The 99,250-nt window shown below is 72.6% G+C and carries 94 protein-coding genes (1 of these 94 only partly in view); 15 read left to right on the plus strand and 79 right to left on the minus strand.

Features of this window, described 5'->3' with window-relative positions:
* The 28 genes from ACIQUQ_RS22315 to ACIQUQ_RS22450 form a co-directional block, all read right to left on the minus strand.
* Positions 1–1,339 carry the 5' portion of a GuaB1 family IMP dehydrogenase-related protein gene (locus tag ACIQUQ_RS22315; RefSeq protein WP_403978840.1) on the minus strand. 110 nt of this gene lie to the left of the window's left edge, so only the first 1,339 of its 1,449 coding nucleotides appear in the window; its start codon is at positions 1,337–1,339; its stop codon lies off the left edge, out of view.
* A gap of 134 nt (positions 1,340–1,473) precedes the next feature.
* Positions 1,474–2,637, minus strand: coding sequence for an XdhC family protein (locus ACIQUQ_RS22320; protein ID WP_403978459.1), 1,164 nt, complete (start codon positions 2,635–2,637; stop codon positions 1,474–1,476).
* A gap of 8 nt (positions 2,638–2,645) precedes the next feature.
* Positions 2,646–3,935: an IS701 family transposase gene (locus ACIQUQ_RS22325; protein ID WP_403665654.1), complete on the minus strand. Its 1,290-nt coding sequence runs from the start codon at positions 3,933–3,935 to the stop codon at positions 2,646–2,648.
* A gap of 72 nt (positions 3,936–4,007) precedes the next feature.
* Entirely contained in the window at positions 4,008–4,652 is a 645-nt protein-coding gene (locus ACIQUQ_RS22330; RefSeq protein ID WP_403978462.1) for a TMEM175 family protein, read from the minus strand.
* 87 nt (positions 4,653–4,739) lie between these two features.
* Positions 4,740–5,081: a nuclear transport factor 2 family protein gene (locus ACIQUQ_RS22335; protein ID WP_403978465.1), complete on the minus strand. Its 342-nt coding sequence runs from the start codon at positions 5,079–5,081 to the stop codon at positions 4,740–4,742.
* A gap of 1 nt (position 5,082) precedes the next feature.
* Positions 5,083–6,549 carry an ATP-binding protein gene (locus ACIQUQ_RS22340; protein WP_403978468.1) on the minus strand — a complete coding sequence of 489 codons (1,467 nt, stop codon included), beginning with the start codon at positions 6,547–6,549 and terminating at the stop codon, positions 5,083–5,085.
* Entirely contained in the window at positions 6,546–7,796 is a 1,251-nt protein-coding gene (locus ACIQUQ_RS22345; protein WP_403978471.1) for an MFS transporter, read from the minus strand. Before ACIQUQ_RS22345 ends, ACIQUQ_RS22340 begins: the two co-directional genes overlap by 4 nt.
* A 151-nt stretch (positions 7,797–7,947) precedes the next feature.
* Positions 7,948–8,790, minus strand: coding sequence for an FAD binding domain-containing protein (locus ACIQUQ_RS22350; RefSeq protein ID WP_403978474.1), 843 nt, complete (start codon positions 8,788–8,790; stop codon positions 7,948–7,950).
* Positions 8,787–11,180 (minus strand): xanthine dehydrogenase family protein molybdopterin-binding subunit, encoded by a 2,394-nt coding sequence (locus tag ACIQUQ_RS22355; RefSeq protein ID WP_403978477.1) that lies wholly within the window; start codon positions 11,178–11,180, stop codon positions 8,787–8,789. Before ACIQUQ_RS22355 ends, ACIQUQ_RS22350 begins: the two co-directional genes overlap by 4 nt.
* Positions 11,181–11,183: 3 nt before the next feature.
* Complete coding sequence (locus ACIQUQ_RS22360) at positions 11,184–11,702, minus strand: (2Fe-2S)-binding protein (RefSeq protein ID WP_403978479.1); 519 nt, start codon at positions 11,700–11,702, stop codon at positions 11,184–11,186.
* 89 nt (positions 11,703–11,791) lie between these two features.
* Positions 11,792–12,418 carry an NADPH-dependent F420 reductase gene (locus ACIQUQ_RS22365; protein WP_403978481.1) on the minus strand — a complete coding sequence of 209 codons (627 nt, stop codon included), beginning with the start codon at positions 12,416–12,418 and terminating at the stop codon, positions 11,792–11,794.
* 6 nt (positions 12,419–12,424) lie between these two features.
* On the minus strand, positions 12,425–13,909 hold the full coding sequence (locus ACIQUQ_RS22370) for an aldehyde dehydrogenase family protein (protein WP_403978484.1): 1,485 nt from the start codon (positions 13,907–13,909) through the stop codon (positions 12,425–12,427).
* Between the two features lie 47 nt (positions 13,910–13,956).
* On the minus strand, positions 13,957–14,694 hold the full coding sequence (locus tag ACIQUQ_RS22375) for a type 1 glutamine amidotransferase domain-containing protein (protein WP_403978487.1): 738 nt from the start codon (positions 14,692–14,694) through the stop codon (positions 13,957–13,959).
* 70 nt (positions 14,695–14,764) lie between these two features.
* On the minus strand, positions 14,765–15,511 hold the full coding sequence (locus ACIQUQ_RS22380) for a MinD/ParA family protein (protein WP_403978491.1): 747 nt from the start codon (positions 15,509–15,511) through the stop codon (positions 14,765–14,767).
* Positions 15,511–16,755, minus strand: coding sequence for a PP2C family protein-serine/threonine phosphatase (locus ACIQUQ_RS22385; RefSeq protein WP_403978494.1), 1,245 nt, complete (start codon positions 16,753–16,755; stop codon positions 15,511–15,513). The genes ACIQUQ_RS22380 and ACIQUQ_RS22385 overlap by 1 nt, the downstream gene beginning before the upstream one ends.
* Positions 16,737–17,210 (minus strand): ATP-binding protein, encoded by a 474-nt coding sequence (locus ACIQUQ_RS22390; RefSeq protein ID WP_403978497.1) that lies wholly within the window; start codon positions 17,208–17,210, stop codon positions 16,737–16,739. Before ACIQUQ_RS22390 ends, ACIQUQ_RS22385 begins: the two co-directional genes overlap by 19 nt.
* Positions 17,203–17,514, minus strand: a complete 312-nt coding sequence (locus tag ACIQUQ_RS22395) for an STAS domain-containing protein (RefSeq protein WP_403665681.1) — start codon at positions 17,512–17,514, stop codon at positions 17,203–17,205. The genes ACIQUQ_RS22390 and ACIQUQ_RS22395 overlap by 8 nt, the downstream gene beginning before the upstream one ends.
* A 40-nt stretch (positions 17,515–17,554) precedes the next feature.
* Positions 17,555–19,693 carry a glycogen debranching protein GlgX gene (gene glgX / locus ACIQUQ_RS22400; RefSeq protein ID WP_403978500.1) on the minus strand — a complete coding sequence of 713 codons (2,139 nt, stop codon included), beginning with the start codon at positions 19,691–19,693 and terminating at the stop codon, positions 17,555–17,557.
* A complete protein-coding gene (locus ACIQUQ_RS22405; RefSeq protein ID WP_403978503.1) occupies positions 19,690–20,052 on the minus strand; it encodes an STAS domain-containing protein in 363 nt (120 codons plus the stop codon). The genes glgX and ACIQUQ_RS22405 overlap by 4 nt, the downstream gene beginning before the upstream one ends.
* Before the next feature lie 37 nt (positions 20,053–20,089).
* Positions 20,090–21,910, minus strand: coding sequence for an AGE family epimerase/isomerase (locus ACIQUQ_RS22410; protein WP_403978506.1), 1,821 nt, complete (start codon positions 21,908–21,910; stop codon positions 20,090–20,092).
* Complete coding sequence (locus ACIQUQ_RS22415; protein ID WP_403978509.1) at positions 21,903–22,337, minus strand: VOC family protein; 435 nt, start codon at positions 22,335–22,337, stop codon at positions 21,903–21,905. The genes ACIQUQ_RS22410 and ACIQUQ_RS22415 overlap by 8 nt, the downstream gene beginning before the upstream one ends.
* Positions 22,337–22,951 carry a DJ-1/PfpI family protein gene (locus ACIQUQ_RS22420; RefSeq protein WP_403978512.1) on the minus strand — a complete coding sequence of 205 codons (615 nt, stop codon included), beginning with the start codon at positions 22,949–22,951 and terminating at the stop codon, positions 22,337–22,339. The genes ACIQUQ_RS22415 and ACIQUQ_RS22420 overlap by 1 nt, the downstream gene beginning before the upstream one ends.
* Positions 22,941–24,536: a GMC family oxidoreductase gene (locus tag ACIQUQ_RS22425; RefSeq protein ID WP_403978515.1), complete on the minus strand. Its 1,596-nt coding sequence runs from the start codon at positions 24,534–24,536 to the stop codon at positions 22,941–22,943. Before ACIQUQ_RS22425 ends, ACIQUQ_RS22420 begins: the two co-directional genes overlap by 11 nt.
* Before the next feature lie 10 nt (positions 24,537–24,546).
* On the minus strand, positions 24,547–24,948 hold the full coding sequence (locus ACIQUQ_RS22430) for a nuclear transport factor 2 family protein (RefSeq protein WP_403978518.1): 402 nt from the start codon (positions 24,946–24,948) through the stop codon (positions 24,547–24,549).
* 15 nt (positions 24,949–24,963) lie between these two features.
* Positions 24,964–25,419 carry a nuclear transport factor 2 family protein gene (locus ACIQUQ_RS22435; protein WP_403978521.1) on the minus strand — a complete coding sequence of 152 codons (456 nt, stop codon included), beginning with the start codon at positions 25,417–25,419 and terminating at the stop codon, positions 24,964–24,966.
* 23 nt (positions 25,420–25,442) lie between these two features.
* A complete protein-coding gene (locus ACIQUQ_RS22440) occupies positions 25,443–25,874 on the minus strand; it encodes a nuclear transport factor 2 family protein (RefSeq protein ID WP_403978524.1) in 432 nt (143 codons plus the stop codon).
* A 23-nt stretch (positions 25,875–25,897) separates the two neighbouring features.
* Positions 25,898–27,541 (minus strand): thiamine pyrophosphate-binding protein, encoded by a 1,644-nt coding sequence (locus ACIQUQ_RS22445; RefSeq protein WP_403978527.1) that lies wholly within the window; start codon positions 27,539–27,541, stop codon positions 25,898–25,900.
* Positions 27,542–27,594: 53 nt separating this feature from the next.
* Positions 27,595–28,419: a type 1 glutamine amidotransferase domain-containing protein gene (locus tag ACIQUQ_RS22450; RefSeq protein ID WP_403978530.1), complete on the minus strand. Its 825-nt coding sequence runs from the start codon at positions 28,417–28,419 to the stop codon at positions 27,595–27,597.
* A 286-nt stretch (positions 28,420–28,705) separates the two neighbouring features.
* Between ACIQUQ_RS22450 and ACIQUQ_RS22455 the strand changes: the two genes are divergently transcribed.
* From ACIQUQ_RS22455 to ACIQUQ_RS22475, 5 genes are all read left to right on the plus strand, one after another.
* Positions 28,706–28,972: a UBP-type zinc finger domain-containing protein gene (locus tag ACIQUQ_RS22455; RefSeq protein ID WP_403978533.1), complete on the plus strand. Its 267-nt coding sequence runs from the start codon at positions 28,706–28,708 to the stop codon at positions 28,970–28,972.
* Positions 28,969–30,672, plus strand: coding sequence for an FAD-dependent oxidoreductase (locus tag ACIQUQ_RS22460; protein WP_403978535.1), 1,704 nt, complete (start codon positions 28,969–28,971; stop codon positions 30,670–30,672). Before ACIQUQ_RS22455 ends, ACIQUQ_RS22460 begins: the two co-directional genes overlap by 4 nt.
* A 70-nt stretch (positions 30,673–30,742) precedes the next feature.
* Positions 30,743–31,237, plus strand: a complete 495-nt coding sequence (locus tag ACIQUQ_RS22465) for a hypothetical protein (protein WP_403978538.1) — start codon at positions 30,743–30,745, stop codon at positions 31,235–31,237.
* A gap of 77 nt (positions 31,238–31,314) precedes the next feature.
* Positions 31,315–31,641 carry a putative quinol monooxygenase gene (locus ACIQUQ_RS22470; protein ID WP_399947449.1) on the plus strand — a complete coding sequence of 109 codons (327 nt, stop codon included), beginning with the start codon at positions 31,315–31,317 and terminating at the stop codon, positions 31,639–31,641.
* Between the two features lie 10 nt (positions 31,642–31,651).
* Positions 31,652–32,113 (plus strand): group II truncated hemoglobin, encoded by a 462-nt coding sequence (locus tag ACIQUQ_RS22475; RefSeq protein ID WP_403978541.1) that lies wholly within the window; start codon positions 31,652–31,654, stop codon positions 32,111–32,113.
* Positions 32,114–32,435: 322 nt separating this feature from the next.
* Here the strand turns inward: ACIQUQ_RS22475 and ACIQUQ_RS22480 are convergent, their stop codons facing one another.
* The 6 genes from ACIQUQ_RS22480 to fmt all read right to left on the minus strand — a co-directional run bounded on the left by ACIQUQ_RS22480 (position 32,436) and on the right by fmt (position 37,926).
* Positions 32,436–32,852: a barstar family protein gene (locus ACIQUQ_RS22480; RefSeq protein ID WP_403978543.1), complete on the minus strand. Its 417-nt coding sequence runs from the start codon at positions 32,850–32,852 to the stop codon at positions 32,436–32,438.
* Positions 32,849–33,295 (minus strand): ribonuclease domain-containing protein, encoded by a 447-nt coding sequence (locus ACIQUQ_RS22485; protein ID WP_403978545.1) that lies wholly within the window; start codon positions 33,293–33,295, stop codon positions 32,849–32,851. The genes ACIQUQ_RS22480 and ACIQUQ_RS22485 overlap by 4 nt, the downstream gene beginning before the upstream one ends.
* A 167-nt stretch (positions 33,296–33,462) precedes the next feature.
* The gene (locus ACIQUQ_RS22490; RefSeq protein WP_399947456.1) at positions 33,463–34,530 is read right to left on the minus strand and encodes a sugar-binding transcriptional regulator; all 1,068 of its coding nucleotides are present in this window, start codon (positions 34,528–34,530) and stop codon (positions 33,463–33,465) included.
* A 112-nt stretch (positions 34,531–34,642) separates the two neighbouring features.
* A complete protein-coding gene (rpe, locus tag ACIQUQ_RS22495) occupies positions 34,643–35,329 on the minus strand; it encodes a ribulose-phosphate 3-epimerase (protein WP_403978548.1) in 687 nt (228 codons plus the stop codon).
* 113 nt (positions 35,330–35,442) lie between these two features.
* Positions 35,443–36,903, minus strand: a complete 1,461-nt coding sequence (locus tag ACIQUQ_RS22500) for an RsmB/NOP family class I SAM-dependent RNA methyltransferase (RefSeq protein ID WP_403978551.1) — start codon at positions 36,901–36,903, stop codon at positions 35,443–35,445.
* Between the two features lie 90 nt (positions 36,904–36,993).
* Positions 36,994–37,926: a methionyl-tRNA formyltransferase gene (gene fmt, locus ACIQUQ_RS22505; protein WP_403978554.1), complete on the minus strand. Its 933-nt coding sequence runs from the start codon at positions 37,924–37,926 to the stop codon at positions 36,994–36,996.
* A gap of 270 nt (positions 37,927–38,196) precedes the next feature.
* Between fmt and ACIQUQ_RS22510 the strand changes: the two genes are divergently transcribed.
* Positions 38,197–38,727, plus strand: a complete 531-nt coding sequence (locus tag ACIQUQ_RS22510) for a hypothetical protein (protein WP_403978557.1) — start codon at positions 38,197–38,199, stop codon at positions 38,725–38,727.
* A gap of 734 nt (positions 38,728–39,461) precedes the next feature.
* On the opposite strand, the gene ACIQUQ_RS22515 is transcribed toward ACIQUQ_RS22510, so the two are convergent.
* The 14 genes from ACIQUQ_RS22515 to pyrR all read right to left on the minus strand — a co-directional run bounded on the left by ACIQUQ_RS22515 (position 39,462) and on the right by pyrR (position 56,349).
* Positions 39,462–41,681: a primosomal protein N' gene (locus tag ACIQUQ_RS22515; RefSeq protein WP_403978559.1), complete on the minus strand. Its 2,220-nt coding sequence runs from the start codon at positions 41,679–41,681 to the stop codon at positions 39,462–39,464.
* 93 nt (positions 41,682–41,774) lie between these two features.
* The gene (gene metK / locus ACIQUQ_RS22520; protein WP_399947466.1) at positions 41,775–42,983 is read right to left on the minus strand and encodes a methionine adenosyltransferase; all 1,209 of its coding nucleotides are present in this window, start codon (positions 42,981–42,983) and stop codon (positions 41,775–41,777) included.
* Between the two features lie 194 nt (positions 42,984–43,177).
* Positions 43,178–44,380 carry a bifunctional phosphopantothenoylcysteine decarboxylase/phosphopantothenate--cysteine ligase CoaBC gene (gene coaBC, locus ACIQUQ_RS22525; protein ID WP_399947850.1) on the minus strand — a complete coding sequence of 401 codons (1,203 nt, stop codon included), beginning with the start codon at positions 44,378–44,380 and terminating at the stop codon, positions 43,178–43,180.
* Between the two features lie 104 nt (positions 44,381–44,484).
* Positions 44,485–44,757 (minus strand): DNA-directed RNA polymerase subunit omega, encoded by a 273-nt coding sequence (gene rpoZ / locus ACIQUQ_RS22530; RefSeq protein WP_004948662.1) that lies wholly within the window; start codon positions 44,755–44,757, stop codon positions 44,485–44,487.
* Between the two features lie 39 nt (positions 44,758–44,796).
* Entirely contained in the window at positions 44,797–45,360 is a 564-nt protein-coding gene (gmk, locus tag ACIQUQ_RS22535; RefSeq protein ID WP_403978564.1) for a guanylate kinase, read from the minus strand.
* A 61-nt stretch (positions 45,361–45,421) separates the two neighbouring features.
* Positions 45,422–45,745 (minus strand): integration host factor, encoded by a 324-nt coding sequence (locus ACIQUQ_RS22540; protein ID WP_016638838.1) that lies wholly within the window; start codon positions 45,743–45,745, stop codon positions 45,422–45,424.
* Between the two features lie 570 nt (positions 45,746–46,315).
* Positions 46,316–47,152 carry an orotidine-5'-phosphate decarboxylase gene (gene pyrF / locus ACIQUQ_RS22545; RefSeq protein ID WP_403978567.1) on the minus strand — a complete coding sequence of 279 codons (837 nt, stop codon included), beginning with the start codon at positions 47,150–47,152 and terminating at the stop codon, positions 46,316–46,318.
* Complete coding sequence (locus ACIQUQ_RS22550; protein WP_403978570.1) at positions 47,149–48,258, minus strand: quinone-dependent dihydroorotate dehydrogenase; 1,110 nt, start codon at positions 48,256–48,258, stop codon at positions 47,149–47,151. The genes pyrF and ACIQUQ_RS22550 overlap by 4 nt, the downstream gene beginning before the upstream one ends.
* A 99-nt stretch (positions 48,259–48,357) precedes the next feature.
* On the minus strand, positions 48,358–51,666 hold the full coding sequence (gene carB, locus ACIQUQ_RS22555) for a carbamoyl-phosphate synthase large subunit (RefSeq protein ID WP_403978573.1): 3,309 nt from the start codon (positions 51,664–51,666) through the stop codon (positions 48,358–48,360).
* On the minus strand, positions 51,659–52,801 hold the full coding sequence (carA, locus tag ACIQUQ_RS22560; protein WP_403978576.1) for a glutamine-hydrolyzing carbamoyl-phosphate synthase small subunit: 1,143 nt from the start codon (positions 52,799–52,801) through the stop codon (positions 51,659–51,661). Before carA ends, carB begins: the two co-directional genes overlap by 8 nt.
* A complete protein-coding gene (locus ACIQUQ_RS22565; protein WP_403978579.1) occupies positions 52,798–53,379 on the minus strand; it encodes a hypothetical protein in 582 nt (193 codons plus the stop codon). Before ACIQUQ_RS22565 ends, carA begins: the two co-directional genes overlap by 4 nt.
* Positions 53,376–54,662: a dihydroorotase gene (locus ACIQUQ_RS22570; RefSeq protein ID WP_403978582.1), complete on the minus strand. Its 1,287-nt coding sequence runs from the start codon at positions 54,660–54,662 to the stop codon at positions 53,376–53,378. The genes ACIQUQ_RS22565 and ACIQUQ_RS22570 overlap by 4 nt, the downstream gene beginning before the upstream one ends.
* Positions 54,663–54,664: 2 nt before the next feature.
* Positions 54,665–55,660, minus strand: a complete 996-nt coding sequence (locus ACIQUQ_RS22575) for an aspartate carbamoyltransferase catalytic subunit (protein WP_403978585.1) — start codon at positions 55,658–55,660, stop codon at positions 54,665–54,667.
* Positions 55,661–55,776: 116 nt separating this feature from the next.
* Complete coding sequence (gene pyrR / locus ACIQUQ_RS22580) at positions 55,777–56,349, minus strand: bifunctional pyr operon transcriptional regulator/uracil phosphoribosyltransferase PyrR (RefSeq protein WP_399947483.1); 573 nt, start codon at positions 56,347–56,349, stop codon at positions 55,777–55,779.
* 303 nt (positions 56,350–56,652) lie between these two features.
* On the opposite strand from pyrR, the gene bldD reads away from it, so the two are divergent.
* Positions 56,653–57,153, plus strand: coding sequence for a transcriptional regulator BldD (gene bldD / locus ACIQUQ_RS22585; RefSeq protein ID WP_365034064.1), 501 nt, complete (start codon positions 56,653–56,655; stop codon positions 57,151–57,153).
* 137 nt (positions 57,154–57,290) lie between these two features.
* Here bldD and ACIQUQ_RS22590 read toward each other — a convergent pair whose 3' ends face one another.
* The 18 genes from ACIQUQ_RS22590 to ACIQUQ_RS22675 all read right to left on the minus strand — a co-directional run bounded on the left by ACIQUQ_RS22590 (position 57,291) and on the right by ACIQUQ_RS22675 (position 75,000).
* Positions 57,291–58,355: an LLM class flavin-dependent oxidoreductase gene (locus ACIQUQ_RS22590; protein ID WP_403978588.1), complete on the minus strand. Its 1,065-nt coding sequence runs from the start codon at positions 58,353–58,355 to the stop codon at positions 57,291–57,293.
* 51 nt (positions 58,356–58,406) lie between these two features.
* Positions 58,407–59,228, minus strand: a complete 822-nt coding sequence (locus ACIQUQ_RS22595) for an S-adenosyl-l-methionine hydroxide adenosyltransferase family protein (protein WP_403978591.1) — start codon at positions 59,226–59,228, stop codon at positions 58,407–58,409.
* A 107-nt stretch (positions 59,229–59,335) separates the two neighbouring features.
* Positions 59,336–61,324, minus strand: coding sequence for a B12-binding domain-containing radical SAM protein (locus ACIQUQ_RS22600; protein ID WP_403978594.1), 1,989 nt, complete (start codon positions 61,322–61,324; stop codon positions 59,336–59,338).
* Between the two features lie 228 nt (positions 61,325–61,552).
* Positions 61,553–61,984 (minus strand): transcription antitermination factor NusB, encoded by a 432-nt coding sequence (gene nusB / locus ACIQUQ_RS22605; RefSeq protein ID WP_399947491.1) that lies wholly within the window; start codon positions 61,982–61,984, stop codon positions 61,553–61,555.
* Positions 61,985–61,986: 2 nt separating this feature from the next.
* Positions 61,987–62,553 carry an elongation factor P gene (gene efp / locus ACIQUQ_RS22610; protein ID WP_403978597.1) on the minus strand — a complete coding sequence of 189 codons (567 nt, stop codon included), beginning with the start codon at positions 62,551–62,553 and terminating at the stop codon, positions 61,987–61,989.
* A 58-nt stretch (positions 62,554–62,611) separates the two neighbouring features.
* A complete protein-coding gene (locus tag ACIQUQ_RS22615) occupies positions 62,612–63,718 on the minus strand; it encodes an aminopeptidase P family protein (protein WP_403978600.1) in 1,107 nt (368 codons plus the stop codon).
* A 71-nt stretch (positions 63,719–63,789) separates the two neighbouring features.
* The gene (locus ACIQUQ_RS22620) at positions 63,790–64,512 is read right to left on the minus strand and encodes an AAA family ATPase (protein ID WP_403978603.1); all 723 of its coding nucleotides are present in this window, start codon (positions 64,510–64,512) and stop codon (positions 63,790–63,792) included.
* 243 nt (positions 64,513–64,755) lie between these two features.
* Positions 64,756–65,208 (minus strand): type II 3-dehydroquinate dehydratase, encoded by a 453-nt coding sequence (gene aroQ / locus ACIQUQ_RS22625; RefSeq protein ID WP_403978606.1) that lies wholly within the window; start codon positions 65,206–65,208, stop codon positions 64,756–64,758.
* Positions 65,205–66,293: a 3-dehydroquinate synthase gene (gene aroB, locus ACIQUQ_RS22630; protein WP_403978609.1), complete on the minus strand. Its 1,089-nt coding sequence runs from the start codon at positions 66,291–66,293 to the stop codon at positions 65,205–65,207. The genes aroQ and aroB overlap by 4 nt, the downstream gene beginning before the upstream one ends.
* The gene (locus tag ACIQUQ_RS22635) at positions 66,290–66,808 is read right to left on the minus strand and encodes a shikimate kinase (RefSeq protein ID WP_403978612.1); all 519 of its coding nucleotides are present in this window, start codon (positions 66,806–66,808) and stop codon (positions 66,290–66,292) included. The genes aroB and ACIQUQ_RS22635 overlap by 4 nt, the downstream gene beginning before the upstream one ends.
* Entirely contained in the window at positions 66,805–67,989 is a 1,185-nt protein-coding gene (aroC, locus tag ACIQUQ_RS22640) for a chorismate synthase (RefSeq protein ID WP_403978615.1), read from the minus strand. The genes ACIQUQ_RS22635 and aroC overlap by 4 nt, the downstream gene beginning before the upstream one ends.
* A gap of 114 nt (positions 67,990–68,103) precedes the next feature.
* Positions 68,104–68,343: a hypothetical protein gene (locus ACIQUQ_RS22645; protein WP_403978618.1), complete on the minus strand. Its 240-nt coding sequence runs from the start codon at positions 68,341–68,343 to the stop codon at positions 68,104–68,106.
* 45 nt (positions 68,344–68,388) lie between these two features.
* Positions 68,389–69,210: a shikimate dehydrogenase gene (locus ACIQUQ_RS22650; RefSeq protein ID WP_403978621.1), complete on the minus strand. Its 822-nt coding sequence runs from the start codon at positions 69,208–69,210 to the stop codon at positions 68,389–68,391.
* 10 nt (positions 69,211–69,220) lie between these two features.
* Positions 69,221–70,948 carry an endolytic transglycosylase MltG gene (mltG, locus tag ACIQUQ_RS22655; RefSeq protein WP_403978624.1) on the minus strand — a complete coding sequence of 576 codons (1,728 nt, stop codon included), beginning with the start codon at positions 70,946–70,948 and terminating at the stop codon, positions 69,221–69,223.
* A gap of 123 nt (positions 70,949–71,071) precedes the next feature.
* Positions 71,072–71,542, minus strand: coding sequence for a Holliday junction resolvase RuvX (ruvX, locus tag ACIQUQ_RS22660; RefSeq protein ID WP_403978627.1), 471 nt, complete (start codon positions 71,540–71,542; stop codon positions 71,072–71,074).
* A gap of 2 nt (positions 71,543–71,544) precedes the next feature.
* On the minus strand, positions 71,545–74,214 hold the full coding sequence (gene alaS / locus ACIQUQ_RS22665; RefSeq protein WP_403978630.1) for an alanine--tRNA ligase: 2,670 nt from the start codon (positions 74,212–74,214) through the stop codon (positions 71,545–71,547).
* On the minus strand, positions 74,214–74,564 hold the full coding sequence (locus tag ACIQUQ_RS22670) for a DUF6167 family protein (protein WP_403978633.1): 351 nt from the start codon (positions 74,562–74,564) through the stop codon (positions 74,214–74,216). Before ACIQUQ_RS22670 ends, alaS begins: the two co-directional genes overlap by 1 nt.
* Positions 74,565–74,571: 7 nt before the next feature.
* A complete protein-coding gene (locus ACIQUQ_RS22675) occupies positions 74,572–75,000 on the minus strand; it encodes a DUF948 domain-containing protein (RefSeq protein ID WP_399947520.1) in 429 nt (142 codons plus the stop codon).
* Positions 75,001–75,145: 145 nt separating this feature from the next.
* Between ACIQUQ_RS22675 and ACIQUQ_RS22680 the strand changes: the two genes are divergently transcribed.
* The gene (locus ACIQUQ_RS22680; RefSeq protein ID WP_403978636.1) at positions 75,146–77,284 is read left to right on the plus strand and encodes an ATP-binding protein; all 2,139 of its coding nucleotides are present in this window, start codon (positions 75,146–75,148) and stop codon (positions 77,282–77,284) included.
* Positions 77,285–77,341: 57 nt separating this feature from the next.
* Here ACIQUQ_RS22680 and rpsD read toward each other — a convergent pair whose 3' ends face one another.
* The gene (rpsD, locus tag ACIQUQ_RS22685) at positions 77,342–77,953 is read right to left on the minus strand and encodes a 30S ribosomal protein S4 (protein WP_399947524.1); all 612 of its coding nucleotides are present in this window, start codon (positions 77,951–77,953) and stop codon (positions 77,342–77,344) included.
* A gap of 296 nt (positions 77,954–78,249) precedes the next feature.
* Here rpsD and ACIQUQ_RS22690 point away from each other — a divergent pair, with 296 nt between their 5' ends.
* Positions 78,250–78,945, plus strand: coding sequence for a DUF2470 domain-containing protein (locus ACIQUQ_RS22690; protein WP_403978640.1), 696 nt, complete (start codon positions 78,250–78,252; stop codon positions 78,943–78,945).
* Positions 78,946–79,376: 431 nt separating this feature from the next.
* Here ACIQUQ_RS22690 and ACIQUQ_RS22695 read toward each other — a convergent pair whose 3' ends face one another.
* Positions 79,377–80,726, minus strand: coding sequence for a replication-associated recombination protein A (locus ACIQUQ_RS22695; RefSeq protein WP_403978643.1), 1,350 nt, complete (start codon positions 80,724–80,726; stop codon positions 79,377–79,379).
* 129 nt (positions 80,727–80,855) lie between these two features.
* The gene (locus ACIQUQ_RS22700) at positions 80,856–81,461 is read right to left on the minus strand and encodes a vitamin K epoxide reductase family protein (protein WP_403978645.1); all 606 of its coding nucleotides are present in this window, start codon (positions 81,459–81,461) and stop codon (positions 80,856–80,858) included.
* Between the two features lie 147 nt (positions 81,462–81,608).
* Here ACIQUQ_RS22700 and ACIQUQ_RS22705 point away from each other — a divergent pair, with 147 nt between their 5' ends.
* Genes ACIQUQ_RS22705 through ACIQUQ_RS22720 form a run of 4 tightly spaced genes read left to right on the plus strand, consistent with a single transcriptional unit; the run spans position 81,609 to position 85,193 of the window.
* Positions 81,609–82,520: an ABC transporter ATP-binding protein gene (locus tag ACIQUQ_RS22705; protein WP_403978648.1), complete on the plus strand. Its 912-nt coding sequence runs from the start codon at positions 81,609–81,611 to the stop codon at positions 82,518–82,520.
* Positions 82,517–83,368, plus strand: coding sequence for an ABC transporter permease (locus ACIQUQ_RS22710; protein ID WP_403978651.1), 852 nt, complete (start codon positions 82,517–82,519; stop codon positions 83,366–83,368). The genes ACIQUQ_RS22705 and ACIQUQ_RS22710 overlap by 4 nt, the downstream gene beginning before the upstream one ends.
* Positions 83,326–84,576: a sensor histidine kinase gene (locus ACIQUQ_RS22715; RefSeq protein ID WP_403978654.1), complete on the plus strand. Its 1,251-nt coding sequence runs from the start codon at positions 83,326–83,328 to the stop codon at positions 84,574–84,576. Before ACIQUQ_RS22710 ends, ACIQUQ_RS22715 begins: the two co-directional genes overlap by 43 nt.
* Positions 84,573–85,193, plus strand: coding sequence for a response regulator (locus tag ACIQUQ_RS22720; protein ID WP_403978656.1), 621 nt, complete (start codon positions 84,573–84,575; stop codon positions 85,191–85,193). Before ACIQUQ_RS22715 ends, ACIQUQ_RS22720 begins: the two co-directional genes overlap by 4 nt.
* 57 nt (positions 85,194–85,250) lie before the next feature.
* Here ACIQUQ_RS22720 and hisS read toward each other — a convergent pair whose 3' ends face one another.
* Positions 85,251–86,513: a histidine--tRNA ligase gene (hisS, locus tag ACIQUQ_RS22725; protein ID WP_403978658.1), complete on the minus strand. Its 1,263-nt coding sequence runs from the start codon at positions 86,511–86,513 to the stop codon at positions 85,251–85,253.
* 10 nt (positions 86,514–86,523) lie between these two features.
* On the minus strand, positions 86,524–87,234 hold the full coding sequence (locus ACIQUQ_RS22730; protein WP_403665796.1) for an MBL fold metallo-hydrolase: 711 nt from the start codon (positions 87,232–87,234) through the stop codon (positions 86,524–86,526).
* A 154-nt stretch (positions 87,235–87,388) separates the two neighbouring features.
* Here ACIQUQ_RS22730 and ACIQUQ_RS22735 point away from each other — a divergent pair, with 154 nt between their 5' ends.
* Positions 87,389–88,171, plus strand: a complete 783-nt coding sequence (locus tag ACIQUQ_RS22735; RefSeq protein WP_403978661.1) for a peptidylprolyl isomerase — start codon at positions 87,389–87,391, stop codon at positions 88,169–88,171.
* 145 nt (positions 88,172–88,316) lie between these two features.
* Complete coding sequence (locus ACIQUQ_RS22740; protein WP_403978664.1) at positions 88,317–89,546, plus strand: DUF349 domain-containing protein; 1,230 nt, start codon at positions 88,317–88,319, stop codon at positions 89,544–89,546.
* A gap of 116 nt (positions 89,547–89,662) precedes the next feature.
* Here the strand turns inward: ACIQUQ_RS22740 and ACIQUQ_RS22745 are convergent, their stop codons facing one another.
* From ACIQUQ_RS22745 to ruvC, 8 genes are all read right to left on the minus strand, one after another.
* Complete coding sequence (locus tag ACIQUQ_RS22745; RefSeq protein ID WP_403665802.1) at positions 89,663–92,104, minus strand: RelA/SpoT family protein; 2,442 nt, start codon at positions 92,102–92,104, stop codon at positions 89,663–89,665.
* 201 nt (positions 92,105–92,305) lie between these two features.
* Positions 92,306–92,848, minus strand: a complete 543-nt coding sequence (locus tag ACIQUQ_RS22750) for an adenine phosphoribosyltransferase (protein WP_403978667.1) — start codon at positions 92,846–92,848, stop codon at positions 92,306–92,308.
* Positions 92,845–93,912 (minus strand): protein translocase subunit SecF, encoded by a 1,068-nt coding sequence (gene secF / locus ACIQUQ_RS22755; RefSeq protein ID WP_403978669.1) that lies wholly within the window; start codon positions 93,910–93,912, stop codon positions 92,845–92,847. The genes ACIQUQ_RS22750 and secF overlap by 4 nt, the downstream gene beginning before the upstream one ends.
* A 1-nt stretch (position 93,913) precedes the next feature.
* Entirely contained in the window at positions 93,914–95,674 is a 1,761-nt protein-coding gene (gene secD / locus ACIQUQ_RS22760; RefSeq protein ID WP_403978672.1) for a protein translocase subunit SecD, read from the minus strand.
* Positions 95,675–95,823: 149 nt separating this feature from the next.
* Positions 95,824–96,279: a preprotein translocase subunit YajC gene (gene yajC / locus ACIQUQ_RS22765; RefSeq protein WP_403978674.1), complete on the minus strand. Its 456-nt coding sequence runs from the start codon at positions 96,277–96,279 to the stop codon at positions 95,824–95,826.
* A gap of 168 nt (positions 96,280–96,447) precedes the next feature.
* Positions 96,448–97,521 carry a Holliday junction branch migration DNA helicase RuvB gene (ruvB, locus tag ACIQUQ_RS22770; RefSeq protein ID WP_403978677.1) on the minus strand — a complete coding sequence of 358 codons (1,074 nt, stop codon included), beginning with the start codon at positions 97,519–97,521 and terminating at the stop codon, positions 96,448–96,450.
* Positions 97,522–97,834: 313 nt separating this feature from the next.
* The gene (ruvA, locus tag ACIQUQ_RS22775) at positions 97,835–98,464 is read right to left on the minus strand and encodes a Holliday junction branch migration protein RuvA (RefSeq protein ID WP_403978680.1); all 630 of its coding nucleotides are present in this window, start codon (positions 98,462–98,464) and stop codon (positions 97,835–97,837) included.
* Positions 98,461–99,075, minus strand: coding sequence for a crossover junction endodeoxyribonuclease RuvC (gene ruvC, locus ACIQUQ_RS22780; RefSeq protein WP_403978683.1), 615 nt, complete (start codon positions 99,073–99,075; stop codon positions 98,461–98,463). Before ruvC ends, ruvA begins: the two co-directional genes overlap by 4 nt.
* Positions 99,076–99,250: the final 175 nt, after the last annotated feature.

The raw sequence follows: 99,250 nt of genomic DNA on the forward strand, positions 1-99,250 counted from the left end.
TGCAGGAGGAGCGGACGCCCGCGATGATCGAGTCGATCAGGTCCTCGACGCCCGGACGGGCCGGGTCGAGGAACATGCGCGAGGTGGAGATGCCCTCCTCGAACAGCGCCTTGCGGGCGCGGTCGTAGGCGGACTCCTCCGAGGTGCGGTTCCGCACGGCGCGGGCGGAGGCCATGCCGAAGGACTCCTTGTACAGGCGGCCGTCGGCGGCCTGCTGGAGGTCGCCCGGGGACTCGTACGTGCCGGCGAACCAGGAGCCGATCATCACGTTCGACGCACCGGCGGCCAGGGCCATCGCCACGTCGCGCGGGTGGCGGACGCCGCCGTCGGCCCACACGTGCTTGCCGTACTTCTTCGCCTCGGCGGCGCACTCCAGCACGGCCGAGAACTGCGGGCGGCCGACACCGGTCATCATGCGGGTGGTGCACATGGCGCCGGGGCCCACACCGACCTTGATGATGTCCGCGCCGGCGTCGATGAGGTCCTTGACACCCTCGGCGGCGACGATGTTGCCGGCCACGATCGGGACCTTCGGGTCGAGCGCACGGACGGCCTTGATCGCGTTGATCATCGACTCCTGGTGGCCGTGCGCGGTGTCGATCACGAGCGTGTCCACGCCCGCGTCGAGCAGCTGCTTGGCCTTGCCCACGAAGTCGCCGTTGATGCCGACGGCGGCGGCGATGCGCAGCTTGCCTCCGGCGTCGGTGGCCGGGGTGTACAGGGTCGCGCGCAGCGCGCCCTTGCGGGTCAGGATGCCGACGAGGCGCCCGTCCGCGTCGACCGCCGGGGCCAGCTTGCGGTGGCCGGCGTCGAGCTGGTTGAAGGCCTCGCGGGGGTCGATGTCCGCGTCGATGAGCAGCAGCTCCTTCGACATGACCTCGGAGAGCTGGGTGAAGCGGTCGACACCGGTCAGGTCGTGCTCGGTGACGACGCCGACGGGGCGCTGGTTCTCGTCGACGACCACGCCGGCGCCGTGGGCGCGCTTCGGCAGCAGGGAGAGCGCGTCGGCCACCGTCTGGGTGGGGGCCAGCACGATCGGGGTGTCCAGCACGAGGTGCCGGGTCTTGACCCAGGAGATGACGTCGGTGACGACCTCGATCGGGATGTCCTGCGGGATGACCACGAGGCCACCTCGGCGCGCGACGGTCTCCGCCATGCGGCGGCCCGCGATCGCGGTCATGTTGGCGACCACCAGCGGGATGGTCGTACCGGTGCCGTCGGGCGAGGAGAGGTCGACGCCCTGGCGGGAGCCGACCGCGGAGCGGCTCGGCACCATGAATACGTCGTCGTACGTCAGGTCGTACGGCGGCTTCAGGTCATTGAGGAAACGCACGTGCAGACATCCCAGTCGTTCGGAGGTACCTCGACAGGGCGGCAGCCGAGGCAAAACGCACGTACTTCATTCTCCCATGTCCAGCCTCTTGCGACTCCCGGGACGATCGTCCAGGACATACCGGGCCGCCTGGTCGTTTCCTACGGGACCATGGTCCTCCCGGGGCTCGTGGGGAGCGAGGGGCGGCGGTGTACGGGGCCCGTGGCGCCGGTCAGCGGGGTGCCCGGGGCGCCGTGCCGGAGGGCGACGATTTCCGCGGCCACGGACAGGGCGGTCTCCTCCGCGGTGTGGCCGCCCAGGTCCAGTCCGATGGGCGAGCGCAGCCGGGTGAGGGCCTCCGGCGGCAGCCCCTCCTCGCGCAGCCGGGCCAGCCGGTGGTCGTGCGTACGCCGGGAGCCCATGGCGCCGACGTAGCCGACCGGCAGCCGGAGGGCCAGGGCGAGCAGCGGTACGTCGAACTTGGCGTCGTGCGTGAGCACGCAGACGGCGGTACGGGCATCCAGCCGGCCGGCCTCCGCCTCGGCGGCCAGGTACCGGTGCGGCCAGTCCACGACCACCTCGTCGGCGCCCGGGAACCGCTCGGGCGTCGCGAACACGGCCCGGGCGTCGCACACGGTCACCCGGTACCCGAGGAAGGCCCCGGCCCGGGCCAGCGCGCCCGCGAAGTCGACGGCCCCGAACACCAGCATCCGGGGCGGAGCGGCGGCGGACTCGACCAGCAGCGTGAGCGGCTCCCCGCACAGGCCCCCGGCCCCGCCCAGCTCGGCGGTGCCGGTCCGCCCGGCCAGCAGCAGCGCACGGGCCCGCCCGGCGGCGGCGCGGTCGAGTGCCGCACCTCCGCCGAGCCCGCCCTCGTACGAGCCGTCGTCCCGCACGGCCAGCGCCCGCCCCAGCCGCTCCGGCGGGCCGGCCACCACCCGGGCCAGCGCGGCCCGGTCCCCCCGCGCGGCGGTCTCCAGCACCGACCCGAGCACCGGCCGCACGGGGTCCCCGGTCCGTACCGGGGCGACCAGCACGTCCAGCACTCCCCCGCAGGTCAGACCCACGGCGAAGGCGTCGTCGTCGCTGTACCCGAAGCGGTGCACGCCGGGCGTGCCGGTACGGATGGCCTCCAGGCACAGCTCGTGCACGGCGCCCTCGACGCAGCCCCCGGAGACGCTCCCGAGGGCGGTGCCCCGCTCGTCGACGGCCAGGGACGACCCGGGCCCGCGGGGCGCGCTGCCGCTGACCGCGACCACGGTGGCCAGCGCGAACTCCCGCGGGGCCACACACCACGCGCGCAGTTCCGATGCGATGTCCAGCACGGCGGCCGTCAGCGGATGGAGGCGCGGCGGGCGCTCTGGCCGGGGATCAGGGGCCGGGGCGGCAGGACCGGTCCGGTCCGCCGGGACCCGTACGCCCCCGGGTCGAGGGTGCCGGTGCCGGCCCGTAAGGAGCTCTCGCTCCGGCGGCGGGCCGACAGCAGCGTCGCGGCGTGGGCGACGCTGGCGAGCGTGGCGTGGTGGTGCCAGCCACGGAAGGAGCGGCCCTCGAAGTCGCGGATGCCGACGGGTTCGCAGACCTCGGCGAAGTCGAGCTGGACCCGGTCGGTCAGCTTGGCCAGCAGGAAGAGCTGGGCCAGCGGCCGGTCCCCGATGTTGGTGATCCAGAACTCGCTGGGCAGCAGGGTCGCCTCGGTCCAGGCCCCGATCAGCAGCAGCGGCGGGTGGGGCGGGCCGCTGCGCTCCTCGCAGTGGGTGCCCAGGATCGTCGCCGAGGTCAGCAGGGTCACCGCGCCCTCGGTACGGCCGTGCCTGGTCCATTCGACCACCCGGCGCTGGGAGCGCAGGGAATCGATCAGCTCGCGGGCCGGGGCCAGGTGGAACCCCGGTTTGTGGCGGCCCGCGCCGCCGAAGGCCACCGGCAGGGAGCCGTCGACCTTGAGGACGAAGGGGATGTCCTGGACGCCCAGGGCGTCGATGGTGCCGGGGAGTTCGGAGTTGCCGACCTCCATCACCACCGGGCGGCGCTGGAGCTGCCAGGTGGCGGCCATCCGCTGGACGGCGTGCACGGCGTCCTGGGAGGGGGTCAGGGAGCGGGCGGTGTCCGGGATGCCGGCGCGCCGCCTGCGCAGGAGTTCGCTGGTCCAGGGACCCGGGAGGGTGAGGGTCCATTCGACCGGGAAGCTGGCCTCGCTGGAGGCGAGCCAGATGCCGCCCGCCTGCTGGCAGTTGGCCGTGCGTCCGAGCTGCGGTACGAACTGCCGGCCGACGCCGACGGACCGGTCGCCCGCCTTCTCGATCACCATGGGGCGGACCACCCAGGCCAGGGGCCGCTGCGCCGTGCGTTCGAGGTGCTGGGCGAGGGACCGGCGTACCGGGGTCCAGTCCCACGGGGATTTGCTGATGAACTGCTGGAGGCTCTGTTCCACGGAACTGGCCCCCGCGCCCGCGATATTGCGGATGGTCTTCTTACCCTCGGTGGATACGAGACCGTTGAGATAGACGCGGGCCCAGTTCCGCTGGTCCCGCCTGGGTAATGATTCGAAGAACAATGGAATCAGTACGTCGATTAATTCGGAGAGCTCCTTCGTGGATTCCTCCGGCAGGACTCCGCGAGCCATCTGCGCCTCCCCCGCCAACTTCTAGATCCAATACCCTACTTGACCGTTTCGAACGCCCGTAGGCCACCGAGGTTACTTCCTGAGGTCGCTGGCGCTTTCGAGCCGCTCTTCCCCCACCACGAGCGGAACGGGGATCTGGTTCGCCGCGTAGTAGACGGCGATGAGCCCGTGTGCGACCAGTGTGGCGGGAGCGGAGAAGAAGGACAGGATGACGGTCAAGGGGTACGCCACGGCGCCCAGACCGAACCGCATCCGGGTGGCCCGGGCCCCCTCCTTGTCCACCGCTTCGTGGAACAGGTGCCCCACCCGCGTCACGTACCACCAGAAGCCGAGGAAGGCCAGGGCGTATACGACCGTCCACGCGCTGTAGAGGATGGCCGCGGCGTTGTCCGATTCGGGGTCGTTCAGGTTCTCGGCCAGTACCGAGGTCGTCCACGGGATCACCGAGACGACCATCAGGACCAGCAGGTTGAGGTAGAGCAGCGGCCGGTCGACCCGCTTGAGGTGACTGAAGATCGTGTGGTGGTTGACCCACATGACGCCGATGATGAGGAAGCTCACGATGTACGCGGCGTAATGCGGCCACTGCTCCCAGAGGGCGTGCCAGAGTTCGTGCCCGCCTTCCTCCGGCACCTTGATCTCCAGCACCAGGATCGTGATGACGATGGCGAACACGCCGTCGCTGAAAGCCTCGACGCGGTTGGTCTCCTGCTCCATGACCATCCCTGGATTCGTTTGTCGTGGTGTGCGGGGAGGGAGGGTTTCCCGGCCCCTCCCCGCACACGCCTACCCACCGGAACCGGTTCAGCTTCCGAAGCCGGCCGTCTGCCGCCAGATCCGGCCATCGCGGACGACGAGGGTCCCGAACGCGTGCTCGGGCTCGCCGTTGAGGTTCATGATCGCGCGGTAGAAGATGGTGTCGTCGGTCTCGACGTACTCCTGGAGTTCGACCAGGGCGGGCTTCAGGGTCAGATAGCCGGTGAACGTCTCGCGTACGGCGTCGATGCCGGTGGAGACGCCCTCGAAGCGCAGCAGCACGGCGTCGTCCGTGTAGTTCTTCATGACGGCGTCGATGTCGAGGGCGGCCAGGGCCTCCATCTGCCGGACGAACACCGGGTGCAGCTTCTCGATCTCGTACTTGGGCATGTCAACTCCCTCTGGACGGGCTGGTGGTGGCGGACTGCCCCGGTGCGAGGGGCAGGCGTACGGTCATCCGGGTGTCGCCCGGCACGGACCGGGCGGTGAGCGAGCCGCGGTGGCGCTGGGTGACGATCCGGTACGAGAGGTGGAGCCCCAGGCCGGTGCCCTTGCCCACGTCCTTGGTGGTGTAGAAGGGCTCGAAGACCCGGGGCAGGGACTCCTCGGGAATGCCCCGGCCGGTGTCGGCGACCTCCACGACCATGCAGCCGCCCTCGGCGCGGACGCGGAGCGTGAGCGTCCCGGAGCCCTCCATGGCCTCGGCGGCGTTGTCGACGAGGTTGGTCCACACCTGGTTGAGCTCGCTGGGATAGCCCGTCAGTTCGGGCAGGTTCTCTTCGTACGCACGGACGACGGTGATACCCGTGAGCTTGGCCCGCAGCACGACGAGGGTGTTCTCCAGGCCGTCGGTGACGGCGAACCGCTGCTCCGGCGCCCGGTCGAGGTTGGCGTAGTCCCGGGTGGCCGCGACCAGCTGGGAGATCCGGGGGCCGGCCGCGCGCAGCTCTGCCGTGAGCGCCCGGGTCTCCAGGAGGGCGGCCAGGTGGTCCAGGGCGGCGGGCAGCGCCGGCTCGGTGACGCCCTCCAGCCGCTCCAGCAGCCAGCCCAGTTCCAGGCCGAGGTCGGCGATGCCCGCGGCGAGCAGCGCGGCACCCTCCGCGCCGGTCTCCTCGGCCCAGTCCGCGAGCTCCTCCTCGGCGTCGGCCTGGGCGAGCGGGTCGCTGGTGGCGGGCGGCGGGAGGGCGTCGAGGCCGGCGGCGAGCCGGTCGAGCACCGCGCGCTCGGCACCGTCCGCGACCGCGCCCCAGCTGTGCGCGGTGCGGACGAGCCGCTCGACGGCGGGCCCGAGTTCCTGGGCGGCCCGGGCCACCGCGGCGGCCGGGTTGTTCAGCTCGTGGGCCAGGCCCGCGGCCAGGGTGCCCAGGGCCTCCACGGTGGCCCGCTTGCGGGCCTGGACCTCGGAGGACTTGATCCGCCAGGCGAGGACGGGCAGCAGCACGGCCGCCACACCGTGGCAGCGGCCCAGCATCTCGAAGAAGACCTGCCGGGGATACGTGACCACGCTGGTCGCCGGTCCCGAGGCGGCCGCGGTGGCGACGTAGCCGCCCTCGGTGAGCAGCGGCAGCTCGCCGGTGAAGCGGTGGGCCGCGGAGGGCTTGCCGTCGTGCCCGTCGGCGCCCTCCTCCTCGGTGGAGTGCCGGGTGAGGACCTCGTCGCGGCCGTCGACCACCTTGGTGACGACCAGCCCGCCGGCGAGCAGGACGTGGAACTCGGCGTCGGGGTCCCCGTCGTGGAACAGCACCTCGCCGTCGGCGAGGGTGCGCGGCCGGGAGACCGACACCAGCCAGTCGAGCTGCTCCTCGGTCAGCCGCTCGAAGAGTTCGAGGGAGCGCAGGGTCGCGCGCAGGTCGCTCATCCGGTCGCCTCCTCGCGCCGTACCCGGGCGGCCAGGCGCAGGGTCGCCGCGAGGGCGACCAGGCAGACCCCGGCCACGGCGGCCATGAAGCCGACCGAGGTGCGGTGCAGTCCGTGGATGTTGGTCAGCAGGCCGGCCAGCACCGCCGGGACGCTCATCGCGAGGTACGCGAAGACGTAGACGGCGGCGGTGAGTTCGCCCCGGTGGGCCGGCTCGGCCAGGGCGCTCAGCGCACGGAACGAGCCGAGGAAGGCGGCACCCCAGCCGCTGCCCAGCACGGCGGTGGCGCCCAGGAACACGGCGGGCGACCGCAGCGAGAGGGCCAGCAGCACCAGGCCGAGGCCGGCGACCATCAGCGTCAGCCCGAGCAGCGCGGTGCGCAGCGGGGCCACGGCGCCGAGCAGCAGCTGCGCGGCGGTGGCGGCCCCGGCGAGCAGCGCCACGGTCGCGCCGCCCACCAGGTAGTCGGTGCTCTCCAGCAGGGAGAGCGCGAGGTGCGGCCCGAGGGACAGGTAGAAACCGCCGACCGACCAGACCGCGACGATGGTCAGGACGAGTACGGCGAACCGGCCGCGGACGCCCGCCGGCACCCGGATCCGGTGCGGCACGATCCGCATCCCGCCGCCCGCGCCCGGAGCGCTCTCCGGCATCCGGACCACCCCGGCCAGGGTCAGGGCGAAGGCACCGACGAGCAGCAGGTAGCTGAGGGCGGTGGGGGCCGGGGCGTACTGGACGAGCAGGCCCGCGCCGATCCCCCCGAGCCCGATGCCCACGGTGGGGCCGGCGCTGTTGACCTGTGCCCCGAGGGCCGGCCGGGCGGGCGGGGCCAGCTCCAGCAGCGCGGCGCCCATCGCGCCGGTGGCCAGCCCCACCGCCAGGCCCTGCACCGCGCGGGCGGCCAGCAGCCAGCCGAGGCCCTGGGCCCCGGCGAACAGCAGCATGGAGACGATGGCGAGCACCAGCCCCGCGCCGAGCACCGGCCGTCTGCCCAGGGTGTCGGAGAGCGAGCCGAAGCCGAGCAGCCCGGCCAGCACGGTCACCGCGTAGACGGCGAAGACCACGGTGACCGCGCCGGAGGACAGCCCCCACTTCTGCTGGTACAGCACATACAGCGCGGAGGGCACGGACGAGGACAGCATGAGCAGCACGAGGACCGCCCCGACCACCCGGAACCCGTTGCCCGCCCGCGCCTCCCGGCGGGCCCGGTGGGCACCGCCGGTCTGCCGTTTGGACGTCTCGCTCAGCACGGCTACTCCCCCGACTGTGGTTGCTCCCGGCCCCTCCGGCGTTCGAGGAGCTGGGGTCCCCCGGCGGTGGCCGGGGGAAGGCGTGGGGGCGGCGCCCCCACGAAACGGGTCCGGGCGGACACCCGGGAAACGGAGCGGGGGCGGGCCGGAGCTAGCCCCGCAGGACGGCCCCCGCGCTGGCGAGGGCCCGGGCGGTCAGCACCCCCGCCAGGTGCCCCAGGTACTCCGCGGACACCCCGCGGCCCGGCACGAACCGGTCCGGCGGCTCCTCGCGGAAGGCGGCCAGCACGGCCCCGGTGTCCAGGCCGCCGCCCCGCAGCCGGTCCTCGACGCCGCGCAGCCGGACCGGCCGGGCGGTGGCGCCGGTGACCGCGACGCGGAGGCCGTCGGGCCCGAGCCGCACCGCGACCGCGCAGACCGGGTAGCGGGTGGCGCGGTCGGCGGTCTTCTCGAAGGCCGTGGCGGGTGCGGCCGGCACGGTGATCGCGGTGACCACGGACCCGGCGGGCGGGCCCGACAGCGCGAACTCCTCGGCCGGTACGGACCGCCGCCCGCCGGGCCCGGCCAGCAGCACCCGGGCGTCGGTCGCCAGCGCCGCGACCGGCAGGTCGGTGGCCCGGCCGCCGGCGGCCAGGTTGCCGCCGACGGTGCCGAGGTTGCGCACCTGCGGGTCGCCGTTGGCGCGGGCCGCGGCCGCCAGGGCGGGGGCGGTCTCCCGTACCCGCCGGTCGGCGGCGAGTTCCGCCAGGGTGGTGGCGGCGCCGATCCGCAGGCCCCCGCCGTCGGTCCGGCGGATGCCGCGCAGTTCGGCGAGCCGGCGGACGTCCACGAGCAGCCGCGGCCCCCGGTCGGGGAAGACGGCGTCCCCGGTGCGCAGGTCGGCGAGCAGGCTCTGGCCGCCGGCCAGCACCCGCGCGCCCTCGGCCGAGCCGAGCAGCGCCAGCGCCTCGGGCAGCGTCGCGGGGCGCGCGTAGTCGAACTCGGTGAGGATCACTGGGCCTCTCCTCGCAGGCGGCGCCAGACCTTCTCCGGCGTGAGGGGCATGTCGATGTGGGTGACGCCGAGGTCGGACAGGGCGTCGACGACGGCGTTCACGACCGCGGCGGCGGGCGGCACGGTGGCGATCTCGCCGGCGCCCTTGGCCCCCAGGACGTTGTGCGGCGTGGGGGTGACGGTCTTGTCCAGGGCGAAGAACGGCGCGTCGGCGGCGCGCGGCAGGGCGTAGCTGCGCAGGTCGCTGCTGACCAGGACGCCCTCGTCGTCGTAGACGGCGGCCTCCATCAGGGCCTGGCCGAGGCCGTGCAGGATGCTGCCCTCGATCTGGCCGGCGACGACCTTGGGGTTGCCGATGTTGCCGGCGTCGTCGACGGCGGTGTAGGCCACCACCTCGGTCTCGCCGGTGAGTTCGTCGACCTCGACGACCGCGACGTGGGTGCCGAAGGGGTAGTTGAAGTCCGGCGGGTCGAAGTGGGTGGTCTCGTCGATGGCGGGCTCGATCTCCGGCGGGAGGTTCCAGCCGTACCAGCAGGCCATGGCCAGGTCGGCGAAGGCCTTGCCGTTCTCGGGGTTGGCCCGCTCGAACACGCGGCCGTCCTCGTACACGACCTGGTCCTCCGGGAGTTGCAGCAGCGCGGCGCCGGCCCGGCGCATCTTCTCCTTGACCTTGCCCGCGGTGAGGGCGACGGAGGGGCCGGCCATGCTGAAGGAACGGCTGCCGTAGGTGCCCTGGCCGTAGGGGGCCTTGAGCGTGTCGCCCTCGTACACCTGGACCAGCTCCGGGTCGATGCCGAGCACGTCGGCGGCGACCTGGGCGAAGACGGTGCCGTGGCTCTGGCCGGTGGAGGCCGAGCCGACGGTCACGGTGACCTCGCCGGTGGGGTGGACGCGGATGTTGGCGCTCTCCCAGGTGCCGCCCAGCATGCCCTCCTGGGACATCCGGGTGGACGGGCCGACCCCGCAGATGGCGACGTACGTGGCCAGGCCGACGCCGAGCCGCCTGCCGCGGGTGCGGGCCTCGGCCTTGCGGGCGGGCATGTCGGCGTAGCCGGCCAGGGCCAGGGCCTTGTCGAAGTTCTCCTGGTAGCTGCCGGAGTCGTAGGTCCAGCCGAGGCCGTTGTCGTACGGGAACTTCTCCGCCGGGACCAGGTTCCTGCGCCGCACGGCCGCGGGGTCCTGGCCGATCTCGGCGGCGTAGCGGTCCACCAGGCGTTCCATGAGGAAGGCGGCCTCGGCGCGGCCGCTGCCGCGCTGGGCGCCGAGCGGCACGGTGTTGGTGAAGGCCGCGTACACCTCGCAGAAGGCGGCGTCGACGTCGTACATGCCGGTGATGGAGCGGCCCATCAGGGCGGTGGCCACACCGGGTCCGATGGTGGACGGGTAGGCGCCGAGGTTGGCGTAGCTGGTGCAGCGCACGGCGGTGATCCGGCCGTCGCGGGTGCCGGCCAGGGTGACGTGCTGGCGGTGGTCGCGGCCCTGGACGGTGGAGTTCATCAGGCCGGTGCGGGTGTCGACCCACTTGACGGGGCGGCCCAGCGCCTTGGCGAGCTTCAGCACGAGCGCCATGTCCGGGTAGAGGTAGCCCTTGGTGCCGAAGCTGCCGCCGACGGTGGGGGCGACGACCCGGAGCTTGTTGAACGGGATGCCGAGGACCAGCGCGGACAGCAGGAAGCGGTGGTTGTGCGGGCCCTGGGTGGAGGCGTGCAGCGTGTACTCGCCGGTGGCCGCGTCGTACTCGCCGACGGCGCCGCGGGGCTCGATGGGGCTGTTGATGGTGCGCTGGTTGACGAGGTCGAGTTCCACGACGACCTCGGCCTCGGCGATGGCGCGGTCGGTGCGCTCCCGGTCGCCGCAGGTCCAGTAGGCGTTGAGGTTGCCGGGGACGGCCTCGTGGAGCTGCGGGGCGCCCTCTTCGAGGGCGTGGTCGGCTCGGGTGACCACGGGCAGCGGTTCGTACTCGACGGTGATGGCGCGCAGCGCGGCGTGTGCCTGCTTCGGGGTCTCGGCGACCACGACGGCGATGGCGTCGCCGACGTGGCGGACGGTGTCGCCGGTGAGCACGGGGCGTGCGCCGGGCAGTCCGTACGGGTGGGGCGGGAAGTGGCTCTCCACCCCGCCGGGTATCCAGATGCAGGGCAGCGGCATGACGTCCTGGAAGTCGGCGGCCGTGGCCACCTTCAGGACGCCGGGCAGCTGCTCGGCGGCCTTGGTGTCGATGCCCAGGATGCGCGCGTGGGCGCGGTCGCTGCCGAGGATGGCCATGTGGGCCATGCGGGGCAGTTCGATGTCGGCGACGTACGTGGCCCGGCCGCGCAGCAGCTGCGGGTCCTCGCGGCTGTCGAGCGGCGCGCCGAGCGGTCGGTTGTGGTCCCCCACCACGGTGGTCATCGGTCATCCCTCCGTCGTGGCGGCCGGTCTGGAGGCGGCGGCCGCGGGCTCCGCGGCCGCGGCGGCGCAGGCGCGCTGCACGCCGCGCACCACGCTGTGGTAGCCGGTGCAGCGGCACAGGTTGCCCGTGAGCCACTCGCGGATCTCGGGCTCGGTGGGCGCGGGTCCGTCCTGGCTGACGTCGAGCAGCTCGCCGAGGGACATGACCATGCCGGGCGTGCAGAAGCCGCACTGGGTGCCGTGCTCCTGGCGCAGGGCCTCCTGGAGGCCGGTGAGCTCGTCGCCGGCGGCGACGCCCTCGATGGTGGTGACCGCGCCGCCGTCGGCCTGCACGGTCAGCAGGAGGCAGCTCTTGACGGACCTGCCGTCGAGGCGGACGACGCAGGTGCCGCACTGGCCGGTGTCGCAGCCGACCTTGGTGCCGGTGAGGCCGAGTCCGTCGCGCAGCCGCTCGACGAGCAGCTCGTTCGGTTCGGCCGGGAAGCGTTCCGGCACGCCGTTGACGTTCAGTTCGACATTCATGACCACGCCCCTTCGCTGTGCTCCGTTGACCGCGTGCCGTCGTGAGCGCGTGCGCCTCTTCGCGCGTGCTCCGCCGGCCGCGTGCGCTGTCACCGCGCGCCGATTGCGGCGAGCGCCTGCTCCGCCGTGAGCGTCCGGTTGAAAAGCGGACCGCCGGGCTGCTGGAGGATTCCGCCGGTGTGCAGCGAGCCGGTGTCGAGGACCGCGAATCCCAGTCCCCTGACGGTTCCGGCCACGATTTCCTTGGCCTCCGGGTCGTCGCCCGCGACGTAGTGCGCGAGGCGTTCCTCCTCGGGCTTTCCGGTGGTGCCGGCCGAGCCGAGCGTGACGAAGTGCATGGTGTTGAGCGATTTCACCAGCCGCGCGCCGGGGTACCAGTCGGCGGTGAACTCGCTGGAGCCGCGGCCGCCCAGGTCCCGGGGCCGGCCCGGTCCGGTGAACGCGTTCATGGCGTCCACCAGGACCTTGCCGCGGACCGCGGCGGCGGGGAGCAGGCCCCGCGCACTGTCGAACGGCACCATCAGCACCAGGAGTTCGGCCGCTCCGGCCACCTCGGCCGGAGTGCCCGCGGTGGCGGCGGGGCCCAGTTCCGCGAGGAGCGGGGCCAGCGACCGCGGGCCGCTCGCGTTGGCCAGGGCGACGCGGTGGCCCGCCGCGACGAGGATGCGGGCGAGGGTGGATCCGATCCGCCCGGTGCCGATGACGCCAGTGTCCATGTCTCCTCAGCTCATGCCGATCCAGACCGACTTGGTCTGGGTGTAGCTCTCGAGGGATTCGGGGCCGCACTCGCGGCCGAAGCCGGAGGCCTTGTAGCCGCCGTAGGGCACCGCCGGGTCGTACTGGTTGTAGCAGTTGACCCAGACGGTGCCGGCCTTGATCTGCGAGGCGACCCGGTGGGCGCGGCGCAGGTCCTGGGTGTGGACGCCGGCGGCGAGCCCGTACGCGCTGTCGTTCGCGATCCGTACCGCGTCCTCCTCCGTGTCGAAGGGGATGACGGACAGGACCGGGCCGAAGATCTCCTCCTGCGCGATCCGCATGGAGTTGTCGACCCCGGTGAAGACCGTGGGGAGGAAGTACAGGCCCTCGGAGGACGCGCCCTCGGGGATCCAGCCGGTGCCCCCGGTGCGGAGGGTGGCGCCCTCCTTCTGGCCGGTCTCGATGTACGAGCTGACCTTCTCGAACTGGCCCCGGTGGGCCAGCGGCCCGAAGAGGGTGGCCGGGTCGCGGGGGTCGCCGGGACGGAGGGCGGCGGCCCGGGCGACCAGGCGCTCGACCAGTTCGTCGTGAATGGGCCGCTGGAGCAGCAGCCGGGAGCCGGCCGTGCAGATCTCGCCCTTGTTGTAGTAGATGCCGAAGAAGGCCAGTTCCTCGGCGAGGTCGAGGTCCGCGTCGGCGAAGACGATGTTGGCGGACTTGCCGCCGAGCTCCATCGTGACCTTCTTCAGGGTGCCGGCGGACCGGCGGATGATGCTCTGTCCCACGGCCGTGGAGCCGGTGAAGGCGATCTTGTCGATGCCGGGGTGGCCGGTGAGGGTCTCGCCCAGCTCGACGCCGGGCCCGGTGACCACGTTGAGCACCCCGTCGGGGATCTCGGCCTCCTGGAACAGCTCGGCGATCTTCAGCGCGGTCAGCGGGGTGGCCGGGGAGGGCTTGTGCACCACCGTGTTGCCGGCCGCGAGCGCCGGGGCGATCTTCGTCATCGACAGCAGCAGCGGGAAGTTGAAGGGGGTGATCGCGCAGACCACGCCCAGGGGTTCCCGCAGGGTGTACGCGAGCTGGCCGCCCGCGGGGTTGCGCGAGGAGCCGTCGACGCGGGTGACGGCGCCGGCGTAGTAGTGCATCAGCTGGGCGGCCATGGGGGCGTCGACCGTGCTGGAGAACGCGAACGGCTTGCCCATGTCCACGGTCTCCAGCAGGGCGATCTCCTCCAGGTCGCGCTCGATGAGCTCACCGACCCGGTTGAGCCGCAGCGCGCGCTCCTGGGCGGAGAGTCTGCTCCAGGGGCCTTCCTCGTAGGCCGCCCGGGCGGCGGCCACGGCGGCGTCGGCGTCCGCGGCGGTGGCCTGGGCCACCGGCACGATCTCCTGTCCGTCGACGGGGCTGAGGTCGGGCTCCGTGCGGCCGTCCTGGGCCGCACGCCATTCGCCGCCGATGAACAGCTTCCCCGGGTTCGCCAGGGGCTGGTCGCTGAGCGCGAGCTTCGTCATGGCTGCCTTCCGGTGTGGGTGGGGGGTTCGGGAGGCCCCCACGGGCCTCAGTTGCCGAGCTGCCGTAAGAACGTCTCGGCCAGGGCCTTGGAGGAGTACGGGTTCTGACCCGTGGTCAGGTTGCGGTCCACGACCACGTGGGAGTCCCAGATGAGGTCGGCCTTCTCGTAGCGGGCGCCGAGCCGGGTGAGTTCCGCCTCGAGGATGAACGGCAGCCGGCCGGCCATGTTGGTGACCAGCTCCTCGCTGTGCGAGAAGGCCGTCATCCGGTAGCCCTCGAAGGGCCAGCGGCCCTCACCGTCGCGCAGGGCGAGCAGGGAGGTGTGGCCGTGGCAGACCGTGGCCAGCGGCTTGTCCTGGGCGATGGCCCAGCGCAGGATCTGCGCCAGCTCGTCGGACTTGGGCAGGTCGCCGATGGCTCCGTGGCCGCCGCTCACGTAGATCCCGTCGTAGCCGGCGACGTCCTTCTCGCCGAGGTCCTCCAGGGCGAGCGGCGCCTTCAGCTGCGGGGTGCTCCCGATGACCCGGACGTACTCGGCCGCGTTGGCCGCGTCGTCGTCCGCGGAGCCCTCGGGCCGCACCCACTTCAGGAAGTTCGGGTCGATGCTGGTCTGGTCGACCGTGGGGGCCCGGCCCCCGATCGTCGCCACGTCGACGCTGTGGCCGGCGGCGCGGAAGAGCTGGTGGGGAACGACGAATTCCTCGGCCCAGAATCCGGAGGGGTGGAGTTCCCCGTCCAGGAGGTGGAGCGTGGCCTTGGCCGTCATGACGACGAGAATCTTCATGACTCTTTCTCCTCTTTCTGGAGTGGTGCCGATTCAACACGCCGGTTCTGGGGCGCGCGAGGGTCTGCGGTCAGGCCCGCGATACTTCGTCACGTGCGTCGAGCACCGCGATGATGTGCCGGAATTCATCGACCAGGGGATGGTCGGGACGGGCTTCCGCGAATATGCGTTCACCGCAGAGCGCGGCCATTTCCGGCACGTACGGAAGAATTCCGGCCAGGGGCGCGCCGTAGACGCGCTCGGCCCGGTCCCGTACGAGTTCGCGGTCGATCCCCTCCGGCGCCATGCTCATGATCAGCGTGCGCCGGCAGGCGAGCCGGCCGACCAGGGCGAGGGTCTCCTCGACGCCCGACAGGTCGATCCGGTCCGCCCTCGCCATGATCACCAGCACGTCGGCGCTGGCCATCGCGGTGACGGTCTCGTTGTTCAGCCCGGCGTGCGTGTCGAGCAGCAGCACGTCCAGGGCGTAGCGGTCGATCAGCCGCCCGAAGGCCTCGGGCAGCAGCCCCACGTCGTATCCGGTGGCCATGATCTCGGGCAGCGAGTCGGTGGTGGTCCTGGCCGGTACGAGCCACAGGCCCGGCGGACCCACGGGGTGGGCCGCGGCCTCGATCTCGCAGCGGCCGAGCAGGTAGTCGGTCAGCGAGAAGACCCGGGGGCCGGTCCGGAAGAGCACGTCGAGCGTCGGCGACTGGATGTCCGTGTCGACGAGGGCCACCCGGCGGCCCTCGGCCGCGATGAGCAGGGCGAGGTTGGCGAGCACCGTGGACTTGCCGGTGCCGCCCCGGTGCGAGTGCATCACGATGGTGCGGGCCATCAGGCCACCGCCTTCCCCGTCGCGTGCGGCCCCCGCGCCGCACGTGGCCGGTGCAGGGCCAGCATGGTCACGTCGTCGTGCTGTTCGGCCTCCCCGGTGTGCTCGCGCACGGCCAGGTCCATCCGGTCCAGGACGGCACGGCCGCTCCCGGTGTGCTGCGAGAGCAGGTCGAGCATGCGGTCGTCGCCCAGGAAGCTGCCGTCCGGGCAGCGCGCCTCGGGCACGCCGTCGGTGTAGGCGAAGAGGGTGTCGCCGGGGTCGAGCCGGGTGTGGCCGAGCGCGTAGCTGCAGTCGGGCAGGACGCCGACGGCCGGGCCGGTGGGCTCCAGCGGGACCGGCGCGGACCCGTCACCGCGCAGCAGCAGCGGTGGGTTGTGACCGCCGTTGATGTAGACGAGGCTGCCGGTGAGCGGGTCGAGCACCGCGAAGAAGAGCGTGGCGAAGTAGCCCTGGCGCAGGTGGTTGCGGGTGAGGTAGCCGTTGGTGGCGGTCACCGCGTTGAGCAGGGGGGTGGCGCCGACCACCGGGATGGCCCCGCCGGAGCGGCCGGCGGCGACCAGGTGCTGGAGCCCGCTGTTCTCGGCGGTGTGCCGCAGCAGGGAGCGGATCAGCGCCATGAAGAGGGCCGATCCCACGCCCTTGTCGCACACGTCGGCGACGACCAGGGCGAGCCTGCGCCGGTGGACCAGCTCGAAGACGTCGTAGAAGTCGCCGGCGACCTGCCGGGCGGGGCGGAAGCGCACGTCGATCTCCCAGCCCTCGGGGACGGGCAGTGCCTCCGGCAGGAAGCCCGCCTGGATCTCCCGGCCGATCTCCAGTTCCTTCTCGTAGCTCATGAGTTCGGCCCTGGCGTCGGCCTCCCGCAGGGTGCGGCCGAGTTCGGCGCGTTCCGAGCAGCTCTGCAGCCGGGCGCCGACCAGGGCCGGCAGGAAGGGCGGTACGAGGTAGTCGTGGCCCAGCCGTACGTGGGCCTCCAGGTCCTCGAAGTCGTCCACGGTCCACACCACCGCGGTCGGCGCCCCGGCCCGCAGCCGGAGCCTGCGCACCGCGCTGCGGACCCCCTCCCCCGGTACCCGCGCGGGCGCCAGCAGCACGTCCGCCTCCGGCAGGCCGGCCACGGGGCCGTGCAGCAGCTGGCTCAGCGTCAGGGCCGAGCAGGCCGCGTCCATCCGGCCCAGGGCGTCCAGCAGGGACTGGGGCGGTGGAGGGTACTCGTCCAGGATGATCACGGTGGTGGAGGGCATGGCCGCGTCCCGTCTGCCTCATCGGCGAGGACCGTCAGGGTGCTGGTGTTGCGGCCCTCACTGCGTACGTAGCTGAACTCGTCGACGCTGGTCAGCGCGAGGTGGATGCCGAGCCCGCCGACCCGCCGCCGCTCCGGGGGGACCCCGGTCGCGGGTGGCAGGCACCCGGCGACCGGGTCGAAGGGCGGTGCGGTGTCCTCGATGACGACCCGGACCCGGCCGGCCCCGGCGCGGCCCCGGACGGTGATCCGCCCGTCGCCGCCCCGGTAGCCGTGGGTCACCACGTTGGTGGCCAGTTCGTCCACCGCCAGCCGGAGCCGGTACGCGGCCCCCTTGCCGAGCCCGGCCCGGCGGGCCAGGTCCCGGACGAAGGCGGCGATGTCCGCCAGTGCCGCCACGGTGGCCGGCACCTCCAGGTCCGCGGCCCGCCGGGCCAGCCGTACCCCGTCACCCATCGGAGAGGACGATGCTGTGGTGGAGACCGGCGGTCCTGATGGTCCGGGCCACCGGGTCGATCGCGCCGACCACCTTGATCGTGACGTTCGGCGCGACCTTCTGCTGCGCGAAGACCAGGGAGCGCAGTCCGGCGCTGGCCATGTAGCCGACGCCGGCCATCCGGATCTCCACGGTGTTGGTGCCGTGCCCCGCGGCCTTCTCGATGGTCTGGTGGAAGTCAGGCGCGGTGCTGGCGTCCAGTTCTCCGCTGAGCTCGATGACGGTGGTGTCGCCGGCGATGCTCAGGGACACGGAAAGCGGCATGTCAGGCTCCTTCGGGCGTACGGGGTCCAGGGCTCGCCGGTCAGTCCTCGGTGGGCACGCGGCCCACCAGGATCACGACCGAGCGCGGTCCGATCAGGTACTTGCCTGCGTTGTCCAGTTCGCTCTCCGCGCCCGGGGTGCGGATGTCGTACGGCGCCTCGGCGCCGGTGTCGGCGAACAGGTGCCAGCTGCGGCCGCCGGGCAGCGCCGGCAGCTCCAGGTCGTGCGCCTCCCAGTGGGAGTTCATGGCGACGTACACCACGTCGTCGTCGCCGGCGCCGCAGCGGGCCACGGCCAGCAGCCGGGACTCGGGCGACCAGTCGGGGAGCCAGGCGCGGGCGCCGTGCCAGCTGATGTCCGGCAGGCCCAGGCCCTCTCGGATGGCCCCGGTGGGGTGGGTGGTGGAGCGCAGTTCGCGGTGGCGCTTGCGGAAGGCGATCATCTGCCGGACGAAGCGGAGCAGTTCGGCGTTGTCGTCGACCTGGTCCCAGTCGAACCAGGAGAGTTCGTTGTCCTGGCAGTAGGTGTTGTTGTTGCCCTGCTGCGTGCGGCCCACCTCGTCGCCGGACAGCATCATCGGGATGCCCTGGCTGGTGAGCAGGATCGCCACGGCGTTCTTCATCTGCCGCAGCCGGAGGGCGTTGATCTCCGGGTCGTCCGTCGGGCCCTCGGCGCCGCAGTTCCAGCTGTTGTTGTCGTTGGCGCCGTCGTTGTTGCCCTCGCCGTTGGCCTCGTTGTGCTTGTCGTTGTACGAGACCAGGTCGGCCAGGGTGAAACCGTCGTGCGCCGTCAGGAAGTTGACGGAGGCGGCGGTCCCGCGGGTGGAGTACAGGTCCGGCGAGCCGGCGATGCGGGTGGCGAGTTCCCCGGTGACGCCCGGGTCGCCCTTGAGGAAGCGGCGCACGGTGTCGCGGTACTTCCCGTTCCACTCGGCCCAGCGGCCGTAGGCGGGGAAGTTGCCGACCTCGTACAGTCCGGCGGCGTCCCAGGCCTCGGCGATGAGCTTGGTGTGCCGCAGGACCGGGTCGAAGGCGAGCGATTCGAGCAGCGGCGGGTTGGGCAGCGGGGTGCCGTCCAGGGCCCGTCCGAGGATCGCGGCGAGGTCGAAGCGGAAGCCGTCGATGTGGTAGTCCGCGACCCAGTGGCGCAGGCAGTCGAGGACGTAGTTGCGCACCACGGGGTGGTTGCAGTTGACGGTGTTCCCGGTGCCGCTGAAGTTGAAGTAGTACCCCTCGGGCGTGAGCATGTAGTACGTGGCGTTGTCGAGGCCCTTGAAGGAGATGGTCGGGCCCATCTCGTTGCCCTCGGCGGTGTGGTTGAAGACCACGTCGAGGATGACCTCGATGCCGGCCGCGTGCAGGTCCTTGACCAGGGTGCGCAGTTCGTCGCCCTGCATGCCGTAGCGTCCGGTGGCCGCGTAGCCGGCCTTGGGCGCGAAGAAGGCGACGGTGTTGTAGCCCCAGTAGTCGAAGAGCTTCTCGCCGGTCTCCGGGTTGGTGCGCGGGTTGTCGGTCTCGTCGAACTCGAAGATCGGCAGCAGCTCGACGGCGTTGACGCCCAGCTCCTTCAGGTACGGGATCTTCTCCCGCAGGCCGGCGAAGGTGCCGGGGGCCGTCACCCCGGAGGAGGGGTGACGGGTGAAGCCGCGCACGTGGGTCTCGTACACCACCAGGTCCTCGGCGGGGATCCGCAGCGGGGCGTCGTCGCCCCAGTCGAAGTCCTGCAGGCAGACCCGGGAGCGGTACTGGTAGCCGCGGCTGTAGTCGGGCTCGGTGCCCCACACGTCCCGGCCCGCGATCAGCCGGGCGTACGGGTCGGAGAGCACCTGCCGGGCGTCGAAGCGGTGCCCGGTGACCGGGTCGAACGGGCCGTCGGCCCGGTAGCCGAACTCGATGTTCTCGTGGTCGAGCCCGAAGACCGTCATCGCGAAGACGCTGCCGGTCCGGAACTCCTGGGGGAACTCCAGTTCGGCGAACGGCTCCGGCTCGCCCCGCTTGTAGAGGACCAGGGTCATGGAGGTGGCCTGGTCGGAGAAGACGGAGAAGTTCACGCCCCCGGGGACGACCCAGGCCCCGAAGGGGTAGGGCTTGCCGGCCCGGACGCCGTACCCGGCCACGTCGTGGGTCGGGTAGGCGTCGATGCGGACCTGGTCCGCCCGGGCGGCGGCCTCGGGGCTCACCGGGCGGTCCTCGCGGCGAGCCGCTCCTTGCGGGCGGCCTCGGCCTCGGCGGCCTCGCCGGTCTCGAAGAAGTCGAGGAAGCCGGTCGCCGACATCACGAACCGGACCTCGTCGCTCACCCCGGACAGGGTGACGGCGACGCCGGCGTGCTGGGCCTCGCGGTAGACCACGAGGAGCGTGCGCAGGCCCGCGCTGGAGACGTACGTGACGGCCTTGAGGTCGATGCGCAGGGTCTGGCCGTCGCGGACCAGCGGGAGCAGCTTGTCGAGCAGCTGCCCGGAGGTCTCGCTGTTGATCTCACCGGAGGCGGCGAGCACCGTCGCGGCCTTGGTCCGGCGTTCCTTGATGGTCAGAGTCATTTCCCATCCCCTTGCTGTGGGGCGCCCCCGTTGAGCGCTACTTGGCCACCGGCCGGAGCCGGACCTTGACCTTGACCCGTCCCTGGACGTCAGGGAGCGTGACGGTGAGGGCCTCGGCGTCGAAGTCGTCGTACGGCTTCTCGTCGATCTCGACGGAGGCGATGCGCACCGCGCCGGCGGGCAGCAGGTCGGGCGAGACCCGCAGCACGCGCCCGGGCAGGTCGGTCGGGTCGGGCTTGAAGTGGAAGTCCATCTCCCGGCCGTTGATGAGCAGGTTGTTGTAGACGGCGGCGAGGTAGCAGAGTTCCGCCGAGTGGTACATGGACATCGAGTGGCTGCCCTTGAGCCGCTCGGTGCCGAGCAGGTACGGCGTGCCGCTGGCGAGCACGTTGAAGTAGACCGCTCCCTCGTCGTGGTCGAGGAAGAAGGTGTTGTAGAAGGCCTCCGCCTGGCGGGCCTCCTTGCGGAAGCGCTCCCCGCCGACCGTGCCGTTCAGGATGAGGTAGGCGAGGATCGCCTGCTCCTGCTGCCACCAGGCCTTGCGGTCGTGCCAGGCGAAACGATACGTCTCCTGGTCGCCCTCCTTGAGGCGCTCGACCACGTCGTACCAGCCGCCGCGCTGGAGGTCGCTGCCGACCTCGGGCATCAGCTCGCCGATCTTCTTCGCGAGCTCCTCGTAGGCCGGCTTGGCCTTCAGGGAGTTCATCCGCAGGAGGTTCCAGGCGATCTTCAGGTTGTGGCCGACCACGGCGCGGTTCTGCTGCCAGCTGTGCGCGGTGTCGTGCGACCAGTCGCGGAAGAAGCGCTCCTGGACGAAGGGGCTGTTCCCGTAGTCCGGGAAGCGCTCGGCGATGGTGTCGAAGGTGTACTCAAGGAAGTCGGCGTACTTCGGGTCACCGGTCGCCAGGTAGAGGTTGATGAGGTACGCGGGCGCGTGGTCGCCGACCGAGTTCCAGTTCTTGCGCTCGCGGTTCTCCCCGAGGGACTCGTGGTCGGCGCTGAACAGGATCGGGTCGACGTGCGAGTAGTAGCCGCCCTGCTCGCGGTCGAAGAAGAACTTGTCGAAGAGCCGGATGGTGCCGTCGGCGTCGTCCTTGATCCGCCGGTCGCCGGTGACGCGGTACGTCTGGACCGGGCCGGCCAGGGCGTAGATCTGCTCGTACATCGGGATCGCGTCGAAGTCGTCGTAGAACTCCGAGGTGAAGAGCTTGCGTTCGGCGTCCCCGTCCACGCTGATGCCGTGGTACCAGTAGACGACGTCCTCTTCGGTGTCCACGACCCGCATGTGCGCCCGGAGGTACTCGGTGCCGCGCTCGGCGACCTCCAGGTACTCGTCCTTGCCGGTCAGGAGGTAGGCGGAGGCCATGCCGTAGACCAGCCGGGAGATCGTGTCCGTCTCCTGGACGTGGCTGGCGGTCTTGTCGCCGCCGAGGCGGATCTCGGTGCGGTACTCGGTGAAGTCGACCGGGCCGTCACCGAACTGGGCCCGCTTGTAGAAGGCGGCGAGGGACTCGATCTGCTTGACCCACCAGCCGGCCTCCTCGAAGCGGTAGTCCTCGGCGCCGCGGCCCAGGAACACCAGGCGCTTGGCCTCGAAGCGGCCGCCCCGCTCGGGGTAGTGCACCCCGTAGGCGAAGAGGAAACGGCCCGGGGACAGCATCTCGTCGATGTGCCCCGAGGCGTCGACGTACGGCTCGTCGAGGTTGCGGACCAGCTCGGCGCTCGGGCCGCCGGCCAGCGACACGTCGAAGGCGCGGCCGTCGGCGGTCGTCAGCCGCAGCAGCCGGGCCTCGGAGTCGAAGTGTCCGACGTATCCGGCGATGGTGTCGGAGAAGGAGAAGCTCACGGCGTCAGCCATGTCGGGCACCTTCCTTGTCGTGGGTGTCGGCTTCGTCCGCGAAGCCCTGGCTGACCTCGACGACCACGCCGTCGGGGTCGCGCAGCCAGACGGTCCGCCAGCCGCAGATGAAGTCGTCGAAGTCCAGCGGGCCCAGGGTCACGTCGGCCGCGTCCCCGAGAGCGGCGAGGAACGCGTCGACGCTGTCGGTCTGGAAGGCCAGGTGGCGCATCCGGCCCGGCTCCTGCGGCCCGTCGTCCTGGCCGGGGCTCGCGGTCCCCGTGCCGGCCGGGAACAGCTCCAGGTACGCGTCCCCCTTGCGCAGGAACACGATCTGGGCGTCCCCGAGGCCGACCACCCGGGCCCGGGCGAAGCCGAACCAGCGGGTGTAGAACTCCTCGGTGACCTTCTGGTCGGCGCAGTTCAGGCCCACGTGGGACCAGCGCATCAGTCGGCCCTCCGGCCCCGGCCGGCCGTCAGCAGCTCGATGATCCGGCGGGCGAAGAGGTGGTGGTGGGCGCCGGTGCGGCCGGTGACCAGGTCGCCGTCGACGACCACGTCCTCGTCCACGTACTGCGCGCCCATGTTCCGCACGTCGCCGATGAGGTTGTTGTGGCAGACGACCTTGCGGCCGCCCACCTTGTCCGGGATGGAGGAGGCCAGCCACATGCCGTGGCAGATGATCCCCTTCAGGACGGCCGGCTCCTCGAAGGCGCGGCGCAGCAGCTCCGTGGCCGGGGCCAGGACGTCCACGTCCTCGGTGTAGCGCAGCCGGTCGGCGACCATGCCGGAGGGCACGATCAGGGCGGCGTACCCGCGCAGCTCCTCGTCGGAGAGGCCTTCGAGGCTCCGGTCCGCGGTGAACGGGGCCCGGTACTCGTGGCCGGTGAAGGTGATCGACTCCTGACCCCAGAGCCGGGTGAGGAAGTCGACGCGCGCGCCCTCCTCGGCGAACCGCCGCTGGTAGTAGAAGATCTCCGGCTCGTAGAAGTCGCTCTCGACGAGTACGGCGATCCGCGTTCCGGACAGCGCTCCCTCGCGCAGCACCACGTCACCCGGCACGGGACACCCCCTTGAGGAAGTCGGCCGCCCGCTCCGCGATCATCGCGATGGCGGCGTGGCAGTTGCCCGACGGGACCGCGGGCATGACGCTGGCGTCGGCGACGCGAAGGTTCCGTACGCCGTGGACGCGCAGTTCGGGGTCGACGACGGCGAGGTCGTCCACGCCCATCCGGCAGGAGCCGGCCTGGTGGTGGTAGCTCTCGGACTTCCGCTTCACGAAGGCGCGCAGCTCGTCGTCGGTGACGGTGCCGGGCCCGGGCTGGAGCTCCTGCTTGTACCAGGGCGAGAAGGCGGAGGTGGCGAAGATCTCGCGGGCCAGCTGCACGCCCTGGACCATGCGGTCGAGGTCCCAGCGGTCGCCCAGGTAGTTGGGGTGGATCAGCGGGTGGGCCAGCGGGTCCGCGCTCGCCAGCCGGATCCAGCCGCGGGAGACCGGGCGGACCACGCCGGGCAGGATGCTGACGGTGTTGGGGTGGGACTGACCGACGATCACGTCGAACGGGACGTGGACGAAGGCGATCTGGAGGTCCGGGGCGGGCAGTCCGGGCCGCGAGGCCAGGAAGAGCGCGCTCTCGGAGAGGTTCTGGGCGGGCGGCGGGAGCTCCTGGGTGACCTCGGCCATCAGGCCGGTGAGCACGTGGTTGTGGAAGTTCTCGCCGACGCCGGGCAGCGGCGCGGTGACCCCGATGCCGTGCCGGCCGAGCTGCTCCGGGTGGCCGATGCCGGACAGCAGCAGCAGCTTCGGGGACTCGATGGCCCCGGCCGCCACGATCACCTCGCGGCGGGCGCGGACCGTGTGCAGGCCCGGGCCCTCGGGGGCGGCCGCGGGGACGTCCCGGCCCGGGAAGTCCGCGGGCGGCGCGGTCTGGAGGTACTCGACGCCGGTGCAGGTGCCGTCCTCGACCAGCAGCCGGGTGGACTGGGCGCCGGTGCGAAGGGTGAGGTTGGGGCGGTCGAGCGCCGGCTCCAGGTAGGCGGCGAGGGTGCCCTGCCGCCTGCCGTCGGCCACGTCGATGTGGTGCCAGCCCGTGCCGAAGAGTCCGCGCCGGGGGCCGTCGGTGTTGAAGTCGGCGATCTCCTCGTGGCCCAGCTCGACGGCTGCGTCGATGAAGGCGCGGGAGACCGGGTTGGGGCCGTGCCGGCCCGCGTTCGTGATCCGCTGGGGACCGGCGGTGCCGGTGGTGGCGGCGGTCCGGTCCTCCTGGGCCTCCAGCAGGGCGAAGTACGGCAGGACGTCCTGGTGGGACCAGCCTGCGGCGCCCTGGTAGGCCCAGTTGTCGAAGTCCGAGGCGTGGCCCCGGATGTGCATCATGATGTAGAGGTTGCTGCTGCCGCCGGGGGCCTTGCCGCGCGGTTCGTAGGTGCGGCGGCCGTCGAGGCCGGGCTGCGGGACGCTCTGGTAACCCCAGTCGACGGGGCCGCCGAGCAGCTTGTACCAGGACGAGGGGTCGTCGACCTCGGGCGGGATCCGGCCGCCGCCGGCCTCCAGGACGAGCACCGAGACGTCCGGGTCCTCCGAGAGCCGGTTCGCCAGGACGCTGCCCGCCGTACCGGATCCCACGACGACGTAGTCGTACTCCGTCACGGCCGCCCCCTCAGTCCTGGGCCAGGACCTGGAAGGGGACCGTGTCGTGGAAGTTCGCCATGTAGGCGATCCTCCCGTCGACGATCTTGAAGAAGTTCATCACCTCGGCGGTGATCTCCTCGCCCGAGGCGCTGACCGCGGTCAGGTGCGAGACGGCGGCCGCCTTGACGGTGCCGGGCGTCCCGGAGCCGGGCGCGGGCCGGTCGACGAGGAGGTGCAGGGGCTCGTTCCGGAAGACCCGGTACATCGTGCCCATGCCCTTCATCATCGAGCGGAGCGTGTCGAGCCCCTCGATGTGCCCGGCGAGCTGCTCGTCCATGACCTGGTCGTCGGCGAACAGGTCGCACCAGCGGTCCCAGTCGCCGGCGTTGGCGTACTCGTAGTACCTGGTCAGGATCTGGTGTGCGTCCATCGCGGTGGTCCCCCTCTATCGGTCCCTGCGGATGCCGTCCGGCGCGAAGGGCGCCCAGAAGCTGCTGAAGGCGCTCGCGGTGTCGCCGAAGAGCCCGTCGCGGCCCTCGACGATCCGTCCGTCCCGCCAGCGCATGAAGTGGAAGACCTGGTAGTCCATGCGCTCGTACGGGGACTTCGCGTCCTCCTTGGCGCCGGCCCGCAGGCCGGTGTTGCGGCACACGTCGGCCGAGACGTCCGGGCCGGTCAGGACGTACTCGATGTCCATCCGGAAGGTGCCGTCGGTGAGCCGGTGGGTCCGGCCCATCAGCTCCAGGAAGGCGTCCAGGCTCTCGTACCAGCCGGCGAGCGGGTGGTTGCCGGGCACCAGCCAGCGCAGGTCCTCGGAGTAGTACTCCAGGATCCTGGCCCGGTCCCCGGTGCCGAGCGCGCGGTAGGCCGCCTCGACGCGCTGGCGCGTCACGTGGGTCATGGTCCGCTTCTCCTGTCGCGAGGTCAGAGGGAGGCCGAACCGGGCATCGGGGCCAGTTCGTTGACGGTGTACGTCTTGATCCGCGGGCCGGCCGGGCCGGGTACGACGGTCCAGGTCTGGTCGGCGTCGAAGCCGAGCCAGACGCTGCGGGCGGCCGGCGGGTCCCAGACCTTGGCCTGCCAGTTGACGAGGACCCGGACCTCGGCCCGGTCGCCGTCGATCACCGGCTCGACCTTGGTGACGGTGTGCACCTCGTCGAAGAAGCGGTGGGTGACGGCCTCGTACCAGCGGCCGAAGCCCTCGTGGCCGAGGAAGGTGTCCTCGGGGACCCTGAACTCCAGGTCGCCGGTGATGAAGTCCAGCACGTCGGTGAGCGGTACGTGCTGGTCGAGGGCCGTGTACCAGGCCCCCGCGAAGGTGCGGATCGCGTCCTCGGTCAGCCGCTCGGCGGGCATGCGCGCCTCCCTGTGATGTGGTGTCAGATCTGGATGTCCACGAGGAACGGGCCGGGGTGGTCGAGCATCAGCCGCACCGCGGCCGCCGCCTCCTCCGGCTTCTCCACCCGGGTGCCGCCCGCGCCGAGGGAGCGCGCCAGCCCGGCGAAGTCGATCTCCGGGCGAGACAGGTCGAAGGACCCGGGGAAGGCGTGCTCCGGGATGTCCCGCTCCCGCCAGTACTGGGCGATGTTGTCGTCCAGCAGCCGGTACTTGCGGTTGTTGCAGACCACGAACTTGGCGGCGATGCCGTGCCGGGCCGCGGTCCACAGCGCCTGGTACGTGTACATCGCCCCGCCGTCGCCGGCGAAGCCGACGACCAGCCGGTCGGGGTGGGCCAGCTTCGCGCCGACCGCCCCCGGGAACCCCACGCCCAGCGAGCCGCCGCGCGTCAGGTGGTAGTCGCCCGGCCGCTCGGCCGGCAGGTGGGCGGTGACCAGCGGGGACGTCGTGAGCGCCTCGTCGAAGACGATCAGGTCGCCGCCGGTCCGCTCGGCCAGGGTGCGCAGGAAGACGGCCATCGGCGTGCCGTCCCGGTCCCGCGCCCCCGTCCGGTCGGCGACCGCGCGCTCCCGCGTGCGGACGTCGAGGCGGGCGGCCGCGGCGGCCCGCCGTACGGGGCTCAGCTCCCGCTCCAGCACGGGCGCCAGGGCGCGCAGCGTCCGGCGGGGGTCGGCGGCCAGCGCCAGGTCCACCGGGTGGTTCTTGGCGATCTCGTACGTGTTGAGGTCGACGTGGACGATCCGCGCGCCCTCCGCGAAGGGGCTCACCAGCTCCGGGAAGACCTCCGGGAAGACGTACGTGCCGACGATCAGCACCGCGTCCGCGTCCCGGACCAGTTCCGCGCTGTACGCTCCGAACATGTGGCCGAGCTGGCCGCGGCGCAGCGGGTGGGAGGCCCGGATGTTCACCTCGGACGAGTCCACCTCGTAGACGTCCGCGCCCAGCAGCTCCGCGACGGCGGCCAGTTCGGCCTGCGCCCCGGAGAGGGCCACCCCGTCGCCGACCAGGACCAGCGGGCGCTCCGCGCCGGCCAGCAGCCGGGCGGCCCGGCCGACGGCGGCGTCCGAGGGCGCCACGTCGGTGTCGGGCACGACGGCCGGCAGCACGGGCTCGGAGTTGAGCTCGTCCAGCACGTCCATCGGGAGGGCCACGAAGACCGGCCCGCGGGGCGGGGTGAGCGCGATCTTCACCGCGCGGCGCACGGTGCGCAGCACGGAGGCGGGGTCGGTGACGCGGGTGGCGTACTTGGTGACCGGCCGGGCCATCGCGACCAGGTCGGCGGCCATCTGCGCGTCCATGGCGTCGTACCGCACCCCGGCGTCGCCGGCGACCACCACCAGGGGCGTGTGGCCGCGCAGGGACTGGTACAGCATGCCGATGCCGTTGCCCAGGCCGACGCCGGAGTGCAGCTGCAGCAGCGCGGCACCGCCGGTGGCCCGCGCGTAGCCGTCGGCGATGCCGGCGGCCACGGTCTCCTGGAGGCTGAGGACGTACTGGAAGCCCTCGGCGGCGTCGGCCGCGTCGAGGAACCCCTGCTCGACCGTGCCGGGATTCCCGAACATCACGTCGAGGCCGTCGGCCTTGAATTGCTCGATGAGCCTTTCCCGGCCCGGAGTCGCTTTCATGAATTCCCCCTCGTTCCCGGCTGGTTTACCGGACGCTGCCGCCGAATTCGGGATCACCATCCCCAGCGGGTGAGCCCCTCTTCCAGGACTTCCACGATCTTCTGTCCGGTGAGGTACGAGTCGGGGGTGGACCGGCCGGTGACGAACGGGAAGTCGACGATCACCGACACGGGCTTTCCGAAGTTCCCGTGATAGGCGCCGCGCGGCCCGGTGGCGTCGCGCAGGATGTACTCCAGCGGGTACGGCGGCGGACCCATGTTGAAGTCGGTGCCGAGGAACCCGGTGCCGTCCTTGTAGTCGTACTCCTTGCAGTGCCCGGTCACGTGCTTGCCCCAGATGATGCTGCGCCGGTCGTCCCAGTCGCGGGCGAAGGCCAGGCAGGCCACGCCGTAGCATTCCGCGGCCACCACCTTGCCGGCCTTCCGGAAGGCGAGGATCAGGGCGTGCACGCGCTCGTTGTTGGCGAGGTCGGCGATCGGGCCGCTGCCTCCGACGATCAGGACCGCGTCGTAGGCGGCGATGTCGGCGTCGAGCCGGTCGAGGTCGCGGTGGTACTGCTCCAGCTTGCGCAGGTACCCGTCGTCGCTGGTGTACGGGCGCTCGGGCACCCACGCCTCGATGTCGAGCGGCGCGTCCAGCCGGCTGGAGCGCTCGAACTCGCGGCCCAGCCGCGCGTTCTCCTCGGTGGTCACCGACCGGCCCAGCGGAGGGTCGACGTAGTTCGCGTCGAGGCTCGGCGGAAGGGCGTGCGCGCGCTTTCCGGTGGGCGTCGCGAAGACGACCTCATAGCCACGCGCATCGAACTCGGAAACGGGACCGATGAGTTCTTCGGCCCAGTAACCGTGTTCGGAGACAATGACCAGAATCTTTCTGCTCACGTATTCCTCCTGGCGCCGCCTGTTGTCGTTGGCGCACCCCACACTGCTGGTCGGCCGGGTCGGCGTCAAAGGCCGCACACACGACTTCGTGAGGTAGCGGACCAGGTGTTCCGGGCACTTCAGGAAGTCGGCCGCCGAGGTCAGGAAGTACCCGGGGGACTTCCTGACCTCGGCCGAATAAGTGAACCGCCGGGAAATTCCCGATCTATGGTCGTGGTGATTCTCCGGGACGAGTCGCCGCGGGGGCTCGGGAGCTCCGTGCGGCAAGAGAGAAGGACGGGGTCCGATGGACAGCAGGTGTTTGCACGTCGATGAGATACGCCCGGTGTCGGCGGGGACCGAGGGCTGCGCGGAATGCCTTGCGTCGGGTGATTCCTGGGTGCATCTGCGGATGTGCCTCAGCTGCGGTCACGTCGGCTGCTGCGACTCCTCCCGGAACCGGCACGCCACCTCGCACTTCCGCACCACGGCGCACCCCATCGCGGCCTCGCACGAGCCGGGCGAGGACTGGGCGTGGTGCTACGCCGACAAGCTGATGCTGGAACGCGCATGAGCACCGCGAGCGAGAGCGCACCGGCGCGCGAGGAGCGCGAGGGCCGCAAGCCCGTGATCCTGGCCGTCGACGACGACCCCCAGGTGCTGCGCGCCGTACGCCGTGACCTGCGCAGCGCCTACGGGGACCGGTACCGGGTGCTGGGCGCGTCCTCGGCCGCGGACGCGCTGAAGATCCTGGACTCCCTGGACGAGCGGGGCCACGACCCGGCGCTCTTCCTGGTCGACCAGCGCATGCCGGACGTGACCGGGGTGGAGTTCCTGCTGGAGGCGGTCAGCCGCTTCCCGGACGCGCGCCGGGTGCTGCTGACGGCGTACGCGGAGACCGACGCGGCCATCACCGCCATCAACCGGGTGCGGCTGGACTACTACCTGCTCAAGCCCTGGGACCCGCCCCACGAGCGGCTCTTCCCGGTCCTGGACGACCTGCTCTCGGACTGGCTGGCCACCTACCGCCCCGCGTACGACGGGATCATCGTCGCCGGCCACCTGGTGGCCCCGGGCACGCACGCCGTGCGCGACTTCTTCACCCGCAACGGCCAGCCGTTCCGCTTCCTGAACGTCGAGCGGGACCCCGAGGCGCTGACCCTGATCGCCGACCGCCCGGACGCGCCCCTGCCGCTGGTCCGCTTCCCGGGCGGCGAGGTGCTCTCGGCCCCCACGGACGCCGAACTCGCGGAGCGGCTGGGCCTGGTCACCACCGCCTCCCGCCCGCACTACGAGTGCGTGATCGTCGGCGCGGGCCCGGCGGGCCTCGCGGCCGGGGTGTACGCGGCCTCCGAAGGCCTGTCGACGCTGATGCTGGACTCGCGCGCGCCCGGCGGCCAGGCCGGCACCTCCAGCCTCATCGAGAACTACCTCGGCTTCCCCTCGGGCCTGTCCGGCGGCGACCTGACCCGCCGGGCCACCATCCAGGCGTCCCGCTTCGGCGCGGAGATCCTGCACCCGGTGGAGGTCGTCTCGCTCACCCGCGACGACCCTGCGAAGATCCTCACGCTGGCCGACGGCACGGAGATCAGCGCCGAGACCGTGCTGCTGTCCACGGGCGTCGCGTACAACCGCCTCCAGGCCCCCGGCGCGGACCGCTTCGAGGGTGCCGGCCTCTACTACGGCGCGGCCACCACGGAGAGCTCCGCCTGCATCTCCCAGCACGTGTTCATCGTGGGCGGCGCCAACTCGGCGGGCCAGGCCGCCGTGCACTTCGCGAAGTACGCCGCCCGGGTCACGATCCTGGTCCGCGCGGAGTCCCTGGACGCCAGCATGTCCCGCTACCTGATCGACGAGATCGGCCGCACCCCGAACATCGAGGTGAAGGTCCGCACCACCGTGGTCGCCCTCGACGGCGGCGAGCACCTGGAGCGCATCACCCTGCACGACGCGGAGACCGGCGAGGACACCGAGACCCCGTGCCGGTTCATGTTCACCTTCATCGGCGCCCGCCCGCACACCGACTGGCTGGCCGGCGTCGTGGAACGCGACGAGTTCGGCTTCGTCCTCACCGGCTCCGACCTGATCGCCAACGGCGGGGAGCTGCCGGCCGAGTGGAGCCTGGAGCGGGCCCCGTACCCGCTGGAGACGAGCGTGCCGGGCGTCTTCGCGGCCGGCGACGTCCGCGCCCACTCGGTCAAGCGGGTGGCCTCCGGCGTCGGCGAGGGCGCGATGGCCGTCTCCCTCGTCCACCGGTACCGCGCGATGGGCTGACCGTTCGCCGGCGGCGGAAGACGGACCGCGCCCTTGCGATCAACGTGCGAACGGATGCAACGTTGATTACATGATTACAGCCGAACAGAGAGAGCAGCTCCGCGGCTGGTTCGCCGGCCGCCTGCCGGAAGACGTCTACGAGAGCGTGGCCGACGTGGTGGTCGACCGCGAGGAGATCACCGTGATCGGCCGCGCCCCGGCCGGCGAGACGGCCGCGGAGTTCCGGGCCCGCACCCGCGAGCAGCGCATCGCGGTCGCCCGCGAGGCGGAGGAGCTCTACCGCCGCAAGGTGGCCTGGGGTGTGGAGGGAGAGGACGGCGAACGCACGCTCTTCACCCACCTGGCCGTCCCGGTGATGACCCGGCTGCGCCAGTCCGAGCGCCAGGTCCTGGACACGCTGGTGGCGGGCGGGGTCGCGCGCAGCCGGGCGGACGCCCTGGCCTGGTGCGTACGGCTGGTGGGCCGCAACACCGACACGTGGCTGGCGGACCTGCGGGCCTCCCTGGAGGAGGTCGGCAGGGTCCGGGCCCAGGGCCCCGACTCCATGGAGTCCGAGCAGGAATGACGCATTCGGCTGACGGGCACCGATGATCGCGTCAGGGTAGCCGCAGCAGCTGATCACCACGGAGAGGCAGAACCGTCATGGCCACCACCGTCGAGTACATCCGCTACCGCATCGCGTTAGACGAGCAGCAGTCCTTCGAGGACGCGTACCGCAAGGCGGCGGAGTCCCTGGCCGCCGCTCCCGAGTGCGTGGACTACGAGCTGGCCCGCTGCGAGGAGGAGCAGGAGCGCTACATCCTCCGGATCCGCTGGACCTCGACCGAGGCGCACCTCCAGGGCTTCCGGCGGGGTGAGCACTTCCCGGCCTTCTTCAGCGCGATCCGGCCCTACGTGACCGCGATCGAGGAGATGCAGCACTACCAGGTCACCGAGGTCGTCGGCACGGGCAAGGCCGCAGGACAGTGAGGCAGGCACGATGAGCACCCCCACGATCTACGAGTGGATGGGCGGGGCCGAGGCGATGAACCGCCTCACCGACGCCTTCTACGGCCACGCGCTGCAGGACGAGGTCCTCGCCCCGGTGTTCGCGGGCATGGACCCCGGGCACCCGCAGCACGTGGCGGCCTGGCTGTCGGAGGTCTTCGGCGGGCCGGCGGACTACACGGCACACCACGGCGGCCACCAGCACATGGCCACCAAACACCTGGGCCGCGGCATCACCGAACAGCAGCGCCGCCGCTGGGTGGACCTCCTCCTCGACACCGCGGACGAGGTCGGCCTCCCGACGGACCCGGAGTTCCGCGCGGTGTTCGTCTACTACATCGAGTGGGGCACCCGGATGGCCCTGATCTACTCGGGCGACAACCCCCCACCGGTCGACGCGGCCAAGGTCCCGGTCTGGTCCTGGGGCCAAACGCCCCCGTGGACGGGCTCCTAGCCCCTCCGCCACGGCAGGCCAGGAGATCCCCCCGGACGAAGTCCGGGGGGAGGACCCGTGGCCCAGCCCCAGGAACCCGGGGCGCAGCCCCGAGGGGGTCCGGGGCACAGCCCCAAGGGGTCCGGGGCGCTATCCCCAAGGCGGTCCGGGGCGCAACCCCAAGGGGTCCGGGGCGCAACCCCAAGGGGTCCGGGGCGCAGCCCCGAGGGGGTCGGGGGCACAGCCCTGGTGAACGGGAGAAGGGTGGGGCGGGGAGACAGCCCCGCAGGGCCCGCACCTCCGCCCCGCAGGACCCGCACCCTCCGCCCCGCAAGGGCCGGCCTCAGCCCCGCCCCTCGACCAGCAGCACCCGGAACCCGGGCCCCGCATCCGACTCCGCCCAGAACTCCACCGCCCCCTCCAGCACCTCAAGCAGCACCCCGGCATCACGCGCCCGCGCCCGCGCGAAACCGCCCCACCCCGTGACGGCGACCAGCCACCCCGCGCCCCCCGCCGGCCCCGCCCAGGACAGGTCCGTCAGACAGTCCGCCAGCGCGTCCCAGTTCCGCCCGAACCACCCCGGCAGCCCGAACGCCCGCTCGCACCGGTCCATCAGCGCCGCCTTGGACCGTACGCCCTCCAGCTCCAGCAGCACGGTGGCCCACCCGGCCCCCCGCGCGGCGGCCAGCGCCGGCTCCAGCGGCTCGTCCGCGGGCCACACCCGCGGGGCCGGCGGCCCGGACAACGCGTCGAGGGTCATCGCAGCACCGCCCGGAAGCTCTGGTAGTGGTCGTCGGTGTAGTAGAACTCGCCGCCCCGCCCGGTCACGATGCGCCGCGCGCCCCGGTCCCGCTCCCCCGGCGTCCGTACCGTGTACTCGCGGTAGTAGCCCCGCTTCTGCCGGGGCAGCACCCGCTCGAAGTTCCCGAAGACCGTGCCGTCCTGACGGTACGGGTACGGCCCGCCGGCATCGATCAGGGCCAGCGTCTCCCGCGCCTGTACGGGCAGGTCGGCGGCCCGTACGACGGTCATCCCCCGCGCCCACCCGGGCGTGCTCGGTGCACCCGCGCCCGGGGTGACCGGACCGGCGGCCCGGTCGGCCCCGCCGGAGCCGCCACCGCCCCCGCCGCACGCCGCGACGGTCCCCAGCAGCACCGCCAGGAACACGGCCCCCAGGAGCCGGGGCACGCTCCGCAAGATCATGCACCGATGCTGCCAAACAACCGGCGCACCGGCGAACGGGCCACGCGTCGGCGCGCCCCGGTCACCCGGCCCGGCTCAGCCGCCCGTACCGGCCCGCTCGCGGACCCGTGGGCCACCGCGACCGCCCGGCAGCTGGCCACGACCGCCCGGCAGCCCGCCGCGACCGCTCAGCGGCCCGACGCGATCGCCCCGTCGTCCGGGTCGGCCCGCTCCAGCGCCGGACGCGCTCCCGGCACCGACTCGGTCAGCAGGTAGTCGGCGACGGCGGTGTCCGTGACCAGGCTCGTCACCAGCCCGGACCGCAGCACCGCGCCGATCGCCGCCGCCTTGCGCAGGCCGCCGGCGATGGCCACGACCTCCGGGATCCGGCGCAGCCGGTCGGCCTCGACGGTGATGCACCGCTCGCCGAGGTCCCGGCCGACCCGGCGGCCGTCCTTGTCGAAGAGGTGCGCGGACATCTCGGCGGCGACGCCGAGCGAGGCGTAGTGCGCCCGCTCCTCGTCGGAGAGCATGTCGTGCACGGTCGAGATGCCCGGCTCCCAGGAGCCGATGGACACCGCGGCGACGGTGACCTTGTCGAAGTACTCGAAGGCCCGGGCGATCCCGGTCTGGTTGCGCAGTGCGGCCGCCGTGGCGGGATCCGGCAGCAGCATCGGCGCGTAGATCGGGTGCGCGTCGCCGCCGGAGACCTGGGCGGCCCGGCGTACCGCCTCGACCGAGCCGCGCTCCGCGGTCCCGGCGTCGTACACGCCGGTCAGCTGGACGACGGTGCACGGCGGCAGGCGGTGCAGGGCGGCCGCCATGTGGATGGTCGACCGCCCCCACGCCAGTCCGAGCACGTCGCCCTCGCTGACCAGCTCGCCCAGCAGGTCGGCCGCGACCGCGCCGAGGTTCTCCGGGTCGGGGGCGTCCTCGGCCGCGTCGGCCGGGGACTCCACGACGACCGCGTGGCGCAGCCCGTACCGTGCGCGCAGCGCGTCGGAGCGCTCCGCGTCCAGCTCGGCCGGCACCCGGATCTCGATCCGGACGAGGTCGCGCTCCAGGGCGGTCTCCAGGACCCGGGCCACCTTGAAGCGGCTCACGCCGAACTCCTCGGCGATCTGGATCTTGGACTTGCCCTCCAGGTAGAAGCGACGGGCCATGGCCGCCGCCTGCACCAGCTCCGCGGGTCCCATCCGCAGGGCTGAGCGTCCCGCCGACACACCAGACACCGCGATCTCCTCACTGCTGTTCACACTCTCGACTCGCCGTTCATCCTGTCAGATCCGGCGGCCGTTGATCAGCCCGGACAGCTCCCGTTCACCGAGCTGTTCACCGAGCCTTCCTGCCAGGCGCCCCAGGCGCCCCTCAGTGCTCGCAGGCCCAGGGCGCCGCCGCGATGGCGACCCCCGCCTGCTCGCGCAGCGTCCGCACCGCGGCGGCCGGGTCCACGGCCCCGTACACGGCGGAACCGGCCACGAACACGTCCGCGCCGGCCTCGGCGCACCGCTCGATGGTGGACGCCGAAACGCCCCCGTCGACCTGCAGCCACACCTCCAGGCCGTGCTTCGCGATCAGCTCCCGGGTACGGCGGATCTTCGGCAGCATCACGTCGAGGAAGGGCTGTCCGCCGAAGCCCGGCTCGACCGTCATGATCAGCACCATGTCGAGCTCGGGGAGGATGTCCTCGTACTGCTCGATCGGCGTGGCGGGCTTGAGCGCCATGGAGGCGCGGGCGCCCTTGGCCCGGATCTCCCGAGCCAGCCGGACGGGCGCGCCCGCGGCCTCGGCGTGGAAGGTGACCGATCCGGCGCCCGCCTCGACGTACTGCGGGGCCCAGCGGTCCGGGTCGGCGATCATCAGATGCAGGTCCAGCGGAATGTCCGTGGCGCGGCTGAGGGACTCCACGATCGGCATGCCGAGCGTGAGGTTCGGGACGAAGTGGTTGTCCATGACGTCGACGTGGAGCCAGTCGGCACCCTCGACCGCCTTCGCCTCGTCGGCGAGGCGGGCGAAGTCCGCGGACAGGATGCTGGGATTGATCTGAACGGCCATGCCCCCAAGCGTGCCATGCCGTCGGGCTTCGGCCGGTGGCACCCCCGAAACCGGCCGCGGGAACCGCGGCCCCGGCCGTGGCCCCGGCCCCCGGAGGGAGCCGGGGCGACGGCTCAGGCCGTGCGGCGCAGCAGCGCCAGGTACATCGCGTCCGTGCCGTGCAGGTGCGGCCAGAGCTGGACGTCCGGGCCGTCGCCGAGGGCGGGGACGCCCGGCAGCAGCGGACGCGCGTCGATCCACTCCGCCTCGAAGGGGGCCGCGCCGCCCCGGCCCTTGAGCACGTCGTCCACGACGACCCGGGTCTCCGCGAGGTGCGGGGAGCAGGTCGCGTACCCGACGACGCCGCCCACGCGGACTGCGCCGAGCGCCTCCCGCAGCAGCGCGCGCTGGAGCGGGGCGAAGCCCTCCAGGTCCGCGGGCCGGCGGCGCCAGCGGGCCTCCGGGCGGCGGCGGAGCGCGCCCAGGCCCGAGCAGGGCACGTCCATCAGCACCCGGTCGAACGAGCCGGGCAGCCACGGCGGGCGGGTGCCGTCGGCGGCGATGACCTGGTACGGGCCGGGGTTGCCGGCGAGGGCCCGCTCGACCAGCCGGGCCCGGTGCGGCTGCTTCTCGGACGCGAGCAGCGCGGCACCCCGGCCGGCCGCCAGCGCGCCCAGCAGGGCGGCCTTGCCGCCGGGGCCGGCGCAGCCGTCCAGCCAGCGCTCGTCGCGGCCCTCGACCGGGGCGTTGGCGAGGGCGATGGCGACCAGCTGGCTGCCCTCGTCCTGGACGCCGGCACGGCCCTCGCGCACGGCCTCGATGGCGCCCGGTTCGCCGCCCTCGGCGAGCCTGACGGCGTACGGGGACCAGCGGCCCGGCAGCACCGAGTCCTCGCCCAGCGTCTCGACCAGCTCGCCGGGCTCCACACGGCCGGGCCGGGCGACCAGCGTCACCTCGGGCCGCTCGTTGTCCGCCTCCAGCAGGTCCTCGATGCCGGCCCGGCCGCCGCCGAGGGCGTCCCACAGGGCCGAGACCACCCACCGCGGGTGGGAGTGGACCACGGCGAGGTGCTCCTCGGCGTCCTCGTCGTAGGGCGGGGCGACCTTGGCCAGCCAGCCGTCCAGGTCGTCCGCGGCGATCCGGCGCAGCACGGCGTTCACGAACTTCGCCCGGCCGTCGCCGAGCACCACGCGGGCCAGCTCCACGCTCGCGGAGACCGCGGCGTGGGTGGGGATGCGGGTGCCGAGCAGCTGGTGCGCGCCGAGCGAGAGCACGTCGAGCACCGGCGGGTCGACCTCGCGCAGGGGCCGGTCCACGCAGGCCGCGATGATCGCGTCGTACGTGCCCTGGCGCCGCAGCGTGCCGTACACCAGCTCCGTCGCGAGGGCCGCGTCCCGCGCGTCGAAGGAGCCGCCCTTGGCCTCCGCGGCCTCCCGGGCCTTGCGGAGCAGGGGCGGCAGGACGAGGTTGGCGTAGGCGTCGCGCTCGTCCACGGCCCGCAGGGCCTCGAAGGCGAGGACGCGGACGGGGTCCTTCTGGGGACGCCGGTAGGGCTTGTGCTGCTTGGCGGGACGGCGACGGGGCTGGTCGGTCACGTGAAAGGTGCTCCGCTGAGGGGTGGTGGAACGGGGAGGCCTGAAGGCGCCGGCGGGCGCGTCTTCAGCGTACGTCGGGGTGCGCGGGGGCTACGCGCCGAGCCGCTCGCCGGGGGCGATGCGCACGCCGCGGGCCCAGTCGGCGCCCTTCATCGGCTTCTTGCCCTGGGGCTGCACCCAGAGCAGCTCGACGGCGTGCGAGCCGGTGCCGACGTACACGTTGTTCTTGGCGGGGGCCAGCTCGCCGGGCGCGAGGTCGGTGCGCTCGGGCACCAGCGCGACGGAGACCAGCTTGAGCCGCTCGCCGCGGAAGAGGGTCCAGGCGCCGGGGGCGGGGGTGCAGCCCCGTACGACGCGGTCGGCGCGCAGCGCCGGGTCGGCCCAGTTCACCTGCGCGTCCTCGACGGTGATCTTGGGTGCGAGGGTGATGCCGTCCGCGGGCTGGGGCACGGCGCGCAGGGTGCCGTCCTCGATGCCGTCCATGGTGGCGGCGAGCAGCCCGGCACCGGCGAAGGCCAGCCGGGTGAGCAGGTCGCCGCTGGTGTCGGTCGGGCGGACCTCCTCGGTGAGCACGCCGTAGACCGGGCCGGAGTCCAGGCCCTCCTCGATGAGGAAGGTGGAGGCGCCGGTGACCTGGTCACCGGCCATGACCGAGTGCTGGACGGGGGCGGCGCCGCGCCAGGCGGGCAGCAGGGAGAAGTGCAGGTTGACCCAGCCGCGGGCCGGGATGTCGAGGGCCGCCTTGGGCAGCAGGGCGCCGTACGCGACGACCGGGCAGCAGTCCGGGGCGATCTCGGCGAGCCGGGCGAGGAAATCCGGGTCGCGCGGGCGGACGGGCTTGAGCACCTCGATGCCCGCCTCCTCGGCGCGCTGCGCGACCGGGCTGGCGACCAGGCGGCGGCCGCGGCCGGCGGGGGCGTCGGGCCGGGTGACGACGGCGGCGACCTCGTGGCGGCCGGAGGCGATCAGGGCGTCGAGGGCGGGCACGGCCACCTCGGGGGTTCCTGCGAAGACGAGCTTCACTTGGTCATACCTCGCTTTGCGGCGGGCCGTTGGAGACGACGGATGAGACGAATGAGGAGCAACGGCCCAGTCTATGGGCCGTTGCGCCCGGCCCGCCCGACCGGGGCGGGGGGCGTACGCACACACGCGCGCCTCTCGCATATGCCGACACGCCCCGGGGGCGTGACCTCCGTGCCGCATGGAGCGTTGGTCAAGAGAGATTGACCGAAACGGGCCGCATTGTGCAGCCGGCCCGATCCGTTTCAACCCCCCGGTTCGAGAGGCTTGTTCATGGCCGACCACGCCACCCACGACGCCCAAGCGAGGGCCAGCCTGCATCTCCTGGTGCGGGACATCGAGCGGGTCCGCCGACAGGTGGATGCCCTGCGTACCCTCACCGCCCAGCTCGGCAACGTGTACCGTCCGCGTCGCTCCGGCCCCTCCACGGGCTTCGTCGTCTACGGCCGGGCACCCGCGCCGACCGTCCGTCTCGCGCAGGAGCTGCGGGACAGCGTGGAGACGCTGGTCACCGCGGCGGTGGACTTCGACCGTTCGCTCGGCTTCTCGTGGGACGCGGTGGGCTCCGCCCTCGGGGTGACGAAGCAGGCGGTGCACCGGCGGTACGGGGCGCGCCGGGCGGGCGCCGTCACCGCGGCACCGGCGGAGACCGCGGAGCCGCTGGCCGAGGGCACGGCCGCGCCGCGCACACTGGGCATCCCGGCGGCCCGCTCGATGCCGCCCCAGCCGACCCCGGCCTCGCAGTCCCTCCGCGAAGACACCACCCCCCGCTCCCCGGCCTTCCCGGGCCCCCGCACGGGCTGACCCCCTCTGGGGCCCGGCCTCCCCGTTCCCGGGGCCCGCACGACCGCGGGCTCGGGCCGGGGCAGCGGTACCACCCCGGCCCGGGGGCCCGCACACCAGCCCGGGACCCACCCCCACGGGGTCCCGGGCCCCCAACGCCCCGCCCGCTGCCCAAGGCTCCCGAGGGACGCTCCGGCCACCGGTGTCGATGGTGGGTGAACCGGCACGCCCGACGTCCCCCTGAGGGGCAAGTCCCCTCCCCACCCTTCTCCCGTGCACCGGGGCGCTGCCCCGGCCCCCACGGGCCTGCGCCCGGCACCACGAACAACTGCGCCGTGCCCCGGCGCCCAACGGCCGCGGCCAATCGGCACCCGCAACCCGTCCCAAGGTGCCCCACCCGGCCGGTGCGGGAGGCAGCCCGAGCGGAGCTGTGCCCCAACCCCACCGGGACCCGGGCGCAGCCCCACCGGGGCCCGGGCGCAGCCCCGCCGGGGTCCGGGGCGGAGCCCCGGTGAACGGGAGAAGGGTGGGTGGGGGAACTGCCCCGCAGGGAACCGCTCCCGCGTCGTACCCGCACGCCCGCACAAGGCGGCACCGCAACCGGCCGCCGGTACCCGGCACCAGGCCGGCCGCAGGCCCGAGCTCGACGCCGGAGGCACGGCCCGCATCACATGACCCGCACCCGCCGGCCGGCACCAGGGGCGTGGCCCGCACCAAGGGGCCCGTACGGCAGCCCGCACCCGGCGGGCCGGGCGTCAGCCGATGGACGGGGGGTCGATGCGGACCCGGACCGGGTCGGCGGTGCCGCGCGCGGCCAGCCGCGCAGCCTGGGCGGACTTCAGCGCGGCAGCCAACGCGGCCCCCGACCCCGGCGGCACCCGCACCAGCGCCCGCTCGACGGGCTCCCCCGCAGGCCCACCACCCGCACGACCACCGCCACCGGCACCACCCGCACGACCACCGGCGCCACCGCCACCGCCACCACCCGCACGACCACCAGTACCGCCGCCCCCGCCACCGCCCCGCGCAGCGACCGGCACCGGCCCCAGTACCACCGCGTCCCGCGGCAGCGCCGCCCCCGCCAGGAACTCCGCCAGCGCCTCCGGCCGGCCCGTCACCTCGGCCATCCGCGACACCGGCGGGAAGCCCAGCTCGGCCCGCTCCGCCAGCTCCCGCACCGCGTGCCCCACGGGATCCCACCGCACCAGGGCCTGCACCGGCCGCAGCGTCGGCTCCGCGACCACCACCACCGTCCCGCTCCCCCGCACCAGCGAGGCCGCACCGATCCAGCGGCGCAGCGCATCCTCGCCCGCGCGCAGGTCGGGCCGCCCCAGCATCGCCCAGCCGTCCAGCAGCAGGGCGGCCGCGTATCCCGGCCCCTCCGCCACCGGCTCGGCACCCGGCGTGCTCACCACCAGCGCCGGCCGGTCCGGTACGCCGTCCAGCACGTGGTCCCGCCCGGACGTCCGCACCGGCACCGCCGGAAACGCACGCCCCAGCTCCTCGGCCGTTCGCCGCGCGCCGACCACACTGGCCCGCAGCCGCACCGAGCCGCACTCCCCGCACTGCCAGGACGGCTCGTCGCGCCCGCACCACCCGCACCGCAGCGCCCGCTGGTCCGGCGCCTCCAGGGGACCGGCGCACGCCGTGCAGCGGGCCGGCGTACGGCAGCGTTCGCAGGCCAGCCGGGGCACGTACCCGCGCCGGGGCACCTGGACGAGCACCGGCCCGGTCTTCAGGCCCTCCCGCACCGCCTGCCAGGCCAGGCTCGGCAGCCGGGCCGCCCGCGCGGCCTCGTCCCGGGCCAGGTCCTCCTCGCCCACGGTCCGCACCAGCGGCGCGGCCTCCCGCACCCGCTCGCGGTCCGCCACCAGCGGCCGCGCCCAGCCGGACTCGACCAGCTGGGCTGCCTCCACGGTGCAGCTCGTGCCGCCCAGCAGGAAGCCGCAGTCGTCGTGCGCGGAGCGCAGCTCCAGCACCTCCCGCACGTGCGGGAAGGGCGCGTTGTCGTCACTGTGGCTGGTGTCGCCGTCGTCCCAGACGGCCACCAGCCCCAGGTCCCGCACCGGCGCGAACATCGCCGCCCGCGTGCCGATCACCGCCTTCACCGAGCCCCGGTGCACGGCCAGCCACTGGCGGTACCGCTTCTCGGGGCCGGACTCCGCCGTGAGCACCGCGTGCCGCCCCTCCCCCAGTACGGCCGTGAGCGCGGCGTCCAGCCGCGCCACCGACCGGCCGTCGGGCAGCACCGCCAGCGCGCCGCGGCCCGAGGCGAGGGCGGCCGCCATCGCGCGGGCCAGCTCCTCGGGCCAGCCGGGGCCGGGCAGGGCCGTCCAGACGGCACGCGGGTTGTGCCCGGCGGCCAGCGCCCGCAGGAAGGCGGGCCCCGCCGGGTAGCGCTCCCAGCCGCCCGGCTCCGGCGCGGCCGGGGCCGGCAGCGGGTCGGGCGAGGGCCTGGACTCGGCCCGGGCGTTCCGCGGCGGGAGGGCGAGCTGGAGCACGTCGGCCAGGCTGCCGGCGTAGCGGTCGGCGACGGCCCGGGTCAGGGCCAGCATCCGGGGGGTGAGCACCCGCTCCGGGGAGACCACGTGCGCGAGCGCGGCCAGCGGTCCGTTGTAGTCGGACTCGGCCCGCCGCTCGACGAGGAAGCCGTCGATGAGCCCGCCGCCCTCGCGGCGCCCCTCCCGGACGTGGTGGGCGCCCGCCCCGAAGCGCACCCGGACGCGCACGCCCGGCTGCGCGGCCTCGTCCAGCTCGGCGGGGACGGCGTAGTCCCAGAGCTGGTCGAGGTGGAGCACCCCCTTGTTGACCAGGATGCGGGCCACCGGCAGCTCCTTGGCCAGGGCCGCGCCCCGCCAGGTACGCGGCTTGGCCTTGGGCGCGGCGGCCTTCGCGGCGCGGACGGTCTCCCGGATGAGCGCGAGCTGCTCGGGCGGCCCCCCGGCCTGCTCGCCTGATTCGTTCTCGCTGCTCACACCAGCATTCTTACCAAAGGCCACCGACACCGCGGGAACGCCGACGGCCCCGGACCACAGGGTCCGGGGCCGTCGTCACGACGTCCGCGCGGGCTACAGGCCGGCGGCGGCCTTCAGCGCGTCGACGCGGTCGGTGCGCTCCCAGGTGAAGTCCGGCAGCTCACGGCCGAAGTGGCCGTACGCGGCGGTCTGGGCGTAGATCGGGCGCAGCAGGTCGAGGTCGCGGATGATCGCGGCCGGGCGGAGGTCGAAGACCTCGGAGATGGCCTGCTCGATCCTGGCGACGTCCACCTTGGCGGTGCCGAAGGTCTCGACGAAGAGACCGACGGGCTCGGCCTTGCCGATCGCGTACGCGACCTGGACCTCGCAGCGCTCCGCGAGGCCGGCGGCCACGACGTTCTTGGCGACCCAGCGCATCGCGTACGCGGCGGAGCGGTCGACCTTCGACGGGTCCTTGCCGGAGAAGGCGCCGCCGCCGTGGCGGGCCATGCCGCCGTACGTGTCGATGATGATCTTGCGGCCGGTGAGGCCGGCGTCGCCCATCGGGCCGCCGATCTCGAAGCGGCCGGTCGGGTTGACCAGCAGGCGGTAGCCGTCGGTCTCCAGGTTGATGCCGTCCTCGACGAGCTCCTTGAGCACGTGCTCGACGACGAACTCGCGGATGTCGGGCGCGAGCAGCGAGTCGAGGTCGATGTCGGAGGCGTGCTGCGAGGAGACGACCACCGTGTCGAGGCGGACCGGCTTGTCGCCGTCGTACTCGATGGTGACCTGGGTCTTGCCGTCGGGACGCAGGTACGGGATGGTCCCGTTCTTGCGCACCTCGGACAGGCGCCGCGAGAGCCGGTGGGCCAGCTCGATCGGCAGCGGCATGAGGTTCGGGGTCTCGTCGGTGGCGTAGCCGAACATCAGGCCCTGGTCGCCCGCGCCCTGCTTGTCGAGCTCGTCCTCGTCGCCCTCGACCCGCTGCTCGTACGCCGTGTCGACACCCTGCGCGATGTCCGGGGACTGCGCGCCGATGGACGTCGAGACGCCGCAGGAGGCGCCGTCGAAGCCCTTCTTCGAGGAGTCGTAGCCGATCTCGAGGATCTTGTCGCGGACCAGGGAGGCGATCGGCGCGTACGCCTTCGTCGTCACCTCGCCCGCGATGTGGACCAGGCCGGTGGTGATGAGCGTCTCCACGGCAACGCGGGACGTCGGGTCCTCGGCGAGCAGGGCGTCGAGGATCGTGTCGCTGATCTGGTCAGCGATCTTGTCGGGGTGGCCCTCGGTCACGGACTCCGAGGTGAACAGGCGGCGGGACACATCGCTCCCTGGGGTTGCAGCGGCTGCTGGCTGATCATTTGGCGGAGCCGCCCGGAGGCTGCGCCCGGCCGGTTCCGGGTTTAGTTTATCGGGCGCTCCCGTGCGCCGGACCACGCGTCTCGCCTAATGGAAGGGCTGTGACCTGCGGCACTCCATTGTGGCCCACGCCGAACGCACGGAACAAGGTCCCCCGGTCAGGCGAGTCGCGGGCTCACGAGGTCCCAAATCCGGTCCGCGAGCGCCTCCTTGGGGCCGTAAGGCACGGCCGTCTCGACGCCATCGGATGCCAGGATGACCGCTTCGTTCTCCTCGGAACCGAAGGTCTTGCTCTCGCCGACCTCGTTCACGACGAGAAGATCACACTGCTTCCGGCGGAGTTTCGCCCATCCATTGGCCAGAACGTCGTCGGTCTCGGCGGCGAAGCCCACGATGATCTGACCCGGCCGGGCACGGTCTGCGGAGATCTCCGCCAGCACGTCCGGATTGCGGACCAGGGCGACCGGCGCCGGCTCCTCGCCGTCCTTCTTCTTGATCTTGCCCTCGGCGTACGCGGCCGGGCGGAAGTCCGCCACGGCGGCGGCCATCACCACGGCGTCGGCGTCGGCCGCCGCCTTCAGGACCGCCTCGCGCAGCTGTACGGCCGTCCCGACCCGTACGACGTCCGCGCCGGCCGGGTCGGGCAGCGCGGTGTTGGCGGCGACCAGCGTGACCCGGGCGCCCCGGGCGACGGCGGTGCGGGCCAGCGCGTAGCCCTGCTTGCCGGAGGACCGGTTGCCGAGGAAGCGCACCGGGTCAAGGGGCTCGCGGGTGCCGCCCGCGCTGATCACGACGTGCCGGCCGAGCAGGTCGGGCTCGGCGGCGCCCCGGGCCAGGACGCGCTTGCAGACCTCGAAGATCTCCTCGGGGTCGGGCAGCCGCCCCTTGCCGGTGTCGACGCCGGTCAGGCGGCCCACGGCCGGCTCGATGACGACGGCGCCGCGGCGGCGCAGGGTCGCCACGTTCTCCTGGGTGGCCGGGTGCTCCCACATCTCGGTGTGCATGGCGGGGGCGAAGACCACGGGACAGCGGGCGGTCAGGAGGGTGTTGGTCAGCAGGTCGTCGGCGAGCCCGTGGGCGGCCTTGGCCAGCATGTCCGCGGTGGCGGGGGCCACGACCACCAGGTCGGCGCCCTGGCCGATGCGCACGTGGGGCACCTCGTGGACGGCGTCCCAGACCTCGGTGGAGACCGGGTTGCCGGACAGGGCCGACCAGGTGGCCTCGCCCACGAAGTGCAGCGCCGACGCGGTCGGCACCACGCGGACGTGGTGCCCCGACTCGGTCAGCCGCCGCAGCAGCTCGCACGCCTTGTAGGCGGCGATCCCGCCGCTGACCCCCAGGACGACCTTCGGCTTGTCCACTGCGACTCCGCTCCCCGGCATTGGTACTCCCTGTTCCCACCCATGACACACCACAGGCCCGGCAGCTGCGCTGCCGGGCCTGTGGTGAAGGTATTGCTGGCGCCTTACTGGGCCGGGGCCTCGATGGCCTCGGAGGTCAGCAGACCCGCGTTGATCTCGCGCAGCGCGATCGACAGCGGCTTCTCGTGGACGTGGGTGTCCACCAGCGGGCCGACGTACTCCAGCAGGCCCTCACCGAGCTGCGAGTAGTACGCGTTGATCTGACGCGCGCGCTTGGCCGCGTAGATCACGAGGCTGTACTTCGAGTCCGTGGCCTCGAGCAGCTCGTCGATCGGCGGGTTGATGATGCCCTCGGGCGCGGTGATGGAAGAGGACACGCTCTACCTTCCGAAGATGGGTAAAAGATCAAACAACGATCAAACAACTTCCATCAAGGCTAGCAGCTCACGTGCTACGTCCTCGACGGAGGTGTTGACCAGGGTCGTGTCGAACTCGGATTCGGCCGCGAGCTCGACCTTCGCGGCCTCCAGCCGGCGCTCGATGACCTCGGGGGCCTCGGTGCCGCGGCCGGTGAGGCGGCGGACCAGCTCGTCCCAGCTCGGCGGGGCGAGGAAGACCAGCTGGGCCTCCGGCATCGACTCCCGGACGAGCCGGGCACCCTGGAGATCGATCTCCAGCAGCACGGGCTCGCCCGCGTCGAGGCGCTCGCCGACGGCGGCCCGCGGGGTGCCGTAGCGGTTGCCCGCGAACTCGGCCCACTCGAGCAGCTCGCCGTTGGCGATCAGCTTGTCGAACTCGTCGTCGGTGACGAAGAAGTAGTGGACTCCGTGCCGCTCGCCGGGTCGCGGCTTGCGGGTGGTGGCCGACACCGAGAGCCATACCTCGGGGTGAACCTTGCGCATATGCGCGACGACCGTGCTCTTGCCGACCCCGGAGGGGCCGGAGAGCACGGTCAGCCGCGGACGAACCTCTGCTGCCATGGAGCGATTATCCCGGTTCTCAGGACTGCCTGAGAACACTCGGACAACTCGGGGCGACGCCTCAGGCGCCGCTGCCGCCGAACTCGCGCTCCAGGGAGGCGATCTGGTTGGAACCGAGACCACGGACACGACGGCTCTCGGAGATGCCGAGACGCTCCATGATCTGCTTGGCGCGGACCTTGCCCACGCCGGGAAGGGACTCGAGGAGGGCGGAGACCTTCATCTTGCCGATGACATCGTTCTCCTGGCCCTGCTTGATGACCTCGTGCAGGGAGGCGCCGGAGTGCTTGAGTCGATTCTTCACCTCGGCCCGCTCCCGGCGAGCCGCGGCGGCCTTTTCGAGCGCGGCTGCGCGCTGTTCAGGGGTAAGGGGCGGAAGAGCCACGCCTACGTCACCTCGGATGTCGAACTGTCGGATACGGACCGGCGGAGCACCACGGGGCACCCCACCAGGCGAGCTGCACACAACGGGTGTGTGCGTTCGCTCTGGTCGGAGACTAGCGGCCAAGGCCGCTCCAGTCAGCGAGAACAGACGAAAAGTCCTGGTCAGCCTCCACTGAACCGTACATCACAGACAAAACACCCCGGTTTTGGGTGAGGATTTCGTCAAGACGGCCGGGAGGCGGGCGTGAGCGACACGCGGAATGACGAGATTCGGTGCCTGCCGGTGCTCCCGCGCAGGTCGCCGCGGCTCCGGAGCGCGGTGGCGGGGCCACGGAGCGCCACCGGGGCGCCCCGGTGCGCCGGGGCCCGCGCCGGTCCGAACGCCGGTCCGAACGCCGGGCCGTCGCGCGCGGTGTCGAATCCGAGCCCCGCACGGGCCGGTTCCGGGGGTGTGTTTCCGGCCATCATCGACCGCCGCTCGAACGGGCCGCGCCCGGAGGTCCGACCCGGAGCCGGACGCGCGGGAGGGGGGTGCGGGAGCCCTCCCCGCACCCCCCTCCCGGGGTCGCCGCTACGCGGCGACGGCCGCGCGGATCTCGTCCGCGAACCGGTCGGAGGCGGACCGCAGCGCGGCCGCGTCGGGACCCTGCGCGAGGACGCCCCGCGAGACGTTCGGGACCACGTTGCGGACGGCGGAGCCGAAGACCGCCGGCAGGTCGGCCGCGGTGGCGCCCTGCGCACCGATGCCGGGGGCCAGCAGCGGGCCGTTGATGTCCAGGTCGAAGGAGGACAGGTCGCCGAGGGTGGCGCCGACCACCGCGCCGAAGGAGCCCATCGGCTCGGCGCCGGCGTTCTCCTCGGCCAGGTGGGCCAGCATGGTGGCGCCGATGGTCCGGCCGTCCTCGCGCACCGCCCGCTGGACCTCGGCGCCCTCCGGGTTGGAGGTCAGGGCCAGCACGAACAGGCCGGATCCGGACTCGCGGGCCAGGTCGACGGCGGGCTTGAGCGAGCCGTAGCCGAGGTACGGGGAGACGGTCAGGGCGTCGGAGAAGAGCGGGGAGTCCTTGCGCAGGAAGGTCTCCGCGTACGCGGCCATGGTCGAGCCGATGTCACCGCGCTTGGCGTCCATCAGCACCAGGGTGCCGGCGGCGCGGGCGTCGGCCACCGTGCGCTCCAGCACCGCGATGCCCCGGGAGCCGAAGCGCTCGAAGAAGGCGGCCTGCGGCTTGAACACCGCCACGGAGTCGGCCAGCGCCTCGACCACCGTGCGGGAGAACCGCTCCAGGCCGGCCACGTCGTCGGTCAGGTCCCAGGAGGCGAGCAGCGAGGCGTGCGGGTCGATGCCGACGCAGAGCGGGCCGCGGGCGTCCATGGCCTCGCGGAGGCGGGTGCCGAAGGGGAGCGTCACAGGGAGGCCTTCCGGGTCTCGGCGCCGACGGCGTCGGCGAGCGTGGCGTACGGGCTGGCGGCCAGGCGCGCGGCGAGGCCCTTGTGGATGGCGCGGGCGTAGCAGGGGCCCTCGTAGATGAAGGCGCTGTAGCCCTGGACCAGGGTGGCGCCGGCGAGGATCCGCTGCCAGGCGTCCTCGGCGTTCTCGATGCCGCCGACGCCCACCAGGACGATCCGGTGGCCGACGCGCGCGTAGAGGCGGCGCAGGACCGCCAGGGAGCGCTCCTTGACCGGGGCGCCGGACAGCCCGCCGGTCTCCTTGACCAGGGCGGGGTCGGACTTCAGGCCGAGGCCCTCGCGGGCGATGGTGGTGTTGGTGGCGATGATGCCGTCCAGGCCCAGCTCCACGGCGAGGTCGGCGACGGCGTCCACGTCCTCGTCGGCGAGGTCGGGGGCGATCTTGACCAGCAGCGGGACGCGGCGGCCGGTGACGGTGCGGTCGGCGGCCTCGCGCACGGCGGTCAGCAGCGGCCGCAGCGACTCGGTGGCCTGGAGGTTGCGCAGGCCGGGGGTGTTGGGCGAGGAGACGTTGACGACCAGGTAGTCGGCGTGCCGGGCGAGGTGCTCGGTGGAGACCACGTAGTCGGCGGCGGCCTCGGCCTCGGGGACGACCTTGGTCTTGCCGATGTTGACGCCGACGACCGGCTTGAAGACCGGGCGGCGGGCGCCGAGGCGGGCGGCCACGGCGGCGGAGCCCTCGTTGTTGAAGCCCATGCGGTTGATCAGGGCGCGGTCCGGCACCAGGCGGAAGAGCCGCTTCTTGGGGTTGCCGGGCTGGGCCTGGCCGGTGACGGTGCCGATCTCGACGTGGTCGAAGCCGAGCATCGCCATGCCGTCGATGGCGACGGCGTTCTTGTCGAAGCCGGCGGCGAGGCCGAAGGGGCTGTGGAAGCGCAGGCCCAGGGTCTCGGTGCGCAGTTCCTTGGTGCGGGGGGCGAGGTAGGCGGCCACGAAGGTGCGCAGCACGGGGGTGCGGGCGGCCAGGCGGATCCAGCGGAAGGCCATGTGGTGGGCCTGCTCGGGGTCCATCCGCTTGAAGACCAGGTTGAAGAACAGCTTGTACATCGTCCGGTTTATCCCTTGAGTCCGTTGTGCGCTCGGATTGACCCCATGAAAGGGGGGACACCGGTCGTTCTCGCCGGTGCCCCCCTTTCGTACGGGCTGCTAGTCGCGGGCCGCGATCAGGTGCTCCGCGTGCTCCTGGAGGGAGCGCACGCCCACGTCGCCGCGGTTGAGCGCGTCGATGCCCTGGACGGCGGCGGCCAGCGCCTGGACCGTCGTGAGGCACGGGACGCTGCGGGCCACGGCCGCCGTGCGGATCTCGTAGCCGTCGAGGCGGCCGCCGGTGCCGTACGGGGTGTTGACGATCAGGTCGACCTGGCCGTCGTGGATCAGCTGGACGATGGTCTTCTCGCCGTTGGGGCCCTCGCCCTCGCTGAGCTTGCGCACCACGGTGGCGTTGATGCCGTTGCGGCGCAGCACCTCGGCGGTGCCCGAGGTGGCCATCAGCTCGAAGCCGTGGGCGACCAGCTCGCGGGCCGGGAAGATCATCGAGCGCTTGTCGCGGTTGGCGACGGAGATGAACGCGCGGCCCTTGGTGGGCAGCGGGCCGTAGGCGCCGGCCTGCGACTTGGCGTACGCCGTGCCGAAGACCGAGTCGATGCCCATGACCTCGCCGGTGGAGCGCATCTCCGGGCCGAGGACGGTGTCCACGCCGCGGCCCTGGATGTCGCGGAAGCGGCTCCACGGCATCACGGCCTCCTTGACGGAGATCGGCGCGTCGAGCGGCAGGGTGCCGCCGTCGCCGGTCTTCGGCAGCAGGCCCTCGGCGCGCAGCTCGGCGATGGTGGCGCCCAGCGAGATGCGGGCGGCGGCCTTCGCCAGCGGGACCGCGGTCGCCTTCGAGGTGAAGGGGACGGTCCGGGAGGCGCGCGGGTTGGCCTCCAGCACGTAGAGGATGTCGCCGGCCATCGCGAACTGGATGTTGATCAGGCCGCGGACGCCGACGCCCTTGGCGATCGCCTCGGTGGAGGCGCGCAGGCGCTTGATGTCGAAGCCGCCGAGGGTGATCGGGGGCAGGGCGCAGGCCGAGTCGCCGGAGTGGATGCCGGCCTCCTCGATGTGCTCCATGACGCCGCCGAGGTAGAGCTCGTGCCCGTCGTAGAGGGCGTCGACGTCGATCTCGATCGCGTCGTCGAGGAAGCGGTCGACCAGCACCGGGCGGGTCGGGGAGATCTCCGTGGACTCGGCGATGTACGCCTCCAGGCGCGCCTCGTCGTAGACGATCTCCATGCCGCGGCCGCCGAGCACGTACGAGGGGCGTACGAGGACGGGGTAGCCGATCTCGTCGGCGATGGCCTTGGCTCCGGCGAAGGTGGTGGCGGTGCCGTGCTTCGGGGCGGGCAGGCCGGCCTCCAGCAGGACCTGGCCGAAGGCGCCGCGGTCCTCGGCGGCGTGGATGGCCTCCGGGGAGGTGCCGACGACCGGCACGCCGTTGTCCTTGAGCGCCTGGGCGAGGCCCAGCGGGGTCTGGCCGCCGAGCTGGACGACGACGCCGGCGATCGGGCCCGCGAGGGACTCGGCGTGCACGATCTCCAGCACGTCCTCGAGCGTGAGCGGCTCGAAGTACAGGCGGTCGGAGGTGTCGTAGTCCGTCGAGACGGTCTCGGGGTTGCAGTTGACCATCACGGTCTCGTAGCCCGCGTCGCTGAGCGCGAAGGAGGCGTGGACGCAGGAGTAGTCGAACTCGATGCCCTGGCCGATGCGGTTCGGGCCGGAGCCCAGGATGATCACCGCGGGCTTCTCGCGGGGCGCGACCTCGGTCTCCTCGTCGTAGGACGAGTAGAAGTACGGGGTCTTGGCGGCGAACTCGGCGGCGCAGGTGTCGACCGTCTTGTAGACCGGGCGGACGCCGAGGGCGTGCCGGACCTCGCGGACGACGTCCTCGCGCAGGCCGCGGATCTCGGCGATCTGGGCGTCCGAGAAGCCGTGGCGCTTGGCCTCGGCGAGCAGCTCGGGGCCGAGCTTCTCGGCGCCGGCCAGCTCGTCGGCGATCTCCTTGATCAGGAAGAGCTGGTCCACGAACCACGGGTCGATCTTCGTGGCGTCGAAGACCTCCTCGGGGGTGGCGCCGGCGCGGATCGCCTGCATGACGGTGTTGATGCGGCCGTCGGTCGGGCGGACCGCGACGCGCAGCAGCTCGTCCTTGTCGCCGGGCTCGCCGGTGAAGGCGAACTGCGAGCCCTTCTTCTCCAGGGAGCGCAGGGCCTTCTGGAGGGCCTCGGTGAAGTTGCGGCCGATGGCCATGGCCTCGCCCACCGACTTCATGGTGGTGGTGAGGGTGGCGTCGGCCAGCGGGAACTTCTCGAAGGCGAAGCGCGGGGCCTTGACCACGACGTAGTCGAGCGTGGGCTCGAAGGAGGCCGGGGTCTTCTCGGTGATGTCGTTCGGGACCTCGTCGAGGGTGTACCCGATGGCCAGCTTGGCGGCGATCTTGGCGATCGGGAAGCCGGTGGCCTTCGACGCGAGGGCCGAGGAGCGGGAGACGCGCGGGTTCATCTCGATGACGATGACGCGGCCGTCGTCCGGGTTGATCGCGAACTGGATGTTGCAGCCGCCGGTGTCGACGCCGACCTCGCGGATGATCGCGATGCCGATGTCGCGCAGGCGCTGGTACTCGCGGTCGGTGAGGGTCATCGCCGGGGCGACGGTGATCGAGTCACCGGTGTGCACGCCCATCGGGTCGAAGTTCTCGATGGAACAGACGACCACGACGTTGTCGGCCTTGTCGCGCATCAGCTCCAGCTCGTACTCCTTCCAGCCGAGGATGGACTCCTCCAGGAGCACCTCCGTGGTCGGGGAGAGCGTCAGGCCCTGGCCGGCGATGCGGCGCAGCTCCTCCTCGTCGTGCGCGAAGCCGGAGCCGGCGCCGCCCATGGTGAAGGAGGGGCGGACGACGACGGGGTAGCCGCCGAGGGTGTCCACGCCCTTGAGGACGTCGTCCATGGAGTGGCAGATGACCGAGCGGGCGGACTCGCCGTAGCCGATCTTGGCCTTGACGGCTTCGACGACACCCTTGAAGAGGTCGCGGTCCTCGCCCTTGTTGATCGCCTCGACGTTGGCGCCGATCAGCTCGACGCCGTACTTCTCCAGCACACCCTGCTCGTGCATGGAGATGGCGGTGTTGAGCGCGGTCTGGCCGCCCAGGGTGGGCAGGAGCGCGTCGGGGCGCTCCTTCGCGATGATCTTCTCGACGAACTCCGGGGTGATCGGCTCGACGTACGTGGCGTCGGCGATCTCCGGGTCGGTCATGATCGTCGCGGGGTTGGAGTTCACCAGGATGACCCGCAGGCCCTCGGACTTGAGGACGCGGCAGGCCTGGGTGCCGGAGTAGTCGAACTCGGCGGCCTGGCCGATGACGATCGGGCCGGAGCCGATGACCAGGACGGACTGGATATCGGTGCGCTTAGGCACGCTCGGCCTCCATCAGAGAAACGAAGCGGTCGAAGAGGTACGCGGCGTCGTGCGGGCCCGCGGCCGCCTCGGGGTGGTACTGGACGCTGAAGGCCGGCTGGTCGAGCAGCTGGAGGCCCTCCACCACGTTGTCGTTCAGGCAGACGTGGGAGACCTCGGCGCGGCCGTAGGGGGTCTCGGAGACCTTGTCGAGCGGCGCGTCCACGGCGAAGCCGTGGTTGTGCGCGGTGACCTCGACCTTGCCGGTCGTGCGGTCCTGCACCGGCTGGTTGATGCCGCGGTGGCCGTACTTCAGCTTGTACGTGCCGAAGCCGAGCGCGCGGCCCAGGATCTGGTTGCCGAAGCAGATGCCGAAGAGCGGCGTCCTGCGCTCCAGCACGGCCTGCATGACGGAGACCGGGTGGTCGGCGGTGGCCGGGTCGCCCGGGCCGTTGGAGAAGAACACGCCGTCCGGGTCCACCGCGTACACGTCCTCGGCGGTGGCGGTGGCGGGCAGCACGTGGACCTCGATGCCGCGCTCGGCCATCCGGTGCGGGGTCATGCCCTTGATGCCCAGGTCGACCGCGGCGACGGTGAACTTCTTCTCACCGATCGCGGGGACGACGTACGCCTCCTTGGTGGCCACTTCCGCGGAGAGGTTGGCGCCCTTCATCTGGGGCTGCTCCTGGACCTTCGCCAGCAGCACCGCGTCGTCCGCGACGGCCTCGCCGGAGAAGATGCCGACGCGCATGGCGCCGCGCTCGCGCAGGTGGCGGGTGAGGGCGCGGGTGTCGACGCCGGAGATGCCGACGACGCCCTGCGCCGTGAGCTCCTCGTCCAGCGAGCGCCGGGAGCGCCAGTTGGAGGGCATGCGGGCGGGGTCGCGGACGACGTAGCCGGAGACCCAGATGCGGGAGGACTCGGGGTCCTCGTCGTTGACGCCGGTGTTGCCCACGTGCGGGGCGGTCATGACGACGACCTGGCGGTGGTACGAGGGGTCGGTCAGGGTCTCCTGGTACCCGGTCATGCCGGTGGAGAACACGGCCTCGCCGAAGGTCTCCCCCACGGCCCCGTAGGCGCGTCCGCGGAAGATGCGGCCGTCCTCCAGGACGAGTACGGCGGGAGTTTTCACAGCTCCCCTGGTGGAGGTCGTCATCGTTCGGCGCCTTCCGTCGTGATGGATTGGTTCATGGAGTTGATGGCTTCGACCCAGGCGGCGTGCTCGGCCGCACGGTCGGAGCGGAAACCGGAGTCGATCAGCTTGTCGCCATGCGCCCAGGTGACGACGAGCAGTCCGCCCTCGGTCAGTACCTTGCCCGCGATTCCCTTGTCGAGGCGGGCGCCGCGCAGCTGCGCGGCCGGTACGAAGAAGTCGGTGGCACCCGGACGGACCACGTCCAGGCCCGCGTCGGTGAGGGTGAGCTCGACACGGCTGCGGACCCCGAGGCCGTGGGCCACGATCCGGTCCAGCCACTGCCCTGCCGTGGTGGACCCGTGGTACCGGCCGGTGAGGGCCAGCCGGTGGGCCGGCAGCCCGTCGGGAGCGGCGGGCAGCTCGGGCAGGTCGCCCTGGAGCGCGCCGCGCCACTTCCAGCCCTGGCGCATCAGCCAGTAGACGAACGCGATGAAGACGACCAGGCCGACGACCCACGCGATGCGTGCGCCCCAGTCCGTCACCTTCGCCGATTCGCGTTCGGCGGCCCCTGCGGCCAGAAGGATTGCTTCAGGTGTCACGCGAGATTCCCGTCCACGACCGTTGCCCGGCCCCGCAGGAAGGTGTGGGTGACACGACCCGGCAGCTCGCGGCCCTCGTAGGGCGTGTTGCGGCTGCGGGAGGCGAAGTCTGCGGGGTCCACGACTCCACGGTACGCAGGATCGACCAGCGTGATGTTGGCGGGTTCACCTGCCGAGACGGGACGTCCGTGTCCTTCGAGACGGCCGATGCGCGCGGGGGCGGCGGACATCCGGTCGGCGACGCCCGCCCAGTCGAGCAGCCCGGTGTCGACCATGGTCTGCTGGACGACGCTCAGCGCGGTCTCCAGGCCCACCATGCCCATGGCGGCCGCGGCCCACTCGCAGTCCTTGTCCTCGTGGGGGTGCGGGGCGTGGTCGGTGGCGACGATGTCGATCGTGCCGTCGGCCAGGGCCTCGCGCAGGGCGAGCACGTCGGCCTCGGTGCGCAGCGGCGGGTTGACCTTGTAGACCGGGTTGTACGTGCGGACCAGCTCGTCGGTGAGGAGCAGGTGGTGCGGGGTGACCTCGGCGGTGACGTCGATGCCGCGGGACTTGGCCCAGCGGACGATCTCGACGGAGCCGGCCGTGGACAGGTGGCAGATGTGCACGCGCGAGCCGACGTGCTCGGCGAGGAGCACGTCGCGGGCGATGATCGACTCCTCCGCGACGGCCGGCCAGCCGCCCAGGCCCAGCTCCGCGGAGACCGTGCCCTCGTTCATCTGGGCGCCCTCGGTGAGGCGCGGCTCCTGGGCGTGCTGGGCGACGACGCCGCCGAAGGCCTTCACGTACTCCAGGGCGCGGCGCATGATCACCGCGTCGTCCACGCACTTGCCGTCGTCGGAGAAGACCTTCACGGCGGCGGCGGACTCGTGCATGGCGCCCAGCTCGGCGAGCTGCTTGCCCTCCAGGCCGACGGTGACGGCGCCGATGGGCTGCACGTCGCAGTAGCCGTGCTCCTGGCCGAGGCGGTAGACCTGCTCGACCACGCCGGCGGTGTCGGCGACCGGGAAGGTGTTGGCCATGGCGAACACCGCGGTGTAGCCGCCGGAGGCGGCGGCGCGGGTGCCGGTGAGGACGGTCTCGGAGTCCTCGCGGCCGGGCTCGCGGAGGTGGGTGTGGAGGTCGACCAGGCCGGGCAGCAGGATCTGGCCCTCGGCCTCGATCACCTGCGCGCCTTCCGCGGAGAGGTTCTGTCCCACCTCGGCGATGGTCTCGCCGTCGATCAGGACGTCCTGCTGCTCGCCGCCGAGGACCTTCGCGCCACGGATCAGGATCTTGCTCATGGTTACTTCGTCTCCTCGGTGGCGGTGGCGGTGGGGGCGGCAGGGGTGGTCACGGCGGGCTCGGAGCCCCCGAGCAGCAGGTACAGGACGGCCATGCGGATCGAGACGCCGTTGGCGACCTGCTCGACGACCGTGCAGCGGTCGGAGTCGGCGACCTCGGCGGTGATCTCCATGCCGCGGACCATCGGGCCGGGGTGCATCACGATCGCGTGCTCGGGCATCTTCGCCATGCGGACGGCGTCGAGGCCGTAGCGGCGGCTGTACTCGCGCTCGGTCGGGAAGAAGGCGGCGTTCATGCGTTCGCGCTGCACACGCAGCATCATGACCGCGTCCGACTTCGGCAGCACCTCGTCGAGGCCGTAGCTGACCTGGCAGGGCCAGTTCTCCACGCCGACCGGGACCAGGGTGGGCGGGGCCACCAGGGTGAGCTCGGCGCCCAGGGTGTGCAGGAGGTCCACATTGGAGCGGGCCACGCGGCTGTGCAGCACGTCGCCGACGAGCGTGATCCGCTTGCCGGCCAGGTCCTGGCCGAGCGCGTCCTTGCCGACCAGGCGGCGGCGCATGGTGAAGGCGTCCAGCAGGGCCTGGGTGGGGTGCTGGTGGGTGCCGTCGCCCGCGTTGATCACGGGGGCGTCGATCCAGCCGGAGGTCGCCAGGCGGTACGGGGCTCCGGACGCGCTGTGCCGGATGACGACCGCGTCGACGCCCATGGCCTCCAGGGTCTGGGCGGTGTCCTTGAGGGACTCGCCCTTCGAGACGCTGGAGCCCTTCGCGGCGAAGTTGATGACGTCGGCCGACAGGCGCTTCTCCGCGGCCTCGAACGAGATCCGGGTGCGGGTGGAGTCCTCGAAGAAGAGGTTGCAGATCGTGCGGCCGCGCAGGGTGGGCAGCTTCTTGATCGGCCGGTCCGCGATCCGGGCCATCTCCTCGGCGGTGTCGAGGATGAGGACGGCGTCGTCGCGCGTGAGGTCGGCGGCCGAGATGAGGTGGCGCTTCATCTGGGTGCTCCGTGGGTGTGGAGGAGGGTGGCTCGGGAATGCGGGCGGGCAGGCCTCGGCGTGGACCCGGTTCCTCCGGCCGTCGGGCGCGGGGAAGGGTCCATCACCCGGACGGGCTAGTGCTGGTCTGCCGTGTCGGTCCGCTGGCCGAGCAGGACGGCGTCACGGCCGTCCTCCTCCTGGAGCTGGACCTTGACCGTCTCCCGCAGCGACGTGGGGAGGTTCTTGCCGACGTAGTCGGCACGGATCGGGAGTTCGCGGTGGCCGCGGTCGACGAGGACCGCGAGCTGGACGGCGCGGGGCCGGCCGATGTCGCCCAGGGCGTCGAGGGCGGCGCGGATGGTGCGGCCGGAGAAGAGGACGTCGTCGACGAGGACCACGAGGCGGCCGTCGATGTCGTCGCCGGGGATCTCCGTGCGGCCGATGGCGCGCGCCGGCTTCATGCGCAGGTCGTCGCGGTACATCGTGATGTCGAGGGAGCCGACCGGGATCTTGGCACCGGTGATCTCTTCGAGCTTGGCGGCGATCCGGCGGGCGAGGAAGACGCCGCGCGTCGGGATGCCGAGGAGCACCACGTCGTCGGCGCCCTTGGCGCGCTCGACGATCTCGTGGGCGATGCGGGTCAGAACCCGCGCGATGTCCGGGCCCTCGAGAACGGGCCGGGCCGCATCGGTCGTGCTGGTGTCCATGGGAGCGGACCTCCTTCTCCGCCTCACGGGACGGCATTTAAAGGACGTCTGATGTACGCCGTCCACCGTACCAGCAGGCGCGGGGCCGCCGCGCCGCGGGGGTCCCGGCGCACCGGGGAGTGAACCGGGGTGTGGAGTCGATCAGGCCCCCCGCCAGGCTTTTCGGACACCGGTCCGCGGCGGGCTCGTAAGGGGGCGGCGGCGACCATTCGGCTTGACGCATCCACGTAACGCTGCGTAACCTCACAGTGAGTTACCAGCCGCGCGGCGGAGCCGCACGTCGTCACAGCGTCCGGGAGCCTTATGTCCAGCGAATACGCCAAACAGCTCGGGGCCAAGCTCCGCGCGATCCGCACCCAGCAGGGGCTTTCCCTCCACGGTGTCGAGGAGAAGTCCCAGGGCCGCTGGAAGGCGGTCGTGGTCGGTTCCTACGAGCGCGGGGACCGCGCCGTGACCGTCCAGCGGCTCGCCGAGCTCGCGGACTTCTACGGGGTGCCGGTCCAGGAGCTGCTGCCGGGTACGACCCCGGGCGGCGCCGCCGAGCCGCCGCCGAAGCTGCGTCTCGACCTGGAGCGTCTGGCGCACGTGCCCGCCGAGAAGGCCGGCCCGCTGCAGCGCTACGCCGCCACCATCCAGAGCCAGCGGGGCGACTACAACGGCAAGGTGCTGTCGATCCGCCAGGACGACCTCCGCACCCTGGCCGTCATCTACGACCAGTCCCCCTCGGTCCTGACCGAGCAGCTGATCAGCTGGGGCGTGCTCGACGCCGACGCGCGCCGCGCGGTCACCCACGAGGACGCATAACCCCTCGCAGGGCCCAGCAGAAACGTACCGCCGGGGCCGGCGGGAGCCCGTTCGGGCTCCCGCCGGCCCTTCGGCGTTCCCGGGGGCCTCGGGGCCGGTGGGGCTCAGGGGGGCCTTGGGTTCCGGAGCGCTCGCGCTCAGGACGGCTCGGGGAAGGCGGGCAGCACGTGCTTGCCCAGCAGCCGGACCGTCCGCTCGGCCTCCTCCGGGGGCTCCGCCCCGGTACCCAGGTTCAGGCTCACCGCGGCGTCGCCGAACCAGTCGCGGATCCGGGTCAGCTGCGCCAGCACCTCGTCCGGGGTGCCCGCCAGCACCTGGTCCGCGCGCACCGCCGCGTCCGGATCACCCGTACCGACCTGCTCGACCAGCCGCCGGTAGCCCTCGTAACCGGGCCGGTCGGCGCCGCCCCAGCCGGTCAGGGCCGCCCGGAAGCGCTCCTGGTAGCGGCCCGCGTAGGCGCGCGCCGCCGCCCTGGCCGCGCTGCCGTCCTCGTGGACGAAGCAGTCGTACGTCAGGTGCACCCGCTCCGCGCCCGCCGGGTGGCCCGCGGCCCGCCAGGCCTCCCGGTGCACGTCGATCATCGACCGGACGGTCTCCCGTGGCGCCACCGAGGGCACCAGCATCAGCCCGTGCCCCGCGGCGCCCGCCGCCCGGCACGACTCCGGCGACACGGCGGCGGCCACCAGCAGCGGCGGGTGCGGACGCTGGTACGGGCGGGGCAGCAGGGTCACCGGGCCGAAGCGGAACCAGGGGCCGTCGACCCGCACCTCCTCCTCGCTCCAGAGCCGGCGCACGGCCTCGACCCCGGCGGTGAACCGGTCCCGGCTCTCCTCCATCGGGATGCCGAAGGCCTCGAACTCCCCCGGCAGGAAGCCCCGCCCCACGCCCACGTCGAGCCGGCCGTGCGCGAGGTTGTCCAGCATCGCCAGCTTCCCGGCCAGCTGCACCGGATGGCTGAACGCGGGGATCACGGCACCGGTGACCAGCCGGATCCGGCTGGTCCTGGCCGCGGCGGCGGCCAGGAACGCCACCGGGTCGGGGCTGTAGCCGCCGTACGGGAAGAAGTAGTGCTCCACCGCCTTCACATGGCCGAAGCCGAGGTCCTCCGCCAGTTCCACCAGGGCCAGCGCCTCGGCGAAGTAGCGGGAGGCGGCCTTCTCGGCCGGGCTGACGGCGGGGAAGAAGTTGATGCCGAAGTCCATCGGGCCCTCCTGGGCGGGATCTCGTCGTACGCCGCAACGCCGGGGCCCGGTTCAACGGGCCGTGCTCACCACCACCGTGCTGCCGGGCCGCACACCCAGCCGGGACGCGCCGTCCCCGCAGTTCACCGCCACCGTGAACAGCCCGGCGGAGTCGAGGAACGCCACCAGCTCCCCCGGCGGCACGTCGCCCAGCGTCCGCCCGAAGGGCACCCGCAGCGGCTGGGCCCGGCCGGTCAGCCGCAGCAGCACGGCCGCCCCGGGCCCCGGCACCAGGCCCGACTCCGCCAGCGGCCCGGCGCCGATCGCGGTCTGCACGTTCCCGAAGTGGTCGACCGTGCGCACCTCCCCCACCACCTCCCCGGTCGCCGGATCCCGCCGGCAGACAGGCGCGTGCAGCCGGACCAGCGAGGCCGGGTCCAGCTCCGGCCCCACCTCCGCGACCGGGGTGCCGGCCGCCAGGTGGGCGCCCGCCGGGCAGAACACGTCCCGCCCGTGGAAGGTGTGCGAGACCCGCGCGGCGAGCACCGCGGGGCTCTTGATCTCGTACGCGGCCACCAGCCCGCCCAGCGCCCCGGCGGCCTCGGGCAGCAGGCCGTTGTCGGGCCCGACCAGCAGGTCGCCCCGCGCGGACACCAGCACCACCGCCCGGCGGCCGGTGCCCACGCCCGGGTCGACCACCGCGACGTGCACGGAGCCGTCGGGCAGGTACGGGACGGTCTCGGCCAGCACGGCGGCCCCGCGCCGGATGTCGCGCGCGGGCACCAGGTGGGTGATGTCGGTGATCCGCTCGTCCGGGGCGATCCGCGCGATCACCCCGTGGCAGGCGGCGACGAAGCCGTCGTACAGCCCGTAGTCGGTCAGGAAGGAGATCACGGCGGATCCTCGCGATTCGTCGGTGGTACGGGACGGGGGCGGGGCGGGGCGGGGTCAAGAACGGTCAGGGACGGGGTCTGGGGCGGGGGCCAGGCACGGAGACAGGGTCAGAGCAGGGTCTCCGCCATCGCCTGGGTGTTGCGGTGCGCGCCCCAGGCGGCCTGGGCGGCCCGGTGGATGTGCCAGATGTCCTCCTCGGTCAGGGCGCGCGATACGACGCCCGGGAAGGCCTCCTCGAAGAAGGTGTACGGGGGACGGCTCTCCACGTCCGGGCTGTGGTAGTCCAGCCGGTCGGCCATCCCGTGCTGCCGGGTCAGCGGCGTCCCGGGGTGGTACGTGAGGATGTTCGGGCTCGCGATCGACAGGAGCCCGTCGCGGATCAGCCGGGACACCCCGGCGATGGTGTGGTCGATGGTCGCGCGGGTCTCCCCTTCGAGGCCGAACAGCACCGAGCTGCACACCTCGATGCCGGCCGCGCGCAGCAGGGTGAGGGCGGCGCGGACGCGTTCCTCCCAGCTCTCCGGGGCGTCCGGGCGGAGGTTCTTGTGGATGTGCCGCATCACCTCGGGCGCCAGGCTCTCGATGCCGACGTAGGCGTACGTGCACCCGGCCGCCCGCAGCGCCGTGAGCGTCTCCCGCACCTCCGCCGGCGAGCGCAGGCCGGTGAGCGAGTCCACGGTGAACTGGGCGCCCCACTTCAGCGCGCGCAGCCGGTCCCGGTCGGCGGGGGTGCGCAGCAGCCGGGCGCCGGGCAGGGCGTCCCCGGGGCCGGCCGTGCGCAGGGCGGACAGCTCCGCGCAGAAGGCCCGGACGGCCGTGAGGTCCCCGGCCCACAGGATCGAGTCGTCGAAGAAGAGGGACTCGGCGCCGTACGACACGTACTCGGCGACCCGCTCGACGGCCGCGGTCACCGCGTGGCGCGGGAAGCGCTTGAGTCCGCCGACGACCAGCGCGCCCTCGGAGCAGAAGTTGCAGTGGTACGGGCAGGCGTTGGTCAGCATCATGTGCGCGGTCAGCATGCCGGCGCCGTCGGGGCGCGTGAAGACGGGGAAGCGGGCCCGGACGGCGAAGGCGGCGTACGGGGCGGGCAGGCTCTCCAGCGCGATGCGCTCGCCGTCCAGGGGGAAGGCGTGGCGGCGGCCGTCCGTGGTGCCGAGGGCGAGGATCAGCGCGCTCCCCCTGATCTCCTTCTCGTGCCGGGCGAGCAGCCCCAGCGCCGCCACCGTCCGGTCCGTGGTGGGCACGCCGGTGACGGGGTCGCAGGCCAGGGAGACGGCGCGGAGCAGCAGGTCCAGCGCGTAGGAGCCCTCTCCGGCGCAGAGGAGGTCGACCGGCAGGGAGCCGCGGGGCCGGTCGGCGACCAGGGGGCTGCTGGGGGCGAGACGGACCCGGCGGGCGCGGGCGTCGTAGCGGACGGTCTCGTCGACGTGGCGGCCGCCCAGCACGACGAGGCAGTCGGGCAGCTCCTCCTTGACCACGCGCGCCATGGCGAGGGCGTAGCGGTGGCCCGGGGAGACGGTGCTGATCAGGACGGCGCGGGGGCGCAGGACCCGCAGGACCCGCTCGCGGAAGCAGGTCTCGGCCCCGGCGTTCCACACGCGGGGGTCGAAGACGCACTGGTCGGTGGTGAGTTCGCCGGCGGCGAGGTCTTCCGGAGTGAAGCGGACGGCTCCCTCCGGGGCCCGTAATCGGTAGTCGGGCGTGGGTAATCGGCCGAGGGCCGGACAGAAGTCGTTGTACCCGTCGACGGTCAGCGCGCCCGAGGCGCGGACCTCGGCGATCCGGGCGATGGCATGACTCAGTGCCGTGTAGAGGCACATGGGGTCGCCGGGGAACTCGATCTTCTCCTCGTGCGTGCTCATCACGGGCGCGAGGACGGCCAGGACGGGGTAGGAGCGGGCGGCCCAGAGGGCTTCCGCCTCCGCCGTCCCCCCGGCCGTGCCGGTACACCGTTCCCCGGCGCGGGCCCGGATGCCCCCGCGCCGGCGCTCCAGCCATTCGGTGTCGGCGGCCCGCGCGGCGGGCCGGCTGAGGAAGTCGTCGTGGAGGGCGGTCGGTACGTCGTCCTGGAGGGCCCTCGGGACCGTGTCCGGCATCGCTGTCACCCCGTGTGTGTGCCTGTCGGATTCCCACCGGGAGAGTGCGCCCCGAATATGTCACCGGTGACGTGTGGGCCTCAAGGGGCCCCAGCGCCTTTGGCCGGAAGGCGCGCCCGGTCCGGACCAACGGCAGGAGGGGCCGGGCCGCCGGCCCCGGACGCACGGAAGGGGCCCGCAGCGGATGCTGCGGGCCCCTTCCGTGTCCGCGGAACCGTCGGGAGGCGCTCAGGCCTCGCGACGCAGGTTCGGCTTCAGCTCCTTGAAGCGGCCGAGCAGGCCGTTCACGAAGGCCGGGGAGTCGTCGGTGGAGAACTCCCGGGCGAGCTGCACGGCCTCGTCGATCACGACGGCGTCGGGGGTGTCGTCCTCCCACACCAGCTCGTACGTGGCGAGCCGGACGATGTTCCGGTCCACGACCGGCATGCGGTCGAGGTCCCAGTCCTTCGCGTAGGTGACGATCAGGTCGTCGATCCGGGCCACCTTGTCGGCGTACCCCTCGACCAGCTGCATCGTGTACTCCGCGACCGGCGGCTGCCGGTCGTCCGACCGCGAGTGGCGGATCCAGTCCGCGAGGACGGTCTGCACGGACTCGCCGCGCTGATCGGCCTCGAAGAGGATCTGGAAGGCGCGCTTGCGGGCCTTGCTGCGGGCAGCCACGGTTAGTCGTTCACCCGGCCGAGGTAGGAGCTGTTGCGGGTGTCGACCTTGACCTTCTCGCCGGTGGTGACGAAGAGCGGCACCTGGATCTCGTGGCCGGTCTCCAGGGTGGCGGGCTTGGTGCCACCGGTGGAGCGGTCGCCCTGGACGCCCGGGTCGGTGTGCTGGATGACCAGCTCGACGGCGGCCGGGAGCTCGACGTACAGCACCTCGCCCTCGTGGCGGGCGACGGAGGCCTCGAAGCCCTCGATCAGGAAGTTCGCGGCGTCGCCGACGACCTTCCGGTCGATGTGCAGCTGGTCGTAGGTCTCCATGTCCATGAAGACGAAGTACTCGCCGTCCATGTAGGAGAACTGCATGTCGCGGCGGTCGATCGTGGCCGTGTCGACCTTCACGCCCGCGTTGAAGGTCTTGTCGACGACCTTGCCGGACAGCACGTTCTTGAGCTTGGTGCGCACGAAGGCCGGGCCCTTGCCGGGCTTGACGTGCTGGAACTCGACGACGGACCAGAGCTGGCCCCCGTCGAGCTTGAGCACCATGCCGTTCTTGAGGTCGTTCGTGGAAGCCACGGTTGCCAAATCTCCTGGACTGAAAGACCACGGGCGCGCGCCCGTGCCGCACGTGCGGCTACAGCGCGAGCAGCTCCTTGGTCGTAATGGTGAGTAGCTCGGGTCCGCCGTCCGCCTCGGGGCGTACGACGAGCGTGTCATCGATCCGGACGCCGCCCCGGCCCGGGAGGTGGACCCCCGGTTCGACGGTGACCGGCACGCAAGCGTCCAGTTTACCCATTGCGTCGGGTGCGAGCTGCGGGTCCTCGTCGATTTCGAGTCCGACCCCGTGTCCGGTCCAGGGCGCGAGCGCCTCGCCGTGGCCGGCGGAGTCGATCACCTGGCGTGCGGCGCGGTCGACGTCGCGGTACGCGGCGCCCGGGGCGAGGGCCTCGCGGCCGGCCCGCTGGGCGGCGAAGACCAGGTCGTACAGCTCGATCTGCCAGTCGGCGGGCGTCGTGCCGATGACGAAGGTGCGGCCGATCTCGCAGCGGTAGCCGCGGTAGTTGGCGCCGAGGCAGACGGAGAGGAAGTCGCCCTCCTCGACCCGCCGGTCGGTGGGGCGGTGGCCGGAGCGGCCGGAGTGCGGTCCGGTGGCCACGGAGGTGCGGAAGGCGGGGCCGTCAGCCCCGTGGTCGACCAGCCGGCGCTCCAGCTCCAGGGCGAGGTGCCGCTCGGTGCGGCCGACCAGGATCGACTCCAGCAGCTCGCCGAGGGCCTGGTCGGCGATCTCGGCGGCGATCCGGAGGCAGGCGATCTCCTCCTCGTCCTTCACCAGCCGCTGCTGTTCGACCGCGAGGCCGAGGTCGGCCAGCCGCAGGCGGGGGGCGACGGAACCGAGGGCCCGGTGCCGGGCCACGGTCAGGTGGTGCTCCTCGACCGCGAGGCCGTCGGCACGGGCACCGGCCGCCAGGTCGGCGGCGGCGACGGCGGGATCACCACCCGGCCGCGCCAGTACGGAGACCTTGAGCAGCTCGTCCAGGCGGCCCTCCTCGGGCTCGCCGGTCGGACTGTCCGGGCAGAACAGCAGGTCCTCGCCGGGGCCGAGCAGCAGCACGGCGCCCCGGGGGGCCGCCCCGGCGAGATAGCGGACGTTGGCCGGACGGGAGATCAGGGCGGCCTGGCTGCCGGCGGCGGTGAACCGGTCGCGCAACAGGCCGCGGCGGACCGCGTACACCTCTGACATGTTTCCGAGCGTACGAGCGTGCGGGCCGACCGGCCTGCCGAGCGCGTCCGGACGGGGTGCGGGGCGGCCGGCTACCAGCCGGGCGGGGCCGCGATCGCGCGGGCCAGCACCTCGTCCAGGGCGCGGGCGGTGGTCTCCACGTCGTACTGCGAGTTGTCGATGATCGGCAGCCCGGAGCCGTACCAGCCGGCCATCCGCCCGTGAATCCGGGCGACCTCCTCGTCGGACAGCCGCCGGTTGCCGCTGCGCTCCGCGTTGCGCTCCAGGACGATCTCCAGCCCCGGGAGCAGGACCACGGGCAGCAGGCCCGGGCCCACGTGCCGCTTCCAGCCGCCGAGGCCCACCACGGGCCGGTCGGGGAAGACGGCGTCGTCGACGATGCAGGAGATGCCGTTGGCCAAGAAGTTGCGGGCGGCGAAGCCGCAGGTGCGGCGGGCCAGCCGGTACTGGGCCTCGGAGTGCTCGTTCCAGCCGGCCTGGGGGTCGGCGAAGCCCGAGCAGACCCATTCGCGCACGTCGTCGAGGCTGATGTGGGCGGTGGGCACGGGCCGGGTCGCCGCCCAGTGCCGGGCCACGGTGGTCTTGCCCGCGCCCGCCGGGCCTATGAGCAGGACGGCGAGGGTGGCGTGACCGGTGCCCTGCGCGGGCGGCGCCGGGTGCGGTACGGGGCCGCCGGGCGGCAGCGCCAGGTGCCCCGTGGGGTCGGTCCAGCCCAGGGCCGCCGGGCCCCCCGGCGGAACCTGCGCCGCCGGGTGCTGTCCCGGCTGGCCCCAGCCCCCCACTGCGTGCTGCATCCGTTGCCACTCCGTCCGTACCACGCCACTGATGCGGAAACGTTACCGTCCCCGGCCGTCCTGCGAAGAACGGCCGGGGACGGTCGGGAGTGCCCCTTGTCCGGGATTCGGCCGGAATCGACCGGCCCGCGATGGCGCCTGCGGGCCGGTCGCCGCCGGGTCCGCTGCCCGGTCGGTCAGCCTCCCGGCGAGTCCGTCCTCCGGTTGGTCGGTCCTCCGGCCGGTCGTCGGTCTACCGGCCGGTCAGTCGCCCAGCTGGTCGGCCAGCTCGTCGGCGAGCGCCCGCAGGGCCAGCCGGTAGGAGCCGATGCCGAAGCCGGCCACGGTCCCGGTCGCCACGGCCGCGATCACCGAGGTGTGCCGGAATTCCTCCCGGGCGTACGGGTTGGAGATGTGCACCTCGATGAGCGGCGCGGTGCGCTGTGCCGCCGCGTCGCGCATCCCGTACGAGTAGTGCGTGAAGGCGCCGGGGTTGATGACCACGGGCAGCCGGCCGTCGGCCGCCTCGTGCAGCCAGCGGATCATCTGGCCCTCGTCGTTGGTCTCGCGGACCTCGACGTCGAAGCCCAGCTCGGCGCCGACCTTCCGGCAGGTGTCCACCAGTCCGGCGTACGAGGTGGCCCCGTACACGTCCGGCTCGCGGGAGCCGAGGCGGCCGAGGTTCGGCCCGTTGAGGACCAGCACCCGGCGGCTCACGCGGAGACCTCGCCGTACGCCGCCACGAGGACGGCCGGGTCGGGGCCCTCCAGGACGGTGGGCTTGGCCAGGCCGTCGAGGACGATGAACCGCAGCAGGTCGCCGCGGGACTTCTTGTCGACCTTCATGGTCTCCAGCAGCTTGGGCCACTGGTCACCGCGGTAGGTCAGTGGCAGGCCGACGGAGGCCAGCACCGACTTGTGGCGGTCGGCGGTCGCGTCGTCCAGGCGGCCGGCGAGGCGGCCCAGCTCGGCGGCGAAGACCATGCCGACGGAGACGGCCGCGCCGTGCCGCCACTTGTAGCGCTCGTTCTTCTCGATCGCGTGGGCGAGGGTGTGCCCGTAGTTGAGGATCTCCCGCAGGCCGGACTCCTTGAGGTCACTGGAGACCACGTCGGCCTTGACCTGGATGGAGCGGACGATCAGCTCGGCGGTGTGCGGGCCGGCGGGGGTACGGGCGGCCTCCGGGTCGGCCTCGACGAGGTCCAGGATCACCGGGTCGGCGATGAAGCCGGCCTTGATGATCTCCGCCAGGCCGCTCACGTAGTCGTGGACCGGCAGCGACTCCAGCGCCGCCAGGTCGCACAGCACGCCGGCCGGCGGGTGGAAGGCGCCCACGAGGTTCTTGCCCTCGGCGGTGTTGATGCCGGTCTTGCCGCCCACGGCCGCGTCCACCATGGCCAGCACGGTGGTCGGTACGGCGATCCAGCGCACCCCGCGCAGCCAGGTGGCCGCGACGAAGCCCGCCAGGTCCGTGGTGGCGCCGCCGCCCACGCCGACGATCACGTCGGTGCGGGTGAAGCCGGACTGGCCCAGCGCCTTCCAGCAGTACGCCGCGACCTCGGCGGTCTTGGCCTCCTCGGCGTTGGGCACCTGGATGGCGATGGCCTCGTAGCCCTGCTCGGCCAGGTCGTCGCGGAGCGCCTCGCCGGTGGACGCGAGCGCCTCCGGGTGGATCACCGCCACGCGCCTGGCCTTCGTGCCGATGAGACCGGCGAGCTCGCCGAGCAGCTGCTCGCCGACCAGGACCTCGTACGCGTCGTGGCCTGCGCTCGCGCCGACCTGGATCCGCGTCACGTCCGTCATACGTCCTTCAACTCCAGTGCGTCGAGGATCGCCTCGGCGACCTCTTCGGGGGTGCGGTTGTCGGTGGCCACCTCGACGCGGGCGACGTCGGTGTACAGGTGGCGGCGGGCCTCCATCAGCTCGCGCCACTGCCGGCGCGGGTTGACGGCGAGCAGCGGGCGGGCGGCGCCGAGGCCGACCCGGCGCACGGCCTCTTCGACGTCCATCGACAGGTAGACCACCGGCTGCCCGGCCAGCAGCTCGCGGGTGTCCGCGTCGAGGACGGCACCGCCGCCGAGCGCCAGGATGCCCCGGTGCTCGGCGACGGCGGCCGCGACGGCAGCCTTCTCCAGCTCGCGGAAGTACGGCTCGCCCTCGTCCACGAAGATCTCGGAGATCTCCCGGCCCTGGGCGGCCACGATGTCCGCGTCGGTGTCCCGGTAGGGCGCGCCGAGCCGATCGGCCAGCAGCGCGCCCACCGTGGACTTGCCGGATCCCATGGGTCCGACGAGGACGACCAGGGGTCCGCCGGTCACCGGATCTGGAGGTTCTCGAGGTACGACGTGACGTTGCGGCGGGTCTCGGCCACCGAGTCGCCGCCGAACTTCTCCACCACCGCGTCCGCGAGGACCAGGGCGACCATGGCCTCGGCCACGATGCCCGCGGCGGGCACCGCGCACACGTCGGAGCGCTGGTGGTGGGCCGCGGCGGCCTCGCCGGTCGCCACGTCGACGGTGGCGAGCGCGCGGGGCACGGTCGCGATCGGCTTCATGGCCGCGCGGACGCGCAGCAGCTCGCCGGTGCTCAGGCCGCCCTCGGTGCCGCCGGCGCGCCCGGAGGTGCGCTTGATGCCCTCGGGGGTGGCGACGATCTCGTCGTGCGCCTTCGAACCGGGGACGCGGGCCAGGTCGAAGCCGTCGCCGACCTCGACGCCCTTGATGGCCTGGATGCCCATCAGGGCCGCGGCCAGGCGGGCGTCGAGACGCCGGTCCCAGTGGACGTGGGAGCCGAGGCCGACGGGCACGCCGTAGGCCAGGACCTCGACGACGCCGCCGAGGGTGTCGCCGTCCTTGTGGGCCTGGTCGATCTCGGCCACCATCGCCTTGCTCGCGTCGGCGTCGAGGCAGCGGACCGGGTCGGCGTCGAGCTTCTCGACGTCGGCCGGGGTGGGGTACACGCCGTACGGGGCCTTGGCGGCGGCCAGTTCGACCACGTGGGAGACGATCTCGATGCCCGCGGCCTCCTTGAGGAAGGAGCGGGCCACGGCGCCGAGGGCGACGCGGGCGGCGGTCTCGCGGGCGCTGGCGCGCTCCAGGATCGGCCGGGCCTCGTCGAAGCCGTACTTCTGCATGCCGGCCAGGTCGGCGTGACCGGGGCGCGGACGGGTCAGCGGCGCGTTGCGGCCGGTCTCCTTCAGCTCCGCCGGGTCCACCGGGTCGGCCGACATGACCTTCTCCCACTTGGGCCACTCGGTGTTGCCGACCATCACGGCCACCGGCGAACCCAGCGACAGCCCGTGCCGGACACCGCCGAGGAAGGTCACCTCGTCCTGCTCGAACTTCATCCGCGCACCGCGGCCATAGCCCAGGCGTCGCCGCGCGAGGTGGTCGGCCACCAGCTCAGTGGTGACCGGAACGCCGGCGGGAAGCCCCTCCAGCGTCGCGACCAGCGCGGGTCCGTGCGACTCCCCAGCGGTCAGCCAACGCAACCTGCTCAACGATGCTCCTCATGCTCGCGCCTGGAACTGCCACGGCCGGTCCGGGTGCGCGGCCCTGGCCCGCCGTACCCGAATCCTCCCACGTCCAGCGTGCCGGACCGATCTCTGGTCCAGCTATCGGACGCCCGTCTCATCCGCAGAGCCGGTCCGGGGCGTCCTGACGACCGCGCCGCGGCGCTGGAGCCACCGCACGCCGGCCCACAGGAAGCAGCCCCCGACGACCGCGAGCAGGGTGTACCGGACCCACTCCGGGGCGTGGCCGAAGGCCAGTCTGAGGAGGGCCGGGATCCAGGCCCCGAGGTCCCACAGGAAGTCGAACCTGCCTGCCAGCACCGTGCCCGCCGTCCCGTCCATGACCACTCCCCCTGGGTTTCACCTGCATCGTCGCAGGTGGGGAGCCTATCGGGCGGCCAGTGCGCGCTCTCCGGCGGCCCGCATGGCGGCGAGCGGGCCGGGGTGGCCGGTCATCTGCCCGACCTGGAGCACGGCCTGGTGGACCAGGAGGTCCAGGCCGCCGACGACCTGGCCGCCGTGCCGGTCCCAGGCGGCCGCGAGGGCGGTGGGCCAGGGCTCGTACAGCACGTCGAAGAGGGTGCCGGGGGCGTCGGGGACGCGCGCCGCGAGGGCGTCGGTGGTCCCGGCGGGGGTGGTGGCGATGACCAGGGGCGCGCTGAGCGCCGCGGCCGCGTCGGCCCAGTCGGCGGTGCGCACGGCCACCCCGAGCCGCTCGCCCCACTGCCGCATCTCGGCCGCGCGGGCCTGGCTGCGGACGTACGCGGTGACCTCGCCGGTGCATATCCGGGACAGGGCCGCGAGGGCCGAGGAGGCGGTGGCCCCGGCGCCGAGGACGGCGGCCGAGGGCACCTCGTCGACGCCGCGCTCGTGCAGCGCGGCGATGATGCCCGGGATGTCGGTGTTGTCGCCGATCCGGCGTCCGTCCTCCGTGAAGACCACCGTGTTGACGGCCTCGACGGAGGCGGCCGTCTCGCTGACCTCGTCCAGCAGCGGCATGACCGCCCGCTTGAGCGGCATGGTCAGCGAGAGCCCGGCCCAGCGGCCGTCGAGCCCCGCCACGAACGCCGGGAGCCCGGCCTCGTCGACCTCGAACCGGTCGTACGACCAGTCGGCGAGGCCCAGCTCCCGGTAGGCGGCGCGGTGCAGCACCGGAGAAAGAGAGTGCTCGATGGGCGAACCCAGCACCGCGGCCCGACGACCAGACATCTGTGACTACCTACCCGTTGTTGTGCTTCTTGTTGAACTCCGCGACCAGTTTCTCGTGCTCGGCGAAGGTCTTGGTGAAGGTGGTCGTCTTTCCGTCAACTGATACGAAGAACATCCACCCGCCCTTGTCGGGATTGAGGGCGGCGTTCAGGGCGTCCGTGCCCGGGTTGCCGATCGGGCCGGGCGGCAGTCCCTCGTGCTTGTACGTGTTGTACGGGTCCTCCAGGGTCCGCGCCTCGGTGCGGCCCACGTGGATGTTGCTCGTGCCCTTGGCGTAGTTGATCGTGGAGTCGAACTCGAGCTTCCGGTTCGTGACGTCGTTGGTGGACTTGAGCCGGTTGTAGATGACGTCCGCCATCTTGCGGAAGTCGTCGTGGTTCATGCCCTCGGCCTGCACGAGGCTGGCGACCGTGACGAGCTGGAGCGGCGAGTCCAGGCCCAGGGACTTGGCCTTGTTCTGGTCGAAGCCGAGCTCCTGGTACTGCGCGGAGGCCTTGGCGACCATCTGCTTGAGCAGCTTCTCCGGCGTGGCCCCGGCGCTCAGGTCGTAGCGCTGCGGGAAGAGGAAGCCCTCCAGCGGGTCCTTGATCTTCGGGTTGTCGTCGGCCCACGCGGGCAGGCCCAGGTTCTTGGCCTGGCTCTTCGCCACCCCTGCCGTGGTGCCCTCGGGCTGCTTGAGCTTCTTGTCGATGGCCTTGTAGACCTCAACGTTGCGCATGCCGGGGTTGACCATCAGCACGTTCTGGGCGGTGCCGCTGAGCATGGCCTCGACGGCGGCCTGGCCCGACATCGTCTTCTTGAGGGTGTAGAGGCCCGGCTGGATGCCGGTGCCGCGCGGGTTCTCCTGCGCTGCGGTGACGAAGGCGTCGGCGCTCTTGACCACACCGGCGGCCTTGAGCACGTTGCCCATCTCGTACAGGCCGGAGCCCGCCTTGATCTCGACCTCGACCGAGCCCGTGCCCTCGCCCGCGTAGTCCTCGGCCGGGCCGAACTTGGCCTTCAGGAAGTCATAGGCGAGGTACCCGCCGCCGCCGACCCCGCCCACCAGGACGAGGGAGACGACCAGGCAGGCCATTCCGCTGCGGCCCTTCTGCTTGCGGCCGCCCCGGCCGCCGCGTTTGCCGCGGCCGCCCCGGTCGCCGGAGTCGTCGTCGTGGCCGTCGTCGTCCCCGCCGCCGGCGAAGAACGCGTGCTCGGGCTCCTCCGGCTCGGCTTCCCCGGCGTCCTCGGGCTGCTCGTCCAGCCACTCCCCCGCCGGCTCGGGTACGAGGTGGCGGCGGTTGGGCGGCTGCGGGGGCGGGTAGGCCTCCGCGGTGCGGTACTGGTCGGGGGCCTCGGCGGGGTAGCCGGCGGGCTGCTGGGCGCCGTACGGGTCGGGCGCGCCGGTGTTCCAGGAGCCGGTGTCCCAGCCGCCCGTGCCGTCCCCGTGGTACTGGCCGGGGGCGGCCTGCTGCGGCTGGGCACCGTACGCGTGCTGCGGGTCCTGGTACTGGGGGTCCTGGTACTGGGGGTCCTGGTACTGCGGCTGCTGCGGGTGGTACTGCCCCGCGGGCTGCTGGGAGTAATACGGGACCTGGGGCTGCTGCTGCGGCTGCTGCGGGTAGTAGTGCTGCTGCTGCGCGCCTTCGTACGGCACCTGGCCGTGCTGGGCCTGGTGTCCGGTCCACGCCTGGTCCCCGTACAGGGGGTCGTCAGGGTGCCACGGTTCGGGGCCCGTGCCCCGGCCATACTCAGTCATCGGTCTCCTGGAGCCGCGAGACGGTGGCCGTGGCGTGGGTACCACGGCTTCCGGTCCGCCTCTTCCATGGGCGACGGCTGTTCGAAAAGCCGCCACATGGCGCGGAACGTTACCGTATCGCGATCAGATGACCACTTCGACGCTCTCGCCGGGCGGATTACCTGATACCCGTTCGGTCTCAAGAGCGTTCTGAAGGATCACCACAGCGGCTGCCTGGTCGATGACCGAACGGCCCTTCTTGGCGTTCTTCCCGGAGGCCCGGAGGCCCTGGGCGGCGGTGACGGTCGTCATCCGCTCGTCCACCAGACGGACCGTCACCGGCTTGATGCCCTTGGCCAGTTCGGTGGCGAAGGCACGCACCTTGGCCGCGGCCGGACCCTCCCGTCCGCTGAGCGAACGGGGCAGTCCGACCACGACCTCCAGGGGCTCGTACTCCTCGACGAGCTGGCGCAGCCGCCGGTGGGCGGCCGGGACGTCACGTCCCGGCACGGTCTCCACCGGCGTGGCGAGCACCCCGTCGGGGTCGCACGAGGCGACCCCGATCCGGGCGTCCCCGACGTCGATCGCGAGCCGACGTCCGCGGCGCAGGGTCATCGTCAGGCCGTCTCGACGACGAGGCGCTCGACCGCGGCGATGGCCTCGGGGATGGCGGCCGGGTTCTGGCCGCCGCCCTGGGCCACGTCCGGCTTGCCGCCACCGCCGCCACCGAGGGTCTTGGCGGCCGTACGGACCAGGTCGCCGGCCTTGAGGCCGCGCTCGCGGGCGGCCTCGTTGGTGGCGATGACCGTCAGCGGGCGCTCGTTGGCCGTGGTGAAGAGCGCCACGACGGCCGGGCGGTCGCCCGGGATGCGGCCGCGCACGTCGAGGACCAGCTTGCGCAGGTCGTCGGCGCCGGTGCCGTCCGGCACCTGGCCGACCACAAGGGCCACGCCGCGGATGTCCTGGGCGTTCTCGGCGAGTCCGGCGGCGGCCTGGAGGACCTTCTCCGCGCGGAACTTCTCGATCTCCTTCTCGGCGTCCTTGAGCTTGGTGAGCATCGAGGAGATCTTCTCCGGCAGCTCCTCCGGACGGCCCTTGACCAGCTCCTGGAGCTGGGCGACGACCGTGTGCTCCTTGGCGAGGAAGTTGTACGCGTCCACGCCGACCAGGGCCTCGACGCGGCGCACGCCGGAACCGATGGAGGACTCGCCGAGCAGCTTCACCAGGCCGAGCTGGCTGGTGTTGCCGACGTGCGTGCCGCCGCACAGCTCCTTGGAGAAGTCGCCGATGGTCACGACGCGCACGCGCTCGCCGTACTTCTCGCCGAACTCGGCGATGGCGCCCTGCTTCTTCGCCTCGTCGATGCTCATGATCTCGGCGGTGACGTCGAGCTCGCGGGAGAGCACCTCGTTGATCTTCTGCTCGACGTCGGTGAGGACGGTGCCGGGGACGGCGTTCGGCGAGCCGAAGTCGAAGCGGAAGCGGCCGGGCGAGTTCTCGGAGCCGGCCTGGGCGGCCGTCGGGCCGAGGGCGTCGCGCAGCGCCTGGTGGGTCAGGTGGGTGGCCGAGTGGGCGCGGGCGATGGCCCGGCGGCGCTTGACGTCGATGGCGGCGTACGCGGAGGCGCCGACCGTCACCTCGCCGACCTGGACGGATCCCTTGTGGACGGAGACGCCCGGGACGGGCTGCTGGACGTCGCGGACCTCGATGACGGCGCCGGAGTCGAGCTTGATGCGGCCCTGGTCGGCGAGCTGGCCGCCGCCCTCGGCGTAGAACGGGGTGCGGTCCAGGACGACCTCGACCTCGTCGCCCTCGGAGGCGGCCGGCGCGGAGACGCCGTTGACCAGCAGGCCGACGATGGTGGACTCGCCCTGCGTGGTGGCGTAGCCGGTGAACTCGGTGGCGCCGGAGCCGTCGGCGATCTCCCGGTAGGCGGACATGTCCGCGTGGCCGGTCTTCTTGGCCTTGGCGTCGGCCTTGGCGCGGTCGCGCTGCTCCTGCATCAGGCGGCGGAAGCCGGACTCGTCCACGGAGAGGCCCTGCTCGGCGGCCATCTCCAGGGTGAGGTCGATCGGGAAGCCCCAGGTGTCGTGGAGCAGGAACGCCTTGTCGCCGGAGAGGACCGTGCCGCCGGCGGCCTTGGTCTCGGTCACCGCGGTGTCGAGGATGTTCGTGCCGCCCTTGAGGGCCTTGAGGAACGCGGCCTCCTCGGCGAGCGCGACGGTCTCGATGCGCTTGCGGTCGGTGAGCAGCTCCGGGTACTGCTGGCCCATCGTGTCGATGACGACGTCGATCAGGTCCTTGACCACGGGGCCGGTGGCGCCCATGAGGCGCATGTTGCGGATGGCGCGGCGCATGATGCGGCGCAGCACGTAGCCGCGGCCCTCGTTGCCGGGGGTCACGCCGTCGCCGATGAGCATCACGGAGGTGCGCATGTGGTCGGCGACCACACGCATCGAGACGTCCGTGTCCTTCGCGGCGCCGTAGCGGACGCCGGTCAGCTCGGTGGCCTTGTCCATGACGACGCGCAGGGTGTCGGTCTCGTACATGTTCTGCACGCCCTGCAGGATCATCGCGAGGCGTTCCAGGCCGAGACCGGTGTCGATGTTCTTGGAGGGCAGGTCGCCGAGGATCGGGAAGTCCTCCTTGCCCTCGCCGGCGCCGCGCTCGTACTGCATGAAGACCAGGTTCCAGATCTCCACGTACCGCTCGTCGTTGACGGCCGGGCCGCCCTCGATGCCGAACTCGGGGCCGCGGTCGTAGTTGATCTCGGAGCAGGGGCCGCAGGGGCCCGGGACGCCCATGGACCAGAAGTTGTCCTTCTTGCCCAGGCGCTGGATGCGCTCGGCGGGGACGCCGATCACGTCGCGCCAGATCGTCTCGGCCTCGTCGTCGTCGAGGTAGACGGTGATCCAGAGCTTCTCCGGCTCCAGGCCGTAGCCGCCGTCCGCCACGGAAGCCGTGAGCAGCTCCCAGGCGTACTTGATGGCGCCTTCCTTGAAGTAGTCGCCGAAGGAGAAGTTGCCGCACATCTGGAAGAACGTGCCGTGGCGGGTGGTCTTGCCGACCTCTTCGATGTCGGGCGTGCGGACGCACTTCTGCACGCTCGTGGCCCGCGGGGCCGGGGGCTTGGTCTCACCGAGGAAGTACGGCTTGAACGGCACCATGCCCGCGTTGACCAGCAGCAGAGTCGGGTCGTCGGCGATGAGCGACGCCGAAGGGACGACGGTGTGACCGCGCTCCTCGAAGAAGCTCAGCCAGCGGCGGCGGATTTCAGCCGACTCCATCAGTGGTCCTCATTCCGGTTGTACGAATTCAGTCGGGGGTGTTGCTTGCGGCCGCGGGCGGCGGGCGGGTTCTCGATCTCCGCACGCCGTCGCGGGGCGGGCAGTGCCTGGACCTGGTCCGGGTCCTGGCGCAGCCCGAGTGCGTCGTTCAGTTCGTCCTCGCGCTGGGCCATGCCGGCCTTGATGTCGAGGGCGAAGTCCTTGAGGCGGTGGCCCGCCTCGACGGCCTTGTCCGCGGCCTGCGCGGCGAGGCTCTCGGGGGTCAGCTGCCTGAGCTTGCGGTTGACCTTGGTGGTGGCCCACACGCCCGCTGCGGCGCCTGCGGTGAACCAGAAGGTGCGGCGGAACATCGCGATCTCAGTCCTTCTGCTTCCGGCGCCGGGCCGCGGGTACGGTCCGTCCGACGATCACCGTACGCCGGGTGGCCCGGGCGGGCACCTCCTCCGTACGGCCCAGCGCCTTGCGCACGCCGTAGCCGAAGGCCGCGACCTTGACCAGCGGGCCGCCGAAGGCGGAGGCCACGGTCGAGGAGAGCGCGGAGGCGTTGGAGGTGACCTCCTGGACGTCGCTGGTGATGGCGTCGACCTTGTCGAGCTGGGTGCGGGCGGAGCGTACGGTCGTGGACGCGTCGGCCAGCAGCGGCACCGCGCGGTCCGTCACGTCCGCCACGAGCCGGGTGGTCGCCCTGAGCGTCTGGGCCAGCCTCGCCAGCACCACGGCGAGGAACGAGACCAGGATCGCCCAGAAGACGGCCACGATGATCCCGGCCACCTCTCCACCGGACACGTGCACCGCTCCCTGATCGAAGAACACATAACGAAAAAGCCCTGCCCCGACCCTATCGCGCCGGGGGTACGCCGCCGTACCGGAATTCCGGGGTTCGACGAGCGCCTTGTACGCAGCGCATCCGGAGCAGTACGCTCCGTGTCCCATGCGAGCAAGCACGTACGGCAATCTTCCCTCGGAGCTGAACGGCTTCTTCGGGCGGGGTCCCGAACTCGCCGAGCTGGGACGGCTGCTGGAGGCCTCGCGGCTGGTGACCGTGACCGGTGTCGGCGGCGTGGGGAAGTCCCGGCTGGCCCTGAGGGCCGCCCGTCAGGTGCAGGAACGCTACTGCGACGGGGTGTGGCTCGCGGAGCTGTCCGCCGTCCGCGACCCGGAACTCCTGGACCACGCCGTGTCGGAGGCGCTCGGCCTCACGGATCACACCGCGCGGCCGCCGCGTGAGGTGCTCGCCGAGTACCTGGCCGACCGGCGGGCGCTGCTCGTGCTGGACGGCGTCGAGCAGCTGGTGGACGCGTGCGCGGAGCTGGTGCGGGAGCTGTTGCGCAGGGCGCCCGGGCTGCGGGTGCTGGCGGTGGGCCGCAGGCCGCTGTGCCTGGACGGCGAGCAGTGCTTCCCCCTGGCCCCGATGGCCGGCCCGGAGGCGGCGGAGCTGCTGGAGGCGCGGGCGGGTGCGGTGGTGCCCGGGTTCGCCCTGACGGAGGGCAACCGGGAGGCGGTGGACGAGCTGTGCGCCCGCCTCGACGGCATCCCGCTGGCCGTGGAGCTGGCGGCCGGACGGTTGCGGAGCCTGTCCGTGGCGCAGGTGCTGGCCCGTCTGGAGGACCGGTTCCGGCTGCTGACCGGCGGGGCGCGCGGGACGCTGCCGCGCCACCAGGCGCTGCGTACGGCCATCGGCTGGAGCCACGAGCTGTGCACCCCGCAGGAGCGGCTGCTGTGGGCGCGGCTGTCCGTGTTCGCGGGCCAGTTCGACCTCGACGCGGCGGAGTACGTGTGCGGGGGCCCCGAACTCCCCCAGGACGACGTGCTGGACGTCGTCGGCGAGCTGCTGGCCCAGTCGCTGCTGGTGAGGGAGGAGGGCCCGGCCGGGGTCCGCTACCGGATGCTGGACACCGTACGGGAGTACGGGGCGGGCTGGCTCACGGCGCAGGGCGAGACCGAGCGGCTGCGGCGGCGGCACCGGGACTGGTACATGGGGCTGGCGACCTGGTGCGAGCTGGACTGGTTCAGCCCGCGGCAGGCCGAGGTGGCCGCGCGGGTGGACACGGAACTGCCGAACCTGCGGCTGGCCCTGGAGTGCTGCCTGGAGGACCCGGAGGAGGGCCACCTGGGCCAGTACCTGGCGGGCACGCTGTGGTTCTACTGGGCGGGCTGCGGGCGGCTGGCGGAGGGGCGGCACTGGCTGGACCGGGCGCTGGAGGTGACGGCGGACCACGACGGCTCGCGGCTGAAGGCGCTGTGGGTGCTGGGGTACGTGGCGGCCCTGCAGGGGGACCAGGTGGCCGCGCTCGCGGCTCTGCACGAGTGCCGGGACGGCGCCGCGGCGGCCGGGAACCCGGTGGCCATGGCGTACGCGGTGCACCGGCTGGGCTGCCTGGCGCTGGTCTCGGACGAGGTGGAGCGGGCCGGGGAGCTGTTCGGCGCGGCGCTGGAGCGGTACCGCGAGGTCGGCGAGCTCAACAGCAACGTCCTGATGTGCCAGGTGGAGCTGGCGCTGGCGCTGGCCTTCCAGGGCGACATGGCGGGGGCGCTGCGGCTGTGCCACGAGGTCCGGGAGATCTGCGAGGACCACGGGGAGCGGTGGGCGAAGGCGTACGTGCTGTACGTGCTGGGGTACGCGGCGCTGGGCGCGGGCGACCTGCCGGGGGCGCGGGCGCTGCTCGTCGAGTGCGTGACGATCAACCACGCCTTCCACGACCTGCTGGGCCTGGTGCTGGCGGTGGAGCTGCTGGCGCTGCTGACGGCCACGGAGGGCGATCCCGCGGAGGCCGCGGTGCTCCAGGGCGCGGCGGACCGGCTGTGGGACTCGGTCGGGCTGCGGCTGTTCGGCTCGGGGTACTTCAACGGCCCCCGGCTGGCCTGCAAGGAGCAGGCGGGCGAGGCGCTGGGCGAGCAGCGGTACGAGGCGCTGGCGGCCGAGGGCCGGACGCTGGACGCGGACGCGCTGGCCGCCCGGGCGCTGCGCGGGCCGGCCCGCGCGCGGGTGGCCCTGCCGGCGCCGCGTACCGGCGGGGCCGCACAACAGAACAGGCCCGCCGACTCCCGTGAGGGGAGCCGGCGGGCCTGACCAGCCTGTGGGTTCCCCCGGCGTCACCGCCGGGGCCACCCCTACGCTCGCGGAGGCTTAGCGGGCGTAGTACTCGACGACGAGCTGCTCGTCGCAGATGACCGGGATTTCCTTGCGGTTCGGGTCACGGTCGAGGCGGAAGGCCAGGGCCTTCAGGTTGACCTGCAGGTAGCGAGGGGTCTCGCCCTCACCCGCGTAGCCACCCTCACGGGCGACCTGGAACGGGTGCTTGTCGCGGCTGCGCTCGCGGACCGTCACGACGTCGTCGGGACGGACGCGGAACGACGGCTTGTCGACCTTGCCACCGTTGACCTCGATGTGGCCGTGAACGACCATCTGGCGGGCCTGGTAGATGGTGCGGGCGATGCCCGAACGCAGCACCAGGGCGTCGAGGCGACGCTCGAGCTCGACGACCAGCGCCTCGCCCGTCTTGCCCTCGGCCTTCTTCGCGCGGTCGTACGCGCGGGCCATCTGCTTCTCGGAGATGTCGTACTGCGCGCGCAGACGCTGCTTCTCCAGCAGACGGACCTTGTAGTCCGAGTTCTGCTTGCGGCCACGGCCGTGCTCGCCCGGCGGGTAGGGGCGAGCCTCGAAGTACTTGACGGCCTTCGGCGTCAGGGCGATGCCGAGGGCGCGAGACTTCTTGACCTTGGGTCGTGCCTGGTTCACGAGGAACCTACCTCCATGTAAGTTAGGTGAGCCTTACCTTATTCGAGGAGGACGTAATGTCTCGACCACATGGGATCTCCCTGCCCAGTGCGCATCGCAGTTCGGACGAGAACCAATCCACGTCCGCTGACGACGACGGTAAGCAAGGTCAGCCGCGTCCCAGGGAAGGCGCTCGACAGCCCACCGGAGCCGAGCGCGTACGAACCCTCGTTGAGTCCAACGCCTCAGTATCCCTCACTCTGCCGGGTGCTCGTGACGCGCGGGACGCGTACGGGCCCGAAGAGCCGGGGACGGGGATGCCGGTCGCGCGGACCGTCACCCCGGACGGGGACGTGCTTCTCCTGGTTCCAGGGGAAAGCGCGGCTGCCAGGGCGGCCGCTCACGCCCAGGACGACGACCTCACGGCCGTGATCGAGATCACGGACGTGGCGCCGGTGTCCGTGCCCCATCGTATCCGGGGCCGCGCGTGGCTCGCCGGGTGGCTGACCCCCGTGCGCGGGGAGGAGCGCGCCGCGGCCGCGATGCTGCTGGCCGAGCGGCAGCCGGTGGGCGAGCTGCTGGGCCTCGGGGAGGCCCTCCACCCGGAGCCCGCGCCCGGTGCGTACGGCCGTCCGGCGTGGATGCTGCTGCGCCTGGAGGTCGGAGAGGTCGGCGTGGACGACCTGTGGGGCACGGAGTACGTCGACCCCGACGCCCTTGCCGCCGCCGCCCCGGACCCGCTGGCCGCGCACGAGGCGGAGCTGCTGCAGCACCTGCACGCGGCCCACGGCGACCGGGTGGGCGGGCTCTGCGCGCTGCTCGGCGCGCGCGAGGCCGAGGCCGGGGCCGGGGGCCGCCGGGCGGTGCCCCTGGCGCTGGACCGCTTCGGACTGCGGATCCGCTTCACCGGCGACCGGCCCTTCGACGCGCGCTTCGACTTCCCCGAGCCGGTGCGGGACGTGTGCGGGCTGCGGCGCGCGATGCACACCCTCTTCGAGGCGGCGGCGGGCTGACCGAGTGCTTGATCCCGGTGTACCGCCGCCGCGGCGGGCGCCACTGCGCTGGCGCTCGGTTCCGGGTCACCGCCGTGGTGAGACCCGCCGGCCAGGCTGCGAGGGCTGCGGCAACGGGCGCTGGACGCAGACGCATGCGCGGAGCCGTTTCCCCACCCCGCCCCTTTCCCGAAACCGGGGCTCCGCCCCGGACCCCGCGCCTCAAACGCCGGCGAGGCTGTATTCAGCCCCTCCGGCGTTTGAGGAGCGGGGGTCCGGGGGCGGAGCCCCCGAAGGGGTCCGGGCGGAGCCCGGGAACGGAGGAAGGGCGGGTAGGGGACCAGCCCCGCAGGGCAACGACCCGCACCCCGTATGGCCCGGCACCCGCAAGCGCACCGCACCCGGCACGGGACCGGCACCCGGCACCCGGCACCCGGCACGGGACCCGCACCCTATTCGCCGCGCAAGCGCCCCCGTACCCGCTCGACCACGTCCGCGTACCGCGCCTCCGCCCCGTACCGCGTCGGCTCGTAGTACCGCCGCCCGGCCACCGCGTCCGGCGCGTACTGCTGCGCCGCGATCCCGCCCGGCACGTCGTGCGGGTACACGTACCCCTGCGCATGGCCCAGCTTCGCCGCGCCCTTGTAGTGGCCGTCGCGCAGGTGCGCCGGCACCGGCCCCGCCAGGCCGGCGCGGACGTCGGCGAGCGCGGCGCCTATCGCGGTGGTGGCGGTGTTCGACTTGGGGGCCAGGGCCAGCGCGATCGTCGCGTGCGAGAGGGTCAGCGCCGCCTCCGGGAAGCCGATCATCGCCACCGCCTGGGCCGCGGCCACCGCGGTCGGCAGGGCCGTCGGGTCGGCCAGCCCGATGTCCTCGCTGGCCGAGATCATCAGCCGCCGGGCGATGAACCGCGGGTCCTCCCCCGCCTCGATCATCCGCGCCAGGTAGTGCAGCGCCGCGTCCACGTCCGAGCCCCGGATGGACTTGATGAGCGCGCTGGCCACGTCGTAGTGCTGGTCGCCGTCCTTGTCGTACCGGACCGCCGCGCGGTCGACGGCCTCCTCCACCGTCTGGAGCGTGATCTCGTCCTCGCCCTTGGCGATGGCGGACCCGGCGCCGGCCTCCAGCGCGGTCAGCGCGCGCCGCGCGTCACCGCCCGCGATCCGCAGCAGGTGCGCCTCGGCGTCCTCCGGCAGCGTGACCGCGCCGCCGAGCCCCCGCTCCTCCGTGAGCGCGCGCCGCATCAGGCCGCGCAGGTCGTCGTCGGTCAGGGGCTCCAGCGTGAGCAGCAGCGAGCGGGAGAGCAGCGGGGAGATCACCGAGAAGTACGGGTTCTCCGTCGTCGCCGCGATCAGCGTGACCCAGCGGTTCTCGACGGCCGGGAGCAGCGAGTCCTGCTGGGCCTTGCTGAAGCGGTGGATCTCGTCGAGGAAGAGCACCGTCTCCTTGCCGTACCCCCCGGCGGCACGGCGGGCGCCCTCGATGACGGCCCGCACCTCCTTGACGCCCGCGGTGATCGCGGACAGCTCCACGAAGCGCTTCTGCGTGGCCTGGCTGACCACGTAGGCCAGGGTGGTCTTGCCGATGCCGGGCGGGCCCCAGAGGATCACGGAGGAGGCGCCGGCCGGGCCGCCCTGCCCCTCCCCGACCAGCCGCCGCAGCGGCGAGCCGGGCTTGAGCAGGTGCTGCTGGCCGACGACCTCGTCCAGGGTGCGCGGGCGCATGCGGACGGCGAGCGGGGAGCTCGCCGGGTCCTTCTCCTGGCGGTCCTCGGCGGCGGCGGTGAACAGATCGGGTTCCACGCCTGAAAGCCTAGGGCAGGCCGCCGACAATCAGGCCCGGCCCGGTGGCCGCCCGGCCGGCCGGCGGACGGAGCCCCGTCGCCGGGCCGACCGGGGAAGGAGCCGGGGGACGGGACGGCCCCCCGGGACTCAGGAGGTCCAGAAGTCCCACCAGCGCGTCAGGATCAGCATCCCGATGATCCCGACGTGCAGCACGGGCAGCACCCAGGTGAACTCGGCCAGGAAGTTCCGCAGCCAGGCGGGCGCCGGCAGCAGCCCCTCGCGGATGTTGTGCGCGGTGATGTACCAGAACATGAAGATCGTGGCGACCCAGGCCAGGCAGCACCACAGGCACAGCGAGCTGATGACGTACAGCGACTGGTACTGCAGCCAGGTGCAGAACCCCACGCCGAAGAGCGTGCCCGCGTTGAAGGTCAGCCAGTACCAGGGCCGGAAGCTCGCCGCGGCCAGCAGGCTCATGCCGACGCAGATCACGATGCCGTAGGAGACGAGGCCCAGCATCGGGTTCGGGAAGCCGAAGGCCGACGCCTGGTCGCTCTTCATGATGTTGCCGCACGCGACCACGGGGTTGAGGCTGCACCCCGGGGTGAAGTTCGGGTCCTCGAGCAGCTTGAACTTGTCGATCGTGATCACCCAGGAGGCCAGCAGGCCCGCGGCCCCGGTGATCACCAGCAGCCACGCCAGCGCCCTGCTCCCGCCGACGGTCCGCGTGGTCTTCTCAGCTGTGGTGGTCATGGCGTCGTTCGTATCCCGTCATCGGTCGTCCGGCCCGTAGGAGCAAGGTCATTGTGCCGCACGGGCCCCGCTGTCCACCGTTCGGTGGACACGGGTCCGTACGGCCGGGGGGACCGTTCCGGCCACCCGCCCGCCAGGCTCTTGGACATGACACCTCTCGCAGTGGAAGTACGCGGACTGCGCAAGCAGTACGGGGAGGTCCGGGCCGTCGACGGCCTGGACCTGACGATCCGGCAGGGCGAGGTCTTCGGCCTCCTCGGCCCCAACGGCGCCGGCAAGAGCACGACGGTGGAGATCCTCCAGGGCCACCGCGACCGCGACGGCGGCGAGGTCCGCGTCCTGGGCGCGGACCCCGCCACGGCCGGCCGGGCCTGGCGCTCCCGGGTCGGCATCGTCTGGCAGGACGAGTCGGCCCCGGCGGAGCTGACGGTACGCGAGACCGTCGAGCACTTCGCGCGCTACTACCCGGCGCCGCGCGACCCGCGCGAGGTGATCGCCCTGGTCGGCCTGGAGGCCGAGGCGGACCGGCGGGTCAAGGGCCTCTCCGGCGGCCGGCGGCGCCGCCTCGACGTGGCCCTCGGGGTCATCGGCGGCCCGCAGCTGCTGCTCCTGGACGAGCCGACCACCGGCTTCGACCCGGCCGCCCGGCGGCAGTTCTGGGAGCTGATCCGGCAGCTGGCGGACGAGGGCACGACCATCCTGCTCACCACCCACTACCTGGAGGAGGCCGAGGCCCTGGCCGACCGGCTCGCGGTGGTGGCCGGCGGCAGGGTCGTCGCCGAGGGCGAACCGGCCGCGCTTCGAAGCCGGTTCGGCACCGGCGCCACCGTCGAGTGGACCGAGGGCCCGGACGGCGCGTCCCGCTCCGTGGCGACGGACACCCCGACCCGGACCGTGGCCGAACTGATGACCCGCTTCGACGGCGAGATCCCGGGGCTGCGCGTCACCCGCCCCACGCTCGAAGACGTGTACCTGCGCCTGACCGGGCAGCAGGGCCCCGCCGACGGCACGGCCGGCCCGGCCGCGACCACCCCCCTCACCCGGAAGGACGTCCGATGACCACCCCCGCCGCCACGGCCGCGACCTCCCCGCAGGCCGCCGCCCGCGCCCTGCCCGGCGCCTGGACCCTGGGCCTCGGCCGGGGCGTCCTGGAGCTGCGCCAGTTCTTCCGCCAGCGCGACCAGGTGATCTTCACCTTCGCCTTCCCGGTGGTGTTCCTGGCCCTGTTCGCCTCGATCTTCCGGGACCAGGTGGAAGGCACGGACATCACCGCCTCCCAGCTCTACGCGGCCGGCATGGTCGCCGCGGGCGTCATGTCCGTCTCGTTCCAGTCGCTGGGCATCTCCATCGCCATCGAGCGCGACGAGAAGGTGCTGCGGAGGCTGCGCGGCACGCCGATGCCCCCGGCCGCGTACTTCCTGGGCAAGGTCTGGCTGGTGCTGGTCACCGGGCTCGCCGAGACCGCGCTGCTGCTCGGCGTGGGCACCGCGCTGTTCGGCCTCGACCTGCCGGGCACCGCCGCCAAGTGGCTGACCTTCGGCTGGGTGTTCGCCCTCGGCCTGACCGGCTGCGCCCTGCTCGGCATCGCGATCAGCAGCCTGCCGCGCTCCGGCAAGAGCGCGAGCTCCGTGGTCGTCCTGCCCTTCCTGGTCCTGCAGTTCGTCTCCGGGGTGTACATCCCGGTCGGCTCGCTGCCCGACTGGCTGCTGAACATCGGCGCGCTGTTCCCCCTGAAGTGGATGTGCCAGGGCTTCCGCGGGGTGTTCCTGCCGGAGTCGGCCGCCGTGCTGGAGCAGGCGGGGAGCTGGGAGTACGGACGGATCGCCCTGGTGCTGGGCGCGTGGTGCATCGGAGGATTGGTGCTGTGTCTGCTCACCTTCAAGTGGAAGAACCGCCGCGACGGCTGACGGAGTTCGCCGGGAGCGCCGGAGCGCGCGACGCCCACGTGTGGGAGCGCGCGTTCCGGCCGTGGGACCTCTACTTCGCGGTCGTCTGGGCCGCGACCGCGGTGTTCCTGCTCGGGGCCGCCGAACCGCCCGCCCCCTACCGGCTGACCGCCGTGGGCCTGCTGGCCCTCCTCGTGCCCTGGTACGTGGCGGTGGGCCGGCCGGCGATCCTCACCGAGGGCGAGGACCTGCGGCGCTCGACGGTGTACCTCGCGGGGGCGATGGCGCTGTTCCTGCCCGCCGGGTTCCTGGCCGGCGAGACCCGGCTGGCCACCTTCGCCCTGGCGCCGCACTGCTTCATGCTCCTGTCTCTGCGCCGGGCGATGGCCGCGTCCGCCGTGCTCAACCTCGTACCGGTCGCCGGCTGGGCCCTGATCTGGCGGCCCCCGGCCCACGTGGTCTTCTTCAACTCGGTGTTCGCCGCGGTGACCCTGGTCTTCTCCGCCTTCTTCGGCGGCTGGATCATCCGGATCATCGAGCAGAGCCGGGACCGGGCCCGCCTCATCGCCGAACTGGAGGCCCGCCGTGAGGAGGTGGCGCGGCTCTCCGCGGAGCGCGGTGCGCTGGCCGAGCGGGAGCGGATGTCGCGGGAGATCCACGACACGCTGGCGCAGGGCTTCACCAGCCTGCTGATGCTCGTCCAGGCCGTGCAGTCCGAGCTCGACCACGACCTGCCGGAGGCCCGCCGTCACCTGGACCTGATGGCGGTGACCGCGCGGCAGAACCTCGCCGAGGCCCGGGCCCTGGTCGCCGGCGGCGCTCCGGCCGACCTGGACGGCGGCTCGCTGCCCGACGCGGTACGGCGGCTGGCCGACCGGCACGAACCGCAGGCCGCGGTCACCGTCACCGGCCCGGTACGGCCGTTGCCGCCCGCGCTGGAGGTGGTGGCCCTGCGCACCTGCCAGGAGGCCCTGGCCAACGCCGCCAAGCACGCGGGCCCCGGCGCCGCGGTCCGGCTCTCGCTCGCCTACGGTGATCATGAACTGACGGTGTCGGTACGGGACCGGGGCCGCGGCTTCGCGCCGGACGCCCCGACCCGCGGCTTCGGCCTGCGCGGCCTGCGCGCCCGCGCCGCCGAGGCGGGCGGCACCGCCTCCGTGACCAGTGCCCCCGGCCTGGGCACCACCGTCTCCGTCACCCTGCCGACCGACCCCGGGAGTGCCCCGTGATCCGCATCGTGCTCGCCGACGACCACCCCGTGGTACGGGAGGGCCTGCGCGGCATGCTCAGCGCCGAACCGGACCTGGAGGTGGTCGGCGAGGCCGCCAGCGGCCCGCAGGCGGAGGCCCTGGCCGCCGAACTGCGGCCGGACATCGTGCTGATGGACCTGCGGATGCCGGGCGGCGACGGGGTCGAGTCGACCGGCCGGATCACCGCGGCGGGCCTGCCCTGCCGGGTGGTGGTCCTCACGACGTACGAGACCGACCGCGACATCCTGCGGGCGGTGGAGGCGGGCGCCGCCGGCTACCTCCTCAAGGACCTCGCCCGCGGTGAGCTAGCCGAGGCGGTACGGGCGGCCGTGCGCGGCGAGACCGTGCTGGCCCCCACCGTCGCGGGCCGCCTGGTGGACCGGCTGCGCGCGAAGCCCGGGCGGCCCCGGCTCTCGGACCGGGAGGTGGCGGTGCTGCGGCTGGTCGCCGACGGCCTGACCAACGCGGAGGTCGGCCGCCGCCTCTACGTGGCGGAGTCCACGGTCAAGACCCACCTGCTGCGGATCTTCGGCAAGCTGGGCGTGGACGACCGCACGGCGGCCGTGACCACCGCCCTGCGCGAGGGCCTGCTGTAGACGCAGACGCCGGAGGGGCCTGCCGCACGCGGCAGGCCCCTCCGGCGTCCGACGGGATCACGCCAGCTTCGTCCGGACGGTCGCCACCAGGTCCGCGACCGGCACCGCGGTCTGCTCGCCGGACTCCATGTCCTTCAGCTGGACGACGCCCTCGGCGAGGTCACGCTCGCCGGCGACCACGGTCAGCCGCGCGCCGCTGCGGTTCGCGTCCTTCATGGCGCCCTTGAGGCCCTTGCCCCCGTACGCGAAGTCGGCCGCGATCCCGGCCCGGCGCAGCTCGGTCACCTTGCCGAACAGCAGCCGGCGGGCCTCCTCGCCGATGGCGACGGCGAACACGGCGGTGGCGGCCGGGATGTCCAGCTCCACGCCCTCGGCCTCCAGGGCCAGCACCGTGCGGTCCACGCCCAGCGCCCAGCCCACGGACGGCAGCGCGGGGCCTCCGATCATCTCGGACAGGCCGTCGTACCGGCCGCCGCCGCCGACCGCGGACTGCGAGCCCAGGCCGTCGTGCACGAACTCGAAGGTCGTGCGGGTGTAGTAGTCCAGGCCGCGCACGAGCTTCGCGTCGTCCTCGAAGACCACGCCCGCCGCGGTCACCAGCGCGCGCACCTCGTCGTGGTACGCCTTGCACGCGTCGCACAGGTAGTCGCGCAGCAGCGGGGCGTCGACGAGCTGCTTCTGGACGTCGGCACGCTTGTCGTCCAGGACCCGCAGCGGGTTGATCTCGGCCCGGCGCAGGGTCTCCTCGTCCAGGTCGAGGCCGCGCAGGAAGGTCTGGAGCGCCTCGCGGTAGACCGGGCGGCACTCCTTGTCGCCCAGCGAGTTCAGCAGGATGCGGAAGTTCTGCAGGCCCAGGGAGCGGTACGCCTGGTCGGCCAGGATGATCAGCTCGGCGTCCAGGGCCGGGTCCTCGGCGCCGATCGCCTCGGCGCCGACCTGCGAGAAGTGGCGGTAGCGGCCCTTCTGCGGGCGCTCGTAGCGGTAGTACGAGCCCGAGTACCAGAGCTTGACCGGCAGGTTGCCCTGCTTGTGCAGGCTGGCCTCCAGGGCCGCGCGCAGCACGGAGGCGGTGCCCTCGGGACGCAGGGCGAGCCTGTCGCCGCCCTTGGTCTCGAAGGCGTACATCTCCTTGGTCACGATGTCCGTGGACTCGCCGACGCCGCGGGCGAAGAGGTCGACGTCCTCGAAGCCGGGGGTCTCGATGTAGCCGTAGCCGGACGTGCGGAGCGGGCCGGAGATGGCCTCGCGCACCGCCAGGTACTTCGCGGAGTACGGCGGGATCAGGTCGTACGTGCCCTTGGGGGCCTTGAAGGTGCTCACGAAACTCTCGTCACATTCCTCGTCGTGGGGCGGCGGTGCCGTCTCCCAGGCCGGCGGCGACTTCCCGGAGGTACGGGTTGGTCGCGCGCTCGCGGCCGATGGTGGTCTGGGGGCCGTGGCCGGACAGCACCACGGTCGAGTCGTCGAGCGGCAGGCACACGCGGGCCAGCGACTCGAGCATCTCGGCGTGGGAGCCGCCGGGCAGGTCGGTGCGTCCGATGGAGCCGGCGAACAGCAGGTCGCCCGAGAAGAACACGGACGGCACGTCCGCGAGCTCGGGCATCCGGAAGGTCACCGACCCCCTGGTATGACCGGGCGCGTGCGCGACGGTGAAGTCCAGACCGGCCAGCTTCAGCTCGCTGCCGTCGGTGAGCTCACGGAGGTCGTCCGGCTCCCCCACGGTCAGCTCGCCCATCAGCGGCATCCCGATGGAACGGCCCAGCGCCTTCTCCGGGTCGCTCATCATGTAGCGGTCCTCGGGGTGGATCCAGGCGGGCACGTCGTGCGCCCCGCAGACCGGAACCACGGAGGCGACATGGTCGATGTGGCCGTGGGTGAGGACGACCGCGACGGGCTTGAGCCGATGTTTCCGGAGGGTGTCCTCGACTCCCTGGGTGGCCTGGTGGCCCGGGTCGATGATCACGCACTCCTCGCCGGCGGCGGGGGCGACCACGTAGCAGTTGGTCCCCCAGGCCCCGGCGGGGAACCCGGCAATGAGCACGTTCGTCCTCAGATCGTCATCGGGCCGGCGTAGCGGCGGGCGGATTGCGGCAGATCAGAGCCTACCGGCGCTGCTCAGCACACAGCGAACCCATATACGGTACGGCCTGACCCAGCCCGGACAGCAGCACGTGAGAGCACAAGGAGACGACCCGGTGGTCACCAGTGAGCAGCGGCGGAAGAACGCCAGGGAGAAGTTCGAGCGGCAGCAGCAGCGCCGGGTGGACGCCCAGCGCAAGGCGCGCCGCAAGGGCGCGGTCATCGGCTCGGCGGTGGCGGTGGTGATCGCGGCGGTCGTGGCGACCGTGGCGTCCGGCGCGTTCTCCTCGAAGGACGACGCCACGCCCGAGGCCCGGCCGAGCTCGACCGCGACGCCCTCGGCCACCCCGGAGGCGAAGAAGGAGCCCGCCATGGCGATCGACCAGAAGGCGAAGTACACCTTCGCCCTCAAGACGAACCAGGGCGACCTCGGCATCACGATGGACGCGGCCAAGACCCCGCACACCGTGAACTCGTTCAAGTCGCTGGCCGACGGCGGCTACTTCGACAAGACGAAGTGCCACCGCCTGACCACGGGCGGCATCTACGTCCTCCAGTGCGGCGACCCGCAGGGCACCGGCAGCGGCGGCCCGGGCTACACGATCCCGGACGAGAACCTGGACGGCCTGGGCAAGGCGGGCGCGGACGGCACGGTGACGTACCCGGCCGGCACCGTGGCCATGGCCAACACCGGCCAGCCCGGCTCGGGCGGCAGCCAGTTCTTCCTCGTGTACAAGGACAGCAAGCTGCCCCCGACGTACACGCCCTTCGGCAAGCTCGACGCGGCCGGTCTGAAGGCCGTGGAGGAGGTCGCGAAGGCCGGTGTCGCGGGCGGTGCGACGGACGGAGCGCCGCAAAAGGGAGTGACCATCGAAAAGGCGACGGTCACCAAGGGCTGACGGGCGAGATTCCGTGTCGCCGGATGCGGACAGGCGGCCCGGCGGTCGCCTAGATTGGCGTTGTGCAGGGCGGGCGCTGCCCGCCCCAGGAAACTGTGGACGATGCCAGGGGGCTTGACCCCCGGCATCAGGTGGAGGAGGCGCTGTGAGCAGCGACCCGTGGGGCCGCGTCGACGAGACGGGCACCGTGTACGTGCGTACTGCCGAGGGCGAGCAGGTCGTCGGATCGTGGCAGGCGGGCACCCCTGAGGAGGCCCTGGCCTACTTCGAGCGCAAGTACGAGGGCCTGGTGGTCGAGATCGGCCTCCTCGAGCGACGGGTGCGGACCACCGACCTGTCCGCCAAGGACGCGACGACGGCGATCGATCACCTGCGCCAGCAGGTCGAGGAGCACCACGCGGTGGGCGACCTCGCCGCGCTGCGCGTCCGGCTCGACAAACTGGTCGAGACGGTCGAGTCGCGCCGCGAGGAGCGCAAGGCCCAGAAGGCCAAGCAGACCGACGAGGCCAAGCACGCCAAGGAGGCGCTGGTCGCCGAGGCCGAGGAGCTGGCGCAGAGCGACCAGTGGCGGTCCGCGGGCGAGCGGCTGCGCGCCCTGGTCGACACGTGGAAGGGGCTGCCCCGCCTCGACCGCAAGTCGGACGACGAGCTGTGGCACCGCTTCTCGCACGCCCGCTCGGCGTTCTCCAAGCGGCGCAAGGCGCACTTCGCGTCCCTGGACGCGCAGCGCGAGGACGCCCGCAAGATCAAGGAGCGGCTGGTCGTCGAGGCCGAATCGCTCTCCGGCTCCACCGACTGGGGTCCGACGGCCGCCCGCTACCGCGAGCTGATGGCGGACTGGAAGGCGGCCGGCCGGGCGCAGCGCGAGGCCGAGGACGACCTGTGGAACCGCTTCCGCGGGGCGCAGGACGTCTTCTTCGCGGCGCGCAGCGAGGTGTTCGCCGAGCGTGACGCCGAGCAGTCGGAGAACCTGAAGCTCAAGGAGGAGCTGGCCGACGAGGCCGAGAAGCTCCTGCCGGTGACGGACCTGAAGGCCGCGCGTGCCGCGTTCCGGTCCATCAACGAGCGCTGGGAGGCCATCGGCCACGTGCCGCGGGACGCCCGTCCCAAGGTCGAGGGCCGGATGCACGCCGTCGAGCGGGCCATCCAGGAGTCGGAGGAGGCCGAGTGGCGCCGGACGAACCCGGAGGCGCGTGCGCGCGCCGCGGGTCTGACCGGTCAGCTGCAGGCGGCCGTCGACAAGCTGCGCGAGCAGGCCGAGGCCGCCCGCGCGGCGGGCAACACCGCCAAGGCCGACAAGCTCCAGCGTGAGCTGGAGGGCCGCCAGGCCCTCCTGGACCAGGCGCTGAAGGGCCTGGAGGAGTTCGGCGGCTGATCAGGCCGATCAGGCTGCCGGGACGCCGTTCCGAGCGACGAGAGGGGCTCCCGTACCGCGGTACGGGAGCCCCTCTCGTGTCGTCCGGGCGGCCGGGGCCCGTACGGACCGGCCGGCTAGGGCCGGCGGGCGGAGGTGACGCGGTAGACGTCGTAGACGCCCTCCACGCCGCGTACGGCCTTCAGGACGTGGCCCAGGTGCTTCGGGTCGCCCATCTCGAAGGTGAACCGCGAGGTGGCCACCCGGTCCCGGGAGGTCTGCACGGCCGCCGACAGGATGTTGACGTGCTGGTCGGAGAGGACCCGCGTGACGTCCGACAGGAGCCGGGACCGGTCCAGCGCCTCGACCTGGATGGCGACCAGGAAGACGGAGGACTGGGTGGGCGCCCACTCGACCTCGAGGATCCGCTCGGGCTGCTGCGAGAGCGAGTCGACGTTCACGCAGTCGGCGCGGTGAACCGATACGCCACTGCCGCGCGTGACGAAGCCGATGATCGGGTCGCCCGGCACCGGCGTGCAGCAGCGGGCCAGCTTGACCCAGACGTCCTCGACGCCCTTGACCACGACACCGGGGTCGGCGTTCGCGCGCCGCTTGGAGCGGCCGCGCGACGGCGGGACGCTCTCCTCGATGTCCTCGTTCGCGGCCTCCTCGCCGCCCATGGCCTGGACGAGCTTGGAGACGACGGCCTGCGCCGAGACGTGTCCCTCGCCGATCGCCGCGTACAGCGAGGAGATGTCGGGGTAGCGCATCTCGTGGGCCAGGGTGACCAGCGAGTCGCCGGTGAGGATCCGCTGGATCGGCAGGTTCTGCTTGCGCATGGCCCGCGCGATGGCGTCCTTGCCCTGCTCGATCGCCTCGTCGCGGCGCTCCTTGGAGAACCAGGCGCGGATCTTGTTGCGGGCGCGCGGTGACTTGACGAAGGTCAGCCAGTCGCGGGACGGCCCGGCGCCCTCGGCCTTGGAGGTGAAGACCTCCACGAGGTCGCCGTTGTCGAGGGTGGACTCCAGCGGGACGAGGCGGCCGTTGACCCGGGCCCCTATGGTCCGGTAGCCGACCTCGGTGTGGACGGCGAAGGCGAAGTCGACCGGCGTGGCCCCGGCCGGGAGCGCTATGACGTCGCCCTTCGGCGTGAAGACGAAGACCTCGTTGCGGGAGAGGTCGAAGCGCAGCGAGTCGAGGAACTCACCCGGGTCCTCGGTCTCCTTCTGCCAGTCGAGCAGCTGGCGCAGCCACGCCATGTCGTTGACCGTGTCCTGGCCGGCGCTGCCCTTGGCGGCCTGCGGGACGTCGGTGCGGATCTTGGAGGCGCCGGCGACGGTCTGCTGCTTGTACTTCCAGTGCGCGGCGATGCCGTACTCGGCGCGGCGGTGCATGTCGAAGGTGCGGATCTGCAGCTCGACCGGCTTACCGTTGGGCCCGATGACCGTCGTGTGGAGCGACTGGTACATGTTGAACTTGGGCATCGCGATGTAGTCCTTGAACCGCCCCGGAACCGGGTTCCAGCGGGCGTGGACGGTGCCCAGCGCCGCGTAGCAGTCGCGGACGGTGTCGACGAGGACGCGGATGCCCACCAGGTCGTAGATCTCGGCGAAGTCGCGGCCCCGCACGATCATCTTCTGGTAGACGCTGTAGTAGTGCTTCGGGCGGCCGGTGACGGTCGCCTTGATGCGGGCGGCCCGCAGGTCGGCCTGGACCTCGTCGGTGACGACGGCGAGGTACTCGTCCCGCTTCGGGGCGCGCTCGGCGACCAGGCGGACGATCTCGTCGTACATCTTGGGGTAGAGGATCGCGAAGGCGAGGTCCTCCAGCTCCCACTTGATCGTGTTCATGCCCAGGCGGTGGGCCAGGGGCGCGTAGATCTCGAGGGTCTCGCGGGCCTTCTTCTCCTGCTTCTCCCGCTTGAGGTAGCGCATGGTGCGCATGTTGTGCAGGCGGTCGGCGAGCTTGATGACCAGGACCCGCGGGTCCTTGGCCATGGCGACGACCATCTTGCGGACCGTCTCGGCCTGCGCGGCCTCGCCGAACTTGACCTTGTCCAGCTTGGTGACGCCGTCGACGAGCAGGGCGACGGCGTCGCCGAAGTCGCGGCGGAGCTGGTCGAGCCCGTACTCGGTGTCCTCGACGGTGTCGTGCAGCAGGCCCGCCATCAGCGTGGCCGGGTCCATGCCCAGCTCTGCGAGGATCGTCGTCACCGCGAGCGGGTGCGTGATGTACGGGTCGCCGCTCTTGCGCTTCTGGCCGCGGTGCCAGCGCTCGGCGACCTGGTAGGCCTTCTCGATCTGCCGGAGCGTCGCCGTCTCGATCTTCGGGTCGTTGCTGCGGACGATGCGCAGCAGCGGCTCCAGGACCGGGTTGTACGGGTTGGAGCGCTGGACGCCCAGCCGGGCGAGTCGGGCCCGCACGCGGTTGGACGAACCGCCGGGCTTGGCCGGCAGCGGCCGGGGCGGAACCGGCGGTACGGGCTTGGGCGCCGCGGGGGGCGTGGCGGCGGGCGCCGTGGCCGGGTCTGCCTGCTTGTCGGGCTGCGCGGCGGAGAGTGGCTGGACCTCGTCTGGCAAGAGCGCTCCTCAGGGGGTCCCCCCGGAGTCCGGGGGAGGTTCCGGGGCCCCGGTCAGGTCCGGAAAACCCATGGTAGCGACCCGTGGCCCGGCACGTTCCCCGCGGCCGCCTGGCGGACAGCCCCGGGGCCCCCCGCTCACACGGAAGCGGCGGGCACCGGACGTGTCCGGTGCCCGCCGCTCCGCGGGAGAGTGCGGTCGTCAGACCACGATCAGGGCCTCCAGCGGGGCCCCGCCCAGGCTGGCCTCCAGGCGCGCGCGGCCGGCGAGGAAGCTGAGCTCCATCAGCACCGCGACGCCCGCGACGTCCGCCCCGGCCCGCCGGATCAGCTCCAGCGAGGCCTCGGCGGTGCCGCCGGTGGCCAGCACGTCGTCGATGACCATGACCCGGTCGCCCGGGGCCAGGTCCTCGGCGTGCACCTCGATCTCCGCGGTGCCGTACTCGAGCTCGTACGCCTGCCGGAGGGTCGCACCGGGCAGCTTGCCGGCCTTGCGGACCGGCACGAAGCCGATCCGCGACCGGACCGCCACCGGGGCGGCGAGGATGAACCCGCGCGCCTCGAGACCGACGATCTTCGTCGCGCCGTGCCGTACGCACAGCTCGGCGAGGGCCTCGGTGAGGGCACCGAACGCCTCCGGGTCCGCCAGCAGCGGGGTGATGTCCTTGAACATCACGCCGGGCTTGGGGTAGTCCGGTACGTCCTTGATCCGGCTGAGCAGCAGCTCGCGTACGGCCCCGGTCACCGGCGGTGTCCCGTCGCCCGCGCGGTACGGCCGCCCTGGCCCACGACCTCGGCGCCCGCGTCGTCGGCGGCGTCGTCCGGGGACTCGCCCTTCGCGGCGGCCGCGGCCCGCTTGGCGAGCACGCGCTTGCGGAGGGCCTTCATCGCCGGGTCGCGCTCCTTGAGGTCGGCGACCAGCGGGGTGGCGATGAAGATCGAGGAGTACGCGCCGGCCGCGAGGCCGACGAACAGCGACAGCGAGATGTCGTTGAGCATGCCGGCACCCAGCACGCCGCCGCCGATGAACAGCAGGCCGGCGACGGGCAGCAGCGCCACGACGGTGGTGTTGATCGAGCGGACCAGCGTGCCGTTGAGGCTGCGGTTGGCGACCTCGCTGTAGGTGTAGCGGGTCTGCTTGGTGATGTCCTTGGAGGCTTCCTTCAGACCGTCGAAGACGACGACGGTGTCGTAGAGGGAGTAACCGAGGATCGTCAGCAGACCGATGACCGTGCCCGGGGTGACCTCGAAGCCGACCAGCGCGTAGATGCCGACGGTGATGGTGAGGTCGTGGATGAGCGCGATCAGCGCGGCGACGGCCATCCGCCACTCGAAGGCGATGGCGAGGTAGATCACCACGAGGATCATGAAGACCGCGAGGCCGGTCCAGGCCTTGTTCGCGATCTGCTCACCCCAGCTGGGGCCGACGAGGTCGGCGTTGATGTCCGCCTCCTTGACCCCCAGGTCGGCGGCGAGCTTCGTCTTCACGTCGTTGGCCTGGTCGGTGTCCAGACCGGAGATCTGGATGCGCAGGCCGCCGGTGCCGAGCTCCTGGACGATCGCGTCGTGGCCGGAGGCCGTCTCCGCGTCCTCCTGGGCCTTCTCCACGGACACCGTGGTCTTCGGGGTGGTGAAGACGGCACCGCCCTTGAACTCGATGCCCATGTTGAGGCCCTGGACGGCCAGCGCCACGATCGCCGTGATGGTGATCAGGATCGAGACGGCGTACCAGACCATCCGCTTGCCGACGAAGTCGTAGCCGACCTCGCCTCGGTACAGCCGGGCGCCGAGGTTACCGAGCTTCGACATCTCAGGCCTCCTTCGGTTCGACGGGGCTGCCAGCGGCAGGGGCGGTGGCACGGCGGGAGCGGCGCAGCGGCGGCTTCGCGCCGAGGCGCTTCGGGTCCAGGCCCGACCACGGGTGGCCGTCGGCGAAGAACTTGGTGCGCGCCAGCAGCGTCATGATCGGCTTGGTGAAGAGGAAGACCACGACCACGTCGAGGAGGGTGGTCAGGCCCAGCGTGAACGCGAAGCCCTGCACCTTGCCGACGGTGACGATGAACAGCACGGCGGCCGCCAGGAACGACACGAAGTCGGAGACCAGGATGGTGCGCCGGGCACGCGGCCAGGCACGCTCGACGGCCGGGCGCAGGGTGCGGCCCTCGCGGACCTCGTCGCGGATGCGCTCGAAGTACACGATGAACGAGTCCGCGGTGATGCCGATGGCGACGATCGCACCACAGACGGCGGGCAGGTTCAGGGCGAACCCGATGCCCTTGCCGAGCAGCGCCATGATCGTGTACGTGAGGATCGCGGACACCAGGAGGCTGAGGATCGCGATGAGCGACAGCCCGCGGTAGTACGCCACGAGGTAGATCACGACCAGGGCCAGGCCGATGGCACCGGCGATGAGGCCGGCCTTCAGCTGCTCGCTGCCGAGCGCCGAGGTGACGGTGGTGACGCTGTCCTCCTGGAAGGACAGCGGCAGGGCGCCGTAGGAGAGCATGTTGCCCAGGTCCTGGGCGGACTGCTGGGTGAAGCCGCCGGAGATCTCGGCGTTGCCGCCGGTGATCGCGGTGCTGACGGACGGGTCGGAGATGACCTCGCCGTCGAGCACGATGGCGAACTGGTTCTGCGGGGACTGCTTGGCCGCCAGCGCGCCGGTGGTCTTGGCGAACTTGTCGGCGCCCTTGTCCGTGAACTTCAGCTGGACGATCCACATCGCGCGCTGCGGGTCGAGGACACCCTTGGCGTCGGAGACGTCCTGGCCGTCGACCTCGACCGGGCCGAGCAGCCACTTGGACCACTGGCCGGCGTTGTTCAGGCCACAGGCGACGGTGGGCTCGGTGGGCTTGGCGTTCTTGCCGGCGTTGGCCCGCCCGGCCTCCTTGGTGCAGTCCAGCGCGGCGAACTGCTTCTGGAGGTCACCGGTGGCGGCGTCCGGGGCCGGCGTCGGAGCCGGAGTGGCCTTCTTGTCGTCGGCCTTCTTCGAGGCGTCCGGCGTCGGCGTGGGGCTCGGGGCCTTCAGGGCCTCCGGCACCGCGCGGCCCTGGGAGCTCGCGCTCGCCTTCGGGGTCGGGGTGGCGGTGCTCTTGCCGCCCTCGGCCTTCGGCTTGCCGGAGGGGCTCGCCGACGGGGTCGGCTCGGGGGCCGCCGGGGCGCCGGGCGCGTACGCCACGACCGGGCGGAAGTAGAGCTGCGCGGTCGTGCCGACCTGCTCGCGGGCCTGCTTCTCGTTCGTCCCCTTGGGGATGTTCACGATGATGTGATCGCGGCCCTGGGTCTGGACCTCGGCCTCCGAGACGCCGAGACCGTTGACACGGCGCTCGATGATGCCGACCGCGGTGTTCATGTTGGTCTCGTTGACCGCGTTCGGCTTGCCGGGCTCGCTCTTGGCCTTGAGCGTGATGGTCGTGCCACCCGCCAGGTCGATGCCCAGGCGGGGCGTCGTCTGCTTGGAGATGAACATCCCCGCGGTGAGCGCCACCATCGCGATCAGGATCACCGCCAGGGCACGCCCCGGCCTGCCCTGAGCCCCCGTGGGCCGTCGGCCCTTCTTCGGTGCTGCCACCTTGTCGTATCTCCCTGTCCAACCGCCCGCGCCGGGTGTGCGCTCAGGCGGCCACGAAAGTGTTGTGGGGGCCTGCCCCCCGCAGAAGTGAGCACTGACCGGGACCGCGCCGGACGCCGGTGGGCGTCGCGCGGTCCCCGTCGGCCGGCTTACTTCGCGTCGGCCTCGCCGTCCGTCTTGCCGTCCTTGGTGCCCGGGATGTCCCCGTCGGCCTCGGTCTTGCCGAGGTCGATCTTGGTGTCGTCCGCCTTGTCCTCGGCCTCGGTGAGGGAGGACGCGTCGTCCGGGACGACCGGCGTGTCGATGGTCAGATCATCGCCGGCGCCGTGCACGATGCGGTTGTACTCCGCATCCTCGAGGACGGCGCCGATGGCGTTCTTCGCGTAGACCGCGTGGACGCCCGGGGCGACCTCGAGGGTGACGGTGTCGTCGCCGACTTCCTTCACCGTGGCGTACATGCCGCCGATCGTGCGCACACCGGTGCCGGGCGTCATCTGGTCGCGCATCGACGCCGCCGCCTGCTGCTTCTTCTTGGCGGAGCGGGTCATCAGGAACATGGCCCCGATGAGCACGATGAACGGGAGGAAGGTCACGAGATTGTTCACGGGACGGAGTTTCCTTCGCACGACCGCGCAGGAGAGGCGGCCATTTTCTACGGGGGTGGGCACACCGACCTCGGACGGTCGGCATCGGCGGAGTCTAGGCGAGTCCGCACCGATGGAACAACGCCCAGCATGGCACCCGGGTTCCTGACCAGGCGACCCTCCGCGCCGTCACGCCCCGAACAGGCCCTGTTGTCCGCTTGATCCACTTCCGGCCTGCCCCGGCGGTACGAGGCCCAGGTGGGCCCAGGCCGCGGGGGTGGCCACCCGGCCGCGCGGGGTGCGGGCCAGCAGTCCCTCGCGCACCAGGAACGGTTCGGCCACCTCCTCGACGGTCTCGCGCTCCTCCCCCACGGCCACGGCCAGGGTGGACAGGCCCACCGGGCCGCCGCCGAAGAGCTTCAGCAGGGCCTCCAGCACGGCGCGGTCGAGGCGGTCCAGGCCGCGCGCGTCCACCTCGTACACGCCGAGGGCCGCTGCCGCGATCTCGCGGGTGATCACACCGTCGGCCTTGACCTGGGCGTAGTCGCGGACACGGCGGAGCAGGCGGTTGGCGATGCGGGGGGTGCCGCGGGAGCGGCCGGCGATCTCGGCGGCCCCGTCGGCGTCGATCTCCACGTCGAGCAGGCGGGCGGAGCGGTGGACGACGCGCTGCAGCTCCTCGGGGGCGTAGAACTCCATGTGGCCGGTGAAGCCGAAGCGGTCCCGCAGGGGCGGGGGCAGCAGACCGGCCCGGGTGGTGGCGCCGACCAGGGTGAAGGGCGGCAGCTCCAGGGGGATGGCGGTGGCGCCGGGGCCCTTGCCGACGATCACGTCGACGCGGAAGTCCTCCATCGCCATGTAGAGCATCTCCTCGGCGGGCCGGGACATCCGGTGGATCTCGTCGAGGAAGAGCACCTCGCCCTCCTGGAGGGAGGAGAGGATGGCGGCCAGGTCGCCCGCGTGCTGGATGGCGGGGCCCGAGGTGATCCGGATCGGGGCCCCCATCTCGGCCGCGATGATCATCGAGAGGGTGGTCTTGCCGAGGCCGGGGGCGCCGGAGAGCAGGACGTGGTCGGCGGTGGCACCGCGCTGGCGGGCCGCCTTGAGGACGAGGTCGAGCTGCTGGCGGACCTTCTCCTGGCCGACGAACTCGTCGAGGTCCTTCGGGCGCAGCGCCGCCTCGACGGCGCTGTCCTCGCCGTCGGCGGCGGCGCCGACCAGTCGCTCCGCGGCGGTGCCGGTGTCGTCCTCGTCCCAGTTCACGGTGTCTGCCCTTTTCGGTGTCGTGCGGTGGTCGTACGGTGCGGGTCCCGTGCCGGGTGCCGGTCCGTGCCGTTGCCGGGTGCGGGCCGTTGCCGGTGCGGGTGGTGCCCTGCGGGGCCGGTCCCCTACCCGCCCTTCCTCCGTTCCTCCCCCAGCTACCGCTGGGAGGTGCCCCCAGGGCTCCGCCCGGACCCGCTCCTCAAACGCCGGAGGGGCTGATTTCAGCCCCTCCGGCGTTTGAGGAGCGAGGGTCTGGGGGCAGCGCCCCCAGTTTCGGGAAGGGGCGGGGTGGGGGAAAGGCTCCGCGCAGCGGTCAGCGGGTGCGGCTGAGGGTCTGGAGGGCGGCCCGCAGCAGCTGCGGGACCGGGGCGGACCCGGACTCGGCAATTGCGGCCTCGGCCTGCGGTGCAACCGCAGCCACAGCTTCCTCGGCCTCCCTGGACGCATACCCGAGGCCGATGAGCGCGGCAGCCAGCTGCTCCGACCAGGGCGCCGGCCCCGCGGCCACCCGCTGCGCGCCGACCAGCCCGCTCGTACCCAGCGGCGCACCCAGCTTGTCCTTCAGCTCCAGCAGCAGCTTCTGGGCGCCCTTCTTGCCGATCCCCGGCACCGCCATGAGGGCCTTCTCGTCCCCGGTGGAGACCGCCGTCCGCAGCGCGTCGGGGCTGTGCACCCCGAGCATGGCCTGGGCGAGGCGCGGGCCGACGCCGCTGGCGGTCTGGAGGAGCTCGAAGACCTGCCGCTCGTCGTCGTCCGCGAAGCCGTAGAGGGTGAGGGAGTCCTCGCGTACGACCAGCGAGGTGGCCAGCCGCGCCTGCTCGCCGAGCCGGAGGCCGGCGATGGTGGTGGGGGTGCACTGGACTGCCATGCCGACGCCGCCGACCTCGATCACGGCCGTGGTCGGGGCCAGCGCGGCGACGGGGCCGGTGACGAAGGCGATCATGCGGTGGGGCCTTTCGGGCTGCGTACGGCGGACGGGGTGCGGGCGGGCCGGCGGGCGGCGAGCAGGGCCTCCGCGGGCGACGCGGTGCCCCGCCTGCCTGCGGCGTGCGCGGCGGCCGCCTGCTGGAGGCGGTTCTGCGCGGGGGCGCGCCAGATGTGGCAGATGGCGAGGGCCAGGGCGTCGGCGGCGTCGGCCGGCTTGGGCGGGGCGTCCAGCCGGAGCAGCCGGGTGACCATCGCGCCGACCTGGGCCTTGTCCGCCCGGCCGCTGCCGGTGACGGCGGCCTTGACCTCGCTGGGGGTGTGCAGGGCGACCGGGATGCCGCGGCGGGCCGCGCAGAGCATGGCCACCGCGCTGGCCTGGGCGGTGCCCATCACCGTACGGACGTTGTGCTGGCTGAACACCCGCTCCACGGCGACCAGTTCGGGCCGGTACTCGTCGAGCCAGGCCTCCATGCCCTCTTCGATCCCGACCAGCCGGACCGGGGTGTCCGCGTCGGCGGGCGTGCGGACGACGCCCACGCCGAGCATGGTCAGGGGCCGGCCGGCGGTTCCCTCGACGACCCCCACGCCACACCGGGTCAGCCCCGGGTCCACCCCGAGAACGCGCACGTCACCCTCCCTGTGGTCTCCAGTTCGAGCAGGCTACCGGGTGCCACCGACAGCGCCGCGCAAAACGGCGGCGGGGGGGGGGGGGGGGGGGGCCCCCCCCCCCCCCCCCGGCCCCCCCCCCCCCCGCGGGGCCCCCCCCCCCCCCCCCCAAGGCGGGGGGGCCCCCCTGGGATAA

It is taken from the genome of Streptomyces sp. NPDC101118 (assembly GCF_044759445.1).
Lineage (GTDB): Bacteria > Actinomycetota > Actinomycetes > Streptomycetales > Streptomycetaceae > Streptomyces.

What these genes read in the sequence shown, in the direction of transcription:
- ACIQUQ_RS22325 (WP_403665654.1), bottom strand. Translation starts at nt 3,935, where the DNA reads ATGGCTCGCGGAGTCCTGCCGGAGGAATCCACGAAGGAGCTCTCCGAA.
- ACIQUQ_RS22330 (WP_403978462.1), bottom strand. Translation starts at nt 4,652, where the DNA reads ATGGAGCAGGAGACCAACCGCGTCGAGGCTTTCAGCGACGGCGTGTTC.
- ACIQUQ_RS22335 (WP_403978465.1), bottom strand. Translation starts at nt 5,081, where the DNA reads ATGCCCAAGTACGAGATCGAGAAGCTGCACCCGGTGTTCGTCCGGCAG.
- ACIQUQ_RS22340 (WP_403978468.1), bottom strand. Translation starts at nt 6,549, where the DNA reads ATGAGCGACCTGCGCGCGACCCTGCGCTCCCTCGAACTCTTCGAGCGG.
- ACIQUQ_RS22355 (WP_403978477.1), bottom strand. Translation starts at nt 11,180, where the DNA reads ATGACCACCGTGGTGGGGGACCACAACCGACCGCTCGGCGCGCCGCTC.
- ACIQUQ_RS22360 (WP_403978479.1), bottom strand. Translation starts at nt 11,702, where the DNA reads ATGAATGTCGAACTGAACGTCAACGGCGTGCCGGAACGCTTCCCGGCC.
- ACIQUQ_RS22365 (WP_403978481.1), bottom strand. Translation starts at nt 12,418, where the DNA reads ATGGACACTGGCGTCATCGGCACCGGGCGGATCGGATCCACCCTCGCC.
- ACIQUQ_RS22370 (WP_403978484.1), bottom strand. Translation starts at nt 13,909, where the DNA reads ATGACGAAGCTCGCGCTCAGCGACCAGCCCCTGGCGAACCCGGGGAAG.
- ACIQUQ_RS22375 (WP_403978487.1), bottom strand. Translation starts at nt 14,694, where the DNA reads ATGAAGATTCTCGTCGTCATGACGGCCAAGGCCACGCTCCACCTCCTG.
- ACIQUQ_RS22380 (WP_403978491.1), bottom strand. Translation starts at nt 15,511, where the DNA reads ATGGCCCGCACCATCGTGATGCACTCGCACCGGGGCGGCACCGGCAAG.
- ACIQUQ_RS22385 (WP_403978494.1), bottom strand. Translation starts at nt 16,755, where the DNA reads ATGCCCTCCACCACCGTGATCATCCTGGACGAGTACCCTCCACCGCCC.
- ACIQUQ_RS22390 (WP_403978497.1), bottom strand. Translation starts at nt 17,210, where the DNA reads ATGGGTGACGGGGTACGGCTGGCCCGGCGGGCCGCGGACCTGGAGGTG.
- ACIQUQ_RS22395 (WP_403665681.1), bottom strand. Translation starts at nt 17,514, where the DNA reads ATGCCGCTTTCCGTGTCCCTGAGCATCGCCGGCGACACCACCGTCATC.
- ACIQUQ_RS22405 (WP_403978503.1), bottom strand. Translation starts at nt 20,052, where the DNA reads ATGACTCTGACCATCAAGGAACGCCGGACCAAGGCCGCGACGGTGCTC.
- ACIQUQ_RS22410 (WP_403978506.1), bottom strand. Translation starts at nt 21,910, where the DNA reads ATGGCTGACGCCGTGAGCTTCTCCTTCTCCGACACCATCGCCGGATAC.
- ACIQUQ_RS22415 (WP_403978509.1), bottom strand. Translation starts at nt 22,337, where the DNA reads ATGCGCTGGTCCCACGTGGGCCTGAACTGCGCCGACCAGAAGGTCACC.
- ACIQUQ_RS22430 (WP_403978518.1), bottom strand. Translation starts at nt 24,948, where the DNA reads ATGGACGCACACCAGATCCTGACCAGGTACTACGAGTACGCCAACGCC.
- ACIQUQ_RS22435 (WP_403978521.1), bottom strand. Translation starts at nt 25,419, where the DNA reads ATGACCCACGTGACGCGCCAGCGCGTCGAGGCGGCCTACCGCGCGCTC.
- ACIQUQ_RS22440 (WP_403978524.1), bottom strand. Translation starts at nt 25,874, where the DNA reads ATGCCCGCCGAGCGGCTGACCGAGGACGCGATCCGCACCTTCGCGGGG.
- ACIQUQ_RS22445 (WP_403978527.1), bottom strand. Translation starts at nt 27,541, where the DNA reads ATGAAAGCGACTCCGGGCCGGGAAAGGCTCATCGAGCAATTCAAGGCC.
- ACIQUQ_RS22455 (WP_403978533.1), top strand. Translation starts at nt 28,706, where the DNA reads ATGGACAGCAGGTGTTTGCACGTCGATGAGATACGCCCGGTGTCGGCG.
- ACIQUQ_RS22460 (WP_403978535.1), top strand. Translation starts at nt 28,969, where the DNA reads ATGAGCACCGCGAGCGAGAGCGCACCGGCGCGCGAGGAGCGCGAGGGC.
- ACIQUQ_RS22465 (WP_403978538.1), top strand. Translation starts at nt 30,743, where the DNA reads ATGATTACAGCCGAACAGAGAGAGCAGCTCCGCGGCTGGTTCGCCGGC.
- ACIQUQ_RS22470 (WP_399947449.1), top strand. Translation starts at nt 31,315, where the DNA reads ATGGCCACCACCGTCGAGTACATCCGCTACCGCATCGCGTTAGACGAG.
- ACIQUQ_RS22475 (WP_403978541.1), top strand. Translation starts at nt 31,652, where the DNA reads ATGAGCACCCCCACGATCTACGAGTGGATGGGCGGGGCCGAGGCGATG.
- ACIQUQ_RS22480 (WP_403978543.1), bottom strand. Translation starts at nt 32,852, where the DNA reads ATGACCCTCGACGCGTTGTCCGGGCCGCCGGCCCCGCGGGTGTGGCCC.
- ACIQUQ_RS22485 (WP_403978545.1), bottom strand. Translation starts at nt 33,295, where the DNA reads ATGATCTTGCGGAGCGTGCCCCGGCTCCTGGGGGCCGTGTTCCTGGCG.
- rpe (WP_403978548.1), bottom strand. Translation starts at nt 35,329, where the DNA reads ATGGCCGTTCAGATCAATCCCAGCATCCTGTCCGCGGACTTCGCCCGC.
- ACIQUQ_RS22510 (WP_403978557.1), top strand. Translation starts at nt 38,197, where the DNA reads ATGGCCGACCACGCCACCCACGACGCCCAAGCGAGGGCCAGCCTGCAT.
- gmk (WP_403978564.1), bottom strand. Translation starts at nt 45,360, where the DNA reads ATGGCAGCAGAGGTTCGTCCGCGGCTGACCGTGCTCTCCGGCCCCTCC.
- ACIQUQ_RS22550 (WP_403978570.1), bottom strand. Translation starts at nt 48,258, where the DNA reads ATGTACAAGCTGTTCTTCAACCTGGTCTTCAAGCGGATGGACCCCGAG.
- carA (WP_403978576.1), bottom strand. Translation starts at nt 52,801, where the DNA reads ATGACGACCTCCACCAGGGGAGCTGTGAAAACTCCCGCCGTACTCGTC.
- ACIQUQ_RS22570 (WP_403978582.1), bottom strand. Translation starts at nt 54,662, where the DNA reads ATGAGCAAGATCCTGATCCGTGGCGCGAAGGTCCTCGGCGGCGAGCAG.
- ACIQUQ_RS22575 (WP_403978585.1), bottom strand. Translation starts at nt 55,660, where the DNA reads ATGAAGCGCCACCTCATCTCGGCCGCCGACCTCACGCGCGACGACGCC.
- pyrR (WP_399947483.1), bottom strand. Translation starts at nt 56,349, where the DNA reads ATGGACACCAGCACGACCGATGCGGCCCGGCCCGTTCTCGAGGGCCCG.
- bldD (WP_365034064.1), top strand. Translation starts at nt 56,653, where the DNA reads ATGTCCAGCGAATACGCCAAACAGCTCGGGGCCAAGCTCCGCGCGATC.
- ACIQUQ_RS22590 (WP_403978588.1), bottom strand. Translation starts at nt 58,355, where the DNA reads ATGGACTTCGGCATCAACTTCTTCCCCGCCGTCAGCCCGGCCGAGAAG.
- ACIQUQ_RS22600 (WP_403978594.1), bottom strand. Translation starts at nt 61,324, where the DNA reads ATGCCGGACACGGTCCCGAGGGCCCTCCAGGACGACGTACCGACCGCC.
- ACIQUQ_RS22615 (WP_403978600.1), bottom strand. Translation starts at nt 63,718, where the DNA reads ATGTCAGAGGTGTACGCGGTCCGCCGCGGCCTGTTGCGCGACCGGTTC.
- ACIQUQ_RS22620 (WP_403978603.1), bottom strand. Translation starts at nt 64,512, where the DNA reads ATGCAGCACGCAGTGGGGGGCTGGGGCCAGCCGGGACAGCACCCGGCG.
- aroB (WP_403978609.1), bottom strand. Translation starts at nt 66,293, where the DNA reads ATGACGGACGTGACGCGGATCCAGGTCGGCGCGAGCGCAGGCCACGAC.
- ACIQUQ_RS22645 (WP_403978618.1), bottom strand. Translation starts at nt 68,343, where the DNA reads ATGGACGGGACGGCGGGCACGGTGCTGGCAGGCAGGTTCGACTTCCTG.
- ACIQUQ_RS22650 (WP_403978621.1), bottom strand. Translation starts at nt 69,210, where the DNA reads ATGTCTGGTCGTCGGGCCGCGGTGCTGGGTTCGCCCATCGAGCACTCT.
- mltG (WP_403978624.1), bottom strand. Translation starts at nt 70,948, where the DNA reads ATGACTGAGTATGGCCGGGGCACGGGCCCCGAACCGTGGCACCCTGAC.
- ruvX (WP_403978627.1), bottom strand. Translation starts at nt 71,542, where the DNA reads ATGACCCTGCGCCGCGGACGTCGGCTCGCGATCGACGTCGGGGACGCC.
- alaS (WP_403978630.1), bottom strand. Translation starts at nt 74,214, where the DNA reads ATGGAGTCGGCTGAAATCCGCCGCCGCTGGCTGAGCTTCTTCGAGGAG.
- ACIQUQ_RS22670 (WP_403978633.1), bottom strand. Translation starts at nt 74,564, where the DNA reads ATGTTCCGCCGCACCTTCTGGTTCACCGCAGGCGCCGCAGCGGGCGTG.
- ACIQUQ_RS22680 (WP_403978636.1), top strand. Translation starts at nt 75,146, where the DNA reads ATGCGAGCAAGCACGTACGGCAATCTTCCCTCGGAGCTGAACGGCTTC.
- ACIQUQ_RS22690 (WP_403978640.1), top strand. Translation starts at nt 78,250, where the DNA reads ATGCCGGTCGCGCGGACCGTCACCCCGGACGGGGACGTGCTTCTCCTG.
- ACIQUQ_RS22700 (WP_403978645.1), bottom strand. Translation starts at nt 81,461, where the DNA reads ATGACCACCACAGCTGAGAAGACCACGCGGACCGTCGGCGGGAGCAGG.
- ACIQUQ_RS22705 (WP_403978648.1), top strand. Translation starts at nt 81,609, where the DNA reads ATGACACCTCTCGCAGTGGAAGTACGCGGACTGCGCAAGCAGTACGGG.
- ACIQUQ_RS22710 (WP_403978651.1), top strand. Translation starts at nt 82,517, where the DNA reads ATGACCACCCCCGCCGCCACGGCCGCGACCTCCCCGCAGGCCGCCGCC.
- secF (WP_403978669.1), bottom strand. Translation starts at nt 93,912, where the DNA reads ATGTCGAAGCTCGGTAACCTCGGCGCCCGGCTGTACCGAGGCGAGGTC.
- ruvA (WP_403978680.1), bottom strand. Translation starts at nt 98,464, where the DNA reads ATGATCGCCTTCGTCACCGGCCCCGTCGCCGCGCTGGCCCCGACCACG.